This is a genomic window from Inquilinus limosus, from assembly GCF_051487185.1.
Lineage (GTDB): Bacteria > Pseudomonadota > Alphaproteobacteria > DSM-16000 > Inquilinaceae > Inquilinus > Inquilinus limosus_F.
The window spans coordinates 1-102,514 of record NZ_JAHVDK010000031.1 but is presented as its reverse complement, the minus strand read 5'-3'; the positions used below and the strand labels follow the sequence as shown (position 1 = coordinate 102,514).

Below are 102,514 nucleotides of genomic sequence, written 5' to 3'. Positions count from 1 at the left end.
CTTCGCGGCGCCGCGTCCGGCGCCGATGGCCGCCCCGCAGCCGGCGCCGCAGCGCCCGGCCGAGGCGGCGCCGGCCGCCCCGGCCGAGGGACGCAAGAAGCTGGGTCTGTTCCGGCGGGTGACCGGTCTGCTGCGTGAGGAGGAGCAGCCGGAGGCGCATCACGAGCCGACGCTGCGCCAGCAGGAGCCGGCGCCGCGCGCCGCCGAGCCGCCGCGCGCCCCCGAGGCGCCGCGCCCGGTGGCGCAGCAGCGCCTGGCGATCGATGCCGGCCGCGCCCCGCTGCCGCGCAGCGACGAGGACGCGCTCGACATCCCGGCCTTCCTCCGCCGCCAGGCGAACTGAAGGCCGATTCCGCCGCTTCCACCGGCCGCACGCTCCCCTCGCGGCCGGTGGGGATTCCTTTGTCCCTCCGCCGCCCGCCTCTCCGCGGGCGGCATTTCTTTTGTGGCGGTCGCAACCTGAACGCCTGCACGTAACAGATCGAAACAAAGTGTGATTTTTGCTTGCGCGCCGGCCGGTCTAGGGTGCCCTGCGTCCCGAAAGGGGCATCCTGTCAGCACTTTGCCTGGCGAAGTGCATCCAAACGAAACGAAGGACACCTATCGTGGCTCACATCTCGGCGGAATCGGGCGCGGCGACGCAGAAGACGCTGAAGACCGCGATCAAGTGCACCGGCGTCGGCCTGCACAGCGGGCAGGACGTCACCATGGTGCTGCGCCCGGGTGAGATCAACACCGGCATCGTCTTCGTTCGCACCGACGTGCCCCAGGGCCGGCGCAGCATCACCGCGCGCTGGGACAAGGTCACGGACACCCGCCTGTGCACCCTGATCAGCAACGCCCAGGGCGTCTCGGTCGGCACCATCGAGCATCTGATGGCGGCGCTGCGCGGCTGCGGTGTCGACAATGCGGTGGTCGAGCTGAACGGCCCGGAAGTGCCGATCATGGACGGCAGCGCCGCCCCCTTCGTGTTCCTGATTGAATGCGCCGGGCTGGTCAGCCAGCCGGCGCTGCGCCGCAGCATCCGCGTGTTGCGTCCGATCGAGGTCGCGGCCGAGGACCGCTGGGCCCGGCTGACGCCGTCGGCCGGCGCCACTTTCAGCTTCGAGATCGACTTCCAGAGCCGCGCGATCGCGCATCAGGAAGGCCTGGTCCGGCTGTCGAACGGCAATTTCAAGACCGAGATCGCCCGCGCCCGTACCTTCGGCTTCGCCCAGGAGGTGGAGGCGCTGCGCCGCCACGGCCTCGCCCTCGGCGGATCGCTGGAGAACGCGATCGTGGTCAATGGCGACCGGGTGATGAACGCCGAGGGGCTGCGCTACGAGGACGAGTTCGTGCGCCACAAGATCCTCGATTCGATCGGCGACCTGTATCTCGCCGGCGCCCCGATCCTCGGCCATTTCCATGGCTACAAGGCCGGCCACGCGCTGAACAATCAGCTGCTGCGGGCGCTGTTCGCCGACGACACCGCTTGGTGCTACGACACCAGCTTCGGCGCCGAGCCGGCGGCGGAGCCCTGGGGCCGGCCCGCGCCGGCCGCGGCACTGCCCACCGCCAACGCGGCCTGATCCAGTTCCACCTGATGCCGTCGTCCCTCTTCGCCTCGCGTGGAGGGACGATGCGCGTCTGCCCCCGGGAAGGCGTCTCGCCATTCGCATTCGGGGTGGGTATATAGAGGCCCGGACAGAACCGAAGGCGATGATCGAGTGAACAAGCGTCTGCAGTTTCGCCATATGGCGCGGATCGGGCTCGTCCTGCCGGCCGTTCTTCTCACCGCCTGCGGCGGTTCCTCCTCAGATGATGCAAAGCCGGCCGCGGATCAGCCGCCCGAGGCGCTCTATTCCCAGGCGCAGCAGGCTTTCGATGACGCGGATTATCGGACCGCATCGACCCGGTTCGACGAGGTCGAGCGGCAGCACCCCTATTCGAGCTGGGCGACCAAGGCCCAGCTGATGTCGGCCTATTCCAGCTACAAGCGCGGCGACTATGACGGCGCGATCGTGGCGCTCGACCGCTTCATCAGCCTGCATCCGGGCAGTGAGGAGCTGGCCTACGCCTACTACCTGAAGGCGCTGTGCTACTACGACCGGATCTCGGATGTGGAGCGCGACCAGCGGATCACCCAGCTGGCGACCAACGCGCTGAACGACGTCATCACCCGTTTTCCGAACAGTGACTACGCCCGCGACGCCAAGCTGAAGCTGGACCTGACCTACGACCAGCTCGCCGGCAAGGACATGTCGATCGGCCGCTTCTACCTGAAGCGCGGCGACTACAACGCGGCGATCAACCGGTTCCGCAACGTGGTCAAGAACTGGCAGACCACGAGCCAGGTGCCGGAGGCGCTGGAACGGCTGGTCGAGGCCTATGTCGCGCTCGGCCTCAAGGACGAGGCGCGGCACGTCGCGGCGGTGCTCGGTCACAACTATCCGGGCGATCCCTGGTACCAGGACGCCTATGTGCTGCTGACCGGATCCGGCATCCGCCCGCCTGACGATAAGGACTTCTTCGACCGCACCCTCGGGTCGATCCTCTGATCCCATGCTGGCCGGACTTTCGATCAGGAATGTGGTTCTGATCGAACAGCTCTCGCTCGGCTTCGCCGCCGGTCTGTCGGCGCTCACCGGCGAGACCGGGGCCGGCAAGTCGATCCTGCTCGACGCGCTCGGCCTTGCCCTCGGCGGCCGCAGCGATGCCGGGCTGGTGCGCCACGGCGCCGAGGCCGCCACGGTCAGCGCCGAGTTCCTGCTGCCCGACGGCCATCCCGTCAGGGCGCTGCTGGCCGAGCAGGAGCTGCCGGTCGACGACACGCTGGTGCTGCGCCGCAGCGTCGGCGCCGACGGGCGCAGCCGCGCCTTCGTCAACGACCAGCCGGTCTCGATCGGCCTGCTGCGCCAGATCGGCGTCGGGCTGGTCGAGGTGCATGGCCAGTTCGAAACCCAGGGGCTGCTCGATCCCCGGACCCATCGTGAGGTGCTGGACGCCTATGCTGGGGCCGAGGCCCTGGCCGCCGCCTGCGCTGCCGCCTGGGATGCCTGGCGCGGCGCGCTGCGGCGGCAGGAGGCGGCGCTGTCCGAGGCCGAGCGTGCCCAGGCCGAGGAGGGCTTCCTGCGCCATTCGGTCGAGGAGCTGGAGGCGCTGGCGCCGGAGCGGGGGGAGGAGGCGCAGCTGGCCGAACGCCGCGCCCTGCTGCAGCACCGCGAGAAGGTGATGGAGGGCGTCGCCGCCGCCCTGACCGAGCTGTCGGGCGACCGCGGCGCCGAACGGGCGCTCGTGGCGGCGCAGCGGGCGCTGCAGCGCATCGCCGACCGCGCCGGCGGCCGGCTCGACCCGGTTCTCGACCAGCTCGGCCGTGCCCTGGACGAGGCAGCGGAGGCCACGGCGGCGATCGAGCGCTTCTCCGCCGACATCGATCTCGACGCGGGCGAGCTGGAGCGACTCGAGGACCGGCTCTATGCGCTGCGCTCGCTGGCCCGCAAGCACGGGGTGGAGACCGACGCGCTGCCCGATCTGCGCCGGCAGTTCGCCGAGCGGCTGGCGCTGGTCGAAGATCGGGCCGCGGTGCTGCAGCGGCTGGCCGCAGCCGCCGCCGAGGCGCGCGCCGCCTATGTCCAGGCCGGCGAGGCGCTGTCCGAGGCCCGCCGCCGTGCCGCGGCGAAGCTGGATACGGGAGTGAAGGCGGAGCTGCCGCCGCTGAAGATGGAGCGCGCCCGCTTCGTCACCCAGGTCGAGCGGCTGCCGGAAGCGGAGTGGGGGCCGGCCGGGCTCGACCGCATCACCTTCCTGGTTGCCGCCAATCCGGGCAGCCCGGCCGGGCCGATCGGCAAGATCGCCTCGGGCGGCGAGCTCGCCCGCTTCATGCTGGCGCTCAAGGTGGTGCTGCTGCATCGGCGCGGTGCGCCGGGGACCCTGCCGTCGATGATCTTCGATGAGGTCGATGCCGGCATCGGCGGCGCCGTGGCCGATGCGGTGGGCGAGCGGCTGAAGCGGCTGGGCGGGCAGGTGCAGGTGCTGGTGGTGACCCACAGCCCGCAGGTGGCGGCCCGCGCCGATCATCACTGGCAGGTGCGCAAGGCCGACCGCGGCGGCGCCGTCATCACCCAGGTGGCGGCGCTGTCGCCGGAGGAGCGGCGCGAGGAGATCGCCCGGATGCTGTCCGGGGCCAAGATCACGGCGGAGGCGCGCGCGGCGGCCGACAGCCTGCTGGCCGTCCGATCCTGATCGGATCTCTCGCGTGAACCGGGCCGCAACCATTAGGATTCTGCTGTGAGTCGGCGAGCGGGGGCTGCCATGCGGCCTGCCGGACGGGCCGACGCGCGAGGGAGGCGTCGATGAACGATCAGGATCTGCGCAGCCGGCCGGTGGACGCGCTGACGCCGGAGGAGGCGGCGGAGGAGCTGAAGGCGCTGGCCGCCGAGATCGCGGCGCATGACATCGCCTATCACCAGAAGGACGCGCCGACGATCTCGGACGCGGACTACGACGCGCTGCGCCGTCGCAACGCCGATCTGGAGGTGCTGTATCCGGAGCTGATCCGCCCGGACAGCCCCTCGGCCCGGGTCGGGGCGGCGCCGGCGGGCGGCTTCCGCAAGATCCGCCATGCCATCCCGATGCTGTCGCTCGGCAACGCCTTCAAGCCTCAGGACGTGCACGACTTCCTGAGCTCGATCCGCTCCTTCATCAAGGAGCTGCGCGACGATCCCGAGCGGTCGGTCGCGATCATGGCCGAACCGAAGATCGACGGCCTGTCCTGCTCTCTGCGCTACGAGAAGGGGCGCTTCGTCCAGGCCGCGACCCGCGGCGACGGCAGCGAGGGCGAGGACGTCACCGCCAATGTCCGCACCATCAAGGACGTGCCGCAGCGGCTGAACGGCGATGCGCCGGACGTGCTGGAGATCCGCGGCGAGGTCTATATGGAGCGCAGCGACTTCGCCGCGCTGAACGCCCGGCGGGCCGAGGCGGGCGAGCCGATCTTCGCCAATCCGCGCAACTCGGCCGCCGGCAGCCTGCGCCAACTCGACTCCGCAATCACCGCGTCGCGACCGCTGCGCTTCTTCGGCTATTCCTGGGGCGAGGTGTCGGCGCCGCTGGGCAAGACCCTCGGCGAGATCCGGCAGCGCCTCGCCGGCTGGGGCTTCCGCCTGAACGAGCCGGCGCGGCTGTGCCACACGGCCGAGGAGTTGCTGGCCTATTACGACGAGATCGCGGCGCTGCGGGCGGAGCTGCCCTTCGACATCGATGGCGTGGTCTACAAGGTCGACCGGCTGGACTGGCAGGACCGGCTCGGCTTCGTCAGCCGGGCGCCGCGCTGGGCCACGGCGCACAAGTTCCCGGCCGAGCAGGCGCAGACGGTGCTGAAGGCGATCGACATCCAGGTCGGCCGCACCGGGTCGCTGACGCCGGTGGCGCGGCTGGAGCCGATCACGGTCGGCGGCGTCGTCGTCTCCAACGCCACGCTGCACAACGAGGACGAGATCCGGCGCAAGGATGTGCGCATCGGCGACACGGTGGTGGTGCAGCGCGCCGGCGACGTGATCCCGCAGATCGTCCGGGTGATCCTGGAGCGGCGGCCGGAGGGCGCGGCCGAATACGTCTTCCCCGAGACCTGTCCGGAATGCGGCAGCCTGGCGGTGCGGGAGGAGGGCGGGGCGGTACGCCGCTGCACCGGCGGCCTAATCTGCCCGGCCCAGGCGGTGGAGCGGCTGCGCCATTTCGTGTCGCGCAATGCCTTCGATATCGAGGGCCTGGGCGACAAGCACATCCGCGCCTTTTACGCCGACGGGCTGATCAAGACGCCGGGCGACATCTTCCGGCTGGCGGAGCAGGACAAGGCCAGCCTGGCGCCGCTGCGCAACCGTGAGGGCTGGGGGGCGAAGAGCGCGCAGAAGCTGTTCGAGGCGATCGAGACCCGGCGGACCATCCCGCTCGACCGCTTCATCTACGCCCTGGGTATCCGCCAGGTGGGCGAGGCGACGGCCAAGCTGCTGTCACGGCACTACGGCAGCCTCGCCAACTGGCGCGCGGCGATGGAGGCGGCGCAGGACCACGACAGCGATGCCTATCGCGACCTGACCGCGATCGACCAGATCGGCCCGTCGGTGGCCGACGATCTGCTGGCCTTCTTCGCCGAGGAACACAACCGCACGGTGATCGAGGATCTGGCGGCGCAGCTGACGGTCGAGGATTTCGCGCGGCCGCGCGCCGTCGCCAGCGCCGTGGCGGGCAAGACCGTGGTGTTCACCGGCACGCTGGAGACGATGACGCGGCCGGAGGCGAAGGCGCGGGCGGAATTCCTCGGCGCCAAGGTCGCCGGCTCGGTCTCCAGCAAGACGGACTACGTCGTGGTCGGCGCCGATGCCGGCTCCAAGGCCGCCAAGGCGCGCGAACTTGGCGTCGCCACGCTGACCGAGCAGGAATGGATCGACCTGATCGGCGGGGCGGGGTAGGCGGGGGAATAGGAGCGAGGCCTGAGGGATGCCCCAGGCCTCGCGAGTTACGCAATATTCCCAGACTTCTTCAGCCCGGCTCACAGCACGAAGTCGGCCGCCACGAGGGCGATGCTGCCGGTCAAGGTGATGTGGAAATCCGACACCTTGTCGCCGTTGACGTCGCCGGCGACGGTGGTGACGCCGCCGCTCACGGCATAGCGTAGCTGGCCGGCGACGCCGGTATAGGCCGCGGTGCCGATGAAGCTGAAGGCCTGGTTGCCGGCGACGCCGGTGTTGGCGTCGATCGCGCTCAGGTCGATGCGGTCGACCTGGGCGTGGCTGAAATCGGTGATCCGGTCGGCATTGGCCCCGACCACGCTGTCGGCGAGGGCGGCGTAGTGGAACCGGTCTCCCTGGGCGCCGCCGGTCAACGTATCCTTGCCGCTGTTGCCGACGAGGACGTCGCTGCCGTTCCAGCCCTGCAGCGTGTTGGCGCCGGCGTTCCCGGCCAGACCGTCATTGCCCTGGCCGCCCGAAAGGTTCTCGATCCCGACCAGAACGTCGCCCGCGGCGTCGCCGCCGCTGCCCAGGCCGGTGACGAGGCTGACCGAGATCGCGACCGAGCTGTCGAAATAGCTGGCGGTGTCGGTGCCGGCGGCGCCATTGAGCGTGTCGGCCCCCGCCCCGCCGCGGAGCGCGTCGTTGCCGCCGCCTCCTAACAGGGTATCGTTGCCGCCCTGCCCGATCCCGGTGTCGTTGCCGTCGCCGAGGTTGAGGACGTTGTTCTCGCCGGAGCCGGTGATGGTGTCGTTCTCGTCGGTCCCGATGGCGTTCTCGACGCTCGACAGCCAGATCTCGTTTCCGGGGAAATTGCTGTCGGTGAACATGCCGTCCTGCAGGTTGATCGTGGCGGAGAAGCCGACGAAGATCACGGTCGACGCATCGAAGGTGTCGATGCCGGCGCCGCCGAAGAAGGCTTCGCCGATGCCGCCATTCCACCCCTGCTCGATATAGAAGCGGTCGTTGCCGTCGTTGCCGTAGATCTGATCCTTCCCGCTGCCTGCCGTCAGCACGTCGTCGCCGGCGCCGCCCTGGATCAGGTCGCTGCCGTTGCCGCCGCTGATCGTGTCATTGCCGGCACCGCCCTGCAGGTTGTCGTCGCCGTTGTTGCCGTTGATCGTGTTGCTGGTGCCGTCGCCGATGAGCGTGTCAGCGAAGTTGGAGCCGTTGACGTTCTCGACCCCGGTGACCGTGTACGGCCCGCCGTGAGCGGTCGTGAAGTCGTAGCCACCCGTGGCAAGGTTGACGTTCAGCCCGAAGAACGTGACGTTGCTGAAGTCGAGCAGGTCGATCCCCGCGCCCCCCGTGACATTGTCGGCGAACTGCCCGAGACGCACGACGAAGGTGTCGTCGCCGTCGCCGCCATTGACCGTGTCGACATCGAAGCCGCCTTCGATCCAGTCGTTGCCGGCGCCGCCGTTGATCACGTCGTTGCCCCAATCCCCATACAGGGTGTCGTTGCCGGCATTGCCGTTCAGTGTGTTGTTGGCGACGTTGCCTTGGATGGTGTCGTTGCCGGAGCCGCCATTGGCGTTCTCGATCAGCGATCGGGCATCCCCGTTGAATTGCAGCGCGTTGAAGATGTTGCCGCGGGCATAGCCGCTGTTCGGGCCGCCGCCGAGATAGGCGAGCTGGGTCGAGGAGAAGACGGAATGGCCGCCGGGCGTCAGATCGAGATTCAGGTTGGTCGTGTAATTCGACAGGTCATAGGTGTCGATCCCGCCGCCGTCCCAGATCGTGGCGAAGATGCGGTTGCCGCCTGGATCGATGGCGATGCTGCCGTTGACGAAGGTCTCGCCCGTGGTCGGGCTCCAGCTGTAGACCGTGTTGCCGCTGTTGGTGCTGAAGTCCGCCCCGTACATGTATTGCAGGGCGGCGATGTCGAGCATCATGAAGGTCTGAGGCGCGCCCCAGGTCTCGTAATTGTAGCCGCTCGCGTCGTCGCCGATGAAGGTGCGGTAGGTCATCACCGAGTATTCGAGCGAATCGCGGTCGGCCGGCAGGGCCCCGTAGACGCTGGTCTCGTGGCCATGCTTCAAGCCCAGCGCATGGCCGAGCTCATGGATCACGGTGTGCCAGTCGTAGTTGCCGGCCGTCGGCAGGTCGCCGCTAGGCCCGAAGAACGCGTCGCCACCGTAGACGGCATTGTCCGGGTAGTAGGCATAGGCCGTGCCGGGGTCGCTGGTGTTGGCGACGCGGATCGTGCCGGTCCCCAAGCCGCTGCCGGCGTAGTCGATGCCGAGATTGGTGAACCCCTCGACCGAGAAGCCGAAGGCGCCGACCGGCTGTGTGTAGATGGCGGCGTTCAGAGCGAAATGGACGGCGATCATCTGCTGCGCCGTCAGCTGTGAGAAATTGGTGAACGGCTCGGGATGGCCGGCCTGGTAGTCGGACACGGCATCCGGATCGCTGTAGGTGATGAAGCCGTCCGCCCAGCGGACGCCGCTCAGGAGCCCGTCGATCTGCTGGTTGCCGGAGGCGGCGACGGCCGCGGTGGTGTCGCCCGAGCCGTTCTCCTCCGGCTTCGGCGCCCCAGAAGACGCGGGCGCGGAGACCACCGCCCCGTCGGATCGGTCGACGGCAGCGGAACGAACACCGCCGCCCCACCTGGGCGAGAGCGCGTCCATGCGGGACAGGTCGAAGAAGGTCTGGTGGAACAGGAGATCGTTCGACCATCTCCGCATCGCCGACCATGCCAATGGATCATGGAAGAGATCGCTGTCCGAAAACAGCGTGCCGTATTCGAGAAGATGTGACGATTTCATGTCGGGTCTCCCCTACGTGGTGAAGAACCGCAACCTTTGAGTGAAGATCCGCAACTCTCTGTCAGTTGTTGGGTCATTCGGACGCAAAGGAAGCGTCCTCATGTGCAGAGATTAGAGCTCGCACTGATCTAGCATGGGAAGAATTTGCGAATATGCCGCAATATTGTCCCATGTCTGGCCGAATTGTGTTTTATTTTCTTATAGCGTAAAGCGTCCCAATAGAAACGACATATTCCTATCTTCAAAATTATAGCTAAACCTTTTATGAATGTCAATTTGGGAAGATAGCATATTTAACTACTCAGTTAAAATCAGACTATGGACATCAATCCAATGTGGGTCTGGAGTGTGTTCGAGGTGAAATATCGGTATCTGAGAATCCTTAGGAATTGCTTATATATAGATCGGAAACTTATGCGTTTCTGTTGTCTCGATGGAGCTCGAATGGCAGGCGCCGTATGGTTCCTCCTGTTCGTCGCGTTGCTTCGGGCGGAGGATGGCATCGCCGCCGGTCGCGGCGACGGCGTCCATCGGATCCGGGAGGAGTGGCGGATGTCACAGGCCGGCATGGGGCGGCCGCCGGACGAGGAGGCGGTGATCGCCCAGGAATTCCGTGGGGCCGTTGGGGACGGCTCGAGCGCGGCGCTGATCCGCTTCATCGCACGCCACCCCGAGCACGCGCTGGCGGACGAGGCGTGGCGCCGCCTGGAGCGCCGGACCGCGCCGGACGCGCGGCCGCTCGCCCATGATCCGGACGCGGCGATCTATGCGGCGTTCGACGCCGCCCGACGCGCCGGCACGGCCGAGGCCTATCGCGCCTTTGCCCGGACCTACCCGAACCACCCGCTCGCGGCGGAGGCGGACCGGCGGAGCCGCGCCCTCAGGTGACGGTCACAGATCCTTCTCGGCGAGCTCCCGGAACGCGTCGGGGACGGCGCGGGACGGCCCGAACACCACCGACCCGTAGCCGACCGCCTGCCAGCCGAACCGGTCGCGGATCGCGTCGACGGCCCGGTCGGCCCGCCAGCGCGCGATGCCCTTCCGGGTGCCGGGCCGGCGCCGCTCGTCAGCGAGCCCGAGGGGCAGCTCGAGCTGCAGATGCGGCCGGTCCTCGAGATGCGAGACCGAGATCCCGAGCAGCGAGATCGTCTTCTCCCCGGGGTGCTGCGCCAGCACCCCGCGCACCAGCTCCTCGGCGATCTCGGCCAGGGTCGCGGTCGCCGCGATCGGCGCGTCGAGGGTGACGGAGCGGGTGACCGAGCGCAGATCGGCGAAGCGGACGCGGACGGTGATGGTCCGGCCGGGGCGGGACTTGGCCCGCAGCCGGGTGGCGACCCGATCGGCGAGATGGCGCAAGGTCGGCACGAACACCTGCTCCTCGGCCGACTTCCGGCCAAGCGCGGACTGCGCCCCGGCCGACCGCGACCGCCGTCGCGTCTCGATCGCCCGCGGATCGCGGTTCCAGGCCAGGGCCGCCAGCTTCTCGCCGGCCGCGCGGCCGAGCAGCCGCTCCAGCGACCAGCCCGGCATCTCCGCCAGTTGCCCGATCGTGTGCACGCCGCTGTCGGCCAGCCGCGCCCGGGTGACCGGACCGACGCCCCACATCAGTTCGACCGGCAAATCGTGCAGGAAGGCCAGTTCCGCCTCAGGATCGACCACCACCAGCCCATCCGGCTTGGCCACCTGCGAGGCGATCTTCGCCAGGTGCTTGGTGCGGGCGACGCCGATCGAGATCGGCAGGCCGAGCTCATCCCGCACCCGGTGCCGGATCCCCCGCGCGATCTCGGCCGGCGGGCCGAACAGATGCGTGCAGCCGGCGACGTCGGCGAAGGCCTCGTCGATGGAGATGCGCTCGACCAGCGGCGTGAAATCGCCGAGCACCCTGACGGCGGCGTCACCCAGCCGCTGGTAGTCGCGGAAATGGCTGGAGACGAAGACCAGTTGCGGGCAGAGTTCGCGCGCCCGCCGTCCCGGCATGCCGCTGCGGATGCCGAAGGCCTTGGCCTCGTAGGAGGCGGCCAGCACCACCCCGCCGCCGACCGCGACCGGCTTGCCGCGCAGGGACGGGTCGAGCAACTGCTCGACCGAGGCATAGAAGGCGTCCAGATCCGCGTGGAGGATGGTGGCCGTCCTGTCCATACCGGCCGTCGCCCGTGCAGTCGATGGATAAGAACAAAAGAAGAACATATGGTCGGGATTGTCAAGCCGGAGGTGCTCGAGCCCTTGCATTCCCGTGGAAACGGCGCACCATTCTTTCTCGTGGCCGAGAAGGAGGCTGCTGTGGGAAACGCTCATCTGGAGAAGTGGCGGTCCCTGGTCGATGAGTTCCGAGAAAAGGCCCGGCAGCTCGAGCTGGAGGAGAGCAACGCTTGCCTGGCCTGCACCGCGGAGGCCAGGGCCAAGGTCGCCGAGGCGCAGCAGTTCATGGAGACCAGCGGGATCGGCGCGGCGCTGTGCGCGATCGTCTGGGACGTCCGCCGGTTCGCCGCCTGGTCATGCCACGCCAAGCCGGTCCCGCCGGAATACGCCGATCTCGACCTGGTCGTGGATCACATGAAGGATTTCGCCGTCACCTTCGCCTATAGGGGCCGCCCCTACGGCATCACCTTCAAGGAGCGGTCGCTCCATCCGGACGAGCATGGGGACAGCCACGGCGAGGCCTATCTGTCCGCGGCCGGAGAGACGGTGTTCGGCGCGTCGATGGTGAACCGGGCGGGCGCCGCCTATGACGAGTGGCAGCCGACGACGGTCGAGGCCTTCCGGCCGGGTGGCTGGATCCCGGATCTGCTGGAGATGCACAGCGGGCACAAGCGCGCCAAGGCGGCCGCCGAGGCGAGGGTGAGGGACGAGGTCACCAGCCGGCGGGCCGCAATGATCTCGCTCGAGTAAGGAGCGGTCTCTAGCGTCCCCGCAGCACCGCGGCCAGATCGACCGGGCCGGTTTCGGCCGGAGCCAGGTCGAGGTCCTGCTCGATATGGGTCAGATGGGCCAGCATCGCCGCGCCGGCGCGGTCGGACTGGTGCCGGGCCAGGGCCTGCAGGATCGCCTCGTGCTCGGCATGGCCGCAGGCCGAGGCGCCGCTGCGGCCGTAGAGGGCGATGACCAGCGAGGCGCGTGACACCAGCTCGCGCAGGAACCGCTCCATCACCCGCTGCCGGGCGATCTCGGCGATACCGAGATGGAACAGGCCGGAGAGCTGGATGGCGCGTGGCCGGTCGCCGCAGCGCAGCGCCTCCGCCTCCTCGGCCAGGTGTCGTGCCAGCCGTTCGATATCGGCGGGCACGGTGCGCTCGGCGGCGCGACGGGCGATCGTGGCCTCGAGCGTCCGGCGGGCCTCGAACACCTCCTGCGCCTCCTCGACCGAGGGCGCCGCGACGAAGGCGCCGCGGTTCTTCTCGATCACCACCATGTGCTGATGCGCCAGCGCCTGCAGGGCGGAGCGGACGATGGTACGGCTGACCCCGAAGGCCGAGCCGATCTCGTCCTCCGACAGCTTGGTGCGCGGCGGCAGCCGGTGCTCGACGATCGCGTCCAGGATCGAGCGGTAGATCGCCGCCGCCCGCGCGCCGCGGTCGGGGAGGTCGCGGGTTCCGGCCAGCGTGCCGACGGTCTCGATCGTGTCCATTCTTCCGCTCCGGCGACGAGGCGCATCCGCGACTCGTCCCGGGGCCACCATCCCATGCAGGCCCGCAGCGCTCAAGATTGTATTCTTGTCTGATGGGGATTGTGCACAATCTTCGGGCCATCTGTATGCATCTGCCCAAAGCTTGGGCGATTGCTGGTCCGCGATGCAGCGTTTGGCCGAGAGAGTCCAGCCACTCTGGCGTCTGGCACGGCGCTTGCCCCTCCATGTCCCCGGAAAGGGAGAGCGGATGCGCGGCGCAGATCTCGAGCTGGTGAAGGTGAGCAAGCGCTACGGCGGGACCACCGCCGTGGACGGGATCGACCTCAGGATCCCGGTCGGCACCTATTGCTGCCTGCTGGGCCCCTCCGGCTGCGGCAAGACCTCGACCCTGCGCATGGTCGCGGGGCACGAGGCGGTGTCGGACGGCGACATCATCCTTGGTGCCGCCAACGTCACCGACCGTCCGCCGGCCCGGCGCGGCACGGCGATGATGTTCCAGTCCTACGCGCTGTTTCCGCATCTCTCGGTGGTCGACAACGTCGCCTTCAGCCTGAAGATGCGCGGCGTGGCGAAGGCCGAGCGCCGGGCGAAGGCGGCAAAGCTCTTGGCCCTGGTGGCGATGGAGGCCTATGGCGAGCGGCTGCCGGCGCAGCTCTCGGGCGGGCAGCAGCAGCGCGTGGCGCTGGCCCGGGCGCTGATCACCCAGCCGCAGATCCTGCTGCTGGACGAGCCGCTCTCGGCCCTCGACCCCTTCCTCCGGGTCCGGATGCGGGCCGAGCTGAAACGGCTGCAGGCGGAGCTCGGCATCAGCTTCATCCATGTCACCCATAGCCAGGAGGAGGCGATGGCACTGGCCGACCTGGCCGTGGTGATGCAGGGCGGCCGGATCGAGCAGGTAGGCCCGCCGCAGGAGCTGTTCGCCCGGCCGGCCACCGAATTCGTCGCCCGCTTCATCGGCGGCCACAACGTCGTGACCCTAGGCGGCCGCCTGGCGACGCTCCGGGCCGACCGGCTGCGCCTCTCCCGATTGAACGGCGGCGGCGCGCCGGACGGCGCTGTCGAGGCGGTGGTGCAGGGGGTCGAGTACCAGGGCGCCACCGTCCACGTCGCCTTCGCCTGCGATCTGGCGCCCGACATGCTGGCCTGGCTGCCCGAGGCCGCCTTCTTCGCCGACCCGGTGGCGCCGGGCGACCGCGTCGCCGTCGCCTGGGCCGACCAGGACATCCATCCCCTTCAGACCGACGCCGCGGGGCGCGGCGGGCTTCGCCCCCAACACTGACGGAGGCTCACCATGGCGGATATCAAGGACACCAAGCGCGGCCTCTCCCGCCGCACCCTGTTGAAGACCACGGCGGCCGCGGCCGGCGCCCTGGTCGGCAGCCGTGCCATCACCGGCTTTCCGGCGATCATCGCGGCCGAGCCGGTGACGCTGCGCTATCTCGGCACCGCGGTGAACCAGAGCGCCGACATCGCCAGGAAGGCGAAGGAGGACCTCGGCATCACCATCGAATATGTGCCGGTGACCACCGACGAGGTCACCAAGCGCATCGTCACCCAGCCGAACTCCTTCGATCTCGTGGACAGCGAGTACTTCTCCCTGAAGAAACTGCTGCCCTCCGGCAACCTGCAAGGCATGGACGCAAGGCGGATCAAGTATGTCGACCAGATCTCGCCGGTCTTCACCAAGGGCGAGATAGCCGGCAGGAAGATCGGCGACCAGGGCACCGCGCCGAAGAAGGTCTTCTACCTGACCGAGAAGAACTCGAAGACCTTCGCGGCAGAGCCGACCGAATGGATCACCCTGATCCCGACGACCTACAACGCCGACACGCTCGGCATCCGGCCCGACCTGATCGGCCGGCCGATCGAGAGCTGGAAGGAGCTGCTGAACCCCGAGTTCAAGGGCAAGGCCTCGATCCTGAATATCCCGTCGATCGGCATCATGGACGCGGCGATGGTGGTGGAGTCGATGGGCCTGCACACCTATGCCGACAAGGGCAACATGACGAAGGAGGAGATCGACCTGACCATGAAGGTGCTGACCGAGGCCAAGCAGGCCGGCCAGTTCCGCGCCTTCTGGCAGGACTTCAACGAGAGCGTGAACCTGATGGCCTCCGGCGAGACGGTGATCCAGTCGATGTGGTCGCCGGCCGTGACCAAGGTCCGCTCGATGGGCATCGCCTGCACCTTCCAGCCGCTGAAGGAGGGCTACCGCGCCTGGGCGTCGGGCTTCGGCCTGCCGAAGACGCTGAAGGACCGGAAGCTCGACGCCGCCTACGACTTCATCAACTGGTTCCTGTCCGGCTGGGCCGGCGCCTATCTCAACCGCCAGGGCTACTACTCGGCGGTGCTGGAGACGGCCAAGGCCAATATGGAGCCGTACGAGTGGGCCTACTGGATGGAAGGCAAGCCGGCCGAGAAGGACATCAAGGCGCCAGACGGCACGGTGATGGAGAAGGCCGGCGCGGTGCGCGACGGCGGCTCCTACGAGCAGCGGATGGGCGCCGTCGCCTGCTGGAACGCGGTGATGGACGAGAACGACTACATGGTCCGCAAGTGGAACGCCTTCATCGCTGCGTGAGCCGCTGAGCGACACCGTGACCACCCCCTCACCCGAAATCGCTGACGCGATTTCGACCTCTCCCCGAGGAGAGGTGAACAATCCCTCTCCTCGGGGAGAGGGAGGGGCCCGATCCGCAAGGGGCGGGAGGGTGAGGGGGCTCGCCGCCACATGATCCGAGAGGCACGATGACCGCCATCCCCGCGGAAGACGCACCCGCCCGCCCCGTCGCGGCACCCAGGGCCGAATCCTCCGGGCGGCTGGCGGCGTTCCTGCAGGCGGCGCCGATGATGCTGGTGTTCCTGCTGTTCTTCGTGCTGCCGCTGGCGGTGACAGTGATGGTCAGCTTCTGGGACTACACCGAATACTCGATCGTCCCGGATCTCACGCTGCGCAACTATGTCGAGGCGTTCGACGGCTGCCTGGCCGCGCTGCCGGATCTGTGCACCACCTTCAAGACCTACCTCTCGACCCTGAAGATCGGTGTGATGGTCTGGGCCATCACCCTCGGGCTCGGCTTCACCATCGCCTATTTCCTGGTGTTCCATGTGCGCACCACGACGATGCAGATCGTGCTGTGCCTCGTCTGCACCATCCCGTTCTGGACCTCGAACGTGATCCGGATGATCTCCTGGATCCCGCTGCTCGGCCGCAACGGGCTGGTCAATCAGGGGCTGCTCGGCCTCGGCGTGATCGACCAGCCGATCGACGGTCTGCTCTACTCCGAATTCTCGGTGGTGCTGGCCTTCGTCCACCTGTTCACCGTGTTCATGATCGTGCCGATCCTGAACTCGATGCTGCGCATCGACCGGTCGCTGATCGAGGCCGCGACCGACGCCGGGGCCAGCGGCTGGCAGATCCTGTGGAACGTGATCGTGCCGCTGTGCAAGCCGGGCATCGTCATCGGCTCGATCTTCGTCATCACCATCGTGATGGGCGACTTCGTCACCGTCGGCGTCATGGGCGGGCAGCAGATCGCCTCGATCGGCAAGGTGATCCAGGTCCAGCTCAGCTATCTGCAGTTCCCGGCCGCGGCGGCCAATGCCGTGATCCTGCTGGCGGTGGTGATCATGATCATCGTCGCCCTGACCCGGCTGGTCGACATCCGGAAGGAACTCTAGAGATGCGCGAGGGCCGCCCCGCCTCCTTCTACGTCCTGGCCGCGATTTTCGCCCTGTTCGTGCTGTTCCTCTACGGCCCGACGCTGACCATTTTCGTGCTGTCTTTCCAGGGGCCGCAGGGTGGGCTGACCTTTCCGATGAACGGCATCTCGACCTACTGGTTCGGCAAGCTGTGGGACGGGATGGGCGTGGTCGACATCGGCGCCGCCTTCTGGCGATCGCTCACCCTCGGCCTCGTGGTCATGGTGCTGACCATGGCCTTCTCGGTGTCGGCGGGCCTCGCCTTCCGCCGGCGCTTCCCGGGCCAGTCGGCGCTGTTCTACACCGCGATCGCCAGCCTGATCATGCCGTCGATCGTAGTCTCGCTCGGCATCGCGCTGGAATTCCGTCTGCTCGACGAGGCGATCAAGAGCCTGGGCGAGAGCTGGGACATCGCCTGGATCAACGACGAGTTCACCACCAGCATGGGGCTGTTCCGCTCCGGCCTCGGCGCGCATCTGACCTGGACGCTGCCCTTCGGCCTCCTGATCATGTTCGCGGTTTTCAACCGTTTCGACCGCCGCTACGAGGAGGCCGCGCGGGATCTGGGGGCTTCGTCCTGGCAGAGCTTCCGGCATGTCGTGCTGCCGATCATCGGCGCCAGCGTGGTCGGCGTCGGGCTGTTCGGCTTCACCCTGTCCTGGGACGAGATCGCGCGGTCGTCCCAGGCGATCGGCGAGCAGAACACCTTGCCGCTGGAGCTGCAGGGCCTGACCACCACGGTGACGACGCCGGAGATCTACGCCCTCGGCACGGTGACCACGGCGGTGTCGCTGGCGGTGGTTCTCAGTGCGCTCGGTTTGATCGCCCTGCTGCGCCGCCGCCGCAGCCGCCACGGCTCCGACGCCGGCCAGGGGCTGGTGTGACCCCATGGAGATCCTCGTCGTCAACCCGAACACCACGGCGGGCATGACCGCCAAGATCGGGGCCGCCGCCGCAGCCGCCGCCGCGCCCGGAACGCGCATCACCGCGGTGAATCCGGAGATGGGGCCGGCCTCGATCGAGGGCTGGGTCGACGGCGCCTTCGCCGTGCCCGGCCTGCTGCAGGAGATCGCCCGGGGCGAGGCGCGCGGCGTCGCCGGGCACGTCATCGCCTGCTTCGACGACACCGGGCTGGACGCCGCCCGCAGCCTGGCGGCGGCGCCGGTGGTCGGCATCGGCGAGGCCGGCTTCCATGTCGCCTCGCTGCTGGCCGGCCGCTTCTCGGTGGTGACGACGCTGGGTCGATCGATCCCGGTGATCGAGGCAAACCTCCAGCGCTATGGCCTGGCCGCCCGCTGCGCCCGGGTGCGGGCGGCGGAGATCCCGGTGCTGGACCTGGAGCGCCCGGGCTCAGCCGCGGAGGAGCGGATCTCGGCCGAGATCGCGGCAGCGCTGGAGGCGGATCGGGCCGAGGCGATCGTGCTGGGCTGCGCCGGCATGGCCGATCTGGCCGCGCGCCAGTCGGCGCGGCACGGCGTGCCGGTGGTCGACGGCGTCGCCGCAGCGGTCACGCTGGTGGAGGGGCTGGCGCAGCTCGGCCTGCGCACCGCCAAGACCGGCGGCTACGCCCCGCCGCGGCCGAAGCCCTATGCGGGTGCTTTCGCGCCCTTCGCACCCGCCGCGCCGGGGAACGCCTCGATGGCATAGCGGCTCAGCTTGTGCCGCTGGGGCGGGCAATACCAGCGGCCCGAAACATTGATCCGTCATGGCGAGCCCCGAAGGGAAGTGGCCATCCAGCGGCACCGGCCCACTGGATGGCCACGTCGCTACACTCCTCGCCATGACGGAGAAGGGATCGAAGAGTCGATCTCAAACGCTACTGGTATAAGGTCTACCTCGCATGCTTTGCCCGCATCCGGGCAAGGAACGCTTCGCTATCGAAGGGCTGCGGTTCGCCTGACTCTTCGCCCGCGATCAGCGCATCGTGCAACGCCTTCACTCTCGCTTCGTGTTTTTCCAGCAGGCGCAGCCCGGCGCGAACGACGTCGCTGGCCGAGCCGTACCGCCCGCCCTGCACCTGCGCGTCGATGAAGTCGGCGAAGTGATCGTCGAGCGAAATCGATGTGATGCGCGTCACCTGGAAACTCCCGGCAGCGGGCTGCCGGCATTTATCATAAACAACTTCTGATGCCGGCGAGCCCGCGAAAAGATCGTCATTGCGAGCGCAGCGAAGCAATCCAGGGCCGCAAGAGCGGAGGCATGGATTGCTTCGTCGGCTTCGCCTCCTCGCAATGACGGTTCTTTCATAGGAGAGGGAAGAGTCCGATTACGAGCTCGCCAGTATGAGCCGATATCAGGGCCGCTTGATCCGCAGATGGGCGAACTGCGCCTCGTAACCTGCGTCCTTCGGGCTGCAGGCGTAGAGGCCGGCCAGGACCGGGCCGACGCCATCATCGGCGTGCAGCCGGGCGATGCGCAGCTGCACCCAGCGGTCCTCGTCCTCCGGCGCCGCCTCGACGATGTAGTCGGCGCCGGTGCGGCAGATGCGGAAGCCCACGGCGCCGCCCGGCCGGGTCGGCACGTCCTGGGTCGACCAGTCGGACCAGCCGGCATTGGTGACCACGGCGCCGAGACGGCTGTGCGCCGCCGTCTCGAACTCGACCGAGGTCTTGATCCAGCTCTCCGGCGACTGCCGCACGATCAGCCCGGCCTGGTCGTACTGATGCAGCGGATTGCCGCGTACCACCGTCTCCATCACGAAGTCGCCCGCCACCGGCAGCGCCAGCACATGGCCGTTGTCGACCCGGAAGCCGTAATGCGTGCCCTGCCAGAAATCGGTCTGGGCCGCGGAGCGCAGCCTCAGCCCCTCCGGCCCGATCGACCAGTCCGGCGGCGGGTTGGTCCAGGCCAGGCGCGGGTCGAGGGCAGGGGACAGGAAGGTCTCATCCAGGATGTCCATTGCATCTCTCTCCCTCTGATCCTGGTTGTCGCGTCATCAGACGCGAGGTCGGCCGGCCGGGCAAGGGACATCACCTTGAGATCGGCCAGGTCTGATCTGCCCTCAGATCGATGCACGTAGGGCATCGATCGATGCCGCATTGGACATGGAGTCGGATCGTTGACCTCCGTAACGTCCGCCCTCAAGCCCGCCGGAAGACGGGCGGGGCCGAGACGATCCATCAGGGGGAGGACCAATCATGATCACCAGACGTTCCGCGCTCGCGCTCGCCGCCGGCCTCGCGATGCTCGCCACCGCCGGCAGCGGCCCGGCCGCCGCGCAGGAGTTCCAGCGCACCGTCCGCATCATCGTGCCCTATGCGCCGGGCGGCACCTCCGACACGCTGGCGCGCATCATCGCGCCGCAGCTCTCCGAGGCCATCGGCCAGACCGTGGTGGTGGAGAACAAGCCGGGCGCCGCCGGCAATATCGGCGCCGACGCGGTGGCCAAGGCCGACCCGGACGCGCACACGCTGCTGCTGGCGGATGTCGGGTCGATCGCCACCGCGCCAGGGCTGTTCCACGACCTGTCCTACGATCCGCTCAAGGACCTCGCGCCGGTCGGCATGATCATGTTCGTGCCCTATGTGCTGGCGGTGAACAAGGACCTGCCGGTCAACACGGCGGCCGAGCTGGTCGACTACGCCAAGGCCAATCCGGGCAAGCTGGCGGTGGCCAATTCCGGCATCGGCGGCGTCAACCACATCACCGCAGTCGCCATGGCCAAGGAGCTCGGCATCCAGTGGAAGACCGTGCCCTATCGCGGCGGCTCCGCGGCCACCCAGGCCGTGGTCTCGGGCGAGAGCAAGATCATCATCAACGGCGCCACCGCGACCCTGCCCTTCGTCGCCAACGGCCAGCTCCGCGGCCTCGCGGTGACCGGCAAGGACCGGATCGCCAGCGCCCCGGACATTCCGACCTTCACCGAGGCGAAGCTGCCCTCCGCCGATGTCGGGTCCTGGCAGGGGCTCATGACCACCGCCGGCTCGCCGCCCGCCCTGATCGAGAAGCTGAACAAGGCGCTCGGCGAGATCCTGAAGAAGCCGGAAGTGGTGGAGCGGATCGCCCAGCAGGGCGGCCGGGTCGTCGCCGGCCCGCCGTCGGACCTCGGCACCTGGCTCGCCACCAACACCGAGGCCTGGGGCAAGGTGATCGCGGACGCCGGCATCAAGGCCGAGTGACGGACGGATGTCCGAGCGCATCAACTGGCCGGACCTGCTGTTCGGCCTCTTCCTTTGCGCGGTGGCGGCCGTCGTCCTGGTCGCCACCCGGCATTTGACCTTCGGGACCCCGGCCGAGATGGGGCCGGGATTCATGCCGCGGGTGCTGGCCATCGGCGCCGCCGGCTTCGGCGTGGTTTTCGCCCTCCGCAGCCTGGTGGTGGGCGGCGAGGGCATCGAAGCGCCGACGCTGCGGGCCGTCCTCGGCATCCTCGCCGCCGTCGCCGTCTTCGCCCTGCTCACCGCCGCGGCCGGCCTGGCGGTCGCCGCCTTCGTCACGGTCGTCGTCGCCGGCCTCGCCAGCCGGGAGACGCGGCTGCCGGAGACCGCCGTCTTCGCCGTCGCGCTCAGCGCTGGCGCGGTGATCCTGTTCGTGCTGCTGCTGGACCTGCCGGTGCCGGTCTGGCCGCGCTTCTAGGCCTGCCCCTCGGGACGCCATGGACCTGTTCGACAACCTGCTCCTCGGCCTGGCCACGGCGCTGCAGTGGCAGAACCTGCTCTACTGCCTGTTCGGCGTCCTGATCGGCACGGCCATCGGCGTCCTGCCCGGCATCGGGCCGATCCCGACCGTGGCCCTCCTGCTGCCCTTCACCTTCGGGCTCGAGCCGGCCTCCGCCTTCATCATGCTCGCCGGCATCTTCTACGGCGCGCAATATGGCGGTTCGACCACGGCGATCCTGGTCAATGTGCCGGGGGAGACATCGTCGGTCGTCACCTGCCTGGACGGCCACCAGATGGCGCGCCAGGGCAAGGCTGGCCTCGCCCTCGCCATCGCCGCCATCTCCTCCTTCTTCGCCGGCACGGTGGCGACGGTGGTGATCGCCGCCCTGGCCCTGCCGCTTGCCGCGCTGGCGCTGGAGTTCACGGCGGTCGAGTACTTCAGCCTGCTGGTGCTCGGCCTGATCGCGGCGGTGATCCTGGCGCATGGCTCGGTGGTGAAGGCGCTGGCCATGGTGGTGCTGGGCCTTTTGCTCGGCACCGTCGGCATCGACGTCTCCTCCGGCGCCTCGCGCCTGACCTTCGGCATTCCGGAGCTGGGTGACGGGCTCGACTTCGTGCCGATCGCCATGGGCCTGTTCGGGCTCGGCGAGATCATGGCCAATCTCGACCGGCCGCAGTCGCGCCAGCTGGTCAGCCGCAAGGTGCGCGACCTGATGCCCCGCTGGGCCGATCTGCGCCAGGCCTTCCCGGCGATGCTGCGCGGCACCGCGATCGGCTCCTTCCTCGGCGTGCTGCCGGGGGGCGGGGCCGCGCTGCCGCCCTTCACCGCCTATGCCATGGAGAAGAAGCTGGCCCGGGATCCGAGCCGCTTCGGCAAGGGCGCGATCGAGGGCGTGGCCGGGCCGGAGGCGGCGAACAACGCCGGCGCGCAGACCAGCTTCATCCCGCTGCTGACGCTCGGTATCCCGTCCAACGCGCTGATGGCGCTGATGATCGGGGCGCTGATGATGCACGGCATCCAGCCCGGTCCCCAGATCATGACCGAGCAGCCGCAGCTCGTCTGGGGCGTGGTCGCCAGCATGTGGATGGGCAACCTGATGCTGCTGGTGATCAACCTGCCGCTGATCGGCATCTGGATTTCGATGCTGAAGATCCCTTACCGGCTGATGTTCCCGGCGATCGTGCTGTTCTGCTGCATCGGCACCTACGGCATCGCCAACAGCATGTTCAACGTCTGGCTGATGCTGGGCTTCGCCGTGGTGGGCTATTTCTTCGTCAAGGTGAAGGCCGAGCCGGCACCGCTGCTGCTCGGCCTGGTGCTGGGGCCGCAGCTCGAGGAGAATTTCCGCCGCGCCATGCTGCTGTCGGACGGCGACTTCACGGTGTTCCTGAGCCATCCGATCAGCGCGGTCCTCCTGGCCGTGGCGGCGGTCCTGCTGTGCGCGATGCTGGTCCCGGCCGTCACGCGCAAGCGGGAGGAGGCGCTTGCGGAGTAGGAGGCTTCTCCGGCTTCCCATCGGCGCGCCGGGCGGCATCATTGTGCCGTCCTTCCATGCCGGCAGACGCGAGGCGGGACACCGAGGGCGCCTGAACAACTCAGGAGCCGGATGGCTTGCCCAGCCCGAACCAGATCTCCAGAATCCCCTGCCGCGGCTTGGGCGAATAGCCAAGAAGCGGTCTAACCTCCACCGGAGGGGCGTCATAGCCCAGCTGGGTGAGGGCCGACAGCATGTCCTTCCTTAGGGCCTGGGCCGCCTGATCGCAGTCGACCTGGTAAAAGCAGCGGATCTCGCTCAATCCAGACGCACTATCGATCCGCTCTTCTCCAGGGATGCGCCAGCCATGGGCCGTCAGCTGAGAGCTGATCGCCTTGGCGCTCTCCCGGGGCAGCGCGGCGAACTGGAAGTAAACGGTTGGAGTCATGGCTGCCTGCTCCATCTGCTCGACATTCCGGCCGGCAATTCGTTGCAACTCGGAAAGCTGCGTTGCCCGCATCTCGTCATTCGCGTTGGGATGCGGGGAGTTGGTGTTTTGGGCGATCGTCTTCACCGCCAAGTCCAGCTGCTTCACCTGATCGACGACCAGTTTCAAGGTGGAGGCCGTGGACTCGACGATGCCGGCATCGGGACCCGCGTCCCGCAACCGTTCGGACGCGGCTCGGGCCTGCTCGTGGGTATCGTCCAGCTTGCGTTTTACGTCTTCGAGCCGTGCAGCCATCTCGTCAGACCGCTGCTGCATCTCGCCGCGCAGAAGGTTGAGCTGTTGCGCTGCGCCGCTCGACTTCGTCTGGATGTCGTCCAGGGTCTTGGTGAGGGTGTCGCGCTTGACTTCGATCTGGGCCAACGCCCTGTCGACATCCCGACGGGCACTTTCAATGGCGGCCCGGACCTCGTTGGTGACCTTCTCGGTTGCGTCAACCCTGTGCTGGATCGCGGCTTCGATCTTGCCGTCGATGTAGGACACTGCCCAGGGAAAGCCGATGACACCCACGCCGCCGAGGAAGGCGGCGCCTATGATGGTGTACAGCTTGAACAGTCGCGATTCGAGGTTTTGCTTAATTTCGTTTTCGATATTCTGGCGCAGGTAGGCCAGAGTTTCCTTGTCGATCTCCATGAGAATATCCTCTGCATATAAAATGAATATCGACGTTCAGTTTGCACGCCATTGATGGCAGCAATAGGGTCACAGCAGGGGAAGCCATGCGCCTCGCCGTCCTCGCCGACATCCACGGCAACCTCCCGGCCCTTGAAGCCGTGCTGGCAGATCTCGACCGCCGCGGGGCCGACGGCATCGCCAATCTCGGCGACTGCGTCTCCGGCCCCCTCTGGCCGCGCGAGACGCTGGACTTGCTGATGGCGAAGGGCTGGCCGACCGTGCGCGGCAACCATGACCGCTGGGTGTCGGAGCCTCGGGACGAGCCGCTGAACACCTCCGACGGCTACGCCCGGCACGCGCTCGACGCCGACGGCCGGGCCTGGCTCGGCGCCCTGCCGATGCGGCTGGAGCTGCCGGGCGGCGTCGTCGCCTTTCACGCCCGGCCGGACGATGACGACGCCTATCTGCTGGAGGAGGTCGAGGGCGGCCGGCTGGTGCGCGCCCCGGCGACCGCCATCGCGGCGCGGCTTGGCGATATCGCTGCCCCGGTCGTGCTGTGCGGCCATAGCCATCTGCCATGGCTGCTGTGCCTGCCGGACGGGCGCTGGATCCTCAACCCCGGCAGCGTCGGCTGCCCGGCCTATGACGACCCGACGCCGCCGGCCCATGTCTCCGAATCGGGATCGCCCTCGGCCCGCTACGCGATGCTGGAGCTGGACGGCGACAGCGTGGCGGCGGAGTTGATCGCCATCCCCTACGACCACGACCGCGCGGTCCGCCAGGCCACGGAGAACGGCAGGCCCGACTGGGCGCATGCGCTGGCGACCGGCTTCGCGCTTCCGTCCGGATCCTGACTCGTTTCGGTTCCGGCTGGACCACCGTACCGCCGGTCGTGCTATCCCGGCCGTGATGCTGTCCTGATCACGGTTGCGGAGGCCGGTGCCCATGTCGCGTGCAAATGTCGTGTCGTTCCGCCGGGCAGCGCCGTGGTGGATTGCCTCTGCGGCCGGCCGGCTGGAGATCGACGGCGGCGTGCCTCTGAAAGGCGAGATCGCTGTTGCCGGCGCCAAGAACGCGGCGCTGCCGCTGATGGTCTGCGCCGCGCTGACCGATGAGCGGCTGACGCTGCGCAACCTGCCGCGCATCCTCGACGTCGCCATCCTCGCCGGCATCCTGGCGGAGCTCGGTGTCGAGGTGTCGTGGGACGAAACCGGCCCGGTCCTCTCGGGCACCCTGGGCGGCGCCGGCTTCGGCCGCGGGCGCGTCGATTCCGCGCTCGTCGCCCGCATGCGCGCCTCCTTCCTGATCGCCGGCGCGGCGCTGGCCCGGCTGGGCCGGATCGCGCTGCCGCTGCCGGGCGGCGACGCCATCGGCCTGCGTCCGGTCGATTTCCACCTCGCTGGCTTCCGGCAGATGGGGGCGACGGCCGAGATCGAAGGCGGCGAGGTGGTGCTGAGCGCACCGAACGGGCTGCACGGCGCCCCGATCGTGCTGCCGTTCCCCTCGGTCGGCGCCACCCAGAACCTGATGCTGGCGGCGACGCTGGCGAAGGGCCAGACCAGCATCACCAACGCCGCGCGGGAGCCTGAGGTGACCGACCTCGCCCGCTGCCTGGCGGCGATGGGCGCCCGCATCGACGGCATCGGCACCGACACGCTGCACATCACCGGCGTCGACCGGCTGCACGGCGCCACCTACGACGTGCTGCCGGACCGGATCGAGCTCGGCACCCTGATCTGCGCCGCCACGGCCACCGGCGGCGCGCTGCGCCTGACCGGCGCGCCAGCGGATCTCCTCAGCGCCGCGCTGCCGGTGTTCGAAGGGGCGGGGATCGAGATCGAGTCCTCCGACGGCGCCGTCCTCGCCCGGCGCGGCGCCGGTGGGCTCATGGGCGTCGACATCATGACGCAGCCCTATCCCGGCTTCGCCACCGACCTGCAGCCCCAGGCCATGGCGCTGCTGTCCTGCGCCGAGGGCGCGGCGATGGTGACCGAGACCCTGTTCGAGAACCGCTTCCGCCACGTGCCGGAGCTGCAGCGCATGGGCGCGAACATCCGGGTGGTGCGCAACCATGCCGTGATCCGCGGCGTGCCGGCGCTGCACGGGGCGGAGGTGACGGCAACCGACATCCGCGCCGGCGCCGGCCTGCTGATCGCGGCGCTGGCGGCCGACGGCACCAGCACGCTGCACGGGGTCGAGCATGTCGACCGCGGCTACGACACGCTGGTCGAGCGGCTGCGCCGCTGCGGCGCCCGGATCCGGCGCGTCGACATCTGACGGAGCGGAACGCCGGCCCCGCTGCTCCCGTTGCCTGATCGAGCGCCACGGGAGCGATGCGATGAACGTCAAGCAGCTGCACGCGGATGCCGGCCAGAAGGTCTTCGCCGTGATCCTCGAGACCGGTGAGGCCGTTATGGAGTGCCTGCAGCGCTTCGCCGAGGCGGAGCGGCTGACCGCCGCGCAGATCACCGGCATCGGCGCCTTCAGCGAGGCCGAGTTGCGTTACTTCGACTGGGAGCGGAAGGAGTACCTGCCGATCCCGGTCCAGGAGCAGGTCGAGGTCGCATCGCTGATCGGCGACGTGGCGGTGTCGCCCGAAGGGAAGCCGGCGCTGCATGTGCATCTGGTGCTCGGCCGCCGTGACGGCACGGCCCTGGCCGGCCATCTGGCCGAGGCCAGGGTGCGGCCGACGCTGGAGCTGATCGTCACCGAAGCGCCGGCCCATTTGCGCAAGGCGCTCGACCCGGAAAGCGGGCTCGCTTTGATCCGGGCCTGATCACCTTACGACAGGAGACCTGCGATGAACTGGGACCAGATCGAAGGCCAGTGGAAGCAGATGAAGGGCAAGGTCAAGGAGCAGTGGGGCAAGCTGACCGACGACGATCTCGACATGCTCGACGGACAGCGCGACCAGCTGGTCGGCCGGATTCAGGAGCGCTACGGCATCGCCAGGGAAGAGGCCGACCGGCAGGTCGACGCCTGGTCGCGCAACCTGCGCTGATCGCGCCGGAAGCGCGAACGACCTGGGGCCGGCTTGCGCCGGCCTCTTTCCTTGGCTGCAGGCCTCAGGACGCGATCGGCTTCGCCTTCTCCGGCCGCGCGGCCTTGATCCGCCGCAGCACCAGGTCGCGCTCCTCGCGCACCTGGATCTCGCGGCCACGGGCCAGCAGGACCGTCCGAGCCCTCGGGTGATGCCAGCTCTGCGGCGCCCGCACCGCCTCGACCCGGGCGGCGACGACATGCACCGGCGTGCCTAGCGGGGTGGTCAGCCGGGCGATGGAGACGCCGTTGCCGAGCTTCTTCAGCACCGTGGGCAGCGAATCCACCAGATAGGCCTCCTGCTCGGCCTCGGCGGTGCCGAAATCGATCTTGGTGCGGCCGGGGATCTCGCCCGACCGATAGGATTCGCGGATGAAGACGATATCGCCCTTGGCGATCGAGACGCTGCCGCCCTGATCGTCCGTCCCGGTCAGCACAGCCTTGACCATGGGTCCCTCCCAACTTGCGGTTGGTTCCTTGCGGACTCTGTTGCCGGAAGGATGGAATCAACCGGCGAGGGGATCAAGTCTTCGTGCCCTTAGACGAAGCCCCGCACCGGCAGCTCCGGCCCCCGGCGCAGCCAGTTGCGCGGCGAATAGGTGGTGCGGCCGTCGGTGACGTGCAGCGTATAGGCGTGGCGCGACACGGGTGAGCGGTTCGGCGCGCTGTAATGCGGCAGCTTGCCGTGGAAGCAGACGAGGGCGCCGGCTTTGACCTCGACCGGCACGGCGGTGGCCTCGGTCGGCCAGGGCGTGGCGTCCAGCTTTTCCATCCGCGTCGCGCCGTCCTCCAGCACGAAGCGTTCCCGTAGCGGGCCGCGATGCCCGCCGGGCTCGACCCAGAGGCAGCCGTTGGACCGGTCGGCATCCTCCAGCGCGAACCAGAAGGTGGTGACGCTGATCGGCGTCGTCTCGAAGAAGCTGGCGTCCTGGTGCCAGCGCACCTCGCCGCCGATGCCCGGCTGCTTGAAGATGTACATCGACTGCCAGATCTGCGGCTCGAGGAGGCCGAGATCGGCGGCGAGGTCGGCCAGCTTCGGGTCGCGCGAGAAGCGGTCGAACACCGGGTCCAGGTCGTGCAGCGCATGACCGATCTTGTTGATCGACAGCGCCTTGGCCTGGCGGAGGCGGCCGTTCTCGTCGAAGGCCTCCTCCTCGAAGAAGCAGCGGATCTTGTCGCCCGAGGTCAGGAAGTACTCGTCCGACTTCCGCTCCTGGTCCTTGGTGGTGAAGATCGAGACCGTGTCGCCGGGGTCGAACGCCTCGACGATCGCCTCGGCCCGGGCACGGACGGCGCGGATCTCCTCGATCGGCTTGAAGCCCTCCAGCACCAGATAGCCGTCGCGTTCGTACTGCGCCTTCTGCGTCTCGCTCAGCATCGCCCGTCCTCGCCGGTCGTTCTATCCCGGCAGTCTAGCGCCTCCGCTGCCGGCCGCCACGGGTGGCATCGGTCTTGCTTGCAATCGAACTGAAACAATGCTCGGACATGCGGCAGGACAGCAGGGGGATGCAGATGACCACAACTGGGATCGGCATGGTGGCAGGCGGCGTGGCGGCGGAGCGGCCGGACGCAACGGCGCGGCGGGCGCTGGTGGCCTCGACGGTCGGCTACGCCATGGATGGGTTCGACCTGCTGATCCTGGGCTTCATGCTCTCGGCAGTGGCGGCGGGCCTCGGCCTGACCCCGGCCGAATCGGGATCGCTGGTGACCGCGACGCTGATCGGCGCGGTGGCCGGCGGCATCCTGTTCGGCATGCTCAGCGACCGCATCGGCCGGGTGCGGGTGCTGACCTGGACGATCCTGGTCTTCGCCGTCTTCACCGGCCTCTGCGCCCTGGCCCAGGGCTATTGGGACCTGCTGGCCTACCGCACAATCGCCGGCCTCGGCCTCGGCGGCGAATTCGGCATCGGCATGGCCCTGGTGGCGGAAACCTGGCCGGCCCGCTACCGGGCCCGCGCCGCCTCCTATGTCGGGCTCGGCTGGCAGGCGGGCGTGCTGGCGGCGGCCCTGGTCACGCCGCTGCTGCTGCCGCTGATCGGCTGGCGCGGCATGTTCGCGATCGGCCTGCTGCCGGCCGTGGTTTCCTTCATCGTCCGCCGCACGGTCGGCGAACCGGCGCTGTTCGTCGAGCGCGCCGCCCGGCCGCGCCAGGGTAACTCGCTGCGGCTCCTGGTCAAGGATGCGCGCACCGCCAAGATCAGCCTTGCCGTCCTCATCCTCTGCTCGGTGCAGAACTTCGGCTATTACGGGCTGATGATCTGGCTGCCGAGCTATCTGTCGACGGCCATGGGCTATTCCCTGACCAAGTCGGCGCTGTGGACGGTGGTGACGATCCTCGGCATGTGCGTCGGCATCGGCGCCTTCGGCCATCTGGCGGACCGGATCGGCCGGCGCCCGACCTTCATCCTGTTCCAGCTCGGGGCCGCCGTGATGGTGGTGGTCTACGCCCAGCTGACCTCGCCGACGGCGCTGCTGCTGGGCGGCGCGGTGATGGGCGTGTTCGTCAACGGCATGATCGGCGGTTACGGCGCGCTGATGTCGGAGCTGTACCCGACCGAGGCTCGCGCCACGGCGCAGAGCGTGCTTTTCAACCTCGGCCGCGGCGTCGGCGGCTTCGGGCCGCTGGTGGTCGGCGCCCTCGCCAGCCAGTATTCCTTCAGCCTGGCGATCGCGTTGCTGGCGGTGATCTACGTGGTCGACATCGCCGCCACGCTGATGCTGCCGGAGACGCGGGGGATCGAGCTGGAGTAGGTGGGGTTTTCACCCCACCGGCCTTGTCGCCTGTTCCAGCCAGGCGCGGTCCTCACCCTCCAGCTGCGGGCCGACGATCTCGCGCACCTGGGCGTGGTAGGCATTCAGCCAGGCGCGCTCGTCCGGCGTCAGCAGCGCCGGGTCGACCAGGTTCAGGTCGATCGGGGCGAAGGTGATGGTCTCGAATTCGTAGAAGGTCCGGGTCTCGTCGCTGAGCTCCGTGCAGGGCTGCACCACCACCAGCGTCTCGGTGCGGATGCCGTAGCGGCCGGCGGCGTAGTAGCCGGGCTCGTTCGACAGGATCATGCCCGGCTCCAGCGCGATCGTGTTCGGCGTCTTGGCGATCCGCGCCGGCCCCTCATGCACGCTGAGATAGCTGCCGACGCCGTGGCCGGTGCCGTGGTCGTAGTCGAGCCCGTGCTCCCACAGCGGCCGGCGGGCGAAGGCATCGATCTGCGAGCCCGTCGTGCCCTTCGGGAAGCGCGCGGTCGAGATCGCAATATGACCCTTCAGCACCAGGGTGAAGTTGCGCCGCATCTCCTCGGTCGGGGTGCCGACGATGATGGTGCGGGTGATGTCGGTGGTGCCGTCGCGGTACTGCCCGCCGCTGTCGACCAGATAGACGTTGCCCGGCTCGATCCGCCGGTTGCTCTCGGCGCTGAAGCGGTAGTGGGGCAGGGCGGCGTTGGGGCCGGCGGCTGAGATGGTGTCGAAGCTGAGGTCGCGCAGGGCGCCGGTCGCCACCCGGAACTCCAGCAGCTTGGCGGCGGCGGAGGCCTCGTCCAGCGTGCCGGACGGCGCCTCGCGCGCCAGCCAGGCCAGGAAACGGCTGACCGCGGCGCCGTCGCGGCGATGGGCGGCGCGGGTGCCCTCCAGCTCGACAGCGTTCTTGCGGGCGCGGGGCAGGGCGCAGGGATCGGCACCGACATCGATCTTCGCACCCTGCAGCCGGTCCTGCACCCAGGCGCTGGCCGAGGCGGCGTCGATCCACACCGCCTTGCCGGCGCGGCCCAGCGCCTCCAGCGCCTGGCCCAGGCTGGCCGGCGGCTGGATCGCCACCTCGTTGCCGAGATGGCTGTCGACGCCAGGCACCAGCTTGCGCCGGTCGATGAACAGGTCGACCAGGCCGTCGGCGTGCAGCACGGCGAAGGACAGCGGCAGCGGCGTGTGCGGCACGTCGGCGCCGCGCAGGTTCAAGAGCCAGGCGACGCTTTCCGGCGCGGTCAGCACCACCGCGTCCAGCTTCTCGCGCCGCAGCGCCTCGGCGATCTCGGCCCGCTTCTCCCGCGCTTCTTTGCCGGCGACGTCGAGCGCGTGGACGATGGTGGGAGAGATCGGGGCCGGCGGCTGGTCGGTCCACAGCGTGTCGATCGGGTTCTCCTCGACCGCAACCAGCGTGCCGCCTGCGGCCTCGACCGCCTTCCGGGTTTTCTCGACCCAGCCGACGGTGACGAGGCGCGGGTCATAGCCGGCGCGGCCGCCCGTGGGCAGCGCCTCGGCCAGCCAGGCCTCGTGCGGCTCCTGGTGCAGGTGTCGACGCTCCCACAGCGCCGGGTCAGTCTGCTGCTCGGCCTGGATGGTGTAGCGGCCGTCGATGAAGATCGCGGCGCGCTCGGCGGTGACCACGGCGACGCCGGCGGAGCCGGTGAAGCCGGTCAGCCAGGCCAGGCGCTCCGCCCGTGCCGGCAGGTACTCGCCCTGATGCTCGTCGGCATGCGGCACGACATAGGCGTCGAGGCCAAGCCGGGCGAGAACGCCACGCAGCGCGGCCAGCCGTTCCGCCGGCTTCGGCCCGGCCGGCCGGCGGGCGGCGGCGACCGCGGCCTTGGCGGCGCGCAGCCGCTTGGCCTGGGCCTCGGTCGCGCCCGGCACCGCCAGCTCCATCCACTCGCGGTCGTCCAGCGCCCGGGGCGCGGCGATCACGCCCTCCAGCAACTCCTGCAGGCCGGCGGCGTCGTAGCGGCCGCCGGTGTCGGCAGCCGCGGCGGCAAGGGCATCGGCGAGATCGGTGGTCATCGTCAGCGGGTCCGTAACGGGGGCGGCCCGGGCGTCAGCGCCGGGCGGGCATGGAATCCTTATCGCGCATCGGGCAGGGCGGGGGAAGTCGGGGCGGATGGTGCAGCCCGCCGCGGCGCGGCCGCGCACATGGCGATGTTGCTATGCACAAATTCGATATTGCATCGCACAAGAAAGCGAGCATTCTATCGATGTGAACACCGCCGCTTCAGCGGCCCGTGCATCAACGACAACCTCGGAAACGTCTCCCGGAAGCAGCGTTCCTCAGTGCCGTCACGGCGAGGACCGCGGCGGATGTTGCAACGCAATAACCTGCGCCAGCAGGAAGCGGAAAACGGGACACGATCATGGGATACAAGCTTCTCGCCACCCTTATCCGTGGCTTCTTCAAACTCCGGGGCGGCATCGACCGCAGCCTGACCTATCACGAGCTGATGGAGCTGACCGACCGGCAGCTCGAGGACATCGGCCTGACCCGCAACCTGATCGAGACGGTGCTGGTGCAGGGCGACGATGACGTCGCCGCCATGCTGCCGGAAGGCGCCGTGCGCGCATCGCTGCTGCGCGCCGCCAACGTCAACCGGGTCGCCGGCGCGGCCTGATCCAGGAGTCCGGATCGGGGACTCAGCCCAGGATCAGCGTCGGCCAGCCCCGGATCGGGATCTTGTCCGCCAGCGTCAGCCGCTGCAGCCGGTGCGCGGCCAGCACCTGGGGCGCCTGACGGTCGAGCAGCCCCGCCAGGATCGCCACGCCGCCCGGTGCCAGGTGGCGGCGCAGATCGGCCGCCATGCTCATCAGCGGCCGGGCCAGGATGTTGGCGATGATCAGGTCGTAGGGGCCGTGCTCCTGCACCGCCCGGCTGGCATAGCCGTTGGAGACGACGGCGGTGATCCGGTCCGACAGCCGGTTGATCCGGGCGTTGATCCGGGTGACGCGGATCGATTCCGGGTCGATATCCGCCGCCAGCACCGGGGCGTGGAACAGCCGCGCGGCGGCGAAGGACAGGATGCCGGTGCCGCAGCCCATGTCGAGGATGCGGCGGAAGCGGCGGCGGCGCGACAGCCGGTCGAGCGCGCGCAGGCAGCCCTCGGTGGTCGGGTGCTCGCCCGAGCCGAAGGCGGTGGCGGCATCGATGCACAGCGGGATGGTGCCCGGCGGCGGCGCGTCCTCGATATGCGAGCCATGAATGAAGAAGCGGCCGATGCGCAGCGGCGGAAAGGCCTGGTAGGTCGCGGCCAGCCAGTCGGTCGGCGGGATCTTCTCCACCGCCGGGGCGGGCAGGGGCGCGCCGATCATGGCCGAGACCAGCGCCAGCCGGGCATTCAACTGCGCCGTGTCCGGCGGGTTGCGGTCGATCCCCTCGATCAGCCAGTCGCCGCCCTCCTCGATCTCGAAGGCCGACACCGAGGCGAACAGGTCGTCGAAAGCTGTCTGCACGGCATCGCCGATGGCGGGGCCGACGGTGACGGTGGTGCGCCAGGCGGGGGCGCCTTCGGAGGGGACGGTACGGCTCATCGAGGGTCCAGGCGGCAGGATCGGGTGCTGGGCCGCACAGTATCGGGCCGGCCGCCGGTTTGCATCCGTGATGTCGGAAAGCAGCCCTTCACTCGGCCGCGCCGACATCCGGATCGAGCGGGCAGAGCTCTTCCGCCGGGGCCGCGGAGGCGACGAGCGTTTCCGCCGGCCGGGCCGCGAAGGCCTCGGCGAAGGAGGCGATCAGCCGCTCGTACAGCACCCGGCAGTTCTTCGGCTTGACGATGCCGTGGCCTTCGTCCGGGAACAGCAGCGTTTCGTAGGGCTTGCCCAGGGCATCCAGTGCCGTCCGCATGATCTCGACATGCTCCGGCGTCACATTCGGGTCGGTCAGGCCCTGGACGATCAAGAGGCGCCCCTCGATCCGGTCGACGAAATGGATCGGCGAGCGCTCGCGGTACTTCTCCGGCAGCTCGTCCGGCGTGCCGCCCATCATCGCCTCGGAATAGGGCCGCAGGTCCGGCCGCGTGGTCCAGTAGTCGGTGACCAGGTCGGTCATGCCGCAGATCGGCGCCGAGGCCGCGATGACATCCCGCGGGAAATGGGTGATCGCCCACCAGGCGGAATAGCCGCCATAGGACAGGCCGGTGATCCCGACGCGGCCCGGCTGGGCCAGCCCGGCATTCATCAGCGCCAGGATGCCGGTGCGGATGTCCTCCTGCTCCCGCCCGCCCCAGCCGTCGGCCTTGATCGCCTCCTGATAGGCGAGGCCGAGGCCGGTGCTGCCGCGGTAGTTCGGCTGCAGCACGTTGAAGCCGGCTTGGGTCAGCGCCTGCGGCACCGGGTCGAAGCGGCCGTCGTAGTGTGCGGTCGGGCCGCCATGGACATGGATCACGGCGCCGCGGGCTTCGCCCTTGGCGCGATAGAGCCAGCCCTGGATCCGCAGCCCGTCGACCGAATGCCACCAGAAGGGCTCGGCCGGGCTCAGCTCCGCCGGCTCCGGCAGCGTTCCCCCGGGTAGCGGCGACAGCTGATGCGCGGTCAGCTGGTCCGGCGCCTCGGCCGCCAGGGTGATGATGTCGGTCGGCGCTGTGGCCTGGCCGCGCTCCACCACCCAGCGGCCGTCGGGCAGCGGCGCGAGCGGGCGCAGGATGTCCCCGCCGCGGAACACCGGGGCATAGGCTCCGGTCGAGACCATCAGGAAGCCGGCCTCGTCCCGCGCGGCGCTGGATTCGATCACCACCAGCAGGTCCTGGCCGCCATCCGGCTGGCGCGGCCAGCGCACATGCTCGACCGGGATCGCCGGGTCGTCGACCAGCCAGCGCAGGTCGTCGGAGGCGAGGTCGATCAGCCCCAGCCGCTTATGCGTCGGCCCCTCGGCCACGAAGGCCACGCGAGATCCGTCCGGCGACCACACGCCCTCGGCCTTGGCCGGGCCGCCGGGGCTGTACAGCTCGCGGTCCTCGCCGGTCTCCAGGTCGTAGACCCACAGTGCCCGGCCGCTCGGGTGATGGTCGTTGCGCAGGTACAGGATCCGGCGCCCGGTCGGGTCCAGCTTCGGCATCAGCTTGCAGGACCGCCGCGGCGAGGCCAGGACGCGTTGCGCGCCGGTGGCGATGTCGTGCTCGTACAGGTGCAGGATGTCGCCGCCGAGGCCGGTAGCCGGGTCGCGGCTGGCGGCATAAATCAGCCGGCAGCCATCCGGATGCGCCTGGGCGGTGTAGACGTAGTAGCCCGGCCGGTCCGGCAGCAGCATCTCCACCGGCCGCGCGGGGGCGAGCCAGACGCGCTGCAGCCCGACCTGCTCCTCGCCGTCGCGGCGGCGGGCGACGATCAGAGACAGGCTGTCCGGCGCCCAGCTGAAGCTCTCGCAATCCCAGCCCGAATAAGGATCCAGCAGCAGGCGTGGCGGCGCGTCGCCCGCGGTCGGGGCGATCCAGGGGCCGTTGCCCTCGGCCTTGCCGTTCCACAGCCAGGCCACCCCGCGGCCGTCCGGCGATACGGCCGGGAACAGCAGCCGCGGCGCGGCGATCAGGCGGTCGAGGAAGTCGGGATCGATCAACATGACGAAAATCTTACCCCAGCCCCCGCTTGTTGTGACCTGCCGCCCGGCGCATGGCGGGCGCGGCGCCGTCATGCGGGAACTTCGGCCAGCTCCTCGATCCGGTGGCAGGCGGCGCGGTGGCCGGGGCCGAAGTCGCGCAGCACCGGCGCGGCGCGGGCGCAGAGCTCCGCCGCATGCGGGCAGCGGGTGCGGAAGGCGCAGCCGGAGGGCGGGTCGATCGGCGACGGCGTGTCGCCCTGCAGCACCATCCGCCGTCGCTGCCGCGCCCGCACCGGGTCCGGCACCGGCACGGCGGACAGCAGCGCCTGGGCATAGGGGTGCAGCGGCCGGGCGAAGAAGGCGTCACGGCCCGCGATCTCCGCCTCGCGGCCGAGATACAGCACCATCACCCGGTCGCTGATGTGCCGCACCACGCTCATGTTGTGGGAGATGAAGATCAGCGCCATGCCCAGCTCGCGGCGCAGGCGCATCAGCAGATTGACGATCTGCGCCTGGATCGAGACGTCGAGCGCCGAGACCGGCTCGTCGCAGACGATCAGCTTCGGCCGCAGCACGATCGCCCGGGCGATGCCGATGCGCTGGCACTGGCCGCCGGAGAATTCGTGCGGATAGCGGTGGGCGAGGGCGGGGGACAGGCCGACCTGGCGCATCGCCTCGTTCACCCGGGCCGCGATCTCGGCCCGCTTCAGCTCGGGGTGGAAGGTGCGCAGCGGCCGGCCGATGATCTGGGCCACGGTCATGCGCGGGTCCAGCGAGGCCAGCGGGTCCTGGAAGATGATCTGCATCTCCCGCCGCCGCGGCCGCAACGCGTCCTCGGACAGGCCGGTCACGTCGCTGCCGTTCCAGGCGATGGTGCCGCCGCTGGCCGGGATCAGCCGCAGCACGGCCCGGCCCAGGGTGGACTTGCCGCAGCCGGATTCGCCGACGACGGCCAGTACCTCGCCGGGGGCAAGGTCGAAGGACACGTCGTCCACCGCCTTCACCACCAGAGGCGGCCCGCCCAGCAGCCCGGCCGAGAGCGGGAAATGGACCTTGAGGTTGCGGACCGACAGCACCGGCGTCATGGCACCAGCTCCGGCACGGCGGCGGCCGCGAGCGGCCGGTGGCAGGCGACGACGCGGTCGGCTTCGTCGCGGGCCGGCAGCAGCGGCGGCATCGCGGCGGTGCAGGCCTCGACCCGGCGGTCGCAGCGCGGCGCGAAGGGGCAGCCCGGCAGGTCGGCGGCCGCCGCGGCGCGCGGCTGGCCCGGGATCACCCGCAGCTCGCCCTCGCGGCCCTCCAGGTCGGGCGTCGAATCCAGCAGGCCGCGGGTGTAGGGATGGGCCGGGTCGGCGAAGAGCGGCTCGACCGGCGCCGCCTCCATCACCTTGCCGCCATACAGCACCAGCACCCGGTCGCACATCTCGGCGACGACGCCGAGGTCGTGGGTCACCAGGATCACCGCCGTCCCTAGCTCGCGCACCAGGTCGCGCAGCAGGTCCAGCACCTGAGCCTGGACGGTGACGTCGAGCGCGGTGGTCGGCTCGTCCGCCAGCAGGATGCGCGGGTTGCACAAGAGCGCCATGGCGATCATCACCCGCTGGCGCATGCCGCCCGACAGCTCATGCGGATACTGCCGCATGCGCCGCGCGGCGTCGGGAATCTTCACCCGGTCCAGCATCCGCGTCGCCTTCTCCCAGGCCTCCTGCTTCCGCATCCCCTGGTGGCGGGTCAGCACCTCGGTCAGCTGCGCCCCGATGCGGTGGTAGGGGTTCAGCGAGGTCATCGGGTCCTGGAAGATCATGGTCATGGCCGACCCGCGCAGCCGGTCCAGCCCGCGGCGGTCCAGCGCCAGCAGGTCCTGGCCCTCGAAGCGGATCCGGCCGGTGGCGCTGCCGTTGCCGGCCAGGAGGCCCATGATCGACAGCAGGATCTGGCTCTTGCCCGATCCGCTCTCGCCGACGATGCCCAGCACCTCGCCGCGGCGGACGGTGAAGTCGACGCCATCGACGGCGACCGCGTCGCCCCGGCGCGTCCGGAACCGGATCGCCAGGTTCTCGACCGACAGCAGGGGCTCAGCGCTCATTGGGGTCGAAGGCATCGCGCAGCCCGTCGGCGACGAAGTTCATGCAGAACAGGGTCAGGGCCAGGGCCGCGCCCGGCAGGATCAGCATGTGCGGGTCGGTCTCGATCTTGGCCTGGCCCTCGCTGATCAACACGCCCCAGCTGGTCTCCGGCGCCTGCACGCCGAGGCCGAGGAAGCTGAGCAGGGATTCGCTCAGGATCACGTCCGGGATCAGCAGGCTGGAATAGACGATCACCACGCCGACGCAGTTCGGCATGATGTGCTTCAGCACGATCTGCCGCCTTGTCATGCCCCCGGCCCGTGCCGCCTCGATGAACTCGCGGTTGCGCAGGGCGATGGCCTGGGCGCGGACGATGCGCGACGGCGTCAGCCACAGCGACAGCACCACGGCGACGATCACGGCCGTGCTGCCGCGCCCCAGGGCCATGCTGATCAGGATGACCTGGAAGATGTAGGGGATGCCGTACAGCACGTCGACGATGCGCATCATCACCTGATCGACGACGCCGCCGAGGAACCCGGCCACCGACCCCCAGGTGACGCCGATGGCGACCGCGATCAGCGTCGCCACCAGGCCGATGATCAGTGACACCTGGCCGCCGGCCATGATCCGCAGCAGCAGGTCGCGGCCCAGGTCGTCGGTGCCGAAGGGATGCGCCGAGAACAGGTCGAGCGGCGCGTTCATCGCCTCGAAATTCGCGTCGTCCGGCTCGTAGTCGTACAGCAGCGGTCCGCCGAAGCAGAAGACCACGATCAGGACCAGCATGACCAGGCTGGCCACGGCGGCCCGGTTGGCGCGGAAGCGGCGCAGCGCCTCGCGCAGCGGGCTGACGCCCTCGGCGCCGTCTTCCGGCACGGCGAGATCGGTGACGGCGTCGGTCATGTCCGCGACCTCGGGTCCAGCAGCATCTGCGCCACGTCGGTCAGCATGTTGAACAGGATGATGCAGGAGCCGTAGACCAGCGTGACCCCCATCACCATGGTGTAGTCGCGGCTGATCGCGCTCTCGACGAAGTAGCGGCCGATGCCAGGCACGGCGAAGATGGTCTCGATCACCATCGACCCGGTGATGAGGCCGGCGGTGGCGGGGCCGAGATAGGCGATCACCGGGATCATGGCGCCGCGGATGGCGTGGTGGGTCAGCACGCGCCACTCGCCCACGCCCTTGGCCCGGGCGGTGCGGATGTAGTTGCTGCGCAGCGTCTCGATCATCGCGCCGCGGGTCAGCCGGGCGACATAGGCGATGTTCGGCAGGGCCATGGCGACGACCGGCAGCACCATCGACCGCCAGCCATTGTCCCACCCGGCCACCGGCACCAGGCTCAGCATCAGCGCGAAGACGATCTGCAGGATCGGCGCCATGACGAAGGTCGGCACCACGATGCCGCCCATGGCGACCGCGCTGACCAAGTTGTCCAGGATGCCGTTCCGCCGCAGCGCCGCGGTCACGCCGAGCGTCACGCCGGCGATGGCGTAGAGCAGCGTGGCCCACAGCCCGATCTGCAGCGAGATCGGCAGGCCATGGCCGATCAGCTGCGCCACCGTGTATTCGCGGTAGTACATCGACTGGCCGAAATCGAGCCGCACGACGTCGCCCAGGAAGCGCAGATACTGCTGCCACAGCGGCTCGTTCAGGTGGAACTGCGCCTCCATCCGGGCGATCAGGGCCGGCGGCAGCTTCTTGTCGTCGTCGAAAGGACCTCCCGGCGCGAAGCGGATGACGAAGAAGGTGATCGTCGCCAGCGCGAACAGCGTCGGCACGCTGCCCAGCATGCGGCGGAGAACGGACAAGACCATCGGCCCGGGCTGCTCCCTGCTTGCTTTCCTCGGCAAAGGACGAGGGGCGCGGCCTGCGCCGCGCCCCTCCCGGTCACTTCTCGATGCTCAGATACTTCGACATCGGATGGCCGATCGGGTTGGCGCCCCAGCCCTTGACATAGGTCTGGACCAGGATGTTGTCGCTCGACACCGTGATCGGGATGAACACGTACTGGTCCAGCATGCGCTGCTCGGCGCGGCCCAGGAGCTCGTAGAACTTGGCCTTGTCCGCGGCGTTGGCGTTGGCCTCGTCCATCAGCTTCTCGTACTCGTCGTCCTTCCAGTGATAGCTGGGCGTGCCGGTGTAGCGCAGCGCATCCAGCCAGGTCTTGGCCTGCGGATAGTCGCCGCCATAGCTGTCCATGCAGACCTGCCAGGTGCCGGTGTGCAGCTTCTCCAGCCAGGTCTTCACCTCGGTCAGGTCCAGCTTGGTGCGGACGCCGAGATTCTGCTTCCACATCGCGACGATGCCCTCGACCCGCCGCTTGCTGGCGGCGCTGGACGGGCCGATGATCTCCAGTTCCAGCGGCTTGTCCGGGCCATAGCCAGCCTCGGCCAGCAGCTTCTTGGCCTCGGCCAGCCGCTCCTCCTTGCTCAGCCCGGCCTCCTGGACCTTGCCGGGCTTGTAGCTGGGGTCCTGGTTGATCGAGAAGGTGTACATCGGCACGTTGCCGGCCTTCTCGATCTTCTCCTGCAGGAAGTCGCGGTCGATGGCATAGGCCAGCGCCTTGCGCACGCGGATGTCCGACAGCGGGCCGGCATCGGGCTGGAAGCTCAGATACTTCATGCCCAGCGTCGGGTTCTGGTGCAGCTCCTGCGGCCGCTCCGCCTTCAGCTTCTCCAGCTGCTCGGCCGGCACCGACATGGTCGTGTCCAGCTCGCCCGCCAGATAGCGCTTCAGCTCGGTCGAGACGTCCTCGGTGACGTGGTAGACGACCGTGTCGATCTTGACGTTGGCCGCGTCCCAGTAGTGTGGGTTCTTGACCAGCACCACCTTCGACTGCGGCACATATTCCTTCAGCATATAGGCACCGTTGCCGACGAACAGCTCCGGCCGCGTGTAGTCCAGCTTGTTGCCGGCGGCCTTGAGGCTCGGCTCATGCACCGGCGCCGTGGTGTGGAAGTCGAGGATGTAGGGCGCGTCCGGCATCGGGTAGTCGAGCGTCAGCACGACGGTGCGGTCGTCCGGCGCCGCGGCGCCCAGCTGGGCCGGGTCCTTCAGCTTGCCCTCGTTGAACGCCTTGCCGTTCTTGATGGGCAGCACCTGGGTCAGATAGTAGGCGTGGTTCGAGGCTATCTCGGGGTCGAGCGCACGGACGATGCCGCGCACGAAATCGGCCGCGACCATCGGGTCGCCGTTCGACCATTTCAGCCCGGGCCGCAGATGGAAGGTCCAGGTCAGGCCATCGGCGCTGGTTTCCCATTTCTCCGCCGCGCCCGGCTGCGGGTTGCCCTGCGGGTCCAGGACCAGCAGCGCCTCGAACAGGTCGGCGACGATGTAGTTCTCGCGCGCGCCGGTGTTCAGCTGCGGGTCGAGCGTCGACGGCGCGCTGCCGAAGCCGCGGTTCAGCACCGTCTCCGCCGCCGCCGGGCCGGTCAGCGCCGCTGTGGCGGAGACCGCCAGGCATAGGGCCAGGGCAACGGCCGATTTGTTCAGAAAGCTCATGTAATCCCCCAGGTCCGTGATCCCCCTCCGCCGAGGCGGCGCAACGGTCCCGGTCCGGCCGAGCCGATGCTTATGTGCCTTCCTGCCTCATGCGCCTTGCGGGAACGTTCCGCCCCGCTAGTGGCGATTTGGGCAGGCGCCCGTCGCCCCTGACAAGTCACGAAAGCGACGGAGGCCTGAACTTCAGGTTATCGGGCGGTCCGGGCTTGACCCGGCCGCCCAGACGGTGTCGACAGTCTCCGGGGAATGGGCAGCCCCCAGCAGCGCCCCTTAGACCATGACCCGGGAGTCCCGTCATGACCGGTCCTGTGCGCGTCCTCGTCGTCGGCGTCGGCCATATGGGCCTGTCGCATGCCCTGGCCTATCACCGGCTGGACGGGTTCGAGATCGTCGGCCTGGTCGCCCGCTCGATCGCCAAGACCGACCTGCCGGCGGAGCTGACGGACTATCCGCGCTTCGCCGACTATGACCAGGCGCTCGCCGAGACCCGGCCTGACGCGGTGTCGATCAACACCTGGTCCGACACCCATGCCGAGTTCGCGCTGAAGGCGATGGACGCCGGCGCCCATGTCTTCGTGGAGAAGCCGATCGCGACCACGGTCGAGGATGCCGAGCGCGTCGTGGCCCGCGCCAAGGAGACCGGGCGCAAGCTGGTGGTCGGCTACATCCTGCGCGTCCACCCCTCCTGGGTGAGGTTCATCGAGGTGGCGAAGACGCTGGGCAAGCCGCTGGTGATGCGGATGAACCTGAACCAGCAGAGCTCCGGCCCCTCCTGGACCTGGCACAAGAACCTGCTGCAGTCGCTGTCGCCGGTGGTCGATTGCGGCGTCCACTATGTCGATGTGATGTGCCAGATGACCAGCGCCAAACCGGTGCGGGTGCACGGCATCGGCGCCCGGCTGTCGAACGAGGTCGCGATCCACAATTACGGCCATCTGCACGTCGTCTTCGACGACGGCTCGGTCGGCTGGTACGAGGCCGGCTGGGGCCCGATGATGAGCGAGGTGGCCTATTTCGTGAAGGATGTGGTCGGGCCGAAGGGCTGCGTCTCGATCGTGGTGCCGCAGGACGGGCAGGGCGAGGCGCGGACCGACGCGATTTCGGAGTCCGCCGATATCGACCGGCACACCAAGACCAATGCGCTGAAGCTGCATTCCGCCGCGATCGACGCGGACAACCACTTCGTCGAGAAAGACCGCTGGATCACCATGGCGGACGAGCCCGGCCATCAGGAGCTGTGCGACCGCGAGCAGGAATTCTTCCTGCGCGCGATCCGCGAGGACCTGGACCTGACGGATTCGATGCAGGCGGCGATCGACAGCCTGCGCATCGTGCTGGCGGCGGATGAGAGCTTCCGCACCGGCGAGGTGGTCAAACTCAGTTGAGGACATGCCCATGGCGGCCGCGGATCACGGCGCGACCCAACCCCGATCGTCCGACAGCGGCCGCGGCGACCCGCCCGGCGTGGTCATCGTCATGGGCGTCTCGGGCTCGGGCAAGACCACGATCGGCAAGCAGCTGGCCCGCCGCATGAGCGGGGTGTTCGCCGATGCCGACAGCTTCCACCCCCCGGCCAATATCGAGAAGATGAAGGCCGGCCACCCGCTGACCGACGAGGACCGCTGGCCCTGGCTCGACGCCATGGCGGCGCAGATCGGGCGCTGGCTGGCGGACGGCCAGCCGGCGGTGCTGGCCTGCTCCGCCCTCAAGCGGGTGTATCGCGACCGGCTGGTCGGCGGCCGGCCGGGCATCGCCTTCCTCTACCTGTCGGGGTCGGAGGCGGTGATCGCGACGCGCCTGGCCAGTCGCAAGGGCCATTTCATGCCGCCCTCGCTGCTGCGCAGCCAGTTCGAGACGCTGGAGCCGCCGGGCGATGGCGAGCGGGTGGTGACGGTCGACATCCGCCACCCGCCGCGCCGCATCGTCGACATCGCCGCCCGCCGCTTCGGGCTGCCGGCGCAGCCCGGCTCATCCTTCTCAACGGCCGGATAGGCTGACGGGCCGGAGCCGCCCCCTCACCCGAAATCGCTGGCGCGATTTCGACCTCTCCCCAGGGGAGAGGTGTAGATGGCACGGCTCCTATTCCCCTCTCCTCGGGGAGAGGGAGGGGCCCGACGCCGAAGGCGGCGGGAGGGTGAGGGGGCTATCCCGCCGTCAAGGGTACGACCGCCGGCGCCAGCCTTTGCCGCAGCGCGTCCTCGAGATGGTCGACCGTGCGGTCCAGCCGGCCGAGATGCGGCGCCCGCACCACGCTGATCGCGAAGTCGAAGCGGAAGCCGGGCAGGTCGATGCGGCGCAGCTCGTCGCGCGCGGTGAACGGGGCGCAGCGCCGCGCCGGCAGCACGCCGAGCCCGAAGCCCGAGCGGATCAGCGACTGCTGGATCGCCAGGTCGTGCACCTCGGCCGAGACCTTGAGCGTCAATCCCTCCCGCGCGAACAGCGCCTCCAGCGCCGGCCGCACGTCGCAGGATTCGCGCGGGCTGACCACCCAGTCGCAGGCGGCGAGGTCGGCCAGCGACGGCCGGCGCGGCAGGGGCAGGCTGCGGGCGCCGACCACCACCAGCTTCTCCTGCCCCACCACCCGTCCGGGATAGGGGGCCGCGCTCTCCTGCAGCAGCACCACTGCGGCGTCGAGCCGGCCGCGGTCGAGATCCTGCAGCAGCGTGGTGGCCAAGCCGCCGGTCAGGCGCAGCGACAGCCGCGGATAGCACTGCCTCAGGTCGCGCATCAGCGCCGCGAAATCGGTCTCGGCGAAGGCGTGCAGCACGCCGATGCCCAGCCGCAACGGCCCTTCCGGCTCGGCGTCCCCGCCGGTGCCGGCCTTCAGATCCTCCACCGCCGCCAGGATGGCGCGGCAGCGGTCGAGCGCGGCGAGGCCGGCCGGGGTCAGCCGCGGCGGCTTCACCCGCCGGTCCAGCAGCGTGGCGCCGAGATGCTGCTCCAGCCGCTGGATCTGTCGGGTCACCGCCGGCTGGGTCAGCGGCAGCCGCTCCGCCACCCGCTGGATCGAGCCGGTCTCGGCCAGGAGCACGAAGGCGCGCATCTCGTCCAACATCATGCTGATCCGTCATGAAGTTTCTGAAAATAATGAATTTGAAGATTAGCGAGGGCCGGGCGATCTCTCCAGAGGCAACATTCTTGGAGCGAGAGCGATGAAGGCATTCGCGATCGAAGAGGGCTCGGGTCTCGACCGGCTGCGGCCGGCGGAGCGGCCGGTGCCGGAGCCGCGGCGGGGTGAGGTGGTGCTGCGGATGCGCGCGGCCTCGCTGAACTACCGCGACCTGGAGATCGTGCACGGCACCTACCACTCCGAGTTCGAGCTGCCGATGGTGCCGCTGTCCGACGGCGTCGGCGAGGTCGCGGCGGTGGGCGAGGGCGTCACCCGCGTCAAGGTCGACGACCGCGTGGCCACGACCTTCTGGCAGGGCTGGGTCGCCGGCGATTTCGAGGGAATCGAGCGGGCGGTGCCGCTGGGCGGGCCCGGCCCCGGCGTGCTGGCGGAATATGTCCGGCTCGACGCCGACGGCGTGATTCCGGTGCCGGAGCACCTGACCGACGAGGAGGCGGCGACGCTGCCCTGCGCCGCCCTGACCGCCTGGACCTCGCTGATCGCCGAAGGCGGGCTGAAGCCCGGCGACACCGTGCTGGTCCAGGGCACGGGCGGGGTCTCGATCTTCGCCCTGCAATTCGCCGTGGTCGCCGGCGCCCGTGTGATCGTTACCTCTTCCAGCGACGAGAAGCTGGAGCGGGCGCGGGCGCTCGGCGCCTTCGGCACGGTCAACTATCGGACGACGCCGGGCTGGGACGAGGCGGTGCGCGACCTGACCGGCGGCCGCGGCGTCGACCATGTCATCGAGGTCGGCGGCCCCGAGACCTTCGCCCGCTCGCTCGCCGCGATCCGCACCGGCGGCCAGATCAACGTGATCGGCTATCTCGGCGGCAAATCGGCCGAGATCAACCCGGTGCAGATCATGTTCCGCCGCGCCCGCATCCGCGGCATCCCGGTCGGGTCGCGCGAGAGCTTCGAGGCGATGAACCGCGCCATCGCCGCCACCGGGCTGCGGCCGGTGATCGACCGCAGCTTCCCCTGGACCGAGGCCCGCGAGGCGCTGCGACATCTCGAATCAGGACGGCATTTCGGCAAGGTCGTGCTGGGCTTCTGAGGCGACGAGAGGAGATTTTTCACAATTCAAGGGCTTGGCAGCCGCGGCCGGAAGGCTAGTCTTGGGGGAACCATCACCATCCGTTCCCCGGGAGAGACGGCCCGCCCATGCCGCGGTCCTGCCACCCCCTTTTGCTGCGCGCCGCAGCCACTGCTGCGCTGGTCCCGGCGGCGGTGCCAGCGGCCCATGCCTGGCCCGACCAGGATTACGACGCGGCCGCCGGCGGGGCCGCGCCGGCCACGACAGCGCAGGCCCAGGGCTTCATCCCCGACACCGGCATCATCTTCGACATCCCCGCCGACCCCGAACTCGGCCCGGCCTGGCGCTGGGACCGGCTGGGCACGGCGCCGCGCGCCCCGACAGGGCTGAGCACCTATGCCGCACCCGACCAGGACTATTCCGTGGTCACCGGCGAGCGCGACCCGACCGGCGCCGGATCGGTCGCGGCGGCGCTGCGGGCCGAGACGCCCGGCTTCATCGCCAAGACCGGCGTCACCTTCGAGATCCCGGCCGATCCCTATCCCGGCTTCGCCCAGCGCTGGAACCGGCTGGAGATGGCGCGGCGCTCGGCGACCGGCAAGGCTGAAGCGAGCGTAGGCCTGACGCAGCTGCCCTGGTTCGTGCCGTTCTTCACCTCGGCCCGGATCGAGGCCAGCTTCGACCCGGAGGCCGACGAGGGCACGGGACAAGTGGCGGCGGTGCTGTCCAGCACCTGGTCCCTGATCGGGCTGACCGGATCGACGGAGAACCGCTACGCGGTCATCCGGGGCGGCCTGCTCGGCACCGAGGCGCCGGTGACGCATTGGGAGATCGACCGCACCACCCGGCTGGAGCTGCCCTGGCACACGACGGCGCTGCTGCTCGGCGGCCAGTATTCCAGCACCGACCGGCACCTGACCGGCAGCATCGGCGCCGAGCAGACGGTGCTTGGCCCGCTCAAGGTCAAGGCCTCGCTGATCGATCTCGGCACCGAGCAGCCAGGCGCCAAGTTCACCGCCGGAATCTCCTTCGACTGGTAGGGTGCGGCGCCGTCCGGATCGGGCGCGTCCACGACGATCTTGCGCCGCGCAGGCAAAGCTGGGAGAGTGTGGTCTAGACCACTCACGCAGACCAGCGACCACGCCGCATGGGAACCGAGACCGCATCACGCCGCTTCAGGGGCATCGACACCTGGGAGGATGCGGAGATCCTCGACGCGCTGCTGGAATCCCAGCTCGCCGCCGTGGCCTCGGTGCGCCCGGCGCTGCCGGCTCTCGCCACCGCCGCGGCCGATGCGGCGCCCCGGCTGCGCCGCGGCGGGCGCCTCATCTATGCCGGCGCCGGCACCTCCGGCCGGGTCGCGGCGCAGGACGGGTCGGAGCTGTTCCCGACCTTCGGCCACCCGCAGGATCGGCTGGCCTATCTGATCGCCGGCGGCGCCACGGCGCTGAGCCGGCCGGTGGAGAACGCCGAGGACGATGCCGAGGCCGGCCGGGCCGAGGCCGCGGCGCTGCGGCTCGGCCCCGATGACGTGGTGATCGGCGTCGCCGCCAGCGGCGGCACCCCCTACACCCGCGCCGTGCTGCAGGAGGCGGCCCGCACCGGCGCCCTGACCATCGCTGTCGCCTCGAACCCCGGCGCGCCGATCTTCGGCGACGCCGCCCATGCCGTGCTGCTGCCGACGGGGGAGGAGCCGATCGCCGGCTCGACCCGGCTCAAGGCCGGCACGGCGCAGAAGGTGGCGCTGAACCTGTTCTCGACCCTGGTGATGACCCGGCTCGGCCATGTCTATGACGGGCTGATGGTCGACATGCAGCCGACCAACGCCAAGCTGAACGACCGCTCGGTGCGCATGCTGCGCGCCATCGTGCCGGTCGATGAGGCGGCGGCGCGCGTGGCGCTGGACGCGGCAGGGCAGAACGTCAAGCTGGCCGCCCTGGTGGCGCTGGGCGACAGCGCCGAGGACGGGCGCCGCCGCCTGGACGCCGTCGACGGCGATCTCCGTCGCGCCCTGGCGGCGAAGCAAGGATCCTAGAGAGACAGCGGGCGGGCTGCCGCCCGTGGGCAACGGCGAAACGCCGAACAGAGGAGGCAATTGCACATGTCCCGTTCATTCCTGCGCGGCGCGTTCCTGGCCGGGGCGGCGCTCGTCGCCATCGCCGGCCAGGCCGTGGCGGCCGACGCGACGCTGACCATCGAGAGCTGGCGCAACGACGACCTGAAGGTGTGGCAGGACACCATCATCCCGGCCTTCGAGAAGACCCATCCGGGGATCAAGGTGGTGTTCTCGCCCACGGCGCCGACCGAATACAACGCGGCCCTGAACGCCAAGCTCGAGGGCGGCACCGCGGGCGACCTGATCAGCTGCCGGCCGTTCGACACCTCGCTGGCGCTGTTCCAGAAGGGCTATCTCGCCCCGGTCACCGACCTGAAGGGCATGGACACCTTCTCCGACGTGGCCAAGAGCGCCTGGATCACCGATGACGGCAAGACGCTGTTCTGCGTGCCGATGGCTTCGGTGATCCACGGCTTCCTCTACAACAAGGACATCTTCGACGCCGAGGGGCTGACCCCGCCGAAGACCGAGGCCGAGTTCTACGCCCTGCTCGACAAGATCAAGGCCAAGGGCGAGGTGGCGCCGCTCGACATCGGCACCAAGGATCAGTGGGAGGCCGCGACCATGGGCTTCCAGAACATCGGTCCGAACCTGTGGAAAGGCGAGGAAGGCCGCAAGGCGCTGATCGCCGGCACCCAGAAGTTCACCGACAAGCCCTATGTCGAGGCCTTCGAGGAGCTGGCGAAGTGGAAGCCGTACCTGCCCGAGGGCTATGAGGCCCAGGCCTATCCGGACAGCCAGAACCTGTTCACGCTCGGCCGCGCCGCGATCTACCCTGCCGGGTCCTGGGACATCGCCGCCTTCAACGCCCAGGCCGATTTCAAGATGGGAGCCTTCCCGCCGCCGGTCGAGAAGGCGGGCGACAAGTGCTACATCAGCGACCACACCGACATCGCCCTCGGCATGAATACCAAGACCAAGAACCCGGAGGCCGCCAAGGCCTTCCTGGAGTGGCTGGCGACGCCGGAATTCGCGGACATCTACTCGAACGCGCTGCCGGGCTTCTACTCGCTGTCGAACCACCCGGTGACGATCAAGGACCCAGTGGCGGCTGAGTTCCTGAGCTGGCGCAAGACCTGCGAATCCACCATCCGCAACTCGTACCAGATCCTGGGGCGCGGCACGCCGAACCTGGAGAACGAGCTGTGGAACGTCTCGGCCCAGGTGCTGAACGGGACGATGACGGCGCAGCAGGCGGCAGAGCAGATCCAGAAGGGGCTGGACTCCTGGTACAAGCCGGCCGGCAAGTAATCTGACACCCGGCGCGGGGTGCGCGGCCCGGCTTGTCCCGGACCGCGCGCCCTCGCGTCCCCTTTTCCAGTATAGGCTGTTCGCATGGCCAGCACGCAGATCGCCGCCGTTCCCCGCACTCAGATCGCGGGCCGCCGCGGCCGTTTCCCCTGGCACGTCGTCGTCTTCCTGGCGCCGGCGACGCTGATCTACACCCTGTTCATGGTCTACCCGCTGGTCGACAGCCTGCGGCTCAGCCTGTTCACGCGGGACGAGGCGGGGGCGGAGCATTTCGCCGGGCTGGCCAATTACGCGGCGCTGTTCTTCGACCCGCAATGGGCCGACCGGTTCTGGAATGCGCTCGGCAACAACGTCCTGTTCTTCGCCGTGCACATGCTGGTGCAGAACCCGATCGCGATCGGCCTGGCGGCGCTGCTGTCCCTGCCCAACTTGCGCTTCACGAACACCTATCGCACGCTGATGTTCACCCCGACCCTGCTGTCGGTGGTGATCATCGGCTTCATCTGGAAGCTGATCCTGTCGCCGACCTGGGGCGTCGCCAAGTCGATGCTCTCCGCGGTCGGCCTCGGCTCGCTCTTCGCCCCCTGGCTGGGGCAGGAGGGCTCGGCCCTGATCGCCCTGTCGCTGGTCTCGGTCTGGCAGTGGGTCGGCATGCCGCTGCTGCTGACCTATGCCGCGCTGCTCAATATCCCCGAGAGCCTGACCGAGGCGGCGCGGGTCGACGGCGCCGGGCAGATGACGATCTTCTGGCGGATCAAGCTGCCGCTGATCTGGCCGACCATCGGCATGGTCTCGATCCTGACCTTTGTCGGCAACTTCAACGCCTTCGACCTGATCTACGTCTCCCAGGGGGCGCTGGCCGGGCCGAACTTCGCGACCGATATCCTCGGCACCTTCTTCTACCGCACCTTCTTCGGCTTCCAGCTGCAGTTGGGCGACCCGACCATGGGCGCCGCGGTGGCGACGGTGATGTTCCTGATCATCCTGACCGGCGTGATGATCTACTTCTATCTGGTGCAGCGCCGGCTGCAGCGCTACGAGCTCTGACCCATGGCCAACCGTCGCTCCTCCGTCTCGACCGCAGCCGTCCACGCGGTGCTGCTGGCCTACACCCTGATCGCGCTGTTCCCGATCGTCCTGGTGCTGTTCAACGCCTTCAAGTCGCGCAAGGCGATCTTCAGCCAGCCGCTGGCGCCGCCGCTGTCGGACACTTTCAGCCTGATCGGGTTCGACACGGTGCTGACCCGGTCCGACTTCGGCCTTTATTTCGGCAACAGCCTGACGGTGACGCTGGCGACTCTGTTCCTGGTCGTGTTCCTCGGCGCCATGGCCGCCTGGGCGCTGTCGGAATACAGCTTCAAGGGCAACGCCGTGCTGGCGCTGTACTTGGCCGTCGGCATCATGATCCCGATCCGACTCGGCACCGTCTCGATCCTGCGGCTCGTCGTGTCGCTCGACCTGATCAACACGCTGGCGGCGCTGATCCTGGTCTACACCGCGATGGGCCTGCCGCTGTCGATCTTCATATTGTCGGAGTTCATGCGCCAGATCCCGAAGGAGCTGAAGGATTCCGCCCGCTGCGACGGGGTCGGGGAATACCGCATCTTCTTCCGCATCATCCTGCCGCTGGTGCGGCCGGCCCTGGCCACGGTCGCCGTTTTCACCATGGTGCCGATCTGGAACGACCTGTGGTTCCCGCTGATCCTGGCGCCGGGCGACAGCACCCGCACCATCACCCTCGGCGTGCAGCAATTCGTCGGCCAGTATGTGACGGACTGGAACGCGGTGCTGGCCTCGCTGACGCTGGCCATCATCCCGGTGCTGGTGCTGTACGCCTTCTTCTCCCGCCAGCTCATCGCCGGCCTGACCCAGGGCGCGGTGAAGGGGTAGCATCCGCGCTCGGCGCGGGCGCGGTGCCGAATTTTCGCAGGGCTTTCGGCTTGTCGGTGGGCGGCGGGCGGGGCTACCGTCCTCCGCCTCCACTTTCCCGGGATCCGGAACCATGGCCTTCCTCGCCGCCTCGCTCGCCCGCGTCAAGCCGTCGCCGACCATCGCCGTCACCACCAAGGCGGCCGAGCTGAAGGCCGCCGGCCGCGACGTCATCGGCCTCGGCGCCGGCGAGCCGGATTTCGACACGCCGGACAACATCAAGCAGGCGGCGATCGCCGCGATCCAGGCCGGCAAGACCAAATACACCGCGGTCGACGGCACGCCGGAGCTGAAGAAGGCGATCTGCGCCAAGTTCCTGCGCGAGAACGGCCTCAAATACGAGCCGAACCAGGTCACCGTCGGCACCGGCGGCAAGCAGGTGCTGTACAACGCTCTCCTGGCCACGCTCGACCCGGGCGACGAGGTGGTCATCCCGGCGCCCTACTGGGTCAGCTATCCCGATATCGTGCTGCTGTGCGGCGGCACCCCGGTGCCGGTGGTCTGCCCGGAGGACAAGGGGTTCAAGCTGCAGCCGGCCGATCTCGAGGCCGCGATCACACCGAAGACCAAGTGGCTGATCCTGAACTCGCCCTCGAACCCGACCGGCGCCGCCTACACCGAAGCCGAGATGAAGGCGCTGACCGACGTGCTGCTGCGCCACCCGCACGTCCATGTCCTGACCGACGACATGTACGAGCACCTGGTCTATGACGGCTTCCGCTTCGTCACCCCGGTGCAGGTCGAGCCGAAGCTGTACGACCGCACCCTGACCATGAACGGCGTGTCCAAGGCCTATTGCATGACCGGCTGGCGCATCGGCTACGCCGCCGGCCGGCCGGATCTGATCAAGGCCATCGCAAAGGTGCAGAGCCAGTCGACCTCCAACCCCTGCTCGATCAGCCAGGCGGCGGCGGTGGAGGCGCTGAACGGCCCGCAGGACTTCATCCCGCGGCACAACGAAGTGTTCAAGCAGCGCCGCGACCTGATCGTGTCGATGCTGAACCAGTCGGCCGGCCTGTCCTGTCACCGGCCGGAAGGCGCCTTCTACGTCTTCCCGTCCTGCGCCGGCACCATCGGCAAGAAGACCCCGGACGGCAAGGTGATCGAGACCGACGAGGACTTCGTCACCTATCTGCTCGAGGCCGAGGGCGCGGCGGTGGTGCAGGGCTCGGCCTTCGGCCTGGCGCCGTTTTTCCGCATCTCCTACGCCACGGCGACCGAGGCGCTGCAGGAGGCCGGCATCCGCATCCAGCGCGCCTGCGCCGCGCTGCGCTGAGGCCGTCCGCAGCCGCACCGGCGCCGGGATGCGTCCCGGCGCCGCTGGCCTCTGCTACAGGGGCGCGGTAACGTCGGCCCGTCCTGCCGCGAACTAGAGGTGAGACCGCCCCGCGGTCGGATGGTTCGGGTCGAGGAGGACAGGCCGATGCTGATCAAGCGCAACCCGGGATGGCGCATCCCCGAAAGCCAGGCGACGCCGGAGGCGGTGTATCTCGACCGGCGGCGCCTCCTGCAGGCGATGGGCTTCGGCGCCGGCCTGCTGGCCACCGCCGGTGCGGCGCTCAGGCTTCGCCCCGCCCGGGCGGCCGATCCGGACCCGACCACCGATCTCTACCCGGCGAAGCGCAACGAGCGCTACACCCTCGACCGGCCGCTGACGCCCGAGCAGGACGTCACCACCTACAACAACTTCTACGAATACGGCTCCGACAAGGACATCTGGGAGGCGGCGCAGGAGCTGAAGATCCGCCCCTGGACGGTGAAGTTCGACGGCATGGTCGAAGAGGAGCGGGAGGTCGATATCGATACCCTGATCCGCGCCATGCCGCTGGAGGAGCGGCTGTATCGCCACCGCTGCGTCGAGGCGTGGTCGATGGCGGTGCCCTGGACCGGCTTCCCGCTCAAGGCGCTGGTCGATTATGCGCGCCCGCTGTCCTCGGCGAAATATGTACGCATGCAAACATTCGAGAACGACGAGGCGCCTGGCTTCAGCCAGATCTTCTACCCCTGGCCCTATGTCGAAGGCCTGACCATGGCCGAGGCGACGAACGAGCTCGCCTTCATGGTCACCGGCCTGTACGGCAAGCCGGTGCCGAAGCAGAACGGCGCGCCGCTGCGGCTGGTGACGCCGTGGAAATACGGCTTCAAGTCGATCAAGAGCGTCGTCCGCATCAGCTTCACCGACGAGCGGCCGGTCAGCTTCTGGGAGCAGCTGCAGAGCAGCGAGTACGGCTTCTGGGCCAATGTGAACCCGGAGGTGCCGCATCCGCGCTGGAGCCAGGCGATGGAGCGGGTGATCGGCACCAACGAGCGGGTGCCGACCCAGCTGTTCAACGGCTACGCCGAATACGTCGCCGATCTCTACAAGGGGCTGGAGAACGAGCGCCTGTTCGCCTGATCGGCGCGGGCCTTCCGGCGGAGGGGGGGCGACACCCCCTTCATCCTCCCGCTTTCTGCCCGTTCATGCGGCAGGGGTGATGGTCCGGCTCGTCCGGGCCCGGAATCTGCACAAAAAAAGGGCCGGAAACGCGTTCCGGCCCGAGTCAAACAGGGAGGCTTCACGTCTGGGAGACGCAAGGAGCCGGCAGTGCCGGACCCTTGTTCTGCTGCGCTGCAGCACGAACGCTCTTAAGATAGGCAATCTTTGAGCGATTGGTAACCAGTTTCTACCATTGCTTTTATGCGCGCATTGCATAGCTCGCTCCGCGCGACGCAACCCCTAGGAAATCCGCCATTTTTTCGTTGGGTTTTGCACAGATTTCAGACAGTTGCCGTCTTTTTCTCGCTTTCAAGGCCTGGAAAAGCGTACGGGAAGCCCTAAGCGGGGGCGCACGCATTCACCCGATGCCATTTTCCGGCAAGTCAGAACTTGCTCTCGGCCACCTTGCGGACGAGGAAGTCGCGGAACACCGCGATGCGCTTGGAGTGGCGCAGCTCCTCGGCATAGACGAAATAGGCCTCGGTGGTCGGGCCGGTGACCTCGGGCAGCACCCGCACGACGTTCAGGGTCGGGTCGACCATGAAGTCCGGCAGGGCGGCGAGGCCGAGGCCGCTGCGCACGGCGCGGTAGATCGCATACTGGTTGTTGACCCTGAGCGCGATCTTGCGGCCGCCGGGCGGCGGGCTGCCGACATGGGCCAGCCAGTTGATGTCGGCGATCGGCCCGCGCGCGTCCTCGCCATAGATGATGATCGAGTGCTTGTTCAGGTCGTCCAGAGTCTGCGGGATGCCGTTGCGCTTGAGGTAGTCGACCGACCCGAAGATGTGGATTTTCACCGTCATCAGATGGCGCTGGATCAGGTCCGGCTGGCGCGGCGGCGTCATGCGGATGGCGACATCGGCCTCGCGCATGCCGAGATCCAGCTCCTCGTCGTCGATCAGGACCGTCAGGTCGATCTCGGGATAGGCGGTCAGGAACTCGCGCACCCGCGGCGTCAGCCAGGTCGAGCCGAAGGCGACGGTGGTGGTGATCTTCAGCGGACCGCGGGCATGGTCCTTGCTCTCGCTCAGCTGCGCCTCGGTCATCGACAGCTTGGCGAAGACCTCGCGCGCGGTGCGGAACAGCAGCTCGCCCTGCTCGGTCAGGATCAGGCCGCGGGCATGGCGATGGAACAGCGGAACCTTGAGGCTCTCCTCCAGCGCGCTGATCTGGCGGCTGACCGCCGACTGGCTGAGGTTCAGCTTCTCGCCCGCATGGGTAAAGCTGCCCGCGTCAGCGACGGCGTGGAAAACGCGCAGCTTGTCCCAGTCCATCTCCGGCACCCGTTCGTTTCTTGCGCGGGCGACTAGGGCGGGGTGGTCGATATACCAGCGCTCGGCGTCGCGCCTGCGAATCACACTATATACACTATGACGGCCACCCCCGACGGAACGCAAGCAAAGCTTGGACCAGGCGGGAACAATTGTTGCCGTCGACTCGGAAGGGGGTGACGGCACCCCCTTCGTCATCGCTCTTACGAATCGAGGCGGATCGGGAGGCCGGCAGCAGGCTCAGCTCGCGGCGGCGGCCACCGGGCGGGCCTCGCGATCGGCGATCCGGGCCAGGTGGCCGGTGCCGGCATGCTCGGACAGGAAGCGCTCGGCCTCCAGCGCCGCCATGCAGCCCATGCCGGCCGCGGTCACCGCCTGGCGGTAGACCCGGTCCTTGACGTCGCCGGCGGCGAAGACGCCGGGCACGTCGGTCGCGGTCGAGTCGGGCGCGGTCAGGATGTAGCCGTCGGCATCCATGCGGACATGGCTCTTGAACACCGCGGTCGCCGGGTCGTGGCCGATGGCGACGAAGACGCCGTCGACCGGCAGCAGGGTCGCAGCCCCGGTCCTGGTGTCGCGCAGCCGGACCCCGGTCACTGCCTCCGGCGTGCCGCCGCCGACGATCTCCTCGACCACATGATTCCACACCACCTCGATTTTCGGATGGGCGAACAGCCGGTCCTGCAGCACGCGCTCGGCGCGTAGCTGGTCGCGGCGATGCACCAGCGTCACCTTGGTGGCGTGGTTGGTCAGGTACAGCGCCTCCTCGACCGCGGAGTTGCCGCCGCCGATCACCGCCACCTCCTTGCCGCGGAAGAAGAAGCCGTCGCAGGTGGCGCAGGCCGAGACGCCGCGGCCCTGGAACGCCTGCTCGCTCGGCAGCCCCAGCCAGCGCGCCTGGGCGCCGGTGGCGATGATCACCGAGTCGGCCTCGTAGACGGTGCCGGAATCGGCGGTGCAGACGAAGGGCCGGCGCGAGAAGTCGACCTGGGTGATCAGGTCGAACTCCATCCGCGCGCCGCAATGCCGGGCCTGGGCCTCCATCTGCTCCATCAGCCAGGGGCCCTGGATGACGTCGGCGAAGCCGGGATAGTTCTCGACATCGGTGGTGATGGTCAGCTGCCCGCCCGGCTGCAGCCCCTGCACCAGGATCGGCTCCAGATTGGCGCGGGCGGCATAGATCGCGGCGGTGTAGCCGGCCGGGCCGGAACCGATGATCAGGACCTTGGTGCGATGGGTGGCCGGCATGGGGCGACAATCCGCTGCGGGGAAGTGTCACCGATAGATAGCCACCGCCGGCAGCGGGAGCAAGGCGGCGCGGACCAGGGGTGCAAAGGGGTCAGGCCGTGGCGCTGAGCAGCATCCGCACTCGTTCAGCCGCCTGCGCGGTGTCGTCGAGCGGCGTGTAATCCCACTGCTCCAGCCGGCCGGCGAACGGGCGGGTGACGCCTTCGGCCGCCAGTGCCTCGTGGAAGCGGCGGTGCTTCGGTGCCAGCTCGGCCCAGGGCACCACATACACCGGCTTGCCGGTGGTCGCCGCCTCCGAGGTCATGTTGATGCTGTCGTTGGTGACGATCACGGCGTCGGCGAGGGCCAGGAAGCCGAAATAGGGGTTGGGCGGATGGCCGTCCCAGATCCAGGCGGGCAGACCTTCCAGCGCCCGGCGCAGCGCTGCCGCCTCGCCCTCCAGCGTGCGCCGGCTGGTGGTGACCATCAGCCCGACCCCGCTGCGGGCCAGGTCGGCGAGCTGCCCGGCGAGTCGGGCCACCGCGCCCGCCGGCACCGTGACCGACTTGCTGCTGCCGCCGATCAGCACCGCGGCGCGTGGTCGCGGCAGCCCGCCCAGCACCGGCTCCCACTCCGCCGCGGCCGCGGCGAGGCGGGCCGGGGTGATGAGGTTGAGCGCGCCGCTGGTGGCGAAGACGTTGGGTGCTTTCAGTCCGTCATGGCGGGGCGTCACGATCAGATCGAAACGCCCCGGGTTGACGCCGGGACGAAATATTTGCACAAGGCGCGTCCGATGACCGCTGGCCCGTTTCACGGCGAGGGCGGGATACACGCTCTGCCGGCCGGCTGCGATCAGCAGGTCGGGCCAGGGCGGCCCGTTCAGGCCGAAGCCGGCGGCGGGCCGAACGGGATCGAGAAGCCGATGCCAGCCATGGCGAGCGCCGAGTCGGACCACCTCCGGGACGATGCCGAGCGCCTCCGCCAGGCCCAGGCACTGGTTCTCGTTCGCCGGGCGGCCGTCCGACACCACCCATACCCGCAGGGAGCCGATGTCGCTCGTTCCCGCGCGCGGCGCCGCGTTCATGCTGTCAAACCCTCCGCCAAACCCTCCCCGCGAAACAGGATTGCGCTTGCGCCCGGCGAAAGTCCGGCAATATCCTTGCGCGTAATCACGGAAGCCCTTTCATGAGAGAACCCATGCGCCGTGTGAAGCTCGACCGCATCGACCGCCGTATCCTTCGCGACCTCCAGGACGACGGTCGGATGACGAATGTCGAGCTGGCGCGCCGTGCCGGCATCTCCGCCCCGCCCTGCCTGCGCCGAGTCCGGGCGCTGGAGGAGGCGCATTACATCCGCGGTTATCACGCCGACATCAACCCCGAGGCGTTGGGTTTCGGCGTCACCGTCTTCGCCCAGGTCGGGCTGACCAGCCAGGCCGAGGCCGATCTGCGCAAATTCGAGGAGCTGGTCGGCAGCTGGCCGCTGGTCCGCGAATGCCACATGCTGGCCGGCGAGACCGACTTTCTCTTGAAGATCGTGGCCGAGGACTGGGACAGCTATCAGCGCTTCCTGACCACCCAGCTGACCTCGGCGCCGAACGTCAACCACGTCAAATCGGCCCTGGCGATCCGCACCGCCAAGCAGCTGCCGGGCGTGCCGATCGACGTCGACGTCAAGGACCATCATCGCGACGAGTGATCCGCGCGGATCGCACCAAGCAATTCCCGTTATTGCGACCACAGCCTCTCTTAAGTCTCCTCTCCCGCGAGAGGAGGTGAGACTCATACCAGTGGCCATTGAAATCGACTCTTCCGTCCTTTCCCGTCATGGCGAGGCGCGCAGCGCCGTGGCCATCCAGGGGCTGGTGCCGCTGGATGGCCACGCCCCTTCGGGGCTCGCCATGACGGGCATTGTTTCGGGCCGCTGGCATCATCTGTTCTGGGCCGGCGCCATTTCGCCGCCCCCGTTTCCTTCGCCGGCCTTCTCCGCGACCCGGGTGCCTGGCGGCGGGTGGTCCAGCAGGACGCGGCGGAGCGCCTCGAACTGCTCCGCCCGCGGGTCGCTCTGGCGCCAAGCCAGGCCGATCATGCGGCCCGGTGGCGCGCCGTCGAAGCCGGCATAGCTGACCAGGCCGCCGACGCTGGCCTCGCCCAGCGTCGCCAGCCGCGGGAACAGGCTGTAGCCGGCGCCGGCCGCGATCATCTGGCGCAAAGTCTCCAGGCTGGTGCTGTGCCGCTTGCCGCCGGTGCCCAGCGTGCCGCACACCTCCAGCGCCTGGTCACGCAGGCAGTGCCCGTCCTCCAGCAGCAGCAGGCCCTCGCGCGGCAGCTCGGCGATCCGGGCGGCGCCGTCCGCGGCCACCGGCCGGTCGGCCGGCTGGGCCAGGACGAAGGGCTCGAAGAACAGCGGCGCCGTCGCGATCTGCGGATCGGCGACCGGCAGCGACAGGAAGACCAGGTCCAGCGCGCCGTGCCGCAGCGCCTCCACCAGCTGATACGTGCGGCCCTCATGCAGCACCAGCTCCAGCTTCGGGAAGGCCCGGCGCAGCGGCCGCAGCATGTGCGGGAACAGATAGGGGCCCAGCGTCTCGATCGCGCCCACGGTCAGCGGGCCGGACAGCGGCGCGTCCAGCTCCTGCGCCAGCGCCATCAGCCGTCGCGCCTCCAGCAGCACGCGGCGGGCCTGGGCCAGGATGACCTCGCCCTTGGCGGTCACCAGCACGGTCTTCGGCCCGCGCTCGAACACCGCCAGGCCCAGCGTCTCCTCCAGCTTGCGGATCTGCATGCTCAGCGCCGGCTGGCTGACGCCGCAGCGCTCCGCCGCCTGGCCGAAATGGCGCAGCTCGGCCACGGCGACGAGATATTCGAGATCGCGGAGGGAGAGGCCGGCGAGGGTCATGCCCGTCTATGTACGATAAGCGATGTCTATCTACCAGATCGGATAGATCGATTGGATCTTATCGAAGCGGTAAGTGAGGCTCGGGTCAGCCATAGGAGCCCGCCATGCCGCCCTTCGCCGGATCCGTCCCCGCTGCCCGTCGCCGTCGCATCGCCCTGGTGCTGCTGCAGATCGGCGGCCCGGACCGGCTGGAGGCGGTCGGCCCGTTCCTGCGCAACTTCTTCTCCGACCCCGAGATCATCCGCCTGCCGGGCCCGCTGCGGGCCGCGGTGGCCCGGCTGATCGCCCGGCGGCGCACCCCGATCGCGCAGGAGATCTATCGCCAGCTCGGCGGCGCCTCGCCGATCCTGGGCCAGACCCGGGCGCAAGGCCAAGCCGTGGCCGAACGGCTCGGCGATCTCGGCGAGGTCCGGCCCTTCGTGGCGATGCGCTACTGGCATCCCTTCGCGGCCGAGACGGCGGCGCTGGCCCGTGCCTGGCGTCCGGACGTGGTCGTGCTGCTGCCGCTCTACCCGCAGTATTCGACCACCACCACCCGCTCCGCCCTGGCGGACTGGGCGCAGGCCGCCGACGCGGCCAAGCTGGACGCGCCGACCCGGATCGTCGGGGCCGCGCCCGTCGACCCCGGCTTCATCGCCGCCCAGGCGGATCTGATCCGCCGGGCCTGGCCGCGCGACGGCGGGCGCCATCGCCTCCTGTTCACCGCCCACGGCCTGCCGCTGTCGATCGTGAAGGCGGGGGACCCGTATCCCGATCAGGTCCGTGCCTCGGCCGAGGCGGTGGCCGCGGCACTCGGCATCCCCGATCTCGACTGGCGCATCGCCTTCCAGAGCCGGGTGACGCCGCAGGAATGGCTGAAGCCGGACACGGAGGAGGAGGTGCGGCAGGCCGGGCGCGACGGCGTCGGCCTGGTGCTGGTGCCGGTCGCCTTCGTCTCCGAGCATTCCGAGACGCTGGTCGAACTCGACCGCGAATACCGCGCGGTGGCGGAGGCCGCCTGCGTCCCGTCCTTCATCCGCGTCCCGACCGTCGGCCTGCATCCGGCCTATATCGCCGGGCTGGCGGCTCAGGTTCGGCGCGCGCTCGGCGCCGGCCAGATACGGGAGGCGGCGTGATGCGGCCCTCCCTGAACGCGCTGATCGCCGACCTCGCCCGCCACGGCGCCAGCCTGACCCTCGAGAACGGCCGGGTCGGGGTGCAGGGCGACCTGCCGCCGGAGCTGCTGCTGCGCCTGCACCGTCACCGCCGCGACCTGCTGCCCCTGGTCGAACGCGGCATTCACTTATCGCGCCGATAAGAACGATCGATTTCCCTGATCGCAACGCGACGGCGACCCTTTCCCCACGGCGGATGTCCCGCCCCCGACAGGAGCTCTTGATGACCACCCTGACGACGACCTTCGGCGCCCCGGTGTCCGACAACCAGAACTCGCTGACCGCAGGGCCGTGCGGCCCGGTGCTGATCCAGGACTTCCACCTGATCGAGAAGCTGGCGCATTTCAACCGCGAGCGGATCCCGGAGCGGGTGGTGCACGCGAAGGGAGCCGGCGCCTATGGCGTGTTCCGCGTCACCGCCGACGTGACGAGGTGGACCAAGGCGAGGTTCCTGTCGCAGGTCGGCAAGGAGACCGAGGTCTTCCTGCGCTTCTCCACCGTCGGCGGAGAGAAGGGCTCGGCCGACGCCGAGCGCGACCCGCGCGGCTTCGCGCTGAAGCTGTACACCGGGGACGGCAATTACGACATCGTCGGCAACAACACGCCGATCTTCTTCATCCGCGACCCGCTGAAGTTCCCGGACTTCATCCACACCCAGAAGCGCAACCCGGCGACCAATCTGAAGGATCCGACGGCGGTCTGGGATTTCGCCTCGCTGTCGCCGGAGACGCTGCACCAGTTCACCATCCTGTTCAGCGACCGCGGCACGCCGCGCAGCTACCGCCACATGGACGGCTTCTCCAGCCACACCTTCAGCTGGATCAATGCGGCCGGAGAGCGGGTCTGGGTGAAGTATCACTTCAAGACGAAGCAGGGGATCCAGAACTTCACCGCCGAGCAGGCGTCGGCGATGATCGGTATCGACCCCGACCACGCCACCCGCGACCTGTTCGCCGCGATCGAGGACGGCGACTTCCCGGCCTGGAAAGTCTCGGTGCAGGTCATGACCGAGGCGGAGGCCGAGGCTTTCCCGATCGACCCGTTCGACCTGACCAAGGTCTGGCCGCACGCGGCGCATCCGCTGATCGAGATCGGCGAGCTGGTGCTGAACCGGAACCCGCAGAACTATTTCGCCGAGGTCGAGCAGTCGGCCTTCAGCCCGGCGAACGTGGTGCCAGGCATCTCCTTCAGCCCGGACAAGATGCTGCAGGGCCGGCTCTTCGCCTATGGCGACGCGCATCGCTACCGCCTGGGCGGCAATCACGGCCTGCTTCCGGTCAACCGGCCGCACGCCGCCGTGGCCAGCAACTACCAGCGCGACGGGGCGATGCGCTTCGACGACAACGGCAAGGGCGCGGTTAACTACGAGCCGAACAGCTTCGGCGGCCCGAAGCAGGACCCGGCGGCGGCCGAGCCGCCGCTGCCGCTGCGCGGCGCCGCCGACCGCTACGACCACCGCGTCGGCAATGACGATTACAGCCAGGCCGGCGCCCTGTTCCGCCTCATGGACGACGGCGCCCGCACCCGGCTGATGGACAACATCGCCGCCTCGATGCGCCCGGTGCCGGAGGCGATCCAGCGCCGCCAGATCGCCCATTTCGCCAAGGCCGACCCGGCCTACGGCGCCGGCGTGGCCGAGCGGCTGGGCCTGACAGTTTCGGTCGACGCCGCGGCCTGACCCGATCCCAAGGACGGCGGCCGTTGCTCTGTGGGGCCGCCGTCCGGACTGGCCCGCCATCCTCCAGGATGGCGGGTCTTTTCTCAGCCCTGGAAGCGCAGCACCGGCAGGAAGCGGTGCAGGGTCTCGAACACGCAGAATTCCGGCGGGCCGAGATGCAGCACCGGATGGGCCTGGATGAAGGCCTCGCCGAGGCGCTGATGCGCGGCCAGATGCTGCTCCGCCTCGGCCGGGCTCAGCCACTCCAGCAGGTAACTCAGCGTGATGTGGAAGCGGTAGGCGTCGTGGTTCGGCTTGCGCAGGCCCAGAATCAAGGCGAAGGCCTCGCGCAGGCCGCGGATCTGGCGGGCCGTGTCCTCGTCAGCCGGCTCCAGCCCGACCACGGTACCGCCGGTGCCCATCGGGAACAGCCCGGCAGGACGCATGGCGAAGCGCTGCGGCACGGAAAGGCCGCGCAGCCGGTCGATAAAGCGGCGGGTGATGTCCTCCAGCGGCGCATCGGGGGCCACGCCCTGCGGCCAGCGCTCCGGCGACCGCTCGGCACAGGTCACGCCTTCGAACACGGTCATGTGATAGCTGAAGGCCGGCAGGAAGGCGAAGCGCTCGCCCCACGGCAGGTCGCGCAGCCGCTGCGCCAGCTCGGCCAGGGCGGGCTGTTCCGGCGCCGTCGCCGGGATGTGGCAGATGATGGTGTTGCCGCGGAAGGGCAGGGGCGACCCGTCGCGCGCGAATTTCAGGCCCAGCGTCGGGTTCGGCGCGTCCTCGGCAGGTGCCGTCAGGCGTGAGGCCCAATCAATGTGGTCCAAGGCTGTCTCCGTCGTTCGGTCTGCGCGGGCGTAACAGCCGGATCGCGACAGGATGATGACGGGCGCCTCACTCGTCCGGCAGCGCCTTCTCCATGAACACGCTCAGCGGGTCGGGGCCGTAGGCGCCGAAGGGGCCGGTCTCGCGATAGCCGAAGCGGCGGTAGAGGCCGAGCGCCTCGGTCGACTTCACCCCGGTCTCCAGCCGCAGCAGCCGGATGCCCTCGCACCGCGCCTCGGCCTCGAGGGCCTCCAGCAGGGCGCGGCCGATGCCCAGGCCGCGGGCCTCGGTGGCGACGAAGATCCGCTTCAGCTCCGCCGCGCCATTTCCGTCGGGCGCGTAGCCGCCACAGCCGACTGCGCGCCCGTCCAGCCGGGCGACGGGGAAGCGCACCTGCAGGGCCAGCAGCGCGCCGACGTCCAGCCCGTGCCGGCTTTCTGCCGGATACAGCCCGGCCGAGCGGCGGTCGGCCTGCTCCAGCAGCGCATGGACCTCGGGCTGGTCCGGCGTCTCCCGGGCGATCGTCAGGGCCATCTTAGTCGCCGTCCTTCCAGAAGCGCCGGACGCCGCCGGCAGGGTCGATGTGGAACACATCGGGGTTGCTCAGCGCGGCCCAGGCGGCGAAGCCGTCGCGGCCGTCGAAGCTCTGCAGCAGCAGGGCCAGCAGGTTGCCGTGGGTGACGATCGCCACCGCTCCCTCGGCGCCGGCCGCGGCCTCCGCCAGGGCCGCAACGCCGCGCCGCGTCGCCGCGGCGCCGGATTCGCCACCCGGCCAAGCCAGGGCCGGATCTTCGAAGGACAGCCGAAGCCGGTCCCGCCAGTCCTCGGCCGGCTCCGCCGTCAGCACCCGCTCTGCCAGCCGCGCATCAATCCCGACCGGCAGCCCCAGCCGTTCCGCCAGCGGGGCGGCGCTGTCGCGGGCGCGAAGGAAGGGGCTGGAGACGACGCGCGTGATCGGCAGGGCCGACAGCCGGTCAGGCAGCCGCAGCGCCTGCTCCCGGCCCTCCGCGGTCAGCGGCGCCTCCGGCTCCTGCCCGGCTGCGCGGCAGTGCCGGATCAGGTAGAGCTCGGCGGTCACGACAAATGCAACCCGGGAGACCCTAGCCCAATGGCTTATTGAAGGCGACGACGTCGATATGATCGGTATTTCTTTTTGCCCATTCCGACAAGACCGACGATTTTTCGGTTCCGCTATCGAGAATATCGCCGTTTGGCATCACAACCCCAAGGCGATATTCAAGATCTATTAAAAATTGAAGATAGGCATCGCATTTTTCGCCCAGGCTCGTTGGCGCGAACTCGCTGATGATGGTCGGCCTATAGAGCGTTAATGTCTCGCGAAAGCCGCTGAGCGCCTCAAATTCTGCGCCTTCAACATCGATCTTAACGAGGTCGAGGCGCGGGATTTCCAAGATTTTGTCGAGCTGAAATGCCGGGACTACATTGCTCGTTAATAGTATGTCGAGAACTGTGCTCGGCTGTCTTACAGTGCCGTTGGAATGGGACGTATTGAGGACCAACATTCCGTCCGTGTTGTGCGCGGCTATGGAGTGGATGAAAACCTGATCGAAATTGTTGGCGCGTCGACTGGCCTCCAGCAGCAAAAATAAATATCTTCACGTGTTGCTTTTTGTTCGCGATAACTATGCAAGAGATCATCGATATCGGTCACTTTCTTCCTCTCCCCCAATTCAAAGGCACGCTCTTCGCGGCGGCCGTGCTGTTCATATGGTGTGCGGATATCGCCGAATTGGTTGCCTAGCTCCGGCCCGGAGATCCGGCAGCGTCACAATCCCTTTGCTTCCTGCAGGCAACTTATCAGGCGCCGGCAAAGTGGTCGCAGAACCCAATTCACGAGAGCAATCCTGTCGATAGACCAAACTCGAGTCTCATCGGAAGGTGCCAAACTGATAAGTTTATGACAACAGCAGATGGTCCTTTTCCGGGCGCTGGGGGCGGCGCCGCGATCCAAGGCAGGCGGCTGGCGATGCCGCTCAGCGGCGCACAATGCTGAACCTCCTGGCCGCGACCGTCCGGGTGAATCGCAAGCCGGACTCTCGTCAGGCCAGAGCCGGCCGCCGGGCTCTGCTCTTCTGCAGCCGGCGCAGCGCCGCCAGCAGGGTGACGGCTAGGCCGGCGCCCAGCACGATCCAGGCCGGGCGCGGGCCGTGGGTGAACATCAGGTCGGCGCGCAGCACCCGCATCGGGTCGACACCGGTGAACAGCCCGTACATCGCCGCCTCGCCGCCGGCCGTCACCAGGGCGGCGACGACGGACAGGAGGGCCAGCGACCACAGCGGCAGCCCGTCGCCACGGCCGAAGCGGCCGTCCAGCACCCGCCAGGCCAGCAGCCAGATGGTGAACCCCGCCAGCATGGTCGGGATGGCGACATCGACCTTGGACTGCATCACCCCGTGGATCAGCCCCAGCACCACGATCGCATAGACCAGCCGGTGCAGCCGCTGCCAGGTTTTGCCGCCCAGGCGCTTGACCATGGCGTCGGTCGAGGTGGCCAGCAGCGGCATCAGCCCAAGCAGCGCCAGGAAGCCGAGGGTGAGGTAGAGGCGCTTGACGATCTCCGAGGCCACGAAGGCCAGATCGAAGCGCTGCAGGACGATGTAGCCGGTGAAGTGGATCAGCACATAGGTCGCGGCCGCCACGCCGATCATGCGCCGGACCTGGATCAGCTGCGGCCAGCGCAGCGCCCGCTTCAGCGGCGTGACCGCCAGGCCGATCACCAGGAAGTACAGCACCCACAGCCCGATATTGCGCAGGAAGGTCTGCACCGGGTCGGCGCCCAGGTCCCCGGCCAGCAGGCGCCCGCCATACCACAGGCCGGGCAGGAGCAGCAGCACGAAGACCACGGTCTTCATCCAGGAGAAGCGGCCGGCACGGTCGGTGAAGGGCGAACGCATCATATCCTCGGTGGACGCGGTCGGGTTGCGGCCACGGAGAGAATAGCGCGGCCACCCCTCTATACGGAGGGGGTGGCCAAGACGTTTCATGACATCCGATTTAGGTTAGTGCGCCAGCCGTCTCGAGCCGCTCGGCCCTTTCGGTCCCGACGACAATGGTCGCCGCCACGGCGTCGTGGTCGGAGATCGCGGCGCCGGCGGCGTCGACCGCCGGGATGGTCGCCGGCGCCTCGGCCTCGACATGGCGGGTGAACAGCCAGTCCAGCTTGGCGAAGGGCGGCTCGGGCGTGCCGTCCGGGCGGGTGCGCTGGGTCGGGCCCGGCGCGTTGCAGCGGCGCCAGTCGAAGCCGGCGTCGCGCAGCACGGCGAACAGCGGCTCCTCCGCCTCCGGCGCCTCCAGCGACCCCGTCGCCTCCTTGGTGTTGAAGTCGCCGCCCAGCACCACCCCGGCGCCGGCCGGCACCAGCCGGTCGATCGCCGCAGCCAACCGCTCGCCCTGGCGGGCGCGGTCGGCGGCGTCGCTGTGGCTTTCGAGATGGGCGGCGACGAGCCAGAGCGGACGCGGGGCGTCGAGCCGGGCCGCGATCGCCATGCGGCCGCCGAGCCGGCGCTGGTTGCCGGCGCGGCCGGCGAACCAGGTGCCGCCGGCGTCGAGCGGAATGATCACCGGATCCAGCAGCGGATGGCGGCTGAGGATGGCGTTGCCGTGCAGCCCGACCCGGTTGTCCTCGTCGGCGTGCCACTCGCATTCGCGGGCGTCGCCGAGGCCGAGCTCGACGAACTCCACGCCGTACGCCCAGCCCATGCCCAGCGCCTCGGCCAGGTCGCGCACCGTGTGCCGGTTGCCGGAGCGGGCCATGCCGATATCGGCCTCGGTCAGCAGCACGACGTCGGCGCCGGCGGCGCGCAGCAGGGCGGCGGAGGGGGCGTGGTACTTCAGCCGCTCCGCGTTCCAGGCGGCGACGCGGAGCCGCGGCGGCACCGGCCGTTCCACCGGCGCCGGGCGGTGCTCGATCGCGGCCAGCGCCGCCACCTCGGCGGCGAAGCGGTCATGCGCATCGTCCGGCGCCAGGGCGGCGTCGGCCAAGAGGATCGGGTCGGGGGTCGGCAGCACGCCGACCCGCCGGGTGATGATCTCCCGCATGGCCCGGGTCAGGCCGCCATCGCGCGCTGGTTGACCAGATCGGCCAAGCGCCGGGCGCGGGCCAGGCTGTCGGTCAGCTCGGCGTCGTAGCGGTCGCCGTTCAGCTCCAGGATCATCACCGTGTCCGGCTGGAAGCGCAGCTCGGTAAAGATCTCCTCCCAGGGGATGTCGCCCCAGCCCAGCGGCAGGTGCAGGTCGCCGATGCCCAGCGCCACCGCCTCGGACGGATCGTAGAACTTCGTCATGGTGTAGGGCCGGCCGAAGCTGTCATGCACATGCAGATGGCCGGTGGCCGAGGCCATGCTGCGGATCTGGGCGCGCCAGTCGAGGCCGCGGCGAATGCACTCGATATAGGCGTGGCTGAAGTCGATCAGCGTGCACAGGTTCGGGTGGTTCACCGCCCGCACCGTGTCGGCGACCTCGGCCGGGGTCTGGCGGTACTCGCCGTCATCCATAGCGAAGATGTTCTCGAAGGCCAGCTTGACGCCGTAGCCGCGGGCGACCTCGGCCAGCTCGGCCAGCGCCTCGCGCTCCATCGCGTCCAGCCGGTCGCGGCCGGCCTGGTCGGTCATCGCCGCCTTGCCGGCATGGTGCACCAGCACGGTCGCGCCGACCTGGTCGCACAGCTCCAGCATCGCCCGCACCACCGCCTTCTGCAGGTGGAGATGCTGTTCGTCCATGAAGTTGGAGACGATCTGGCCGTGCACGGTGTAGCGCAGGTCGTGGCGGCGCACGATCTGCTCCAGCTTGTGCACGCGGTCGGGCAGCAGCCGGCCGCCGGCGATCAGGTCCTCGCCGTACAGCGACAGCTCGGCCGCATCGGCGCCGATCTCGGTGAGACGGCCGAGGCTGGCGTCCAGCCGCGACAGGTCGCCCTTGCCGCTGACGCCGGTGGAGAAGCCGATGGCGGTGATAATGTCGGTCATGGAGATGTCTCGCTGAAGCGGATGGTCAGGCGGCGGTGGCGACGGCGAAGCGATGCTCGGCCGGCAGGTCGGCATCGAGGCGCAGCCCCGTATGCGGGTCGAAGAAGTGCAGCTGCGACGGCGGCAGGTGGAGGCCCAGCGGCTGGCCGGGCTGGCAGTCCACCTCGTCACCGGTGGTGACGGCGAAGGACAGGCCGTCGATGTCGGTGTGGATCACCCGGCCGGCGCCCAGCTCCTCGATGAAGTCGACCGTCGCGACCAGCGCCCCGGGCTGGTCGGCCGGCACGATCTCCACCACCTCCGGCCGGATGCCGAGCGCGGTGGAGCGCTCGACGAAGCGCCCGCCATAGGCCGGGTCGATCGCCACGGTCTTGGTCTCGTCGAAGCGGAACAGGCCGGGGGCGACGATGCGGCCCTCGATGAAGTTCATGGCCGGCGAGCCGATGAAGCCGGCGACGAAGCGCGTGCGGGGCTGGTTGTAGATCTCGGCCGGGCGGCCGATCTGCTCGACCACGCCCTTGTTCATCACGATCAGCACGTCGGCCAGCGTCATCGCCTCGACCTGGTCGTGCGTGACGAAGACCGAGGTGGCGCCCAGGCGCCGGTGCAGGCGGCGGATCTCGACCCGCATCTGCACCCGCAGCTTGGCATCCAGGTTGGACAGCGGCTCGTCGAACAGGAACACCTGCGGCTCGCGGATGATGGCGCGGCCCATGGCGACGCGCTGGCGCTGGCCGCCGGAGAGGGCGGCCGGCTTGCGGTCGAGGAAGTCCTCGAGGCCGACCAGCTTCGCCACCTCGCGCACCTTGGCCATGCGCTCGGACTTCGGCATGCCGGCGACCTTGAGGGCGTAGCCCATGTTCTGGGCCACGGTCATGTGCGGGTACAGCGCGTAGTTCTGGAACACCATGGCGCAGCCGCGCTCGCGCGGCTCCAGCCGGTTCACCACCCGGCCGCCGATCGCGATCTCGCCGGCGGTGATCTCCTCGAGGCCGGCGATCATGCGCAGGAGGGTGGACTTGCCGCAGCCGGAGGGGCCGAGGATCACGGCGAAGGTGCCGGAGGGCAAGTCCAGGTCGACGCCGTGCACCACCGGCGTCTTGCCGTAGCTCTTGCGCACGCCGCGGATGGCGATGTGGGCCATGGCTTTCTCCTTCCGGTTACTTCTCGGTGGCGATCAGGCCGCGCACGAACCAGCGCTGCATCAGGGCGACGACCAGCAGCGGCGGGACCATGACGATCAGGGTGGCCGCCATCACCACGTTCCAGTCAGGCAGGCCGCCATTGAAATTCGGGATCATCCGCTTCAACTGCATCACCGCGGTGCTGAAGGACTGGTCGGTGGTGACCAGCAGCGGCCAGAGATACTGGTTCCAGCTGTAGACGAAGAGGATCGCCGCCAGCGCCAGCATGTTGGTGCGCGACAGCGGCATCAGGATCTCGGCGAAGAAGCGCATCGCCCCGGCGCCGTCCATCTTCGAGGCCTCCAACAACTCGTCCGGCACGGTCATGAAGAACTGGCGGTAGAGGAAGGTGCCGGTGGCCGTCGCGACCAGCGGCAGGATCAGCCCGGTGTAGGAGTTCAGCAGGTTCCATTCGAGACTCACCTGGATGCCCGTGGCCCAGGCGATCAGGGTTGAGAGGCCGGCGGCGTCGAGGATGGTCTGGAACGGCGCCAGCGCGTTGGCGGCGACGGCATAGGTCGGCACGATGCGGACCTCGAGCGGCAGCATCAGCGTGGTGAAGATCAGCCAGAACACCAGCATCCGCGCGCGGTAGCGGAAGAATACGATGGAGAAGGCGGTCAGCGCCGCCAGCACGATCTTGCCGACGGTGACGCCGACCGCGACCACCAGGCTGTTCAGGAGCTTCGAGCCGAGCTCGCCGCGGTCCCAGGCCGCGGCCAGGTTGTCGAACAGATGGCTGCCGGGGACCAGGCTCATCGGCACCTGGTTCACGCCCTGCAGATCCTTGGTCGCGGCGACCACGACGATGACGAAGGGCAGCAGGACCAGGGCCAGGCCGGCCAGCAGGATCAGATGGGTCAGCGTGTTCAGGACCGGGGTGCGTTCGATCATCAGACCCTCCCTCAGCCGTAGTGCACGCGCCGTTCGACCCAGCGGAACTGGACGAAGGTGAGGACCATGACGAGGAGCATCAGCACGATGCTCTGGGCGGCGGCGCCGGAGTAATCGAGGCCTTTGAAGCCGTCGAAATAGATCTTGTAGACCATCACCTCGGTGCCGCGGGCCGGGCCGCCCTCGGTCATCACGTCGACGATGCCGAAGCTGTCGGTGAAGCTGCCGGTGAGGTTGATCACCATCAGGAAGAACAGGGTCGGCGCGATCAGCGGCAGCTGCAGGTCCCACATCCGGCGCAAGGCGCCCGACCCGTCCATGGCGCTGGCCTCGATCAGGCTCCTCGGGATCGACTGCAGCCCGGCCAGGAAGAAGATGAAGTTGTAGCCGATCCAGATCCAGGCGTGGCACAGCACCACCATGATCAGCGCCTGGGTGCCGTTCACCGCCGGGTTCCACAGGCCGGGCCACAGCGCGTTGATGGCTCCGACCATGCCGCTCTCCGGCGCGAAGATGAAGCGGAAGGCGACCGCGGCGGCCGGGGCGGCGATAGCGTAGGGCCAGACGAAGACCGAGCGGTAGGCCTGGAAGCCGCGCAGCTGGCGGTCGACGAACAGGGCCAGCACCAGGGCTCCGGCCATGGCGATGCCGGTGGCCAGCACGGCATAGGTGAAGCTGATGCCGATCGACCCCCAATAGGCCCCGTCCTGGAACAGCGCCCGGAAGTTCTCCAGCCCCACCCACTCGTTGCCGCCGCCCCAGGGCTGCTCCAGCGTGAAGGCCCAGTACAGGGCCTGGGCGCTCGGCCAGTAGAAGAACAGGAACACCAGCAGCAGCTGCGGCGCGATCAGCAGCCAGGCCAGGGTCCGGTTCCGGAAGAAGGCGCGTTTTTCCATCGGGTCCGGTGCGGCGGGTGAGGGAAGGGCCGGGGACTTGCCGTCCCTCACCCTCCCGTGGGCCAGGAGGGTGAGGGCGGCGGCGCCGGTCAGAGCAGCTGCTTGCCGGCGTAGGTCTTCTCGAAGCGGCGCAGGATCGCGTTGCCGCGCTCCACCGCCTGGTCGAGGCCGTCCTGCACCGAGACCTTGCCGGTGATGATCGCCTGCAGCGCGTCCTGGACCTCCTTGCGGATCTGGATGTAGCCGCCGAGGCGGATGCCGCGCGAGATCGGGGTGGTCGGGGTGTAGGTCAGGCTGGCGATCGCGATCTCGCGGCCCTTGTAGGGCGCCTTGTCGTAGAAGCCCTCGGCCTTCATCGCCTGGAAGCCGGAATTGGTCACCGGGATGTAGCCGGTGACGGTCGACCACCATTCGACCGAGGAGGGCTGGGCCAGGAAGTTCAGGAAGGCTGCGGCGCCCTTGTACTCGGTGTCGGACTTGCCGGCCAGCACCCACAGCGAGGCGCCGCCGACCAGCGAGTTCTTGCGCTCGGTGCCGGCCCAGACCGGCAGCATCGCCACGTCCCAATGCATGTCGGGCTTGGCCAACTTGCCGATGGAGCCGTGGTCGGCGACCGAGGTCTGCGTCATCTGGCAGGCGCCGGAGGCGAAGGCGGCCACGATGTCCTGGCCACTCTCCTTGGTCTTCGGAACGAACAGGCCTTCGTCGTACATGCGCTTGATGAAGGCGACGTGGTCGACGAACTTGGTCTTGTTGAACACCAGCTCGGCGTCGAGCCCGTCATAGCCGTTGTTCTTGGTGGCGATCGGCTGGTTGTGGATCGCCGAGAACTGCTCCAACGACTGCCAGGGATCGAAGTTGAAGGCCAGCGGGCAGTCATAGCCGGCCGCCTTGAGCTGCCGGGCGATCTGCTCGACCTCCTCCCAGGTCTCCGGGCCCTTGTCGCGGCCGATCTTGGCGAAGGCGTCCTTGTTCCAGTAGAACAGCGCCGTCGAGGAATTGTAGGGGAACGACATCAGCTCGCCCTTCGACGTCGCGTAGTAGTTCGCGATGCCGGAGAAATAGTCGTCCCACTTGATGTCGTAGCCGTTGTCGGCCATCAGCTTGCGGGCCGGGACATAGGCGCCGGACAGCATCAGATCCAGCGTGCCCGCGTCGAACACCTGCACCACGGTCGGCTGCTTCTGGGCGCGGTAGGCGGCGATGGCGTTCTGCACCGTGTTCGGATAGCCGCCCTGGCCGACGCAGACGATCTCGTAGTCGGCCTGGCTGTCGTTGAAGCGCTTGCAGGTGTCCTGCACCCGCTGCTCCAGGTCCCCGGTCAGCCCGTACCAGAACTCGAATTTGGTGCGCTCGGCCTGGGCCGGCTGTGCGAATGCCGCGGCGGCGGCCAGCGCGAAGGCGGCCGCCGACAGCTTGGTCACGACGGTCATATGTGTCTCCCGTTTGGCCGCCCCTGCACGCCCCACGGCGGCGGCGACGGGATCGTTCCCTACAAGGGGAAGATGACGATTCGATTTAACATTCGCATCGTCTGGATGACATCTGCTCATTCGGCCTGTGGATTTCGGCGACAACTTCAAAGGCTTGGACGAAAATGCGATAGGTCCATGCCTGCTGGGCGCTTGCGCCAATTCCATATTTCTGCAATTCTCGAAATATGGATGAGATTGCAGTGATCGAGGGACTCGGCGCCCTGGCCCAGTCGACCCGGCTCGCCGTCTTCCGCCTGCTGGTCCAGGCGGGGCCGGACGGGATGCCGGCCGGAACCGTGGCGGAACGGCTCGGCGTGCCCGCGACCACGCTGTCGACCCATCTCGGCATCCTCGTCCGCGCCGGGTTGATCCGGTCGCGGCGGGAAAGCCGGTCGATCATCTACTCCGCCGATCTCGACGGCGTGCGGGCCCTGCTGTCCTTCCTGGTGCAGGACTGCTGCCACGGCCGGCCGGAGATCTGCGCACCGCTGATGGACGTGATCGAGCAGGCGAGCTGCGGCTGCGCTCCCGCGCCATCGGCATCGGGAGGTGTGGCATGAACGATCTCGTCTTCAACGTGCTGTTCCTCTGCACCGGAAACTCCGCCCGCTCGATCATCGCCGAGGCGATCCTGAACCGGGTCGGGCAGGGCCGGTTCCGGGCCTTCTCCGCCGGCAGCCAGCCCAAGGGCTGGGTTCATCCCCGCGCCCTGGCGGTGCTCGAGCACAGCCACCACGACGTCAGCGGTCTTCGCTCCAAGGGGTGGGAGGAGTTCACCGGCCCGGACGCCCCACGGCTCGATTTCGTGTTCACCGTCTGCGACAACGCCGCGAACGAGGTCTGCCCGGTCTGGCCCGGCCAGCCGATGACCGCCCATTGGGGCGTGCCCGACCCGGCCGCGGTCGAAGGCAAGGAGTCCGAAATCGGCCTGGCCTTCGCCGAGACCTACCGCCTGCTGTTCAACCGCATCTCGATCTTCACCAGCCTGCCGCTGCGGTCGCTCGACCGCATCTCGCTCGAGCATCGGCTGCGTGAGATCGGCCGGACCCAGAAGGAACCGGCATCGCCATGAGCGCGGTCACGATCTACCACAACCCGGCCTGCGGCACGTCCCGCAACGTCCTCGGCCTGATCCGCAATGCCGGCATCGAGCCCACGGTGATCGAGTATCTGAAGACGCCGCTGAGCCGGGCCGAGCTGGCTGATCTCATCCGCCGCATGGGCATCCCGGTGCGGGCGGTGCTGCGCGAGAAGGGCACGCCCTATCACGAGCTCGGCCTCGACGATCCGGGCCTGACCGAGGACCAGCTGCTCGACGCCATGATGGCGCACCCGATCCTGATCAACCGCCCGATCGTCGTCACGGAGCTGGGCGTGACGCTCGCCCGCCCGTCGGAAGCGGTGCTCGACATTCTGCCGGCGCCGCAGCGGGGCGAGTTCCGCAAGGAGGACGGCGAACTCGTCGTCGACGCCTCCGGCAAGCGCGCCTGACCCACCCCGACCGATTGGACCTGTCATGAATGCCGAGACCAGTGCCGCCGCGGCCGAGCGCATGCCGGCAGCCGCCCCCGCCATGGGGCTGTTCGAGCGGTACCTCAGCCTCTGGGTCGCGCTCTGCATCGTCGCCGGCATCGGCCTCGGCTCGCTCGTCCCGGGCTTCTTCGTCGTGGTGGCCTCGGCCGAGATCGCCAAGGTCAACCTGCCGGTGGCGGTACTGATCTGGGCGATGATCGTGCCGATGCTGCTGAAGATCGACTTCGCGGCGCTGGGCGAGGTCAGGGAACATTGGCGTGGCATCGGCGTGACCCTGTTCGTCAACTGGGGCGTGAAGCCATTCTCGATGGCGCTGCTGGGCAGCCTGTTCATCGGCCACCTGTTCGCGCCGTGGCTGGCGCAGGACCAGACCCCATCCTACATCGCCGGGCTGATCCTGCTCGCTGCCGCGCCCTGCACCGCCATGGTCTTCGTTTGGTCCAACCTGTGCGAGGGCGAGCCGCACTTCACCCTCAGCCAGGTCGCCCTGAACGACCTGATCATGGTCTTCGCCTTCGCGCCGCTGGTCGGCCTCCTGCTCGGCGTCGCCTCGATCACCGTGCCTTGGGACACGCTCCTGCTCTCCGTCCTGCTCTACATCGTGGTGCCGGTGGTGGCGGCGCAGCTCTGGCGCCGGTCGCTCTTGGCCGCGGGCGGCGAGCCGGCGCTGCGGCGCACCCTCTCGGTGCTGCAGCCGCTGTCGCTGACCGCCCTCCTGGCGACGCTGGTGCTGCTGTTCGGCTTCCAGGGGGAGCGCATCCTGGCGCAGCCCTTGGTGATCCTGCTGCTGGCCGTGCCGATCCTGGTCCAGGTCTATCTCAACGCCGGCATCGCCTATTGGCTCGGCCGGCGGCTCGGCGTCGCCTGGTGCGTCGCGGCGCCGGCGGCCTTGATCGGCGCCTCCAACTTCTTCGAGCTGGCGGTGGCGGCGGCGATCAGCCTGTTCGGCCTCGATTCCGGCGCGGCGCTGGCCACCGTGGTCGGCGTGCTGGTCGAGGTGCCGGTGATGCTGTCGGTGGTGCGCCTGGTGAAGGCGACGCGCGGCTGGTACGAGCGCCGGCCGGCCTGATCGCCCCGAGCGAGAGCCGAGGGCCGCGGCGCCGTCCGTTCAACCACAGCCGCAGGAGGGCTTGGCGCCGGCGGGCGAGACAAACTGGGTGAACAGCATGTCGGCAGCCTCGCGGGCCTCTTCGGGAGCTTCGATCGTCAGCCGGACCTCATGGGGCATCTCGCGGAGGTCGAACGACAGGAACGCGCAGCATCTCCGCTCCCGGCGCACCATCTCACGGACGCGATCAACCGCTTCCGGGGCATAGGCCAGATCGAGCACGAGATCGTGCCGTTCATGGCTGCGCAAGGCATCGCGCGTCAGTGCGGCGATCCAGGCAAGCCGATCCTGGAATTCGCCCGGCGGCAGGGTGCAGGCGATCGGTGGAGTTTCGGAAGTTGCCATCGTCTGGTCCTTCTCAAGCCGGCTGTGCCCGGCTTGAGCATAGGTAGTCCTTCAAGTAACTTGAGGTTCAAGAGGCAGGAACAGGCACGCCCAAGATGGCCGGTCTCCGCATCGGAGCGCTTGCCGAACGCACGGGCACCAGCGCACCGACGATCCGCTACTACGAACACATCGGCCTGTTGCCGCCGGCCAGCCGCCAGGCCGGCGGCCAGCGGAGCTACGGGGAAGACGACGTCAGGCGGCTGACCCTGATCCGCCGCTGCCGCGAGTTCGGATTCTCGATCCAACAGGTCAGATCGCTCGTGGCGCTCCGCCAGGACCCCGGCCGGCCCTGCATGGCCGCCCGCGACATGGCACGGGAGCACTTGGCGCAGATCCGCTCGAAGCTCGCCGAGCTGAAAGCCCTGGAGCGCAGCGTCTCGCGCTTTGTCGACGAGTGTGAGGCTCGGTGTGTCGGCGGGCCGGGACCGGATTGCGTCGTCCTGGCGGACCTCTCCTTGCCCGCCGAGGGCGGATCTCGGCGACGAGGGGCCAGACCGGTCTGATCAGCCGAGAAGCTCGGTCACCGGCCTCGGCTCGGCCGGATCGCCCGGGCGGTCGCCGATCGGGCGCTGCCACCAGCCGACATCGTGCCAGGCACCGTGCTTGAAGCCGACGGCGCGGTACACGCCGAGCGGCACGAACCCGACCGCCTCGTGCAAGGCGACGCTGGCCGGGTTCGGCAGGGCGATGCCGGCGAAGGCGGATTGGTATCCCTGCCGCCGCAGCAGGACGAACAGCCGTTCATACAGGGCGCGGCCGGCGCCCTGGCGCCGCCCGGCCTCGGCGACATAGACGCTGACATCGACCGACCAGCGGTAGGCCGGCCGCGCCCGGTGCGGGCCGGCATAGGCATAGCCCAGGATCCGGTCGTCCCGCTCCAGCACCAGCCAGGGATGGGCTGGCAGGGTCTTGCTGATGCGCTCGGCCATCTCCGCCGCCGTCGGCGGCGTCAGCTCGAAGGAGATCGCGGTCTCCGCGACGATCGGGGCGTAGATCGCCTGGAGGGCAGGGGCGTCCTCCGGCGTGGCGAGGCGGATCACGGGTCGGTCCATCAGCATCGAAGGTCGATACCTTATCGGTTGACTCATCGACCATCAAGGCATAGTAAATCAGGCCATGGCTGAATTCCGCAAGCTCACCGCCGTTCCCCGGCCTTCGGTCGACTACACCAGTCGCGCCTACTGGGCCGGCACGATCAAGATGAGCCTGTCCAAGTTCTTCATTCTGCGGGTGCTGCACGACCGGCCGATGCATGGCTACGACATCGCCCGCGCCGTCGAGCTGACGACCAATGGCTGCTGCTCCCCGACCGAGGGCACGATCTATCCGGTGCTGCGGGAATTCGAGGAGGGCGGCTATGTCACGGTCGAGAGCAGCGTCGTGTCCGGCCGGCCGCGCAAGACCTACACCTTGACGGAGAAGGGACGGGAGGCTTTCCGGGTCGGCGTCGAGGCCTGGCTCGAGGTCACGCAGGTGCTGACCGAAACCGGGCAGGTCGTCGAGCGGAAGGGCGGCGGCGGGGGTTGCTGCGGATAGCAGCCTCTTTTTTTGTCCCTATACATCGACCATCGATGCCTAGAAGCCGGAGGAGATGCGAGATGAACCGTCCCCTTGTCTCATCGGACCGTATGGCGCTCGAGACCGCCGCGTCGTCGGAGCTGCCGGTGGCGATCATCGGCGCAGGACCGGTGGGCCTGGCCGCCGCGGTGCATCTGCTTGGCCGCGGGCTCGACCCGGTGATCCTGGAGACCGGCGACCGGGTCGGCGCCGCGGTGCGCGACTGGGGCCATGTGCCGATGTTCTCGCCCTGGGGCTACAGCACCGACCGGACCGCGGTCTCGCTGCTGCGGCGGCACGGATGGATACATCCGGAGGAAGCCGGCTATCCGACCGGCGGGGACCTGGCCGACCGCTATCTCGATCCGCTGGCCGCGATTCCCGAGATCGCCGGCTGCCTGCGCTTGGGCATGCGGGTCACCGGCATCGCCCGCGCCGGTCTCGGCAAGGTGCGCACCGCGGGGCGGGAGGACCGGCCCTTCGAGGTCCGATATGCCGACAGCAAGGGGCGGGAGGGACGGATCTTCGCGCGGGCGGTGATCGACGCCTCCGGCACTTGGTCCTCGCCGAACCCGGCAGGGGCCGGCGGCCTGCCGGCGGTCGGCGAGCGCGCCGCCGCGTCCCGCATCCGCTACGGCATGCCCGACGTGCTCGGCCGCGAGCGTGACCGCTATGCCGGTCGCCGCATCCTCGTCCTCGGCAGCGGCCACTCGGCCACGGGCACGCTGCTCGATCTTGCCGATCTGGCCCGGGAGGTCCCGGGCACGAGCATCGTCTGGGCCTTCCGCAACACCGACCGGGCCAGGCTGTTCGGCGGCGGCGAGGCCGACCAGCTGCCGCGCCGCGGCGCTCTCGGCCTGCGCCTGCGGGCGCTGGCGGAAGCGGGGACCTACGAGATCGTCGCGCCCTTCGCGGTCGATGCGATCGAGGCGGCCGAGGAGGGCCTGCGCGTCCTCGGCGACCAGGGAGGAACCGTGCGGGAGATTGAAGTCGACGAGATGGTGGTTGCGACCGGCCTGCGGCCGGACCTGTCGATCCTCGCCGAGCTGCGCCTCGACCTCGACTCCGCGCTCGACTGCCCGCGGGCGCTGGCGCCGCTGATCGATCCCAACGAGCACAGCTGCGGCACCGTCCGTCCGCATGGCGCGGCCGAGCTGGCGCAGCCGGAGCCCGGCTTGTTCATCATCGGCATGAAGGCCTATGGCCGGGCCCCGACCTTCCTGCTCGCGACCGGATACGAGCAGGCGCGGTCGGTCGCGGCCCATCTCGCCGGGGATCACGAGGCGGCCCGGCGGGTCGAGCTGGTGCTGCCGGAGACCGGGGTCTGCAATGGCCCCGGCCGCCGAGCGGCTGCGGAAGCCGAGCCGGTCTCGTCCTGCTGTGGCCCCGTCGCGCCGGCCGGCCCCGCCACGGCGTCCGCCTGTTGCGGATAGGTCTCGGGGAGAGCTGATCATGGCGGGGGCGACCGGCGCGGCCGGCCCAATCTCTGAGCGGCGCCTCCTCGGCGTCGTGGCCGGGCTCGGGCTGACACAGATCATCGGATACGGCACGCTGTACTACAGCTTCAGCATCCTGGCCGCCGGGATGGCCGCCGATATCGGCTGGTCGCAGGACGGTGTCTATGGCGCGTTCTCGGGAGCGCTTCTGGTCGGGGCGCTGATCGGCCCGCGCTGCGGCCGCTGGGTCGATCGCCACGGCGCCGGCCGGGTCATGGCGTTCGGATCGGTGGCGTCAGCTTTCGCCCTGATCGGCTGTGCTCTTGCCCCCGGGCCGATCGGCTTCTCCCTCGGACTGATCGCGATCCAACTGGCGTCGTCCTTCGTCCTCTACGAGGTGGCCTTCCCGGCGCTGGTCCAGGTCGCCGGCTTCGGCGCCCGGCGCAGCATCACCCATCTGACCCTGATCGCGGGCTTCGCCTCGACCCTGTTCTGGCCCCTCACGGCGGCGATGCAGGACCACTTCACTTGGCGCGAGGTGTATCTCGTTTTCGCCGCGCTGCACCTTCTCCTGTGCCTGCCCGTCCATCTCTGGCTCCGCAGCCTGGCCCGGTTGGCCGGCCCGGCGGCACATCTGGCTGGCGTCGCCGCGGTTCCTGAGGATGAAGGCCGGCGCCAGGACCAGCGCGCCCTGCTGATACTGACCATGACCGGCTTCTCGCTCGGCGGCTTCGTCTCCTCGGCCGTGCTGGTGCATATGGTCCCGCTGCTCGGGGCGCTCGGCCTGGGCGCCGGCCTGTTGGTCGGCAGCCTCTTCGGGCCGGCACAGGTGCTGAGCCGGTTCCTGACCATGACGGCCGGCCGCCGCGCCAGCCCGGTCGGCTTGGCGATCATCGCCGCCGGCCTGCCGCCGCTGGCGCTCGGCCTGTTGCTGCTCGGCGCGCCCGCCCTGGTGGCGGCGATCGGCTTCGCGGTCCTGTTCGGGCTGGGATCCGGGCTGAACAGCATCGTCCGCGGTACAGTGCCGCTGGCGCTGTTCGGACGGTCCGGCTATGCGGAGCGGCTCGGCTGGATCTCCAGCATCGTCCACATCGTCTCCGCGCTGGCGCCCTTCCTGTTCGCCGCCGTGCTGGACCGGCTCGGAGCCCCGGCGGCGCTGTGGCTGGTGGCCGGCCTCGGCGGCCTGGCCGCGCTGGTCTTCCTGGAGATCAGGCGAAGGGCGGGAGTGGCAACCCGCGGGACGCGGGCCGTGGGGGGCAAATCGCAGATCAGGTTCGCGGCGAGCGAACCCAACATTCGCCGCGATGCCCAATCTCTCAATCCTTCATCGACGGCTGAACGCGCATGAGACTTCGCACGCTTCCCGATCCCGATGTTCTGCCCGCGATCGACAGCCGCTTCGCCTTGCGACGCCCGGCGAGGGGCTTGGTCGACGGGGTGCGGCATCCGCCGCGCATCCTGCTTCTTTATGGATCGCTGCGGGAGCGGTCCTATTCGCGTCTCGTCATCGAGGAGGCCGCCCGTCTGCTGCGGTACTTTGGGGCGGAGCCACGAATCTTCGATCCCTCGGACCTGCCACTGCCCGATCAGGTCAAGGCTGATGATCATCCGGCGGTGCACGAGCTCCGAGAGCTGTCGATGTGGTCGGAGGGCCAGATCTGGTGCAGCCCGGAGCGCCACGGCCAGATCACCGGGGTCATGAAGGCACAAATCGATCATCTGCCGTTGAACCTCGGCGGTATGCGACCGACCCAAGGTCGAACGCTGGCCGTCATGCAGGTTTGCGGCGGATCGCAGTCGTTCAATGCCGTGAACACGCTCAGGCTCCTGGGGCGCTGGATGCGGATGTTCACCATCCCCAACCAGTCGAGCGTTCCGAAAGCGTTCCAGGAGTTCGACGAAGTGGGGCGGATGCGACCATCGAGCTACTACGAGCGGATCGTCGACGTCGTCGAGGAGCTCGTCCGCTTCACCGTCCTGCTGCGTCCCCATGTCTCGACCCTGACCGACCGCTACTCCGAGCGCAAAGAGACAGCCGGCCCGGAGCGCGACGCCGCGTCGGATCTTTCGGCGATTGCAACGGCTCACCAGTAGCAGCGGTTCGATCGGCCGTTCCCGCTGGGATCAGGTCGTAGGTTGGGCGACGGAATGTTGGGTTCGCGCTGCGAACCCAACATACTCGTGTTCAGCCGACGGCCATCCAGATGATCGCGAACAGGGTCAGGCCGATCGCCACGGACGCGATCGGCAGCAGCGCCATGACCAGCGCGGCGCGCGAAGCAGTGGTCTCGGTGTGGCTGCGGAACCGCCCGTTCAGGAAATGCCGCGGCGGCAGTTCCTGCCCCGGCGAGTCGCGGCGGGCGATCCTGAGCGCGCCGAAGCCGAGCAGGCCGACGATGGTCGAGAACACCGCGGCGACGGCGAGCGCCAGGCCGAGATACCCGCCGACGCCGAAGCCGATCGCCGCCACCAGGAACCAGACCAGACAACCGACGAGAAGCTTGTAGAAAGCCGGGGGGAACCAGTCCCAGGTCGGTCTGTCATCAATGTGGTGCCTCTCTCGCATGGCGGGCTCCCGGGAATCCCTCGGAGTCGCTGACTGAGATCGACCGTCACGTTGGCGCCGCGGGATGGAGAGGGCAGGGGGACGTGGCGATCTGTCGCCGCGCAGAAACGAAACGGCCCCGCCGGAGCGGGGCCGTCGCCGAACCGGGAAGGTCGGCGATCAGACGAACTGGACCGTGACGATCTCGTAGCTCTTGGAGCCGCCGGGGGTGGTGACCTCGACCTGATCGCCCTCGGCCTTGCCGATCAGCGAGCGCGCCAGCGGGGCGGTGATCGACAGGCGGCCTTCCTTGATGTCGGATTCGTCCTGGCCGACGATCTGGTAGGTGATCTCTTCCTCGGTGTCCTCGTCCGCCAGCGTCACGGTGGCGCCGAACTTGATGGTGTCGCCGGACAGCTTCGAGGTGTCGATGATCTCGGCCCGGCTGATCCGGTCCTCCAGCTCCATCACCCGGCCTTCGATGAAGCTCTGGCGCTCGCGCGCCGCGTGGTATTCCGCATTTTCGGACAGGTCACCATGCTCGCGCGCCTCCGCGATCGCCTTGATCACCTCGGGCCGCGCCACGCTCTTCAGATGCTTCAACTCTTCCTGCAGCCGGTTGTACCCCGCCGCGGTCATCGGCACCTTTTCCATCGCGCTCCAGTCCCAAAAAGCCAAAAAGCGGTACCCCCGGCGTCCAGGACGCCGGCCTTCCAGACCTGCTCGTATCCCTTCCCCCGGTGCTACCGCGCCGAACCTAGGTAGGATTGCAGCGGGGCGACTTCAAGCGCCCCGGCCTTCAGCGCGGCGATCGCCTCCACGGTCGCGCGCGCCCCGGCCACGGTCGTCGAGTAGGGGATGTTATTGACCAGCGCGGCGCGGCGCAAGCCGAAGCTGTCGCGCACCGTCTGGGCTCCGTCGGTGGTGTTGAACACCAGCTGCACCTCGCCGTTCAGGATGGCGTCGACGATGTGCGGCTGGCCTTCCATCACCTTGTTGATGCGCCGGACCTTGAGGCCGCCTTGCTCCAAAGCCTTGGCGGTGCCGGTCGAGGCCAGGATCTCGAAGCCCAGCTCGGCGATGCGGCGGGCGATCGGGAGGATCGCCGGCTTGTCGCGGTCCTTGACCGAGATGAAGACCGTGCCGGACAGCGGCACCTTCTGGTTGGCGCCGAGCTGGCTCTTGGCGAAGGCGCGGCCGAAGTCCCGGTCCAGGCCCATGACCTCGCCGGTCGACTTCATCTCCGGCCCCAGGATCACGTCGACGCCGGGGAAGCGGTTGAACGGGAACACCGCTTCCTTCACCGCGGTGTAGGGCGGGGTCGGACCGGTCAGGGTGAAGTCGGCCAGCTTCTCGCCGGCCATCACCCGGGCCGCGATCTTGGCGATCGGCGTGCCGGTCGCCTTGGCCACGAAAGGCACGGTGCGGCTGGCGCGCGGATTGACCTCGATGACGTAGACCTCGTTGTCCTTGACCGCGTACTGGGTGTTCATCAGGCCGATGACGCCGAGCCCGTCGGCCAGCATCCGGGTCTGGCGCTCGATCTCGCGCACCACGAAGGCGGGCAGGGAATAGGGCGGCAGGGCGCAGGCGCTGTCGCCGGAATGGATCCCGGCCTCCTCGATATGCTCCATGATGCCGGCGACATAGACCTGATCGCCGTCGCGCACCGCGTCGACATCAACCTCGATCGCGTCCTGCAGGTAGCGGTCGATCAGCACCGGGTTGCGGCCGGAGACCTTGACCGCGGTGGTGATGTAGCGGCGCAGCCCCTGCAGGTCGTAGACGATCTCCATCGCCCGGCCGCCCAGCACGTAGGACGGGCGCATCAAGCAGGGGAAGCCGACCTCCTGGGCGATCGCCTCCGCCTCCTCGGCGGAGCGGGCGATGCCGCTCTTCGGCTGGCGCAGGCCCAGCCGGTCCAGGAGGTCGCGGAAGCGCTCGCGGTCCTCGGCCAGATCGATCGCGTCGAGCGGCGAGCCGAGGATCGGGATGCCCGCGGCCTGCAGATCGTGCGCTAGCTTCAAGGGCGTCTGGCCGCCGAACTGGACGATCACGCCCTTGACCGTGCCGCGCTCCTGCTCGACCCGGATCAGCTCGATCACGTCCTCGGCGGTCAGCGGCTCGAAATACAGCCGGTCCGAGGTGTCGTAGTCGGTCGACACCGTCTCCGGGTTGCAATTGACCATGATGGTCTCGTAGCCGGCCTCCTTCAGCGCGTAGGCGGCGTGGACGCAGCAATAGTCGAACTCGATGCCCTGGCCGATCCGGTTCGGGCCGCCGCCGAGGATGACAATCTTCTCGCGGTCGGTCGGGTCGGATTCGCACTCGCCTTCGTCGAAGCCGGCCTCGTGGGTCGAGTACATGTAGGGCGTCGCCGAAGCGAACTCGGCGGCGCAGGTGTCGATGCGCTTGTAGACCGGCGTCACCCCCAGCTCCCGGCGGGCCGCGGCGGCCTCCGCCTCGCTGACCCCCGCCAGCTTCGCCAGCCGCGCGTCGGAGAAGCCGAGCCGCTTCAGCCGGGCGAAGCCCTGGGCATCCTCGGGCAGGCCGTAGCGCCGCACCTCCTCCTCCGCCGCGACGATCCGCTCGATCTCGCGCAGGAACCAGGGGTCGAACTTGCAGGCGGCCCGGATCTCCTCGACCCCTAGGCCGAGGCGCATGGCCTGGGCGATGACGAGCAGGCGGTCATGGGTCGGGCGGGACAGGGCGGCGCGGATGACCTGCGGGTCCGGCGCATCCATGGCGACGCCCGGGATCTCGATCTCGTCCAGGCCGGTCAGCCCGGTCTCCATCGACCGCAGCGCCTTCTGCAGCGCTTCGGGGAAGCTGCGGCCGATCGACATCGCCTCGCCCACCGATTTCATGCTGGTGGTCAGGGTCGGCTCGGCGCCCGGGAATTTCTCGAAGGTGAAGCGCGGCATCTTGACGACGACATAGTCGATCGTCGGCTCGAAGCTGGCCGGCGTGACCTTGGTGATGTCGTTGGCCAGCTCGTCGAGCGTGTAGCCGACCGCCAGCTTGGCCGCGACCTTGGCGATCGGGAAGCCGGTCGCCTTCGAGGCGAGGGCGGAGGACCGGCTGACCCGCGGGTTCATCTCGATCACGACCATGCGGCCGGTCTCGGGGTCGACCGCGAACTGCACGTTCGACCCGCCGGTGTCGACGCCGATCGCGCGCAGCACAGCGATCGAGGCGTCGCGCATCCGCTGGTATTCCTTATCGGTCAGCGTCAGGGCCGGGGCGACGGTGACGCTGTCGCCGGTGTGGATGCCCATCGGATCGACGTTTTCGATCGAGCAGATGATGATGCAGTTGTCCGCCCGGTCGCGGACCACCTCCATCTCGTATTCCTTCCAGCCGAGGACCGATTCCTCGATCAGCACCTCGCGCGTCGGGCTGGCGGCGAGGCCGGAGCGGACGATCTCCTCGAACTCGACCCGGTTGTAGGCGATGCCGCCGCCGGTGCCGCCGAGGGTGAAGGACGGGCGAATGATCGCCGGCAGCCCGACATTCGGCAGCGCCTGCAGAGCCTCGTCCAGGGAGTGGACGACGGCGCTCTTCGGCGATTCCAGCCCGATCGCGTCCATCGCCTCGCGGAACTTGGCGCGGTCCTCGGCCTTCTCGATGCTCTCGCGCTTGGCCCCGATCAGCTCGATCCCCAGCCGGTCAAGCGTGCCGTCCTCGGCCAGCGCCATGGCGGTGTTCAGCGCCGTCTGCCCGCCCATGGTGGGCAGCAGGGCGTCCGGCTTCTCCGCCTCCAGGATGCGGGCCACGATCTCCGGCGTGATCGGCTCGATATAGGTCGCGTCCGCCAGCTCCGGATCGGTCATGATCGTCGCCGGGTTGGAGTTGATCAGGATGACGCGATAGCCCTCCTGCTTCAGCGCCTTGCAGGCCTGGGCGCCGGAATAGTCGAACTCGCAGGCCTGGCCGATGACGATTGGTCCGGCGCCGATGATGCAGATCGAGCGGATGTCGGTGCGCTTGGGCATTGGGGGCGGCCTGCTGGGTACGGGGGGCACGCTCCCGAAGGAGCGCGCTCTTATAAGGAAGGAACGCGCGCGGGGAAAGCCCCGGGGCGACCGCGTGGCGCAGGGCTGGGGCGACCTGATGTCATCCGAACCCTGGCGAAAGCGGACCAGACGCCCCATTTCCACCGCATCATCGGGGCTGGAGGGCGGCATGGCGAAACCGGCGCAGGCGACGCCCGTTGGCATTCGGGGGGCCATGGAGCGGGAGGAGCGGGACGGCCTGTCCTACGTCTTCTACGGCCGCGCCCTGGTGCTGGCGCTGCTGGCGCTCTATGTCGTGCTGTGGATCCCGGTGGAGCGGTCGGTGGCCTATCTCGGCCTGATGGCCGTTTTCCTCGTGCTCGGCCTGATCCCATATCTGCTGCAGCGCCGCGGCCGCATCGGCGTCTGGGGCGTCGGCGCCTTCCTGGTGCTCGACGCCGTGCTGCTGACCTTCCTGATGGTGGCGCCGAACCCGCTGTTCGGCTCCGATGTGCCGGTCCAGTTCACCCAGCGCATCCCGAACTTCCTGTTCCTGCTGCTGTTCCTGTGCGGCGTGGCGCTGAGCTATTCGCCGAAGCTGGTGCTGCTGGTCGGCAGCGCACTGACAGTGTCCTGGTCGCTCGGCTTCGCCTGGCTGGCGACGCGGCCGGACAGCATCGTCACCAGCGCCGCCGACGTGGTCGACGGCCCGAACTCCGGCGCCAAGCGCATCGCGCTGTCGCTCGATCCGCACGCCGTCAGCAGCACGCTGTGGATGATCCAGACCGTCGTCCTGATGCTGATGACGGTGGTCCTGGCGCTGGCGGTGTGGCGGTCGCGCCGGCTGGTCGCGCGGGTGGCGCGGATGGAGGCGGCCAAGGCGGCGCTGTCGCGCTACTTCTCGCCCAACCTGGTCGGCCGTCTCGCTGGCTCGGCCACGCCCTTCGGCGAGATCCAGCGCCAGCCGGCGGTGATCCTGTTCGTCGACATCGTCGGCTTCTCTGGCCAGGCCGAGGGGCTGGCGCCGGAACGAGTGGTGGCGCTGCTGCGCAGCTTCCACCGCCGGATGGCCGAGCAGGTCTTCGCCCATGAGGGCACGATCGACAAATATATCGGCGACTGCGTCATGGCGACCTTCGGCACGCCGCAGCCAGGCCCGCGCGACGCCAGCAATGCGCTGTGCTGCGCCCGGGCGATGTGCGCGGAGGTCGAACGCTGGAACGAGAAGCGGCGACGGCGCGGCGCCTCGCCGGTCGAGGTCGGCATCGGCCTGCATTACGGCCTGGTGGTGATGGGCAATATCGGAGACGAGCGGCGCCTCGAATTCGGCGTGGTCGGCGATACGGTCAACGTCGCCAGCCGGCTGGAGCGGCTGAGCCGCCGCCTCGCCGCCCGGGTGGTGGCCAGCGACGCCGCGGTCTCCCAGGCCGGCCGCGAAGGCTGCCCGCGCGAGGTGCTGGACGATTTCGGCCCGGCCGGGCAGGCGGAGATCCGTGGCCGGCAGGAAGCGCTGGCGATCTGGACGCTGGCCGCCGCCGGTGCGGTGCCGCAGGATCGGGTGGCGATCGCGGAATAGGAGGATCGGATGACCAGCACAGACGGGGCGAGCCTGCGCCGCCGGCCGGCCGGCGAGACCACCGTGGCGCTGCCGTCCGGCGCCGCCATGCCGATCCTGGGGCAGGGGACCTGGGGCATGGGCGAGGACCGGCGCCGGGCGAAGGAGGAGGCGGCGGCGCTGGCCGCCGGGCTCGATCTCGGCCTGACCCTGATCGACACCGCCGAGATGTATGGCGAGGGCGGGGCCGAGGAGGTGGCGGGCCAGGCGGTCCGCGGCCGCCGCGACGAGGTCTTCCTGGTCAGCAAGGTCTATCCGCACAATGCCGGCCGCACCGCCGCGATCGAAGCCTGTGAGCGCAGCCTGCGCCGGCTCGGCATCGACCGCATCGACCTCTATCTGCTGCACTGGCAGGGCCGAGTGCCCTATGCCGAGACGATCGAGGCTTTCGAGCGGCTGCGGGCCGATGGCAAGGTGGTCGACTGGGGCGTCAGCAACTTCGATCTCGACGACATGAAGACATGGGTCGGCGAGGCGGCCGGCGGCCGCACCGCGACGAACCAGGTCTGCTACAGCCTGTCGGCGCGCGGCATCGAATGGGACCTCTTGCCCTGGTGCCAGCAACGCGGCCTGCCGGTGATGGCCTATTCGCCGCTCGGCCAGGGCCGGCTGCTCGGCAATCCCGTCCTCGGCGACATCGCCCGGCGGCACGGCGTGGCGCCGGCCACGGTGGCGCTGGCCTGGCTGCTGAGCCGGCAGGGCGTCGTCGCCATCCCGAAATCCAGCCGGGTCGAGCGCCTGCGCGACCATCGCCGGGCGCTGGACCTGGTTCTCGATGAGGCCGACCTGGCGGCGCTGGACCAGGCCTTCCCGCCGCCGCGGCGGAAGATGCCGCTCGCCATCCTCTGACAGCCGGGCGCGCTACTCCGTTCCCTTCGATCGCTGCGGATTCGAAAGCCCGGCCGCCAAGGACGTCGGTATCCGGCTATCCTGCCTCTATACTGATAATTGATCTTCGATGATCGGTTGCAATCAGTTGCGAATTCAGATTTTGTCTTCTTTGTGATATCTTCGTGTCTTAAAAGGAATTCGACGGCGTCGTGGCTTGGTTTGTTGGCGGTTGCTTGTGCTGACTGCCCAGGGCGGCGACGGAATCTTCGGGGTAGGGCGTGAAGTGTGGGAGGCCGGCTGTTCCCCAGGGCGCATCGCCGGTTGATGGAAGAGGGACCACCCCCATGTTGTCTCGTATGAAGCGTGTTCTCATGGCCGCTTCGGCGGCTCTGCTCCTTGTCGGCGCCTCCGGCGCCGCTCTCGCCCAGGACCGGGCGCCTGCCCCCGCGGCGACGCCGGCGGTCTGGCATGGCCAGGGGGACACGTCGCTCAACACCAAGGTGGACTGGCGCGACCGCCGCGATTGGCGCCGCGACCGCCGCGAATGGCGGCGCGACTATCGCGACTGGCGCCGCGACCGCCGGGATTGGTATCGCGACCACTGGCGCCACGACCGCCGGTACTGGCAGCATCGCGACTGGCGCTGGCGCGACCATGGCTGGCGTCGTCCCTACTGGTACTGGCGCTACTGATCGCGTACGGCGGTCGGAGAATGATGGGGCCGGCATCCATGGGTGCCGGCCCCTTTTTATGTATCATCCATCCGAACCGGATCCGGCAGGGGAGGGGGCGGACCTTCCGGTGGTACCTCGGGCGGCACCTCCGGCGGCGGCTGGCCCGGCTGGTCGGGTGGCGTGTCCGGCCTCGGATTGGGGATCGGCGGTTTTGTCGGGTCCGGCGGCGGCTTCTTGGGATCACTCATCGTCACGGCCTCGCATGTCCGGGGGACAGCGGTCTCCCTGGTCAATCGCCGGCCATCCGCTCCGGTTCCGGGAACCGGGGGGCCGGTCGCGCCATTGCCTGGCTGGGACCACAATCGTGGGAGAGCGACATGCAGGCCCAGGCAGACCGGGATCTTCGCACCCGCGAGACCGAACGGCTGATCGCCAGTGACAAGGTCGAGAACACCCCGGTGCGGCGGCCGAACGGCGACCGGATCGGCACCATCCAGCGGGTGATGATCGACAAGCGGACCGGCCGCGTCGCCTATGCGGTCATGACCTTCGGCGGCTTTCTCGGCATCGGCGAGGACTATTACGCCCTGCCGTGGTCGATGCTGACCTACAACGAGGCGCTCGACGCCTATGAGCTGGACGTGACCGAAGACCAGCTGCGCGGCGCCCCGGCCGACGAGTCCGGCGACCGTTTCGATTGGGATGATCGGGAATGGGCGCGGCAGGTGCATGACTATTACCGCGTGCCGCCCTATTGGCTGTAGAACGAAGGCAGGCTAGGGAGACTGGGGCGGCCTCGCGGCCGCCCTTCTTGTGTATCCGGTCAGAACACCCATCCGAGCAGCAGGGCGCCGAGGACCACGATCGCCAGGCCGAGCGACAGGTGCAGCACCCAGCGCATGCGGCCGCGGGCCTCGCCCTGCCGGGCCTCGGTGGTGTTGATCGTCGGCGGAGGACGGTCGTCCGACATGTCGCCTCCTGGCTGCGGTGCGCGCCGGCCGCGGAGCGGGCCGGCCCTCGCCAAGGCAACGGCGGGCGGGGGAGGCGGGTTCCGGGCCTACCCGGCCGGCGGATCGACCGGATCGGGGTTGATCAGGGCGGTCAGCACATGGTCACGCCAGGCCCCGCCGATGAACAGATAGTCCTTGGCATAGCCTTCGCGGACGAAGCCCAGCCGCTGCAACAGGGCGGCGCTGCGCGCGTTCTCCGGCAGGTGGTTGGCCATCAGCCGGTGCAGGCCCAAGGGGCCGAAGGCATAGGCGATCGCCAGTTCCAGCGCCTCGCACATCAGCCCCTGACCCTGCTGCGCCGCGGCCAGGTGGTAGCCCAGCGTCGCGGCCTGGAACGCGCCACGCGTCAGCATGTTCAGGTTCAGCTGCCCGATAATGCCGGCCTCCGGCCGGTCGGGCAGGCGCAGCACCAGGCGCACGGCGCGGTCCTCGAGGAACAGCTCCACCGCGTCCGCGCCCCAGCGGCGCCAATAGGCCTCGGTCCGCCAGGCCGCACTGCGTGGCGGCATCCAGGGGCCGAGTTGGTCCCATTCCCGGTCGTGGAAGGCGGCCAGCGCCGCGCCGTCGGCCGGTCCGGCCAGGGTCAGGGCGACCCTGGGGCCGAGCAGGCGCGGCGGCTCGCGCTCCGGCATCAGCGCTTTTGCGCGTCGATCAGGTCGACGAAGCGCTGGAACAGGTAGTGGCTGTCCTGCGGCCCCGGGCTGGCCTCGGGATGGTACTGCACCGAGAACACCGGCCGGTCCTTCAGCCGCAGCCCCTCATTCGAGCCGTCGAACAGGCTGACATGGGTCACCTCGACCGTCTCCGGCAGGCTTTCCGGCAGGACCTGGAAACCGTGGTTCTGGCTGGTGATCTCGACCTTGCCGGTGGTCAGGTCCTTGACCGGATGGTTGGCGCCGCGATGGCCGCGCGCCATCTTGCCGGTGCGCCCGCCCAGCGCCAGGGCCAGCATCTGGTGGCCGAGGCAGATGCCGAACATCGGCAGCCCGGTGTCGAGCAGGGCCTTGATCATGGGCACGGCATAGGTGCCGGTCGCCGCCGGGTCGCCCGGGCCGTTGGCCAGGAAGATCCCGTCGGGACTGTGACCCAGCACGTCCTCGGCCGTCGCCGACGCCGGCACCACGGTGACGTCGCAGCCGGTCGAAGCCAGGCAGCGCAGGATGTTGCGCTTGGCGCCGAAATCGATCGCGACGACCTTGCGCTTCGGCGTCTCCAGCGTGCCGTAGCCGGTGCCGTGCGCCCAGCGCGTCTCGCTCCAGCGATAGGTCTGGGTGCAGGACACCTCCTTGGCCAGGTCCATGCCCTCGAGCCCCGGCCAGGCCTGGGCCTCGGCCAGGGCGGCGCCGATGTCGAAGCCGCCGTCGGGCGCGTGGATCACCACCCCGGTCGGGGCGCCGGCGTCGCGGATGCGGCGGGTCAGGGCGCGGGTGTCGACCCCGGCGATGCCGATCAGGCCGAAGGATTGCAGCCAGTCGTCGAAGTCGCGGGTGGCGCGCCAGTTCGACGGCTCGGTGATGTCGTCGCGCAGCACCAGGCCGCGCGCCGCCGTGGTCCCGGTCTCGATGTCCTCCGGATTGGCGCCGACATTGCCGATATGCGGGAAGGTGAAGGTGACGATCTGCCCGGCATAGGACGGATCGGTCATGATCTCCTGGTAGCCGGTCATCGAGGTGTTGAAGCAGACCTCGCCGATGGCGCGGCCGGTGGCCCCGATGCCTCGGCCCCACAACACCGTGCCGTCGGCGAGCACGAGCGCCGCAGTGGCGCCGGGAGGCGGAGCGGTGTGGGTCATGGCAACCTCGGGGGTATGAATTTCCAGGCATAAAGCACGGACAGTGACAAGATTCCAGCCCCTCTTGCCCGCGTCGGCGGAATGGCCGCCCCTTCTCTTGCCTATATCGGCCGAATGGCCGACATTCGCGCCGCTTCTGTCAGGAGGATCCGATCATGCTGCGCGCCCAGTTCACCGACACGCTGAAAGAGGCGATGAAGGCCAAGGACGAGCGCACGCTCTCGACCGTGCGGATGATCATCGCCGCGCTCAAGACCAAGGACATCGACGCCCGCGCCAAGGGCAACACGGACGGCATCCCGGACGAGGAGATCCTGTCCATGCTGCAGGGCATGGTGAAGCAGCGGCGCGAGAGCATCGGCCTCTACCAGCAGGGCGGCCGGCAGGACCTGGTCGACAAGGAGCAGGGCGAGATCGCGGTGATCGAGCGCTTCCTGCCGAAGGCGATGGACGAGGCCGAGACTGCGGCGGCGATCGGCGCGGTGATCAAGGAACTCGGCGCCGCCGGCATGAAGGACATGGGCCGGGTGATGGCCGAGCTGAAGTCGCGCTATGCCGGCCGGATGGACTTCTCCAAGGTCTCGGCCGCGGTGAAGGCGCAGCTGGGCTGAGGGAGGGCCCGTCTATAGAGAACCGCTGACCTGCGGAGCGGGAATCGCGTTAGGCTAGAGCGGTCCCGCCCGCTAGAACCCCTGCATGTCCCTTCCTCCCGGCTTCCTCGACGAGCTGCGCTCCCGCCTCCAGGTCTCCGACGTGGTCGGCAAGCGGGTGCCGCTGCAGCGCAGCACCAAGGGCGAGTACAAGGCCTGCTGCCCGTTCCACAAGGAGAAGACGCCGAGCTTCACGGTCAACGACCAGAAGGGCTTCTTCCACTGCTTCGGCTGCGGCGCCCATGGCGACGTCATCAGCTTCGTCATGCAGCACGACCGCCTGTCCTTCATGGAGACGGTGGAGATGCTGTCGGCCCAGGCGGGGCTGGAGATGCCGAAGACCAAGCCCGAGGACCGCGCTCGGTTCGAGCGGCAGAAGACCCTGTACGACGTGGTCGAGTCGGCCTGCGCCTTCTTCGAGGCCGAGCTGCGCGGTGCCGGCGGCCGGGCGGCCCGCGACTACCTCAGGGGCCGCGGCCTCGACAACGACACGATCTCCCGCTTCCGTCTCGGCTTCGCCCCCAGCGATGGGGGCAGGCTGATCAAGCATCTGCGCGGCCAGGGCTTCCAGGACGCGATGATCGAGGAGGTCGGGCTGGCCCGCCGGCCGGAGGACGGGCGCGACCTCTACTCCTTCTTCCGCAACCGGGTGATCTTCCCTGTGGCCGACCGGCGGGGCCGCACCGTCGCCTTCGGCGGCCGGATCATGGAGGGGGACGGGCCGAAATACCTGAACAGCCCGGACAACCCTCTGTTCCACAAAGGCAAGCTGCTGTATGGCCTGTCACGGGCGCGCCAGGCGGCGTCGCAGGGCCAGACCGTGATCGTGGCGGAAGGCTATATGGACGTGATCGCGCTGGTCCGGGCCGGCTTCGAGGCGGCGGTGGCGCCGCTCGGCACCGCCCTGACCGAGGAGCAGATCGTCGAGCTGTGGAAGATGGCGCCGGTGCCGGTGCTGTGCTTCGACGGCGACGAGGCCGGGCGGCGCGCTGCCTGGCGGGCGATGGACCGGATCCTGCCGCAGCTGCGGCCGGATCATTCCGCCCGGATCGCCTTCCTGCCGCAGGGCGAGGACCCGGACAGCCTGATCCGCGGCTCCGGCGGCGGCGCGGCGATGCAGGCGGTGCTGCAGGGCGCCCTGCCGCTCGTCCGAGTGCTGTACGACCGGCAGACCACGATGCACCGGCTGGACACGCCGGAAGGGCGGGCGGGTTTGCGCGCCGGCGTCGAGGCCCAGGCCCGGCGCATCGCCGATCCTGCGGTGCAGGCCCAGTACCTCGCCGAGCTGCGGGCCCGGTTCGAGGAAGCCTTTCCTGCCCGGCCGCGCCGGCAGGGCGGGGACTGGCGGCCGGGCAAGCCGCCGGCGCCGGCCGGGCCGAAGCCGCAATCGATTCGCGACGAACAGGACGATCGGCTGGCCATCTGCGTCCTCCTGTGCCTTCTCGCCGCCCATCCTGAGCTGGGCGAGGACGTCGGCGAGGCCTTCGCCATGATCGAGATCGCCGATCCGGGCCTCGATTCGCTGCGTCAGTCGCTGCTGGCGCGACTCGGTGATTCGCATGGCCGCGAATCGGACGGACTTGATTCGCAGCCGACTCGGACCTACCTGACTGTTCCCGAAGCCGATGGACTGCCGCCGGCCTTGGTCGACCGCATTCGCAGGAAATGGCCCTTCACCCGGCCGGAAGCGCCGCCCGAGGAGGCGCGTGCCGGCTGGGCCATGGTCATGGGGCATCTCGAACTGCGCGCTCTCAGGCGCGAGCTCGCGGATGCGGCGCGCGATATGGCCAGGCAAGGCACGGCGGCCGCGCTGGAACGCTGGCGCGGGCTGCAGCAGGAGATCGAGCGTCGGCAGGCGGTGCCGGGTGGGTTCTGACCCGCCCGCAGGGATCGAATGGACGCCGCGTCGCGGCAGGAGGCATGACCGGTTCCGAGTCGTGCCCCTTCCTTGCGCGCGGAAGCTTAGGTATGAGAGCCAACTTCGGGTCACTCCCGACGGCGGCGGGTGAAGGGGCACGGGTGCAGATGGCAACCAAGACAGTGACGGCGGCGGACTCGGCCGAGACGCGCGAGGACAGCGCGGATGGCGCGATGATGGACGTGACCGTCCAGGCGGTGAAGAAGCTGATCGCCAAGGGCAAGGAGCGCGGCTACGTCACGATCGACGAGCTGAACGCCGCCCTGCCGCCGGATCTGACCTCCTCTGAGCAGATCGAGGACGTGACCTCGAACCTGTCGGAGATGGGCATCAACGTCGTCGAGAACGAGGAAACGGACGACGCCGCGGCCGCGGCCGACAGCGACGGCGAGGGCCGCGCGGCCGGCAACCTGGACGACGACGATGTCGGCCGCACCGACGACCCGGTGCGCATGTATCTGCGCGAGATGGGCTCGGTCGAGCTGCTGTCGCGCGAGGGCGAGATCGCCATCGCCAAGCGCATCGAGGCCGGCCGGGAGATGATGATCGGCGGCATCTGCGAGAGCCCGCTGACCATCCGCGCGATGATCGAGTGGCATTCCGCCCTGAAGGACGGGAAGATGCTGCTGCGCGACATCATTGACCTCGACGCCACCTACGGCGCCAGCCCGGAGGGCGAGGCGCTGGCGATGAGCGAGGGTGAGAGCGAGGCCGAGGACGAGGCCGAGTCGGAGGGCGAAGGCGAGGCCGCGGCCGGCGGCGCGGGCGAGGATGACGACGGCGGCATCTCCCTCTCCGCCATGGAGGAGGCGCTGAAGCCGAAGGTGCTCGAGACCTTCGAGGCGATCGAGCAGACCTACCAGAAGATGCACAAGCTGCAGGAGCAGCGCCTGACCCATATCCAGAAGGGCGAGGCGATCTCCAAGCAGGCCGATGCGAAATACGACAAGCTGAAGGAGGACATGGTCCGCCTGATGGAAGGCGTGCACCTCAACAATGTCCGCATCGAACAGCTCGTCGAGCAGCTCTATGCCCAGAACCGCAAGCTGATGGGCCTGGAGGGCCAGCTTCTGCGCCTGGTCGCCGACGCCGGGGTCAGCCGCGAGGCCTTCCTCGAGAACTATTTCGGCCACGAGCTCGACCCGAACTGGATCGAGCGGGTGCGCGGTCTCGACAGGAAGTGGGCCAAGTTCGCCGAGAAGAACGGCACCGCAGCCCAGAGGGTGCGCACCCAGATCAGCCAGATCTCGGACGAGGTCGGCCTGCCGATCTCGGAGTACCGCCGCATCGTCTCGACCGTGCAGAAGGGCGAGAAGGAGGCGAGCCGGGCCAAGAAGGAGATGGTCGAGGCCAATCTCCGCCTGGTGATCTCGATCGCCAAGAAGTACACCAACCGCGGGCTGCAGTTCCTGGACCTGATCCAGGAGGGCAACATCGGGCTGATGAAGGCGGTCGACAAGTTCGAGTACCGCCGCGGCTACAAGTTCTCGACCTACGCCACCTGGTGGATCCGGCAGGCGATCACCCGCTCGATCGCCGACCAGGCGCGGACCATCCGCATCCCGGTGCACATGATCGAGACGATCAACAAGCTGGTCCGCACCAGCCGGCAGATGCTGCACGAGATCGGCCGCGAGCCGACCCCGGAGGAGCTGGCCGAGCGCCTGCTGATGCCGCTGGAGAAGGTGCGCAAGGTCCTGAAGATCGCCAAGGAGCCGATCAGCCTCGAGACGCCGATCGGCGACGAGGAGGACAGCCATCTCGGCGACTTCATCGAGGACAAGAACGCGGTCCAGCCGCTCGACGCCGCGATCCAGGCCAATCTGCGCGAGACCACCACGCGAGTCCTGGCCTCGCTGACGCCGCGCGAGGAGCGGGTGCTGCGCATGCGCTTCGGCATCGGCATGAACACCGACCACACGCTGGAGGAGGTCGGCCAGCAGTTCTCGGTGACGCGCGAGCGCATCCGCCAGATCGAGGCGAAGGCGCTGCGCAAGCTGAAGCACCCGAGCCGCAGCCGGAAGCTGCGCAGCTTCCTCGACACCTGAGCGGACCGGTAGTTTGGTCCCGGAACGGGCGGCCCTTTGGGCCGCCCGTTTTGCTTTTGGTGCCGCCTGGTCATGACTTCATCGTCATTGCGAGGGTAGCGAAGCGGTCCAGCGGCACCAGCTTGGATTGCTTCGCAGGCTTCGCCCTCACAATGACGATTTTCATAGGCTCCCTGCGGTTGCCGCGCTCCAAACTGCCATACTAGGATGGCGCCCGGATTCAGGAGGTTGTCACCAGCGTCGATCGGCGCTACCGCAGGACATTCCAGAAAGGGAGAGGCGCCGTCGATGCTCTGTGATCATCCGCTTTCGGGCCGTCGGGGACGCGGCTCATGACCATGGCCTCTTCGCGCCGGCTCTCGACAGCGGCCTTGGCAGGCCTACCCGCCTCGGTCGTGCAGCCGCGCTACGATCGCGCCGCCGTGGCCACCGGCATCGTCCATCTCGGCATCGGCGCCTTCCACCGGGCCCATCAGGCGGTCTGCACCGATGATGTGCTGGCGGGCGACCTGCGCTGGGGCATCCTCGGCGCCAGCCTGCGCAGCCCGGACACGCGCGACGCGCTGGTGCCGCAGGACGGGCTCTACACCCTGTCGGTGCGCGACAGCGATGGCGAGGCGCTGCGTGTCATCGGCTCCGTCCGTGACGTGCTGGTGGGGCCGGAGAACCCGGCGGCGCTGCTCGAGGCGCTGTGCCGGCCCTCGGTCGCGATCGTCAGCCTGACCGTGACCGAGAAGGGCTACTGCCACGACCCGGCCACCGGCCGGCTGGACGAGAGCCATCCCGACATCGTCCACGACCTCGCCCATCCCGAGGCGCCGCGCTCCGCCATCGGCATCCTGGCCCGGGCGATCGCCCGCCGCCGGGCGGAGGGGCTGAAGCCCTTCACCCCGCTGTGCTGCGACAACCTGCCGGCCAATGGCCGCACCCTGCACCGCATCCTGTCGCGCTTCGCCGCGCTGGTCTCGCCCGACCTCGGCGCCTATGTCGAGGGCGAGATCGCCTGCCCCGAGACCATGGTCGACCGCATCGTGCCGGCCACGACCGACGAGGACCGGGCGCGGATCGCGGCGGCGCTCGGGGTCCAGGATGCCTGGCCGATCGTCACCGAGCCCTTCCTGCAATGGGTGATCGAGGATCGCTTCCTGTCCGGCCGCCCGGCCTGGGAGGCGGCGGGGGCGACGCTGGTCTCGGAGGTCGCACCCTATGAGACGATGAAGCTGCGGCTGCTCAACGGCAGCCACTCCTCGCTCGCCTATCTCGGCTATCTCTCCGGCTGCGAGACGGTGGCGGTGGCGATGGCGGAGCCGGGCATCGCCGCCTTCGTCGCGGCGCTGATGGCCGATTCCACCCCGACCCTGACCCTGCCGCCCGGCGCCGATGTCGAGGGCTACAAGCGCTCGCTGATCGACCGTTTCCGCAACACGGCGCTGAAGCACCGCACCTGGCAGATCGCCATGGATGGGTCGCAGAAGCTGCCGCAGCGCCTGCTTGGCACCATCCGCGACCGGCTGGCCCGCGGCCTGCCGGTCGACCGTCACGCGCTCGGCGTCGCCGCCTGGATGCGCTATGTCGCCGGCACGGACGAGGCCGGGAAGCCGATCGACGTCCGCGATCCGCTGGCCGCCGACTTCGCCGCGATCGCACGCGAGGCCGGGCCGGTCGCCGACCGGCTGGCGCCGGCACTGCTCGGCGTCCGCGCCGTGTTCGGCGACGACCTGCCCGCCAACCCGCAGTTCCGCGCTGCGGTAACGCGCGCCCTCGACGCCCTGTACCGCCAGGGCGCCAAGGTCACGGCCGCGGCATACGCCCGGTTGGAGGGCTGACGCATAGACCTTACGCCGCCGCCCGGTCGCGCGGACCGATCGGGCGGTCGCCCTTTACCGTGGTGCGGTAGAGGGTGCGGGCCAGATGCGGCGGGCAGCCTGTGGCGAGATGAATTGTCGCCCGGTTGTCCCAGAACACCAGGTCGTGCGGCTGCCAGCGGTGCCGGTATTGGAAGCGCGGCTGGATCATGTGCTCGAACAGCCGGCGCAACAGCGCGTCGCTCTTCGGCCGTTCCAGCTCGACGATATGGGTGGTGAATCCCTCGTTCACGAACAGCGCCTTACGGCCGGTCGCCGGGTGGATCCGCACCACCGGATGCGTCACCGGCGGCACGGTCCTGGCCTGCTCCGCGGTCAAACCGGGCCGCAGCGAGCTCTTGGCCTGCTGCGCCACGTTGCGGGCGCTGTAGTCGTGCACCGCGGTCAGGGTCTCGATCTGCACCTTGGTCTCGCCGTCCAGCGCGTCGTAGGCGGCGGCCATGCTGACGAACAGCGTGTCGCCCTCGACCGGCGGCAGGGTCTGGGCATGCAGCAGGGATCCCAGGCTCGGCTCCGCCTTGTAGGACAGGTCGGAATGCCAATAGCGCCCGGCATCGGCGAGGCCGATCGGCTTGCCGTCCCGCATCTCGTTCGAGACGATCAGGATCTCCGGGTGGCCGGCCAGGTGGAAATGGTGCTGCACATGGATCTCCAGCTCGCCGAAGCGGCGGCTGAAGTCGATGTGCTGCTGCGGCGTGATCCGCTGGTCGCGGAACACCACCAGGGAATGCACCTCGAACAGTGTCTTGACCCGGGCGAAGGTGGCCTCGTCCGGCGCGGTGGCGAGGTCGAGCCCGGTGATCTCGACACCGAGCAGGTCGGACAGGGGACGAGTGGTGAAAGCGGACATGGCGGCGTTTCCGTTCTGTCTGTCTCAGGCGTGCTGCGTGCCCCAGCGCTCGACGGTGAGCCGGGACAGGGTTCGGAACAAGAGGCTTTCGACCAAGAGGCCGATCAGGATGATGGCGAGCAGGCCGGCGAAGACATTCGCCGTCTCCAGCTGGTTGCGGTTGACGTAGATGAACCAGCCGAGCCCGCCGGAGCGGGAGGAGACGCCGAACACCAGCTCGGCCGCGATCAGGGTGCGCCAGGCGAAGGCCCAGCCGATCTTGAGCCCGGCCAGGATCGCCGGGAAGGCGGCCGGCACCAGGATGCGGGCGACATAGGCGAGGCCGCCGAGGCCGAGATTCTGCCCGACCATCGCCAGCGGCCGCGGCACGGCGCGGAAGCCGGAATGGGCGGCCAGCGCCAGCGGCCACAGCACCGAATGGACGATGACGAAGAGGAGGCTGGGCGTGCCCAGGCCGAACCATAGGAGCGCGATCGGCAGCAGCGCGATCGCCGGCAGCGGGTTGAACATCGCGGTCAGGGTCGACAGGAGTTCCGCACCCAGGCGGCTGGCCGTGGCCAGCCCGGCGAGAAGCGCCGCCGCGGCCACGCCGATGGCGTAGCCCGCCACCAGCACCTGCAGCGAGGCCAGGGTGCGCAGCGGCAGCTCGCCGCTGGCCAGGCCCTCACCGAAGGCGGACAGGGTGGTCAGGAAGCCCGGCAGCAGCAGCGGGCTGCCGATCAGGCGCGCCGCCGCCTCCCACACCGCTGCCAGCGCGGCCAGGATCAGCAGCCGGCGCCAGGAGCCGGTACCGATCCATCGCTGCGCGGGCGCCTCGGTCTTGGCCGGGCGCAGCGGCGACCCGGCCTGCAGCGGGCCCTGATAGTCAACCATCGCTGTCCTCCGTCGCCCCGATCTGGTCGGCGATCAGCCCGCCGATCCGGGCCTCCAGCGCGGCGAAGGCCGGGTCGCCCCGGTCCGGGCCGCGGCCGCCCGGCAGGTCGAGCACGGCGCGGATACGGCCGGGATGCGCGGTCAGCACCACGATCCGGCTGCCGATCACGATCGCCTCGTCGATCGCATGGGTGACGAAGAGGGTGGTGACCCCGGTCGCCTCGCACAGCGCCAGCAGCTCCTCCTGCATCCGGCGCCGGGTCATGGCGTCGAGCGCGGCGAAGGGCTCGTCCATCAGCAGCACCTCGGGCCGCAGCGCCAGGGCGCGGGCGATGGCGACGCGCTGCTTCATGCCGCCCGACAGGGTGTTCGGATACTGGTCGGCGACGCGGGCCAGGCCGACGCGCCGCAGCATGTCGTCGGCCGCCGCCTCGGCCTCGGCCCGCCGCGTGCGCCTGGCCCAGGAGAGGGCTGCGACGAGGTTGCGCCGCACCGTCAGCCAGGGCAGCAGCTGCTCGAAATCCTGCAGCACCATCATCCGGTCCGGTCCGGGCCGCGACACCGGCCGCCCGTCCAGCAACACCCGGCCGGCGGCGGGCGGCAGGAACCCGGCGATGCTCTTCAGCAGGCTCGACTTGCCGCAGCCGGACGGGCCCAGCAGCACCAGCCGCTCGCCCCGGCGGATGTCCAGCGTCACGTCCTCGACCGCCGTCACCCTGCGGCCGTCGGCGACATAGGACAGGGTGACGCCCTCCAGCCGCAGCGTCGGCGCCTTGGCCGTCTCGGGAGCGAGGGTGAGGGCTGGGGCCGCCATCTCAGCTGCCCTGCCGGTCGTGCAGCGGCGGGAAGAACAGGTCGCGCCAATCCGCCGTGGTGGTCGCGATCTGACCGATGCGGTGCTGGAAATCGACGAATTTCAGGATGTTTTCGGGCGCCACGGTGTAGCGCGTGTCGGGCGCGGTGATCAGCGCCTCGACGAAGGCTTCAGGCAGCTTCGAGGAGTCGGCCGCTATGTACAGCTTCGCCGCCTCGGCGGGGTGGTCCTTGATGAACCGGTCGGCCCGGTCCAGCGCGGTGACGATCGCCGCCACGGTCTTCGGGTTCTCGGCATAGAAGGCGCCGGTCGCGTAGATCACGTTGAAGGTGTGCGGGCCGCCCAGCACGTCGAAGCTGCTCAGCACCTTGTGGATCTTCGGGTCCTGCAGCTGCTGGTTCTGGAACGGCGGGGCGCCGAAATTGGCGGTGACCTCGGACCCGCCGGATAAGAGGGCCGCGGTCGCATCCGGATGCGACATGCTGACGGTCAGGTCGTCCAGCTTCGTTGCCTGGTCCGCGCCGAAGGCCTGGGCGGCCGCCATCTGCAGCACCACCGCCTGGAACCCGACCTTCACCGCCGGCAGGGCGATCCGATCCCTGTCGGTGAGGTCCGCCAGCGTCTTCACCTGCGGGTTGGTGGTGGTCAGGTAGATCGGCATCGACCCCAGCGAGGCGATGCCCTTGACGTCGATCGAGCCGCGGGTCTTGGCCCATAGCGTGATGGCTGGCGGTGCCCCGGCCGCGGCTACGTCCAGGCTGCCGGACAGCAGCGCCTCGTTCATCGCCGCGCCGCCGCTGACCTGGATCCACTCGATCGTCGGCGGCGTCAGCCCGGCCTCGGTCGCCGCGGCCTCGATCAGCTTCTGCTGCTTGGCCACGATCAGCGGCAGGTAGGAGATGCCGAATTGCTGCGCGATCCGCAGCGTCGTGGTCTCGGCCTGGGCCGGGACGGCGAGCAGCGTAGCGGCGGCGATGAGGGGTCCGAGAAGGCGGCGCATGCGGTGGTCTCCGGTTGGCGTCTATTGAACAAGGATTCTGAGCGGAGACGGAAATATCAATCCAATTAGCATGTGTTATTTATTGATTATCGATATTGCTGCGTAATTTGTCCGGCTGGCCGATCCGGCCTGGGTCCGTCCGCTCGGTGCCTGGGTGCGCCTCGTCGGTCCCGAAACGATCTCCGTGACTCCGTGTAGCGGCCGTAGATCAGCCAATAGAATCGCCGAACAGGCCCACCGATGACGCGGCGGCTTCTTCACACGCGTGGCAGTTTCCGAAGTCCACGTCCAAATATCTCTTGAGGCGAAACGGGGCGAGGCGCATCTTTAATTTATGCGGTGCCGATGATTCGGCGAATCGGTTGCTTCATGCGCCGCACCGCCCGACGGCGCTCCATGGATCGGAAGGGGGATCCTATGGACATCGTGACACTGATCATCCGGCTCGTGGCAGGTGCGGTCGGCGGCAACGTGGCCGGCGCCGCGCTCAAGCAGTACAGCCTCGGGACGGTCGGCAACTCCATCGCCGGCATCATCGGCGGCGGCATCGGCGGCCAGATCCTGACCGCGATCGTGCCCGCCCTCTCCGCGGCGGCCGCCAGCGGCAGCCTCGACATCGGCTCGATCATCGGCCAGATCGTCGGCGGCGGCGTCGGCGGCGGCATCCTGATGGTCATCGTCGGCATCATCAGGCAGATGATGGGCGGCGGTCAGAAGGCGCAGTAACCGGATCGCGGCGCCCGGCCGGTCCGCGCCGGGCGCCGCAACCGTCTTCCCCGCACAGGCGCCGCTTGCTAGAAGAGGCGCCGACGGGCCTGTAGTTCAGTGGTTAGAACCCGCCGCTCATAACGGTGTTGTCGCTGGTTCGAATCCAGCCGGGCCCACCACGCCTCGCCCTTGCGGGCTTCGCGTGGCGCAGCCACGCTTGGGGGCGTGCATAGGACTCAAGTGATCGGGTTTCGGGCGGCCAGAAGTCGGGTGATGTGCCCGTCTTCGCCGTACATCAACGTCCATAACTTCACGCCTGACGCCCACGCCCTGATCCACTCTCGGAAACTCGGGGATTCCTCGAAAAAAGCGTCGGCCCAATCATCGTCGCGATGTTCATTGGGATCGAAAATCCGCATGCGGAAGTCCGGATCCGCACAGTCGACACACGACAGGATGGCGCATCCCCAATTGCAGATCGGCAGGAGCCCTTCCGGCCATTTCCAGTGGGGATCTTCGGGATCGCCGTCACGGAGTTGCTTGTAAATGGCAGGCCCGGTCTTGCCGGTGTCGTCCGGTACGCCGTTCGTCAGGCCGATCAACCCGTAGCCAGGCCCGAAGCCTCCGTTCCCGATCTCCGTGTATATGCGCTTCAGCAGCGGCGGAAGCGAAGCCAAGCTGTCTTTCGTCACCGGCGACGTCGGTCGGATCGGCCGGTTGCAATCGGGCCGCCGCGTAGCCACCAAGATCCGTGATCTTCACCGAGATCCGGCGCCGGATCTCGGCCAGGATGAGTTCGTCCATCGGTCCGCCCCATTTTTGCTCCGCCCGTTTCACCTCCCCCGCGCCGCCTCGTAGAGCGCGATCGCGGCGGCGTTGGAGACGTTCAGGCTGGCGATCGGACCCTGGGTCGGCAGCCGGGCCAGCACGTCGCAGGTCTCGCGCGTCAGGTGACGCAAGCCTTCGCCCTCGGCCCCCAGCACCAGCGCCACCTTGTCGTCCTGCATCGCCTCGGCCAGAGTAGCGTCGCCCTGCTCGGCCAGGCCGATCCGGCGGAAGCCCCATTGCCCGAGCGATTCGAGGGCGCGGGCCAGGTTCTTCACCCGAACCAGCGGCACATGCTCGACCGCGCCCGACGCCGTCTTGGCCATCACCCCGGTGACCTCCGGCGCGTGCCGGTCGGTGACCACCACCGCCAGCGCCCCGAAGGCGGCGGCGGAGCGCAGGATGGCGCCGATGTTGTGCGGGTCGGTCACCTGGTCCAGCACCACCACGATGCTGCGCCCGGCCGCGCCGGGCTCGCGCAGCGAGGCCTGGCGGCCGATGTCGTCGATGTCCGGGGCCTCCAGCGGCTTGACCTCGAGCGCGATGCCCTGATGCACCGCCCCCTTCAGGAACCGGTCCATCAGCTCGCGTGGCACGATCTCCGGCTCGGGGCGGGAGAGGCCGGCCTGGGCGGCCTCGGCCAGCGCCTCGGACAGATTCGCGAGGCCGGCCTCCGTGCACTGCACCCGGGTAATCACGCGCTCCGGATTCAGCACCGCGGCCACCGCGGCGTGCACGCCGTAGAGGTAGCGGTCGGGCTCGCGCGCCGGCGGCCGTCCGGCCGGCGGGCGGCCGCCGCCGGGCGGGCGCGGGCCGCGGGAATCGGGGCTGCGCGGGCCGGGGCGGCCGGCGGCGTGGGGGGCGCGGGGCGGGCGGTTCTGGGGCGTGCGGGTCATCGCCGACCTCTGCTCTGTTGACCGGGCGAGGTCAAGATGACGATTTTCGCAACGCGCATGCTTGACTTCCGCGCCGGGATGTCGATATTCCGCCCCGCCATTCGCCGAGCCGTGCGGCGAAGCCCTGTGGAGGGGTGGCCGAGTGGTTAAAGGCAGCAGACTGTAAATCTGCCCGCATAGCGTACGCTGGTTCGAATCCAGCCCCCTCCACCAAAGCCCGCCTGGCTTCGTGGTCACGGTCAAGGACATGGCGCGTCCCGGGCCACGGGCGGGTGTAGCTCAATGGTAGAGCAGCAGCCTTCCAAGCTGAATACGAGGGTTCGATTCCCTTCACCCGCTCCATCCGGGATCCTCTGGTCCCAACCGCGAACGGATTAAGGTTTCCAAGGAATGGCGAAGGCGAAGTTTGAGCGGACGAAGCCGCACTGCAACATTGGCACGATTGGTCACGTGGACCATGGCAAGACGTCGCTGACGGCGGCGATCACGAAGGTGCTGGCGGAGAAGGGCGGGGCGACGTTCACGGCGTACGACCAGA

Annotated in this window: 99 protein-coding genes, 3 tRNA genes and 1 pseudogene; 57 read left to right on the top strand and 46 right to left on the bottom strand. The window is 69.0% G+C overall.

The window, feature by feature from the left end:
* The 5 genes and pseudogenes from KXR53_RS29090 to ligA all read left to right on the top strand — a co-directional run.
* Positions 1-343 (top strand): annotated as a pseudogene (locus tag KXR53_RS29090) (cell division protein FtsZ); the annotation flags it as partial.
* A gap of 262 nt (positions 344-605) precedes the next feature.
* Positions 606-1,568 (top strand): UDP-3-O-acyl-N-acetylglucosamine deacetylase, encoded by a 963-nt coding sequence (lpxC, locus tag KXR53_RS29085; protein ID WP_437378817.1) that lies wholly within the window; start codon positions 606-608, stop codon positions 1,566-1,568.
* Between the two features lie 138 nt (positions 1,569-1,706).
* A complete protein-coding gene (locus tag KXR53_RS29080) occupies positions 1,707-2,537 on the top strand; it encodes an outer membrane protein assembly factor BamD (RefSeq protein WP_437378815.1) in 831 nt (276 codons plus the stop codon).
* Between the two features lie 4 nt (positions 2,538-2,541).
* On the top strand, positions 2,542-4,221 hold the full coding sequence (gene recN / locus KXR53_RS29075; RefSeq protein WP_437378812.1) for a DNA repair protein RecN: 1,680 nt from the start codon (positions 2,542-2,544) through the stop codon (positions 4,219-4,221).
* Positions 4,222-4,331: 110 nt separating this feature from the next.
* Positions 4,332-6,446, top strand: a complete 2,115-nt coding sequence (gene ligA / locus KXR53_RS29070; RefSeq protein WP_437378810.1) for an NAD-dependent DNA ligase LigA — start codon at positions 4,332-4,334, stop codon at positions 6,444-6,446.
* Between the two features lie 80 nt (positions 6,447-6,526).
* On the opposite strand, the gene KXR53_RS29065 is transcribed toward ligA, so the two are convergent.
* Positions 6,527-9,253 (bottom strand): M10 family metallopeptidase C-terminal domain-containing protein, encoded by a 2,727-nt coding sequence (locus KXR53_RS29065; protein ID WP_437378808.1) that lies wholly within the window; start codon positions 9,251-9,253, stop codon positions 6,527-6,529.
* A gap of 444 nt (positions 9,254-9,697) precedes the next feature.
* On the opposite strand from KXR53_RS29065, the gene KXR53_RS29060 reads away from it, so the two are divergent.
* Positions 9,698-10,141, top strand: a complete 444-nt coding sequence (locus KXR53_RS29060) for a hypothetical protein (RefSeq protein ID WP_437378806.1) — start codon at positions 9,698-9,700, stop codon at positions 10,139-10,141.
* Between the two features lie 3 nt (positions 10,142-10,144).
* Here the strand turns inward: KXR53_RS29060 and dinB are convergent, their stop codons facing one another.
* On the bottom strand, positions 10,145-11,392 hold the full coding sequence (gene dinB / locus KXR53_RS29055; RefSeq protein WP_437378803.1) for a DNA polymerase IV: 1,248 nt from the start codon (positions 11,390-11,392) through the stop codon (positions 10,145-10,147).
* A 141-nt stretch (positions 11,393-11,533) separates the two neighbouring features.
* Between dinB and KXR53_RS29050 the strand changes: the two genes are divergently transcribed.
* Complete coding sequence (locus tag KXR53_RS29050) at positions 11,534-12,142, top strand: hypothetical protein (RefSeq protein WP_437378801.1); 609 nt, start codon at positions 11,534-11,536, stop codon at positions 12,140-12,142.
* 10 nt (positions 12,143-12,152) lie between these two features.
* On the opposite strand, the gene KXR53_RS29045 is transcribed toward KXR53_RS29050, so the two are convergent.
* A complete protein-coding gene (locus tag KXR53_RS29045; RefSeq protein ID WP_437378799.1) occupies positions 12,153-12,878 on the bottom strand; it encodes a GntR family transcriptional regulator in 726 nt (241 codons plus the stop codon).
* A gap of 247 nt (positions 12,879-13,125) precedes the next feature.
* On the opposite strand from KXR53_RS29045, the gene KXR53_RS29040 reads away from it, so the two are divergent.
* The 5 genes from KXR53_RS29040 (at position 13,126) to KXR53_RS29020 (ending at position 18,227) form a co-directional block, all read left to right on the top strand.
* Positions 13,126-14,157 carry an ABC transporter ATP-binding protein gene (locus KXR53_RS29040; protein ID WP_437378796.1) on the top strand — a complete coding sequence of 344 codons (1,032 nt, stop codon included), beginning with the start codon at positions 13,126-13,128 and terminating at the stop codon, positions 14,155-14,157.
* A 12-nt stretch (positions 14,158-14,169) separates the two neighbouring features.
* Positions 14,170-15,459 carry an ABC transporter substrate-binding protein gene (locus KXR53_RS29035; RefSeq protein WP_437378794.1) on the top strand — a complete coding sequence of 430 codons (1,290 nt, stop codon included), beginning with the start codon at positions 14,170-14,172 and terminating at the stop codon, positions 15,457-15,459.
* 167 nt (positions 15,460-15,626) lie between these two features.
* Positions 15,627-16,559, top strand: a complete 933-nt coding sequence (locus KXR53_RS29030) for an ABC transporter permease (RefSeq protein WP_437378792.1) — start codon at positions 15,627-15,629, stop codon at positions 16,557-16,559.
* Positions 16,560-16,561: 2 nt separating this feature from the next.
* Positions 16,562-17,464 carry an ABC transporter permease gene (locus KXR53_RS29025; RefSeq protein ID WP_437378790.1) on the top strand — a complete coding sequence of 301 codons (903 nt, stop codon included), beginning with the start codon at positions 16,562-16,564 and terminating at the stop codon, positions 17,462-17,464.
* A gap of 4 nt (positions 17,465-17,468) precedes the next feature.
* A complete protein-coding gene (locus KXR53_RS29020; RefSeq protein ID WP_437378788.1) occupies positions 17,469-18,227 on the top strand; it encodes an aspartate/glutamate racemase family protein in 759 nt (252 codons plus the stop codon).
* 184 nt (positions 18,228-18,411) lie between these two features.
* On the opposite strand, the gene KXR53_RS29015 is transcribed toward KXR53_RS29020, so the two are convergent.
* On the bottom strand, positions 18,412-18,657 hold the full coding sequence (locus KXR53_RS29015) for a type II toxin-antitoxin system ParD family antitoxin (protein ID WP_437378786.1): 246 nt from the start codon (positions 18,655-18,657) through the stop codon (positions 18,412-18,414).
* A gap of 216 nt (positions 18,658-18,873) precedes the next feature.
* Positions 18,874-19,479, bottom strand: a complete 606-nt coding sequence (locus KXR53_RS29010; RefSeq protein ID WP_437378785.1) for a DUF1349 domain-containing protein — start codon at positions 19,477-19,479, stop codon at positions 18,874-18,876.
* Positions 19,480-19,717: 238 nt separating this feature from the next.
* Between KXR53_RS29010 and KXR53_RS29005 the strand changes: the two genes are divergently transcribed.
* Genes KXR53_RS29005 through KXR53_RS28995 form a run of 3 tightly spaced genes read left to right on the top strand, consistent with a single transcriptional unit; the run spans position 19,718 to position 22,674 of the window.
* A complete protein-coding gene (locus KXR53_RS29005) occupies positions 19,718-20,698 on the top strand; it encodes a Bug family tripartite tricarboxylate transporter substrate binding protein (RefSeq protein WP_437378783.1) in 981 nt (326 codons plus the stop codon).
* 7 nt (positions 20,699-20,705) lie between these two features.
* Positions 20,706-21,155, top strand: coding sequence for a tripartite tricarboxylate transporter TctB family protein (locus KXR53_RS29000; RefSeq protein WP_437378782.1), 450 nt, complete (start codon positions 20,706-20,708; stop codon positions 21,153-21,155).
* Positions 21,156-21,174: 19 nt separating this feature from the next.
* Positions 21,175-22,674: a tripartite tricarboxylate transporter permease gene (locus KXR53_RS28995; protein ID WP_437378781.1), complete on the top strand. Its 1,500-nt coding sequence runs from the start codon at positions 21,175-21,177 to the stop codon at positions 22,672-22,674.
* 100 nt (positions 22,675-22,774) lie between these two features.
* Here the strand turns inward: KXR53_RS28995 and KXR53_RS28990 are convergent, their stop codons facing one another.
* The gene (locus KXR53_RS28990; protein ID WP_437378779.1) at positions 22,775-23,791 is read right to left on the bottom strand and encodes a hypothetical protein; all 1,017 of its coding nucleotides are present in this window, start codon (positions 23,789-23,791) and stop codon (positions 22,775-22,777) included.
* 86 nt (positions 23,792-23,877) lie between these two features.
* Here KXR53_RS28990 and KXR53_RS28985 point away from each other — a divergent pair, with 86 nt between their 5' ends.
* The 4 genes from KXR53_RS28985 to KXR53_RS28970 all read left to right on the top strand — a co-directional run bounded on the left by KXR53_RS28985 (position 23,878) and on the right by KXR53_RS28970 (position 26,774).
* Positions 23,878-24,627 (top strand): metallophosphoesterase family protein, encoded by a 750-nt coding sequence (locus KXR53_RS28985; protein ID WP_437378778.1) that lies wholly within the window; start codon positions 23,878-23,880, stop codon positions 24,625-24,627.
* 91 nt (positions 24,628-24,718) lie between these two features.
* Entirely contained in the window at positions 24,719-26,050 is a 1,332-nt protein-coding gene (gene murA, locus KXR53_RS28980; RefSeq protein ID WP_437378775.1) for a UDP-N-acetylglucosamine 1-carboxyvinyltransferase, read from the top strand.
* A gap of 61 nt (positions 26,051-26,111) precedes the next feature.
* Complete coding sequence (locus KXR53_RS28975; RefSeq protein ID WP_437378774.1) at positions 26,112-26,549, top strand: PPC domain-containing DNA-binding protein; 438 nt, start codon at positions 26,112-26,114, stop codon at positions 26,547-26,549.
* Positions 26,550-26,573: 24 nt separating this feature from the next.
* The gene (locus tag KXR53_RS28970; protein WP_437378773.1) at positions 26,574-26,774 is read left to right on the top strand and encodes a CsbD family protein; all 201 of its coding nucleotides are present in this window, start codon (positions 26,574-26,576) and stop codon (positions 26,772-26,774) included.
* 64 nt (positions 26,775-26,838) lie between these two features.
* On the opposite strand, the gene KXR53_RS28965 is transcribed toward KXR53_RS28970, so the two are convergent.
* Together KXR53_RS28965 and KXR53_RS28960 are read right to left on the bottom strand one after the other, a co-directional pair.
* Entirely contained in the window at positions 26,839-27,261 is a 423-nt protein-coding gene (locus tag KXR53_RS28965; protein WP_437378772.1) for a hypothetical protein, read from the bottom strand.
* 89 nt (positions 27,262-27,350) lie between these two features.
* Positions 27,351-28,190: a phytanoyl-CoA dioxygenase family protein gene (locus tag KXR53_RS28960; protein ID WP_437378771.1), complete on the bottom strand. Its 840-nt coding sequence runs from the start codon at positions 28,188-28,190 to the stop codon at positions 27,351-27,353.
* Between the two features lie 134 nt (positions 28,191-28,324).
* On the opposite strand from KXR53_RS28960, the gene KXR53_RS28955 reads away from it, so the two are divergent.
* A complete protein-coding gene (locus tag KXR53_RS28955) occupies positions 28,325-29,563 on the top strand; it encodes an MFS transporter (RefSeq protein ID WP_437378770.1) in 1,239 nt (412 codons plus the stop codon).
* Positions 29,564-29,572: 9 nt separating this feature from the next.
* Here KXR53_RS28955 and KXR53_RS28950 read toward each other — a convergent pair whose 3' ends face one another.
* Positions 29,573-31,579, bottom strand: coding sequence for an aminopeptidase P family protein (locus KXR53_RS28950; protein WP_437378769.1), 2,007 nt, complete (start codon positions 31,577-31,579; stop codon positions 29,573-29,575).
* A 347-nt stretch (positions 31,580-31,926) separates the two neighbouring features.
* Here KXR53_RS28950 and KXR53_RS28945 point away from each other — a divergent pair, with 347 nt between their 5' ends.
* The gene (locus tag KXR53_RS28945; protein ID WP_437378768.1) at positions 31,927-32,181 is read left to right on the top strand and encodes a DUF1127 domain-containing protein; all 255 of its coding nucleotides are present in this window, start codon (positions 31,927-31,929) and stop codon (positions 32,179-32,181) included.
* Positions 32,182-32,203: 22 nt separating this feature from the next.
* Here the strand turns inward: KXR53_RS28945 and KXR53_RS28940 are convergent, their stop codons facing one another.
* The 7 genes from KXR53_RS28940 to KXR53_RS28910 all read right to left on the bottom strand — a co-directional run bounded on the left by KXR53_RS28940 (position 32,204) and on the right by KXR53_RS28910 (position 40,666).
* A complete protein-coding gene (locus KXR53_RS28940) occupies positions 32,204-33,094 on the bottom strand; it encodes a 50S ribosomal protein L11 methyltransferase (RefSeq protein WP_437378767.1) in 891 nt (296 codons plus the stop codon).
* Positions 33,095-33,182: 88 nt separating this feature from the next.
* Positions 33,183-35,117 carry a prolyl oligopeptidase family serine peptidase gene (locus KXR53_RS28935; protein WP_437378766.1) on the bottom strand — a complete coding sequence of 645 codons (1,935 nt, stop codon included), beginning with the start codon at positions 35,115-35,117 and terminating at the stop codon, positions 33,183-33,185.
* 68 nt (positions 35,118-35,185) lie between these two features.
* Positions 35,186-36,181 carry an ABC transporter ATP-binding protein gene (locus KXR53_RS28930; protein WP_437378765.1) on the bottom strand — a complete coding sequence of 332 codons (996 nt, stop codon included), beginning with the start codon at positions 36,179-36,181 and terminating at the stop codon, positions 35,186-35,188.
* Complete coding sequence (locus KXR53_RS28925; RefSeq protein WP_437378764.1) at positions 36,178-37,182, bottom strand: ABC transporter ATP-binding protein; 1,005 nt, start codon at positions 37,180-37,182, stop codon at positions 36,178-36,180. The genes KXR53_RS28930 and KXR53_RS28925 overlap by 4 nt, the downstream gene beginning before the upstream one ends.
* Positions 37,172-38,065 (bottom strand): ABC transporter permease, encoded by an 894-nt coding sequence (locus tag KXR53_RS28920; protein WP_437378763.1) that lies wholly within the window; start codon positions 38,063-38,065, stop codon positions 37,172-37,174. Before KXR53_RS28920 ends, KXR53_RS28925 begins: the two co-directional genes overlap by 11 nt.
* On the bottom strand, positions 38,062-38,979 hold the full coding sequence (locus tag KXR53_RS28915) for an ABC transporter permease (protein WP_437378762.1): 918 nt from the start codon (positions 38,977-38,979) through the stop codon (positions 38,062-38,064). Before KXR53_RS28915 ends, KXR53_RS28920 begins: the two co-directional genes overlap by 4 nt.
* A gap of 73 nt (positions 38,980-39,052) precedes the next feature.
* Positions 39,053-40,666: a peptide ABC transporter substrate-binding protein gene (locus KXR53_RS28910; protein ID WP_437378761.1), complete on the bottom strand. Its 1,614-nt coding sequence runs from the start codon at positions 40,664-40,666 to the stop codon at positions 39,053-39,055.
* A 296-nt stretch (positions 40,667-40,962) separates the two neighbouring features.
* Between KXR53_RS28910 and KXR53_RS28905 the strand changes: the two genes are divergently transcribed.
* Positions 40,963-42,051 (top strand): Gfo/Idh/MocA family protein, encoded by a 1,089-nt coding sequence (locus KXR53_RS28905; protein WP_437378760.1) that lies wholly within the window; start codon positions 40,963-40,965, stop codon positions 42,049-42,051.
* Positions 42,052-42,061: 10 nt separating this feature from the next.
* Positions 42,062-42,658, top strand: a complete 597-nt coding sequence (locus KXR53_RS28900) for a gluconokinase (RefSeq protein WP_437378759.1) — start codon at positions 42,062-42,064, stop codon at positions 42,656-42,658.
* A gap of 151 nt (positions 42,659-42,809) precedes the next feature.
* Here KXR53_RS28900 and KXR53_RS28895 read toward each other — a convergent pair whose 3' ends face one another.
* A complete protein-coding gene (locus tag KXR53_RS28895; RefSeq protein ID WP_437378758.1) occupies positions 42,810-43,724 on the bottom strand; it encodes a LysR family transcriptional regulator in 915 nt (304 codons plus the stop codon).
* A 94-nt stretch (positions 43,725-43,818) separates the two neighbouring features.
* Between KXR53_RS28895 and KXR53_RS28890 the strand changes: the two genes are divergently transcribed.
* The 8 genes from KXR53_RS28890 (at position 43,819) to msrP (ending at position 52,499) form a co-directional block, all read left to right on the top strand.
* On the top strand, positions 43,819-44,829 hold the full coding sequence (locus KXR53_RS28890; protein ID WP_437378757.1) for a zinc-dependent alcohol dehydrogenase family protein: 1,011 nt from the start codon (positions 43,819-43,821) through the stop codon (positions 44,827-44,829).
* A 107-nt stretch (positions 44,830-44,936) separates the two neighbouring features.
* Positions 44,937-45,848, top strand: coding sequence for a hypothetical protein (locus KXR53_RS28885; RefSeq protein ID WP_437378756.1), 912 nt, complete (start codon positions 44,937-44,939; stop codon positions 45,846-45,848).
* Positions 45,849-45,955: 107 nt separating this feature from the next.
* Complete coding sequence (locus KXR53_RS28880; protein WP_437378755.1) at positions 45,956-46,843, top strand: N-acetylmuramic acid 6-phosphate etherase; 888 nt, start codon at positions 45,956-45,958, stop codon at positions 46,841-46,843.
* Positions 46,844-46,909: 66 nt separating this feature from the next.
* Positions 46,910-48,175 carry an ABC transporter substrate-binding protein gene (locus tag KXR53_RS28875; RefSeq protein ID WP_437378754.1) on the top strand — a complete coding sequence of 422 codons (1,266 nt, stop codon included), beginning with the start codon at positions 46,910-46,912 and terminating at the stop codon, positions 48,173-48,175.
* Positions 48,176-48,259: 84 nt separating this feature from the next.
* A complete protein-coding gene (locus KXR53_RS28870; RefSeq protein ID WP_437378753.1) occupies positions 48,260-49,222 on the top strand; it encodes a carbohydrate ABC transporter permease in 963 nt (320 codons plus the stop codon).
* 3 nt (positions 49,223-49,225) lie between these two features.
* Complete coding sequence (locus KXR53_RS28865) at positions 49,226-50,065, top strand: carbohydrate ABC transporter permease (RefSeq protein WP_437378752.1); 840 nt, start codon at positions 49,226-49,228, stop codon at positions 50,063-50,065.
* 112 nt (positions 50,066-50,177) lie between these two features.
* A complete protein-coding gene (locus KXR53_RS28860; RefSeq protein WP_437378751.1) occupies positions 50,178-51,380 on the top strand; it encodes a pyridoxal phosphate-dependent aminotransferase in 1,203 nt (400 codons plus the stop codon).
* A 147-nt stretch (positions 51,381-51,527) separates the two neighbouring features.
* Positions 51,528-52,499: a protein-methionine-sulfoxide reductase catalytic subunit MsrP gene (gene msrP, locus KXR53_RS28855; protein WP_437378750.1), complete on the top strand. Its 972-nt coding sequence runs from the start codon at positions 51,528-51,530 to the stop codon at positions 52,497-52,499.
* 464 nt (positions 52,500-52,963) lie between these two features.
* On the opposite strand, the gene KXR53_RS28850 is transcribed toward msrP, so the two are convergent.
* The 3 genes from KXR53_RS28850 to KXR53_RS28840 form a co-directional block, all read right to left on the bottom strand.
* Positions 52,964-53,854, bottom strand: a complete 891-nt coding sequence (locus KXR53_RS28850) for a LysR family transcriptional regulator (protein WP_026871544.1) — start codon at positions 53,852-53,854, stop codon at positions 52,964-52,966.
* 237 nt (positions 53,855-54,091) lie between these two features.
* Complete coding sequence (trxB, locus tag KXR53_RS28845; protein ID WP_437378749.1) at positions 54,092-55,099, bottom strand: thioredoxin-disulfide reductase; 1,008 nt, start codon at positions 55,097-55,099, stop codon at positions 54,092-54,094.
* Between the two features lie 91 nt (positions 55,100-55,190).
* Positions 55,191-56,162 carry a mitochondrial fission ELM1 family protein gene (locus tag KXR53_RS28840; protein WP_437378748.1) on the bottom strand — a complete coding sequence of 324 codons (972 nt, stop codon included), beginning with the start codon at positions 56,160-56,162 and terminating at the stop codon, positions 55,191-55,193.
* A 113-nt stretch (positions 56,163-56,275) separates the two neighbouring features.
* On the opposite strand from KXR53_RS28840, the gene KXR53_RS28835 reads away from it, so the two are divergent.
* A complete protein-coding gene (locus tag KXR53_RS28835) occupies positions 56,276-56,776 on the top strand; it encodes an Lrp/AsnC family transcriptional regulator (RefSeq protein WP_437378747.1) in 501 nt (166 codons plus the stop codon).
* A gap of 231 nt (positions 56,777-57,007) precedes the next feature.
* Here the strand turns inward: KXR53_RS28835 and KXR53_RS28830 are convergent, their stop codons facing one another.
* A complete protein-coding gene (locus KXR53_RS28830) occupies positions 57,008-57,976 on the bottom strand; it encodes a LysR substrate-binding domain-containing protein (protein WP_437378745.1) in 969 nt (322 codons plus the stop codon).
* Between the two features lie 104 nt (positions 57,977-58,080).
* On the opposite strand from KXR53_RS28830, the gene hemH reads away from it, so the two are divergent.
* From hemH to KXR53_RS28815, 3 genes are all read left to right on the top strand, one after another.
* A complete protein-coding gene (gene hemH, locus KXR53_RS28825) occupies positions 58,081-59,091 on the top strand; it encodes a ferrochelatase (protein ID WP_437378744.1) in 1,011 nt (336 codons plus the stop codon).
* Complete coding sequence (locus KXR53_RS28820) at positions 59,091-59,273, top strand: hypothetical protein (protein ID WP_437378743.1); 183 nt, start codon at positions 59,091-59,093, stop codon at positions 59,271-59,273. The genes hemH and KXR53_RS28820 overlap by 1 nt, the downstream gene beginning before the upstream one ends.
* Before the next feature lie 80 nt (positions 59,274-59,353).
* Complete coding sequence (locus tag KXR53_RS28815; RefSeq protein WP_437378742.1) at positions 59,354-60,808, top strand: catalase; 1,455 nt, start codon at positions 59,354-59,356, stop codon at positions 60,806-60,808.
* 83 nt (positions 60,809-60,891) lie between these two features.
* On the opposite strand, the gene KXR53_RS28810 is transcribed toward KXR53_RS28815, so the two are convergent.
* From KXR53_RS28810 to KXR53_RS28760, 11 genes are all read right to left on the bottom strand, one after another.
* Positions 60,892-61,614, bottom strand: coding sequence for a DUF1868 domain-containing protein (locus KXR53_RS28810; protein ID WP_437378741.1), 723 nt, complete (start codon positions 61,612-61,614; stop codon positions 60,892-60,894).
* A gap of 67 nt (positions 61,615-61,681) precedes the next feature.
* Entirely contained in the window at positions 61,682-62,146 is a 465-nt protein-coding gene (locus KXR53_RS28805; RefSeq protein ID WP_437378740.1) for a GNAT family N-acetyltransferase, read from the bottom strand.
* Between the two features lies 1 nt (position 62,147).
* Entirely contained in the window at positions 62,148-62,690 is a 543-nt protein-coding gene (locus KXR53_RS28800) for a histidine phosphatase family protein (RefSeq protein WP_437378739.1), read from the bottom strand.
* Between the two features lie 22 nt (positions 62,691-62,712).
* Positions 62,713-63,216, bottom strand: coding sequence for an FkbM family methyltransferase (locus KXR53_RS28795; protein WP_437378738.1), 504 nt, complete (start codon positions 63,214-63,216; stop codon positions 62,713-62,715).
* A 456-nt stretch (positions 63,217-63,672) separates the two neighbouring features.
* A complete protein-coding gene (locus KXR53_RS28790) occupies positions 63,673-64,527 on the bottom strand; it encodes a sulfite oxidase heme-binding subunit YedZ (protein WP_437378737.1) in 855 nt (284 codons plus the stop codon).
* Positions 64,528-64,627: 100 nt separating this feature from the next.
* The gene (locus KXR53_RS28785; protein WP_437378736.1) at positions 64,628-65,671 is read right to left on the bottom strand and encodes an endonuclease/exonuclease/phosphatase family protein; all 1,044 of its coding nucleotides are present in this window, start codon (positions 65,669-65,671) and stop codon (positions 64,628-64,630) included.
* Positions 65,672-65,679: 8 nt separating this feature from the next.
* Positions 65,680-66,597: a sugar phosphate isomerase/epimerase family protein gene (locus KXR53_RS28780; protein WP_437378735.1), complete on the bottom strand. Its 918-nt coding sequence runs from the start codon at positions 66,595-66,597 to the stop codon at positions 65,680-65,682.
* A 25-nt stretch (positions 66,598-66,622) separates the two neighbouring features.
* The gene (gene ugpC, locus KXR53_RS28775; protein WP_437378734.1) at positions 66,623-67,741 is read right to left on the bottom strand and encodes a sn-glycerol-3-phosphate ABC transporter ATP-binding protein UgpC; all 1,119 of its coding nucleotides are present in this window, start codon (positions 67,739-67,741) and stop codon (positions 66,623-66,625) included.
* Between the two features lie 16 nt (positions 67,742-67,757).
* Positions 67,758-68,675, bottom strand: a complete 918-nt coding sequence (locus KXR53_RS28770; RefSeq protein WP_437378733.1) for an ABC transporter permease subunit — start codon at positions 68,673-68,675, stop codon at positions 67,758-67,760.
* Between the two features lie 11 nt (positions 68,676-68,686).
* A complete protein-coding gene (locus tag KXR53_RS28765) occupies positions 68,687-69,571 on the bottom strand; it encodes an ABC transporter permease subunit (protein WP_437378732.1) in 885 nt (294 codons plus the stop codon).
* An 89-nt stretch (positions 69,572-69,660) separates the two neighbouring features.
* Positions 69,661-71,004: an extracellular solute-binding protein gene (locus KXR53_RS28760; RefSeq protein WP_437378731.1), complete on the bottom strand. Its 1,344-nt coding sequence runs from the start codon at positions 71,002-71,004 to the stop codon at positions 69,661-69,663.
* Between the two features lie 242 nt (positions 71,005-71,246).
* Between KXR53_RS28760 and KXR53_RS28755 the strand changes: the two genes are divergently transcribed.
* From KXR53_RS28755 to arsB, 4 genes are all read left to right on the top strand, one after another.
* Positions 71,247-71,606, top strand: a complete 360-nt coding sequence (locus KXR53_RS28755) for an ArsR/SmtB family transcription factor (protein WP_437378730.1) — start codon at positions 71,247-71,249, stop codon at positions 71,604-71,606.
* Complete coding sequence (locus KXR53_RS28750; RefSeq protein WP_437378729.1) at positions 71,603-72,118, top strand: arsenate reductase ArsC; 516 nt, start codon at positions 71,603-71,605, stop codon at positions 72,116-72,118. The genes KXR53_RS28755 and KXR53_RS28750 overlap by 4 nt, the downstream gene beginning before the upstream one ends.
* Positions 72,115-72,537, top strand: a complete 423-nt coding sequence (arsC, locus tag KXR53_RS28745) for an arsenate reductase (glutaredoxin) (RefSeq protein ID WP_437378728.1) — start codon at positions 72,115-72,117, stop codon at positions 72,535-72,537. Before KXR53_RS28750 ends, arsC begins: the two co-directional genes overlap by 4 nt.
* A gap of 82 nt (positions 72,538-72,619) precedes the next feature.
* Positions 72,620-73,648, top strand: a complete 1,029-nt coding sequence (gene arsB / locus KXR53_RS28740) for an ACR3 family arsenite efflux transporter (RefSeq protein WP_437378820.1) — start codon at positions 72,620-72,622, stop codon at positions 73,646-73,648.
* 39 nt (positions 73,649-73,687) lie between these two features.
* Here the strand turns inward: arsB and KXR53_RS28735 are convergent, their stop codons facing one another.
* A complete protein-coding gene (locus KXR53_RS28735) occupies positions 73,688-74,032 on the bottom strand; it encodes a hypothetical protein (RefSeq protein WP_437378727.1) in 345 nt (114 codons plus the stop codon).
* A gap of 95 nt (positions 74,033-74,127) precedes the next feature.
* Between KXR53_RS28735 and KXR53_RS28730 the strand changes: the two genes are divergently transcribed.
* Positions 74,128-74,577: a MerR family transcriptional regulator gene (locus KXR53_RS28730; RefSeq protein ID WP_437378726.1), complete on the top strand. Its 450-nt coding sequence runs from the start codon at positions 74,128-74,130 to the stop codon at positions 74,575-74,577.
* Here KXR53_RS28730 and KXR53_RS28725 read toward each other — a convergent pair whose 3' ends face one another.
* Positions 74,578-75,114: an arsinothricin resistance N-acetyltransferase ArsN1 family B gene (locus KXR53_RS28725; protein ID WP_437378725.1), complete on the bottom strand. Its 537-nt coding sequence runs from the start codon at positions 75,112-75,114 to the stop codon at positions 74,578-74,580.
* Between the two features lie 76 nt (positions 75,115-75,190).
* On the opposite strand from KXR53_RS28725, the gene KXR53_RS28720 reads away from it, so the two are divergent.
* From KXR53_RS28720 to arsH, 4 genes are all read left to right on the top strand, one after another.
* Positions 75,191-75,610, top strand: coding sequence for a PadR family transcriptional regulator (locus KXR53_RS28720; RefSeq protein WP_437378724.1), 420 nt, complete (start codon positions 75,191-75,193; stop codon positions 75,608-75,610).
* Positions 75,611-75,672: 62 nt separating this feature from the next.
* A complete protein-coding gene (locus KXR53_RS28715; RefSeq protein ID WP_437378723.1) occupies positions 75,673-77,064 on the top strand; it encodes an NAD(P)-binding protein in 1,392 nt (463 codons plus the stop codon).
* A 19-nt stretch (positions 77,065-77,083) separates the two neighbouring features.
* Positions 77,084-78,415 carry an arsenite efflux MFS transporter ArsK gene (gene arsK, locus KXR53_RS28710; protein WP_437378722.1) on the top strand — a complete coding sequence of 444 codons (1,332 nt, stop codon included), beginning with the start codon at positions 77,084-77,086 and terminating at the stop codon, positions 78,413-78,415.
* Positions 78,412-79,161 carry an arsenical resistance protein ArsH gene (gene arsH, locus KXR53_RS28705; protein WP_437378721.1) on the top strand — a complete coding sequence of 250 codons (750 nt, stop codon included), beginning with the start codon at positions 78,412-78,414 and terminating at the stop codon, positions 79,159-79,161. Before arsK ends, arsH begins: the two co-directional genes overlap by 4 nt.
* A 91-nt stretch (positions 79,162-79,252) precedes the next feature.
* On the opposite strand, the gene KXR53_RS28700 is transcribed toward arsH, so the two are convergent.
* From KXR53_RS28700 to carB, 3 genes are all read right to left on the bottom strand, one after another.
* Positions 79,253-79,633: a hypothetical protein gene (locus tag KXR53_RS28700; RefSeq protein WP_437378720.1), complete on the bottom strand. Its 381-nt coding sequence runs from the start codon at positions 79,631-79,633 to the stop codon at positions 79,253-79,255.
* 159 nt (positions 79,634-79,792) lie between these two features.
* A complete protein-coding gene (gene greA, locus KXR53_RS28695; protein WP_437378719.1) occupies positions 79,793-80,266 on the bottom strand; it encodes a transcription elongation factor GreA in 474 nt (157 codons plus the stop codon).
* 89 nt (positions 80,267-80,355) lie between these two features.
* Positions 80,356-83,607, bottom strand: coding sequence for a carbamoyl-phosphate synthase large subunit (gene carB, locus KXR53_RS28690; RefSeq protein WP_437378718.1), 3,252 nt, complete (start codon positions 83,605-83,607; stop codon positions 80,356-80,358).
* A 190-nt stretch (positions 83,608-83,797) separates the two neighbouring features.
* On the opposite strand from carB, the gene KXR53_RS28685 reads away from it, so the two are divergent.
* From KXR53_RS28685 to KXR53_RS28670, 4 genes are all read left to right on the top strand, one after another.
* Positions 83,798-85,183, top strand: coding sequence for an adenylate/guanylate cyclase domain-containing protein (locus tag KXR53_RS28685; RefSeq protein ID WP_437378717.1), 1,386 nt, complete (start codon positions 83,798-83,800; stop codon positions 85,181-85,183).
* Positions 85,184-85,192: 9 nt separating this feature from the next.
* Positions 85,193-86,071: an aldo/keto reductase gene (locus KXR53_RS28680; protein WP_437378716.1), complete on the top strand. Its 879-nt coding sequence runs from the start codon at positions 85,193-85,195 to the stop codon at positions 86,069-86,071.
* Between the two features lie 353 nt (positions 86,072-86,424).
* Positions 86,425-86,745, top strand: a complete 321-nt coding sequence (locus KXR53_RS28675; RefSeq protein WP_437378715.1) for a hypothetical protein — start codon at positions 86,425-86,427, stop codon at positions 86,743-86,745.
* Positions 86,746-87,104: 359 nt separating this feature from the next.
* Positions 87,105-87,491, top strand: a complete 387-nt coding sequence (locus tag KXR53_RS28670) for a PRC-barrel domain-containing protein (protein ID WP_437378714.1) — start codon at positions 87,105-87,107, stop codon at positions 87,489-87,491.
* Between the two features lie 59 nt (positions 87,492-87,550).
* Here KXR53_RS28670 and KXR53_RS28665 read toward each other — a convergent pair whose 3' ends face one another.
* The 3 genes from KXR53_RS28665 to carA form a co-directional block, all read right to left on the bottom strand.
* The gene (locus KXR53_RS28665) at positions 87,551-87,697 is read right to left on the bottom strand and encodes a hypothetical protein (RefSeq protein ID WP_437378713.1); all 147 of its coding nucleotides are present in this window, start codon (positions 87,695-87,697) and stop codon (positions 87,551-87,553) included.
* Between the two features lie 87 nt (positions 87,698-87,784).
* On the bottom strand, positions 87,785-88,369 hold the full coding sequence (locus KXR53_RS28660; protein WP_437378712.1) for a GNAT family N-acetyltransferase: 585 nt from the start codon (positions 88,367-88,369) through the stop codon (positions 87,785-87,787).
* Positions 88,369-89,529 (bottom strand): glutamine-hydrolyzing carbamoyl-phosphate synthase small subunit, encoded by a 1,161-nt coding sequence (carA, locus tag KXR53_RS28655; RefSeq protein ID WP_437378711.1) that lies wholly within the window; start codon positions 89,527-89,529, stop codon positions 88,369-88,371. The genes KXR53_RS28660 and carA overlap by 1 nt, the downstream gene beginning before the upstream one ends.
* 155 nt (positions 89,530-89,684) lie before the next feature.
* On the opposite strand from carA, the gene KXR53_RS28650 reads away from it, so the two are divergent.
* The 4 genes from KXR53_RS28650 (at position 89,685) to KXR53_RS28635 (ending at position 95,971) form a co-directional block, all read left to right on the top strand.
* Positions 89,685-90,140: a GatB/YqeY domain-containing protein gene (locus KXR53_RS28650; protein ID WP_437378710.1), complete on the top strand. Its 456-nt coding sequence runs from the start codon at positions 89,685-89,687 to the stop codon at positions 90,138-90,140.
* Between the two features lie 85 nt (positions 90,141-90,225).
* Positions 90,226-92,055 (top strand): DNA primase, encoded by a 1,830-nt coding sequence (gene dnaG / locus KXR53_RS28645; RefSeq protein ID WP_437378709.1) that lies wholly within the window; start codon positions 90,226-90,228, stop codon positions 92,053-92,055.
* A 149-nt stretch (positions 92,056-92,204) separates the two neighbouring features.
* A complete protein-coding gene (gene rpoD / locus KXR53_RS28640) occupies positions 92,205-94,145 on the top strand; it encodes an RNA polymerase sigma factor RpoD (RefSeq protein ID WP_437378708.1) in 1,941 nt (646 codons plus the stop codon).
* Positions 94,146-94,477: 332 nt separating this feature from the next.
* Positions 94,478-95,971: a mannitol dehydrogenase family protein gene (locus KXR53_RS28635; protein WP_437378707.1), complete on the top strand. Its 1,494-nt coding sequence runs from the start codon at positions 94,478-94,480 to the stop codon at positions 95,969-95,971.
* Between the two features lie 10 nt (positions 95,972-95,981).
* Here KXR53_RS28635 and KXR53_RS28630 read toward each other — a convergent pair whose 3' ends face one another.
* Genes KXR53_RS28630 through KXR53_RS28615 form a run of 4 tightly spaced genes read right to left on the bottom strand, consistent with a single transcriptional unit; the run spans position 95,982 to position 99,547 of the window.
* Positions 95,982-96,860, bottom strand: coding sequence for a TauD/TfdA dioxygenase family protein (locus KXR53_RS28630; RefSeq protein ID WP_437378706.1), 879 nt, complete (start codon positions 96,858-96,860; stop codon positions 95,982-95,984).
* Positions 96,861-96,884: 24 nt separating this feature from the next.
* Positions 96,885-97,733, bottom strand: coding sequence for an ABC transporter permease (locus KXR53_RS28625; protein ID WP_437378705.1), 849 nt, complete (start codon positions 97,731-97,733; stop codon positions 96,885-96,887).
* Positions 97,726-98,547: an ABC transporter ATP-binding protein gene (locus KXR53_RS28620; RefSeq protein WP_437378704.1), complete on the bottom strand. Its 822-nt coding sequence runs from the start codon at positions 98,545-98,547 to the stop codon at positions 97,726-97,728. The genes KXR53_RS28625 and KXR53_RS28620 overlap by 8 nt, the downstream gene beginning before the upstream one ends.
* Position 98,548: 1 nt before the next feature.
* The gene (locus tag KXR53_RS28615) at positions 98,549-99,547 is read right to left on the bottom strand and encodes an ABC transporter substrate-binding protein (RefSeq protein ID WP_437378703.1); all 999 of its coding nucleotides are present in this window, start codon (positions 99,545-99,547) and stop codon (positions 98,549-98,551) included.
* A 369-nt stretch (positions 99,548-99,916) separates the two neighbouring features.
* Here KXR53_RS28615 and KXR53_RS28610 point away from each other — a divergent pair, with 369 nt between their 5' ends.
* Together KXR53_RS28610 and KXR53_RS28605 are read left to right on the top strand one after the other, a co-directional pair.
* Positions 99,917-100,273, top strand: a complete 357-nt coding sequence (locus KXR53_RS28610) for a hypothetical protein (protein WP_437378702.1) — start codon at positions 99,917-99,919, stop codon at positions 100,271-100,273.
* A gap of 85 nt (positions 100,274-100,358) precedes the next feature.
* Positions 100,359-100,434, top strand: a tRNA-Ile gene (locus KXR53_RS28605).
* Between the two features lie 57 nt (positions 100,435-100,491).
* On the opposite strand, the gene KXR53_RS28600 is transcribed toward KXR53_RS28605, so the two are convergent.
* Positions 100,492-100,947: an SMI1/KNR4 family protein gene (locus KXR53_RS28600; RefSeq protein WP_437378701.1), complete on the bottom strand. Its 456-nt coding sequence runs from the start codon at positions 100,945-100,947 to the stop codon at positions 100,492-100,494.
* 141 nt (positions 100,948-101,088) lie between these two features.
* Complete coding sequence (gene rlmB / locus KXR53_RS28595; protein WP_437378700.1) at positions 101,089-101,976, bottom strand: 23S rRNA (guanosine(2251)-2'-O)-methyltransferase RlmB; 888 nt, start codon at positions 101,974-101,976, stop codon at positions 101,089-101,091.
* A gap of 128 nt (positions 101,977-102,104) precedes the next feature.
* Between rlmB and KXR53_RS28590 the strand changes: the two genes are divergently transcribed.
* The 3 genes from KXR53_RS28590 to KXR53_RS28580 all read left to right on the top strand — a co-directional run.
* A tRNA-Tyr gene (locus KXR53_RS28590) sits at positions 102,105-102,189 on the top strand.
* Between the two features lie 55 nt (positions 102,190-102,244).
* A tRNA-Gly gene (locus KXR53_RS28585) sits at positions 102,245-102,318 on the top strand.
* 48 nt (positions 102,319-102,366) lie between these two features.
* A partial coding sequence (locus tag KXR53_RS28580) for a GTP-binding protein (protein WP_437362413.1) occupies positions 102,367-102,514 on the top strand: 148 nt, incomplete at its 3' end.

What these genes read in the sequence shown, in the direction of transcription:
- KXR53_RS29040 (WP_437378796.1), top strand. Translation starts at nt 13,126, where the DNA reads ATGCGCGGCGCAGATCTCGAGCTGGTGAAGGTGAGCAAGCGCTACGGC.
- KXR53_RS28700 (WP_437378720.1), bottom strand. Translation starts at nt 79,633, where the DNA reads ATGCGAGAGAGGCACCACATTGATGACAGACCGACCTGGGACTGGTTC.
- KXR53_RS28890 (WP_437378757.1), top strand. Translation starts at nt 43,819, where the DNA reads ATGAAGGCATTCGCGATCGAAGAGGGCTCGGGTCTCGACCGGCTGCGG.
- KXR53_RS29020 (WP_437378788.1), top strand. Translation starts at nt 17,469, where the DNA reads ATGGAGATCCTCGTCGTCAACCCGAACACCACGGCGGGCATGACCGCC.
- KXR53_RS28750 (WP_437378729.1), top strand. Translation starts at nt 71,603, where the DNA reads ATGAACGATCTCGTCTTCAACGTGCTGTTCCTCTGCACCGGAAACTCC.
- KXR53_RS28780 (WP_437378735.1), bottom strand. Translation starts at nt 66,597, where the DNA reads ATGACCGACATTATCACCGCCATCGGCTTCTCCACCGGCGTCAGCGGC.
- KXR53_RS29065 (WP_437378808.1), bottom strand. Translation starts at nt 9,253, where the DNA reads ATGAAATCGTCACATCTTCTCGAATACGGCACGCTGTTTTCGGACAGC.
- KXR53_RS29010 (WP_437378785.1), bottom strand. Translation starts at nt 19,479, where the DNA reads ATGGACATCCTGGATGAGACCTTCCTGTCCCCTGCCCTCGACCCGCGC.
- KXR53_RS28620 (WP_437378704.1), bottom strand. Translation starts at nt 98,547, where the DNA reads ATGGCGGCCCCAGCCCTCACCCTCGCTCCCGAGACGGCCAAGGCGCCG.
- murA (WP_437378775.1), top strand. Translation starts at nt 24,719, where the DNA reads ATGTCGCGTGCAAATGTCGTGTCGTTCCGCCGGGCAGCGCCGTGGTGG.
- KXR53_RS28880 (WP_437378755.1), top strand. Translation starts at nt 45,956, where the DNA reads ATGGGAACCGAGACCGCATCACGCCGCTTCAGGGGCATCGACACCTGG.
- arsB (WP_437378820.1), top strand. Translation starts at nt 72,620, where the DNA reads ATGGGGCTGTTCGAGCGGTACCTCAGCCTCTGGGTCGCGCTCTGCATC.
- rlmB (WP_437378700.1), bottom strand. Translation starts at nt 101,976, where the DNA reads ATGACCCGCACGCCCCAGAACCGCCCGCCCCGCGCCCCCCACGCCGCC.
- KXR53_RS28790 (WP_437378737.1), bottom strand. Translation starts at nt 64,527, where the DNA reads ATGCGTTCGCCCTTCACCGACCGTGCCGGCCGCTTCTCCTGGATGAAG.
- KXR53_RS28665 (WP_437378713.1), bottom strand. Translation starts at nt 87,697, where the DNA reads ATGTCGGACGACCGTCCTCCGCCGACGATCAACACCACCGAGGCCCGG.
- KXR53_RS28650 (WP_437378710.1), top strand. Translation starts at nt 89,685, where the DNA reads ATGCTGCGCGCCCAGTTCACCGACACGCTGAAAGAGGCGATGAAGGCC.
- KXR53_RS28660 (WP_437378712.1), bottom strand. Translation starts at nt 88,369, where the DNA reads ATGCCGGAGCGCGAGCCGCCGCGCCTGCTCGGCCCCAGGGTCGCCCTG.
- recN (WP_437378812.1), top strand. Translation starts at nt 2,542, where the DNA reads ATGCTGGCCGGACTTTCGATCAGGAATGTGGTTCTGATCGAACAGCTC.
- KXR53_RS28835 (WP_437378747.1), top strand. Translation starts at nt 56,276, where the DNA reads ATGCGCCGTGTGAAGCTCGACCGCATCGACCGCCGTATCCTTCGCGAC.
- KXR53_RS28930 (WP_437378765.1), bottom strand. Translation starts at nt 36,181, where the DNA reads ATGACGCCGGTGCTGTCGGTCCGCAACCTCAAGGTCCATTTCCCGCTC.
- KXR53_RS28925 (WP_437378764.1), bottom strand. Translation starts at nt 37,182, where the DNA reads ATGAGCGCTGAGCCCCTGCTGTCGGTCGAGAACCTGGCGATCCGGTTC.
- KXR53_RS28900 (WP_437378759.1), top strand. Translation starts at nt 42,062, where the DNA reads ATGGCGGCCGCGGATCACGGCGCGACCCAACCCCGATCGTCCGACAGC.
- KXR53_RS28785 (WP_437378736.1), bottom strand. Translation starts at nt 65,671, where the DNA reads ATGCGGGAGATCATCACCCGGCGGGTCGGCGTGCTGCCGACCCCCGAC.
- KXR53_RS28860 (WP_437378751.1), top strand. Translation starts at nt 50,178, where the DNA reads ATGGCCTTCCTCGCCGCCTCGCTCGCCCGCGTCAAGCCGTCGCCGACC.
- ligA (WP_437378810.1), top strand. Translation starts at nt 4,332, where the DNA reads ATGAACGATCAGGATCTGCGCAGCCGGCCGGTGGACGCGCTGACGCCG.
- KXR53_RS28870 (WP_437378753.1), top strand. Translation starts at nt 48,260, where the DNA reads ATGGCCAGCACGCAGATCGCCGCCGTTCCCCGCACTCAGATCGCGGGC.
- carB (WP_437378718.1), bottom strand. Translation starts at nt 83,607, where the DNA reads ATGCCCAAGCGCACCGACATCCGCTCGATCTGCATCATCGGCGCCGGA.
- KXR53_RS28875 (WP_437378754.1), top strand. Translation starts at nt 46,910, where the DNA reads ATGTCCCGTTCATTCCTGCGCGGCGCGTTCCTGGCCGGGGCGGCGCTC.
- KXR53_RS28830 (WP_437378745.1), bottom strand. Translation starts at nt 57,976, where the DNA reads ATGACCCTCGCCGGCCTCTCCCTCCGCGATCTCGAATATCTCGTCGCC.
- KXR53_RS29035 (WP_437378794.1), top strand. Translation starts at nt 14,170, where the DNA reads ATGGCGGATATCAAGGACACCAAGCGCGGCCTCTCCCGCCGCACCCTG.
- KXR53_RS28955 (WP_437378770.1), top strand. Translation starts at nt 28,325, where the DNA reads ATGACCACAACTGGGATCGGCATGGTGGCAGGCGGCGTGGCGGCGGAG.
- carA (WP_437378711.1), bottom strand. Translation starts at nt 89,529, where the DNA reads ATGACCCACACCGCTCCGCCTCCCGGCGCCACTGCGGCGCTCGTGCTC.
- KXR53_RS29030 (WP_437378792.1), top strand. Translation starts at nt 15,627, where the DNA reads ATGACCGCCATCCCCGCGGAAGACGCACCCGCCCGCCCCGTCGCGGCA.
- KXR53_RS28670 (WP_437378714.1), top strand. Translation starts at nt 87,105, where the DNA reads ATGCAGGCCCAGGCAGACCGGGATCTTCGCACCCGCGAGACCGAACGG.
- KXR53_RS28975 (WP_437378774.1), top strand. Translation starts at nt 26,112, where the DNA reads ATGAACGTCAAGCAGCTGCACGCGGATGCCGGCCAGAAGGTCTTCGCC.
- KXR53_RS28995 (WP_437378781.1), top strand. Translation starts at nt 21,175, where the DNA reads ATGGACCTGTTCGACAACCTGCTCCTCGGCCTGGCCACGGCGCTGCAG.
- KXR53_RS28770 (WP_437378733.1), bottom strand. Translation starts at nt 68,675, where the DNA reads ATGATCGAACGCACCCCGGTCCTGAACACGCTGACCCATCTGATCCTG.
- KXR53_RS29000 (WP_437378782.1), top strand. Translation starts at nt 20,706, where the DNA reads ATGTCCGAGCGCATCAACTGGCCGGACCTGCTGTTCGGCCTCTTCCTT.
- greA (WP_437378719.1), bottom strand. Translation starts at nt 80,266, where the DNA reads ATGGAAAAGGTGCCGATGACCGCGGCGGGGTACAACCGGCTGCAGGAA.
- KXR53_RS28685 (WP_437378717.1), top strand. Translation starts at nt 83,798, where the DNA reads ATGGCGAAACCGGCGCAGGCGACGCCCGTTGGCATTCGGGGGGCCATG.
- KXR53_RS28735 (WP_437378727.1), bottom strand. Translation starts at nt 74,032, where the DNA reads ATGGCAACTTCCGAAACTCCACCGATCGCCTGCACCCTGCCGCCGGGC.
- KXR53_RS28715 (WP_437378723.1), top strand. Translation starts at nt 75,673, where the DNA reads ATGAACCGTCCCCTTGTCTCATCGGACCGTATGGCGCTCGAGACCGCC.
- KXR53_RS28850 (WP_026871544.1), bottom strand. Translation starts at nt 53,854, where the DNA reads ATGGACTGGGACAAGCTGCGCGTTTTCCACGCCGTCGCTGACGCGGGC.
- KXR53_RS28635 (WP_437378707.1), top strand. Translation starts at nt 94,478, where the DNA reads ATGACCATGGCCTCTTCGCGCCGGCTCTCGACAGCGGCCTTGGCAGGC.
- arsK (WP_437378722.1), top strand. Translation starts at nt 77,084, where the DNA reads ATGGCGGGGGCGACCGGCGCGGCCGGCCCAATCTCTGAGCGGCGCCTC.
- KXR53_RS28920 (WP_437378763.1), bottom strand. Translation starts at nt 38,065, where the DNA reads ATGACCGACGCCGTCACCGATCTCGCCGTGCCGGAAGACGGCGCCGAG.
- KXR53_RS28905 (WP_437378760.1), top strand. Translation starts at nt 40,963, where the DNA reads ATGACCGGTCCTGTGCGCGTCCTCGTCGTCGGCGTCGGCCATATGGGC.
- hemH (WP_437378744.1), top strand. Translation starts at nt 58,081, where the DNA reads ATGCCGCCCTTCGCCGGATCCGTCCCCGCTGCCCGTCGCCGTCGCATC.
- KXR53_RS28680 (WP_437378716.1), top strand. Translation starts at nt 85,193, where the DNA reads ATGACCAGCACAGACGGGGCGAGCCTGCGCCGCCGGCCGGCCGGCGAG.
- dnaG (WP_437378709.1), top strand. Translation starts at nt 90,226, where the DNA reads ATGTCCCTTCCTCCCGGCTTCCTCGACGAGCTGCGCTCCCGCCTCCAG.
- KXR53_RS28965 (WP_437378772.1), bottom strand. Translation starts at nt 27,261, where the DNA reads ATGGTCAAGGCTGTGCTGACCGGGACGGACGATCAGGGCGGCAGCGTC.
- KXR53_RS28945 (WP_437378768.1), top strand. Translation starts at nt 31,927, where the DNA reads ATGGGATACAAGCTTCTCGCCACCCTTATCCGTGGCTTCTTCAAACTC.
- KXR53_RS28985 (WP_437378778.1), top strand. Translation starts at nt 23,878, where the DNA reads ATGCGCCTCGCCGTCCTCGCCGACATCCACGGCAACCTCCCGGCCCTT.
- KXR53_RS28915 (WP_437378762.1), bottom strand. Translation starts at nt 38,979, where the DNA reads ATGGTCTTGTCCGTTCTCCGCCGCATGCTGGGCAGCGTGCCGACGCTG.
- rpoD (WP_437378708.1), top strand. Translation starts at nt 92,205, where the DNA reads ATGGCAACCAAGACAGTGACGGCGGCGGACTCGGCCGAGACGCGCGAG.
- KXR53_RS28765 (WP_437378732.1), bottom strand. Translation starts at nt 69,571, where the DNA reads ATGGAAAAACGCGCCTTCTTCCGGAACCGGACCCTGGCCTGGCTGCTG.
- KXR53_RS28865 (WP_437378752.1), top strand. Translation starts at nt 49,226, where the DNA reads ATGGCCAACCGTCGCTCCTCCGTCTCGACCGCAGCCGTCCACGCGGTG.
- trxB (WP_437378749.1), bottom strand. Translation starts at nt 55,099, where the DNA reads ATGCCGGCCACCCATCGCACCAAGGTCCTGATCATCGGTTCCGGCCCG.
- KXR53_RS28960 (WP_437378771.1), bottom strand. Translation starts at nt 28,190, where the DNA reads ATGCTGAGCGAGACGCAGAAGGCGCAGTACGAACGCGACGGCTATCTG.
- KXR53_RS28940 (WP_437378767.1), bottom strand. Translation starts at nt 33,094, where the DNA reads ATGAGCCGTACCGTCCCCTCCGAAGGCGCCCCCGCCTGGCGCACCACC.
- KXR53_RS28815 (WP_437378742.1), top strand. Translation starts at nt 59,354, where the DNA reads ATGACCACCCTGACGACGACCTTCGGCGCCCCGGTGTCCGACAACCAG.
- KXR53_RS28820 (WP_437378743.1), top strand. Translation starts at nt 59,091, where the DNA reads ATGCGGCCCTCCCTGAACGCGCTGATCGCCGACCTCGCCCGCCACGGC.
- KXR53_RS28910 (WP_437378761.1), bottom strand. Translation starts at nt 40,666, where the DNA reads ATGAGCTTTCTGAACAAATCGGCCGTTGCCCTGGCCCTATGCCTGGCG.
- KXR53_RS28630 (WP_437378706.1), bottom strand. Translation starts at nt 96,860, where the DNA reads ATGTCCGCTTTCACCACTCGTCCCCTGTCCGACCTGCTCGGTGTCGAG.
- KXR53_RS28950 (WP_437378769.1), bottom strand. Translation starts at nt 31,579, where the DNA reads ATGACCACCGATCTCGCCGATGCCCTTGCCGCCGCGGCTGCCGACACC.
- KXR53_RS28625 (WP_437378705.1), bottom strand. Translation starts at nt 97,733, where the DNA reads ATGGTTGACTATCAGGGCCCGCTGCAGGCCGGGTCGCCGCTGCGCCCG.
- KXR53_RS28760 (WP_437378731.1), bottom strand. Translation starts at nt 71,004, where the DNA reads ATGACCGTCGTGACCAAGCTGTCGGCGGCCGCCTTCGCGCTGGCCGCC.
- msrP (WP_437378750.1), top strand. Translation starts at nt 51,528, where the DNA reads ATGCTGATCAAGCGCAACCCGGGATGGCGCATCCCCGAAAGCCAGGCG.
- KXR53_RS28610 (WP_437378702.1), top strand. Translation starts at nt 99,917, where the DNA reads ATGCGCCGCACCGCCCGACGGCGCTCCATGGATCGGAAGGGGGATCCT.
- KXR53_RS29045 (WP_437378799.1), bottom strand. Translation starts at nt 12,878, where the DNA reads ATGGACACGATCGAGACCGTCGGCACGCTGGCCGGAACCCGCGACCTC.
- KXR53_RS28885 (WP_437378756.1), top strand. Translation starts at nt 44,937, where the DNA reads ATGCCGCGGTCCTGCCACCCCCTTTTGCTGCGCGCCGCAGCCACTGCT.
- KXR53_RS29060 (WP_437378806.1), top strand. Translation starts at nt 9,698, where the DNA reads ATGGCAGGCGCCGTATGGTTCCTCCTGTTCGTCGCGTTGCTTCGGGCG.
- KXR53_RS28615 (WP_437378703.1), bottom strand. Translation starts at nt 99,547, where the DNA reads ATGCGCCGCCTTCTCGGACCCCTCATCGCCGCCGCTACGCTGCTCGCC.
- KXR53_RS29025 (WP_437378790.1), top strand. Translation starts at nt 16,562, where the DNA reads ATGCGCGAGGGCCGCCCCGCCTCCTTCTACGTCCTGGCCGCGATTTTC.
- KXR53_RS28990 (WP_437378779.1), bottom strand. Translation starts at nt 23,791, where the DNA reads ATGGAGATCGACAAGGAAACTCTGGCCTACCTGCGCCAGAATATCGAA.
- arsH (WP_437378721.1), top strand. Translation starts at nt 78,412, where the DNA reads ATGAGACTTCGCACGCTTCCCGATCCCGATGTTCTGCCCGCGATCGAC.
- KXR53_RS28935 (WP_437378766.1), bottom strand. Translation starts at nt 35,117, where the DNA reads ATGTTGATCGATCCCGACTTCCTCGACCGCCTGATCGCCGCGCCGCGG.
- KXR53_RS28895 (WP_437378758.1), bottom strand. Translation starts at nt 43,724, where the DNA reads ATGATGTTGGACGAGATGCGCGCCTTCGTGCTCCTGGCCGAGACCGGC.
- dinB (WP_437378803.1), bottom strand. Translation starts at nt 11,392, where the DNA reads ATGGACAGGACGGCCACCATCCTCCACGCGGATCTGGACGCCTTCTAT.
- KXR53_RS28675 (WP_437378715.1), top strand. Translation starts at nt 86,425, where the DNA reads ATGGCCGCTTCGGCGGCTCTGCTCCTTGTCGGCGCCTCCGGCGCCGCT.
- KXR53_RS28840 (WP_437378748.1), bottom strand. Translation starts at nt 56,162, where the DNA reads ATGAACGCGGCGCCGCGCGCGGGAACGAGCGACATCGGCTCCCTGCGG.
- arsC (WP_437378728.1), top strand. Translation starts at nt 72,115, where the DNA reads ATGAGCGCGGTCACGATCTACCACAACCCGGCCTGCGGCACGTCCCGC.
- KXR53_RS28730 (WP_437378726.1), top strand. Translation starts at nt 74,128, where the DNA reads ATGGCCGGTCTCCGCATCGGAGCGCTTGCCGAACGCACGGGCACCAGC.
- KXR53_RS28970 (WP_437378773.1), top strand. Translation starts at nt 26,574, where the DNA reads ATGAACTGGGACCAGATCGAAGGCCAGTGGAAGCAGATGAAGGGCAAG.
- KXR53_RS29005 (WP_437378783.1), top strand. Translation starts at nt 19,718, where the DNA reads ATGATCACCAGACGTTCCGCGCTCGCGCTCGCCGCCGGCCTCGCGATG.
- ugpC (WP_437378734.1), bottom strand. Translation starts at nt 67,741, where the DNA reads ATGGCCCACATCGCCATCCGCGGCGTGCGCAAGAGCTACGGCAAGACG.
- KXR53_RS28720 (WP_437378724.1), top strand. Translation starts at nt 75,191, where the DNA reads ATGGCTGAATTCCGCAAGCTCACCGCCGTTCCCCGGCCTTCGGTCGAC.
- KXR53_RS28805 (WP_437378740.1), bottom strand. Translation starts at nt 62,146, where the DNA reads ATGGCCCTGACGATCGCCCGGGAGACGCCGGACCAGCCCGAGGTCCAT.